This is a genomic window from Bacillus sp. ISL-57, assembly GCF_018613135.1.
Taxonomy (GTDB): Bacteria; Bacillota; Bacilli; order Bacillales; family DSM-1321; genus Peribacillus; species Peribacillus frigoritolerans.
Genome location: NZ_JAGGQV010000012.1, coordinates 1 through 115,343 on the forward strand (window position 1 = coordinate 1; position 115,343 = coordinate 115,343).

At 41.7% G+C, this 115,343-nt stretch carries 119 protein-coding genes, 1 tRNA gene, 1 other RNA gene, 6 pseudogenes and 1 riboswitch (1 of these 128 running past the window's edge); of the genes and pseudogenes, 110 read left to right on the forward strand and 17 right to left on the reverse strand.

What is annotated here, in order from left to right:
- Positions 1–173: 173 nt before the first annotated feature.
- The 35 genes and pseudogenes from J7I90_RS16570 to J7I90_RS16735 all read left to right on the forward strand — a co-directional run bounded on the left by J7I90_RS16570 (position 174) and on the right by J7I90_RS16735 (position 26,473).
- Positions 174–863: a J domain-containing protein gene (locus tag J7I90_RS16570; protein WP_214772932.1), complete on the forward strand. Its 690-nt coding sequence runs from the start codon at positions 174–176 to the stop codon at positions 861–863.
- A gap of 286 nt (positions 864–1,149) precedes the next feature.
- Positions 1,150–1,683 carry a serine O-acetyltransferase gene (locus tag J7I90_RS16575; RefSeq protein ID WP_214772933.1) on the forward strand — a complete coding sequence of 178 codons (534 nt, stop codon included), beginning with the start codon at positions 1,150–1,152 and terminating at the stop codon, positions 1,681–1,683.
- Between the two features lie 58 nt (positions 1,684–1,741).
- A complete protein-coding gene (locus tag J7I90_RS16580) occupies positions 1,742–1,948 on the forward strand; it encodes a hypothetical protein (protein ID WP_214772934.1) in 207 nt (68 codons plus the stop codon).
- A gap of 384 nt (positions 1,949–2,332) precedes the next feature.
- Positions 2,333–2,842 carry a hypothetical protein gene (locus J7I90_RS16585; protein WP_214772935.1) on the forward strand — a complete coding sequence of 170 codons (510 nt, stop codon included), beginning with the start codon at positions 2,333–2,335 and terminating at the stop codon, positions 2,840–2,842.
- Positions 2,843–2,844: 2 nt separating this feature from the next.
- Entirely contained in the window at positions 2,845–4,659 is a 1,815-nt protein-coding gene (locus J7I90_RS16590; RefSeq protein WP_214772936.1) for a phage terminase large subunit family protein, read from the forward strand.
- Entirely contained in the window at positions 4,660–4,884 is a 225-nt protein-coding gene (locus J7I90_RS16595; RefSeq protein ID WP_214772937.1) for a DUF6148 family protein, read from the forward strand.
- 85 nt (positions 4,885–4,969) lie between these two features.
- Positions 4,970–6,562, forward strand: a complete 1,593-nt coding sequence (locus J7I90_RS16600; RefSeq protein ID WP_214772938.1) for a phage portal protein — start codon at positions 4,970–4,972, stop codon at positions 6,560–6,562.
- Positions 6,559–7,635: a head maturation protease, ClpP-related gene (locus tag J7I90_RS16605; protein ID WP_214772939.1), complete on the forward strand. Its 1,077-nt coding sequence runs from the start codon at positions 6,559–6,561 to the stop codon at positions 7,633–7,635. The genes J7I90_RS16600 and J7I90_RS16605 overlap by 4 nt, the downstream gene beginning before the upstream one ends.
- Positions 7,635–8,012 carry a head decoration protein gene (locus tag J7I90_RS16610; protein WP_214772940.1) on the forward strand — a complete coding sequence of 126 codons (378 nt, stop codon included), beginning with the start codon at positions 7,635–7,637 and terminating at the stop codon, positions 8,010–8,012. The genes J7I90_RS16605 and J7I90_RS16610 overlap by 1 nt, the downstream gene beginning before the upstream one ends.
- A 15-nt stretch (positions 8,013–8,027) precedes the next feature.
- Positions 8,028–9,077: a major capsid protein gene (locus tag J7I90_RS16615; protein ID WP_214772941.1), complete on the forward strand. Its 1,050-nt coding sequence runs from the start codon at positions 8,028–8,030 to the stop codon at positions 9,075–9,077.
- A gap of 14 nt (positions 9,078–9,091) precedes the next feature.
- Positions 9,092–9,457, forward strand: a complete 366-nt coding sequence (locus J7I90_RS16620) for a hypothetical protein (RefSeq protein ID WP_214772942.1) — start codon at positions 9,092–9,094, stop codon at positions 9,455–9,457.
- A 1-nt stretch (position 9,458) separates the two neighbouring features.
- Positions 9,459–9,779 carry a hypothetical protein gene (locus J7I90_RS16625; protein ID WP_214772943.1) on the forward strand — a complete coding sequence of 107 codons (321 nt, stop codon included), beginning with the start codon at positions 9,459–9,461 and terminating at the stop codon, positions 9,777–9,779.
- The gene (locus tag J7I90_RS16630) at positions 9,776–10,348 is read left to right on the forward strand and encodes a phage tail protein (protein ID WP_214772944.1); all 573 of its coding nucleotides are present in this window, start codon (positions 9,776–9,778) and stop codon (positions 10,346–10,348) included. The genes J7I90_RS16625 and J7I90_RS16630 overlap by 4 nt, the downstream gene beginning before the upstream one ends.
- Complete coding sequence (locus J7I90_RS16635; protein ID WP_214772945.1) at positions 10,345–10,812, forward strand: hypothetical protein; 468 nt, start codon at positions 10,345–10,347, stop codon at positions 10,810–10,812. The genes J7I90_RS16630 and J7I90_RS16635 overlap by 4 nt, the downstream gene beginning before the upstream one ends.
- Positions 10,809–11,147, forward strand: a complete 339-nt coding sequence (locus J7I90_RS16640) for a hypothetical protein (protein ID WP_214772946.1) — start codon at positions 10,809–10,811, stop codon at positions 11,145–11,147. Before J7I90_RS16635 ends, J7I90_RS16640 begins: the two co-directional genes overlap by 4 nt.
- Entirely contained in the window at positions 11,147–12,604 is a 1,458-nt protein-coding gene (locus J7I90_RS16645; protein ID WP_214772947.1) for a phage tail sheath family protein, read from the forward strand. The genes J7I90_RS16640 and J7I90_RS16645 overlap by 1 nt, the downstream gene beginning before the upstream one ends.
- A 2-nt stretch (positions 12,605–12,606) precedes the next feature.
- Positions 12,607–13,125 (forward strand): phage major tail tube protein, encoded by a 519-nt coding sequence (locus J7I90_RS16650; protein ID WP_214772948.1) that lies wholly within the window; start codon positions 12,607–12,609, stop codon positions 13,123–13,125.
- Between the two features lie 14 nt (positions 13,126–13,139).
- The gene (locus J7I90_RS16655) at positions 13,140–13,463 is read left to right on the forward strand and encodes a phage tail assembly protein (protein ID WP_214772949.1); all 324 of its coding nucleotides are present in this window, start codon (positions 13,140–13,142) and stop codon (positions 13,461–13,463) included.
- 172 nt (positions 13,464–13,635) lie between these two features.
- The gene (locus J7I90_RS16660; RefSeq protein ID WP_214772950.1) at positions 13,636–15,282 is read left to right on the forward strand and encodes a lysozyme family protein; all 1,647 of its coding nucleotides are present in this window, start codon (positions 13,636–13,638) and stop codon (positions 15,280–15,282) included.
- A gap of 213 nt (positions 15,283–15,495) precedes the next feature.
- Positions 15,496–15,732, forward strand: a pseudogene (locus J7I90_RS27460) (transglycosylase SLT domain-containing protein); the annotation flags it as partial.
- Positions 15,733–16,037: 305 nt separating this feature from the next.
- Complete coding sequence (locus J7I90_RS16670) at positions 16,038–16,313, forward strand: tail protein X (RefSeq protein ID WP_214772952.1); 276 nt, start codon at positions 16,038–16,040, stop codon at positions 16,311–16,313.
- Positions 16,313–17,365 (forward strand): phage late control D family protein, encoded by a 1,053-nt coding sequence (locus J7I90_RS16675; protein ID WP_214772953.1) that lies wholly within the window; start codon positions 16,313–16,315, stop codon positions 17,363–17,365. Before J7I90_RS16670 ends, J7I90_RS16675 begins: the two co-directional genes overlap by 1 nt.
- Positions 17,365–17,583, forward strand: a complete 219-nt coding sequence (locus J7I90_RS16680) for a hypothetical protein (RefSeq protein ID WP_214772954.1) — start codon at positions 17,365–17,367, stop codon at positions 17,581–17,583. Before J7I90_RS16675 ends, J7I90_RS16680 begins: the two co-directional genes overlap by 1 nt.
- A 10-nt stretch (positions 17,584–17,593) precedes the next feature.
- Positions 17,594–18,262 carry a phage tail protein gene (locus tag J7I90_RS16685; protein ID WP_214772955.1) on the forward strand — a complete coding sequence of 223 codons (669 nt, stop codon included), beginning with the start codon at positions 17,594–17,596 and terminating at the stop codon, positions 18,260–18,262.
- Between the two features lie 6 nt (positions 18,263–18,268).
- The gene (locus J7I90_RS16690; RefSeq protein ID WP_214772956.1) at positions 18,269–18,580 is read left to right on the forward strand and encodes a hypothetical protein; all 312 of its coding nucleotides are present in this window, start codon (positions 18,269–18,271) and stop codon (positions 18,578–18,580) included.
- Complete coding sequence (locus tag J7I90_RS16695) at positions 18,561–19,679, forward strand: baseplate assembly protein (protein ID WP_214772957.1); 1,119 nt, start codon at positions 18,561–18,563, stop codon at positions 19,677–19,679. The genes J7I90_RS16690 and J7I90_RS16695 overlap by 20 nt, the downstream gene beginning before the upstream one ends.
- Complete coding sequence (locus J7I90_RS16700) at positions 19,672–20,640, forward strand: phage tail protein I (RefSeq protein WP_214772958.1); 969 nt, start codon at positions 19,672–19,674, stop codon at positions 20,638–20,640. Before J7I90_RS16695 ends, J7I90_RS16700 begins: the two co-directional genes overlap by 8 nt.
- Positions 20,640–20,936: a hypothetical protein gene (locus J7I90_RS16705; RefSeq protein ID WP_214772959.1), complete on the forward strand. Its 297-nt coding sequence runs from the start codon at positions 20,640–20,642 to the stop codon at positions 20,934–20,936. Before J7I90_RS16700 ends, J7I90_RS16705 begins: the two co-directional genes overlap by 1 nt.
- 14 nt (positions 20,937–20,950) lie before the next feature.
- Positions 20,951–23,527, forward strand: coding sequence for a hypothetical protein (locus tag J7I90_RS27465; protein ID WP_251025341.1), 2,577 nt, complete (start codon positions 20,951–20,953; stop codon positions 23,525–23,527).
- Complete coding sequence (locus tag J7I90_RS16715; RefSeq protein ID WP_214772960.1) at positions 23,527–23,769, forward strand: hypothetical protein; 243 nt, start codon at positions 23,527–23,529, stop codon at positions 23,767–23,769. The genes J7I90_RS27465 and J7I90_RS16715 overlap by 1 nt, the downstream gene beginning before the upstream one ends.
- Positions 23,762–23,887 carry a hypothetical protein gene (locus tag J7I90_RS27815; RefSeq protein ID WP_285289441.1) on the forward strand — a complete coding sequence of 42 codons (126 nt, stop codon included), beginning with the start codon at positions 23,762–23,764 and terminating at the stop codon, positions 23,885–23,887. The genes J7I90_RS16715 and J7I90_RS27815 overlap by 8 nt, the downstream gene beginning before the upstream one ends.
- A gap of 172 nt (positions 23,888–24,059) precedes the next feature.
- A complete protein-coding gene (locus J7I90_RS16720; RefSeq protein ID WP_214772961.1) occupies positions 24,060–24,617 on the forward strand; it encodes a hypothetical protein in 558 nt (185 codons plus the stop codon).
- Positions 24,618–24,730: 113 nt separating this feature from the next.
- Positions 24,731–25,009, forward strand: coding sequence for a hemolysin XhlA family protein (locus J7I90_RS16725; RefSeq protein WP_251025342.1), 279 nt, complete (start codon positions 24,731–24,733; stop codon positions 25,007–25,009).
- A 13-nt stretch (positions 25,010–25,022) separates the two neighbouring features.
- Positions 25,023–25,268, forward strand: coding sequence for a phage holin (locus J7I90_RS16730; RefSeq protein ID WP_214772962.1), 246 nt, complete (start codon positions 25,023–25,025; stop codon positions 25,266–25,268).
- Between the two features lie 56 nt (positions 25,269–25,324).
- On the forward strand, positions 25,325–26,473 hold the full coding sequence (locus J7I90_RS16735; RefSeq protein WP_214772963.1) for a peptidoglycan-binding protein: 1,149 nt from the start codon (positions 25,325–25,327) through the stop codon (positions 26,471–26,473).
- 161 nt (positions 26,474–26,634) lie between these two features.
- Here the strand turns inward: J7I90_RS16735 and J7I90_RS27470 are convergent, their stop codons facing one another.
- Entirely contained in the window at positions 26,635–26,901 is a 267-nt protein-coding gene (locus J7I90_RS27470; RefSeq protein ID WP_082609221.1) for a hydrolase, read from the reverse strand.
- A gap of 591 nt (positions 26,902–27,492) precedes the next feature.
- The gene (locus J7I90_RS16740) at positions 27,493–29,400 is read right to left on the reverse strand and encodes a galactosyltransferase-related protein (RefSeq protein WP_214772964.1); all 1,908 of its coding nucleotides are present in this window, start codon (positions 29,398–29,400) and stop codon (positions 27,493–27,495) included.
- Between the two features lie 327 nt (positions 29,401–29,727).
- Here J7I90_RS16740 and J7I90_RS16745 point away from each other — a divergent pair, with 327 nt between their 5' ends.
- Together J7I90_RS16745 and J7I90_RS16750 are read left to right on the forward strand one after the other, a co-directional pair.
- Positions 29,728–30,159 carry an AAA family ATPase gene (locus J7I90_RS16745; protein WP_214772965.1) on the forward strand — a complete coding sequence of 144 codons (432 nt, stop codon included), beginning with the start codon at positions 29,728–29,730 and terminating at the stop codon, positions 30,157–30,159.
- Positions 30,160–30,257: 98 nt separating this feature from the next.
- Entirely contained in the window at positions 30,258–31,151 is an 894-nt protein-coding gene (locus tag J7I90_RS16750) for an ROK family protein (RefSeq protein WP_214772966.1), read from the forward strand.
- A gap of 873 nt (positions 31,152–32,024) precedes the next feature.
- Here the strand turns inward: J7I90_RS16750 and J7I90_RS16755 are convergent.
- A complete protein-coding gene (locus J7I90_RS16755) occupies positions 32,025–32,870 on the reverse strand; it encodes a helix-turn-helix domain-containing protein (protein WP_214772967.1) in 846 nt (281 codons plus the stop codon).
- 231 nt (positions 32,871–33,101) lie between these two features.
- On the opposite strand from J7I90_RS16755, the pseudogene J7I90_RS27820 reads away from it, so the two are divergent.
- The 13 genes and pseudogenes from J7I90_RS27820 to J7I90_RS28280 form a co-directional block, all read left to right on the forward strand.
- Positions 33,102–33,461: pseudogene (locus tag J7I90_RS27820) on the forward strand (DEAD/DEAH box helicase); the annotation flags it as partial.
- 87 nt (positions 33,462–33,548) lie between these two features.
- A complete protein-coding gene (locus J7I90_RS27825; RefSeq protein ID WP_285289446.1) occupies positions 33,549–34,049 on the forward strand; it encodes a helicase-related protein in 501 nt (166 codons plus the stop codon).
- The gene (locus J7I90_RS16765) at positions 34,042–34,734 is read left to right on the forward strand and encodes a ComFC family protein (RefSeq protein WP_214772969.1); all 693 of its coding nucleotides are present in this window, start codon (positions 34,042–34,044) and stop codon (positions 34,732–34,734) included. The genes J7I90_RS27825 and J7I90_RS16765 overlap by 8 nt, the downstream gene beginning before the upstream one ends.
- 99 nt (positions 34,735–34,833) lie before the next feature.
- Positions 34,834–35,247 (forward strand): TIGR03826 family flagellar region protein, encoded by a 414-nt coding sequence (locus tag J7I90_RS16770; protein WP_214772970.1) that lies wholly within the window; start codon positions 34,834–34,836, stop codon positions 35,245–35,247.
- 226 nt (positions 35,248–35,473) lie between these two features.
- Positions 35,474–35,737 carry a flagellar biosynthesis anti-sigma factor FlgM gene (flgM, locus tag J7I90_RS16775; RefSeq protein WP_063595755.1) on the forward strand — a complete coding sequence of 88 codons (264 nt, stop codon included), beginning with the start codon at positions 35,474–35,476 and terminating at the stop codon, positions 35,735–35,737.
- 80 nt (positions 35,738–35,817) lie between these two features.
- On the forward strand, positions 35,818–36,306 hold the full coding sequence (locus J7I90_RS16780) for a flagellar protein FlgN (protein ID WP_214772971.1): 489 nt from the start codon (positions 35,818–35,820) through the stop codon (positions 36,304–36,306).
- Between the two features lie 30 nt (positions 36,307–36,336).
- Positions 36,337–37,896, forward strand: coding sequence for a flagellar hook-associated protein FlgK (gene flgK / locus J7I90_RS16785; protein WP_214772972.1), 1,560 nt, complete (start codon positions 36,337–36,339; stop codon positions 37,894–37,896).
- 15 nt (positions 37,897–37,911) lie between these two features.
- Entirely contained in the window at positions 37,912–38,790 is an 879-nt protein-coding gene (gene flgL / locus J7I90_RS16790) for a flagellar hook-associated protein FlgL (RefSeq protein WP_214772973.1), read from the forward strand.
- Positions 38,791–38,834: 44 nt separating this feature from the next.
- Positions 38,835–39,413: a DUF6470 family protein gene (locus tag J7I90_RS16795; protein ID WP_214772974.1), complete on the forward strand. Its 579-nt coding sequence runs from the start codon at positions 38,835–38,837 to the stop codon at positions 39,411–39,413.
- Between the two features lie 8 nt (positions 39,414–39,421).
- Positions 39,422–39,865 (forward strand): flagellar assembly protein FliW, encoded by a 444-nt coding sequence (gene fliW / locus J7I90_RS16800; protein WP_214772975.1) that lies wholly within the window; start codon positions 39,422–39,424, stop codon positions 39,863–39,865.
- On the forward strand, positions 39,865–40,098 hold the full coding sequence (gene csrA, locus J7I90_RS16805) for a carbon storage regulator CsrA (RefSeq protein WP_063595761.1): 234 nt from the start codon (positions 39,865–39,867) through the stop codon (positions 40,096–40,098). Before fliW ends, csrA begins: the two co-directional genes overlap by 1 nt.
- A gap of 139 nt (positions 40,099–40,237) precedes the next feature.
- Positions 40,238–40,591 (forward strand): annotated as a pseudogene (locus tag J7I90_RS28275) (flagellin N-terminal helical domain-containing protein); the annotation flags it as partial.
- 897 nt (positions 40,592–41,488) lie between these two features.
- Positions 41,489–41,746, forward strand: a pseudogene (locus J7I90_RS28280) (flagellin); the annotation flags it as partial.
- A 503-nt stretch (positions 41,747–42,249) separates the two neighbouring features.
- On the opposite strand, the pseudogene J7I90_RS28150 reads toward J7I90_RS28280, so the two are convergent.
- A pseudogene (locus J7I90_RS28150) lies at positions 42,250–42,420 on the reverse strand (IS5/IS1182 family transposase); the annotation flags it as partial.
- A 462-nt stretch (positions 42,421–42,882) separates the two neighbouring features.
- Here J7I90_RS28150 and flaG point away from each other — a divergent pair.
- The 6 genes from flaG to sinI all read left to right on the forward strand — a co-directional run bounded on the left by flaG (position 42,883) and on the right by sinI (position 47,248).
- Positions 42,883–43,242, forward strand: coding sequence for a flagellar protein FlaG (flaG, locus tag J7I90_RS16820; RefSeq protein ID WP_214772978.1), 360 nt, complete (start codon positions 42,883–42,885; stop codon positions 43,240–43,242).
- Positions 43,243–43,256: 14 nt separating this feature from the next.
- Entirely contained in the window at positions 43,257–44,768 is a 1,512-nt protein-coding gene (locus J7I90_RS16825) for a flagellar hook-associated protein 2 (protein ID WP_214772979.1), read from the forward strand.
- A 24-nt stretch (positions 44,769–44,792) separates the two neighbouring features.
- A complete protein-coding gene (gene fliS / locus J7I90_RS16830) occupies positions 44,793–45,194 on the forward strand; it encodes a flagellar export chaperone FliS (protein WP_214772980.1) in 402 nt (133 codons plus the stop codon).
- Positions 45,194–45,538 carry a flagellar protein FliT gene (gene fliT, locus J7I90_RS16835; RefSeq protein WP_214772981.1) on the forward strand — a complete coding sequence of 115 codons (345 nt, stop codon included), beginning with the start codon at positions 45,194–45,196 and terminating at the stop codon, positions 45,536–45,538. Before fliS ends, fliT begins: the two co-directional genes overlap by 1 nt.
- Before the next feature lie 252 nt (positions 45,539–45,790).
- Complete coding sequence (gene hpf, locus J7I90_RS16840; protein WP_214772982.1) at positions 45,791–46,348, forward strand: ribosome hibernation-promoting factor, HPF/YfiA family; 558 nt, start codon at positions 45,791–45,793, stop codon at positions 46,346–46,348.
- Positions 46,349–46,991: 643 nt separating this feature from the next.
- A riboswitch (cyclic di-GMP riboswitch) is annotated at positions 46,992–47,077 on the forward strand.
- A gap of 30 nt (positions 47,078–47,107) precedes the next feature.
- Entirely contained in the window at positions 47,108–47,248 is a 141-nt protein-coding gene (gene sinI, locus J7I90_RS16845) for a DNA-binding anti-repressor SinI (RefSeq protein WP_311381014.1), read from the forward strand.
- A 149-nt stretch (positions 47,249–47,397) separates the two neighbouring features.
- Here sinI and J7I90_RS16850 read toward each other — a convergent pair whose 3' ends face one another.
- A complete protein-coding gene (locus J7I90_RS16850) occupies positions 47,398–47,721 on the reverse strand; it encodes a helix-turn-helix domain-containing protein (protein WP_048684020.1) in 324 nt (107 codons plus the stop codon).
- 419 nt (positions 47,722–48,140) lie between these two features.
- Between J7I90_RS16850 and secA the strand changes: the two genes are divergently transcribed.
- From secA to J7I90_RS16895, 9 genes are all read left to right on the forward strand, one after another.
- On the forward strand, positions 48,141–50,654 hold the full coding sequence (gene secA, locus J7I90_RS16855; RefSeq protein ID WP_214772983.1) for a preprotein translocase subunit SecA: 2,514 nt from the start codon (positions 48,141–48,143) through the stop codon (positions 50,652–50,654).
- A 151-nt stretch (positions 50,655–50,805) separates the two neighbouring features.
- Positions 50,806–51,904, forward strand: a protein-coding gene (gene prfB, locus J7I90_RS16860; protein WP_223255851.1) for a peptide chain release factor 2 whose coding sequence is annotated in 2 segments (ribosomal slippage) — positions 50,806–50,868 and positions 50,870–51,904 — 1,098 coding nt in all. Because the reading frame shifts where the segments join, the coding sequence is not laid out codon by codon here.
- Positions 51,905–52,059: 155 nt separating this feature from the next.
- Positions 52,060–52,923 carry a YitT family protein gene (locus tag J7I90_RS16865; protein ID WP_214772984.1) on the forward strand — a complete coding sequence of 288 codons (864 nt, stop codon included), beginning with the start codon at positions 52,060–52,062 and terminating at the stop codon, positions 52,921–52,923.
- Positions 52,924–52,972: 49 nt separating this feature from the next.
- Positions 52,973–53,314, forward strand: a complete 342-nt coding sequence (cccB, locus tag J7I90_RS16870) for a cytochrome c551 (protein WP_214772985.1) — start codon at positions 52,973–52,975, stop codon at positions 53,312–53,314.
- Positions 53,315–53,605: 291 nt separating this feature from the next.
- A complete protein-coding gene (gene ftsE / locus J7I90_RS16875; RefSeq protein WP_089361962.1) occupies positions 53,606–54,292 on the forward strand; it encodes a cell division ATP-binding protein FtsE in 687 nt (228 codons plus the stop codon).
- Positions 54,282–55,175: a permease-like cell division protein FtsX gene (ftsX, locus tag J7I90_RS16880; protein WP_214772986.1), complete on the forward strand. Its 894-nt coding sequence runs from the start codon at positions 54,282–54,284 to the stop codon at positions 55,173–55,175. Before ftsE ends, ftsX begins: the two co-directional genes overlap by 11 nt.
- A 94-nt stretch (positions 55,176–55,269) precedes the next feature.
- A complete protein-coding gene (locus J7I90_RS16885) occupies positions 55,270–56,661 on the forward strand; it encodes a murein hydrolase activator EnvC family protein (protein WP_214772987.1) in 1,392 nt (463 codons plus the stop codon).
- A 133-nt stretch (positions 56,662–56,794) separates the two neighbouring features.
- Complete coding sequence (locus J7I90_RS16890; RefSeq protein WP_214772988.1) at positions 56,795–58,219, forward strand: S41 family peptidase; 1,425 nt, start codon at positions 56,795–56,797, stop codon at positions 58,217–58,219.
- A 192-nt stretch (positions 58,220–58,411) separates the two neighbouring features.
- Complete coding sequence (locus J7I90_RS16895) at positions 58,412–59,605, forward strand: PDZ domain-containing protein (RefSeq protein ID WP_214772989.1); 1,194 nt, start codon at positions 58,412–58,414, stop codon at positions 59,603–59,605.
- Positions 59,606–59,671: 66 nt separating this feature from the next.
- Here J7I90_RS16895 and J7I90_RS16900 read toward each other — a convergent pair whose 3' ends face one another.
- On the reverse strand, positions 59,672–60,661 hold the full coding sequence (locus tag J7I90_RS16900) for an ABC transporter substrate-binding protein (protein WP_214772990.1): 990 nt from the start codon (positions 60,659–60,661) through the stop codon (positions 59,672–59,674).
- Between the two features lie 189 nt (positions 60,662–60,850).
- Between J7I90_RS16900 and J7I90_RS16905 the strand changes: the two genes are divergently transcribed.
- Entirely contained in the window at positions 60,851–61,855 is a 1,005-nt protein-coding gene (locus tag J7I90_RS16905; protein WP_214772991.1) for a FecCD family ABC transporter permease, read from the forward strand.
- Positions 61,852–62,907: a FecCD family ABC transporter permease gene (locus J7I90_RS16910; RefSeq protein ID WP_214772992.1), complete on the forward strand. Its 1,056-nt coding sequence runs from the start codon at positions 61,852–61,854 to the stop codon at positions 62,905–62,907. Before J7I90_RS16905 ends, J7I90_RS16910 begins: the two co-directional genes overlap by 4 nt.
- Before the next feature lie 57 nt (positions 62,908–62,964).
- Here J7I90_RS16910 and J7I90_RS16915 read toward each other — a convergent pair whose 3' ends face one another.
- Positions 62,965–63,498, reverse strand: coding sequence for a YceI family protein (locus J7I90_RS16915; protein WP_214772993.1), 534 nt, complete (start codon positions 63,496–63,498; stop codon positions 62,965–62,967).
- 464 nt (positions 63,499–63,962) lie between these two features.
- Positions 63,963–66,221: an MMPL family transporter gene (locus J7I90_RS16920; protein ID WP_214772994.1), complete on the reverse strand. Its 2,259-nt coding sequence runs from the start codon at positions 66,219–66,221 to the stop codon at positions 63,963–63,965.
- A 225-nt stretch (positions 66,222–66,446) separates the two neighbouring features.
- Here J7I90_RS16920 and J7I90_RS16925 point away from each other — a divergent pair, with 225 nt between their 5' ends.
- The 10 genes from J7I90_RS16925 to J7I90_RS16970 all read left to right on the forward strand — a co-directional run bounded on the left by J7I90_RS16925 (position 66,447) and on the right by J7I90_RS16970 (position 79,234).
- Positions 66,447–68,024, forward strand: a complete 1,578-nt coding sequence (locus tag J7I90_RS16925) for a catalase (RefSeq protein ID WP_251025343.1) — start codon at positions 66,447–66,449, stop codon at positions 68,022–68,024.
- A 188-nt stretch (positions 68,025–68,212) separates the two neighbouring features.
- Entirely contained in the window at positions 68,213–68,443 is a 231-nt protein-coding gene (locus tag J7I90_RS16930; RefSeq protein WP_034309928.1) for a CsbA family protein, read from the forward strand.
- A 219-nt stretch (positions 68,444–68,662) separates the two neighbouring features.
- Positions 68,663–70,648: an excinuclease ABC subunit UvrB gene (uvrB, locus tag J7I90_RS16935; protein ID WP_048684098.1), complete on the forward strand. Its 1,986-nt coding sequence runs from the start codon at positions 68,663–68,665 to the stop codon at positions 70,646–70,648.
- Between the two features lie 6 nt (positions 70,649–70,654).
- Positions 70,655–73,534: an excinuclease ABC subunit UvrA gene (uvrA, locus tag J7I90_RS16940; RefSeq protein ID WP_214772996.1), complete on the forward strand. Its 2,880-nt coding sequence runs from the start codon at positions 70,655–70,657 to the stop codon at positions 73,532–73,534.
- Positions 73,535–73,764: 230 nt separating this feature from the next.
- Complete coding sequence (locus J7I90_RS16945; protein ID WP_214772997.1) at positions 73,765–74,865, forward strand: DUF4097 family beta strand repeat-containing protein; 1,101 nt, start codon at positions 73,765–73,767, stop codon at positions 74,863–74,865.
- 446 nt (positions 74,866–75,311) lie between these two features.
- On the forward strand, positions 75,312–76,247 hold the full coding sequence (gene hprK, locus J7I90_RS16950) for an HPr(Ser) kinase/phosphatase (protein WP_214772998.1): 936 nt from the start codon (positions 75,312–75,314) through the stop codon (positions 76,245–76,247).
- 26 nt (positions 76,248–76,273) lie between these two features.
- A complete protein-coding gene (gene lgt, locus J7I90_RS16955) occupies positions 76,274–77,086 on the forward strand; it encodes a prolipoprotein diacylglyceryl transferase (RefSeq protein ID WP_214772999.1) in 813 nt (270 codons plus the stop codon).
- Between the two features lie 27 nt (positions 77,087–77,113).
- Positions 77,114–78,058 (forward strand): nucleoside recognition domain-containing protein, encoded by a 945-nt coding sequence (locus J7I90_RS16960; RefSeq protein WP_214773000.1) that lies wholly within the window; start codon positions 77,114–77,116, stop codon positions 78,056–78,058.
- Positions 78,048–78,719, forward strand: a complete 672-nt coding sequence (ppaX, locus tag J7I90_RS16965) for a pyrophosphatase PpaX (RefSeq protein WP_214773001.1) — start codon at positions 78,048–78,050, stop codon at positions 78,717–78,719. Before J7I90_RS16960 ends, ppaX begins: the two co-directional genes overlap by 11 nt.
- Positions 78,716–79,234 (forward strand): acyltransferase, encoded by a 519-nt coding sequence (locus J7I90_RS16970; RefSeq protein ID WP_214773002.1) that lies wholly within the window; start codon positions 78,716–78,718, stop codon positions 79,232–79,234. Before ppaX ends, J7I90_RS16970 begins: the two co-directional genes overlap by 4 nt.
- Before the next feature lie 34 nt (positions 79,235–79,268).
- On the opposite strand, the gene J7I90_RS16975 is transcribed toward J7I90_RS16970, so the two are convergent.
- From J7I90_RS16975 to J7I90_RS16990, 4 genes and pseudogenes are all read right to left on the reverse strand, one after another.
- Positions 79,269–79,412: a YwzD family small protein gene (locus J7I90_RS16975; protein ID WP_214773003.1), complete on the reverse strand. Its 144-nt coding sequence runs from the start codon at positions 79,410–79,412 to the stop codon at positions 79,269–79,271.
- 78 nt (positions 79,413–79,490) lie between these two features.
- Positions 79,491–79,772, reverse strand: a pseudogene (locus tag J7I90_RS16980) (sortase); the annotation flags it as partial.
- Entirely contained in the window at positions 79,706–79,990 is a 285-nt protein-coding gene (locus J7I90_RS16985) for a processed acidic surface protein (protein ID WP_251025344.1), read from the reverse strand. The pseudogene J7I90_RS16980 and the gene J7I90_RS16985, both read right to left, overlap by 67 nt.
- Before the next feature lie 210 nt (positions 79,991–80,200).
- Positions 80,201–80,365: a hypothetical protein gene (locus J7I90_RS16990; RefSeq protein WP_214773004.1), complete on the reverse strand. Its 165-nt coding sequence runs from the start codon at positions 80,363–80,365 to the stop codon at positions 80,201–80,203.
- A gap of 492 nt (positions 80,366–80,857) precedes the next feature.
- On the opposite strand from J7I90_RS16990, the gene J7I90_RS16995 reads away from it, so the two are divergent.
- The 15 genes from J7I90_RS16995 (at position 80,858) to J7I90_RS17065 (ending at position 94,441) form a co-directional block, all read left to right on the forward strand.
- Positions 80,858–82,042 carry an ATP phosphoribosyltransferase regulatory subunit gene (locus J7I90_RS16995; protein WP_214773005.1) on the forward strand — a complete coding sequence of 395 codons (1,185 nt, stop codon included), beginning with the start codon at positions 80,858–80,860 and terminating at the stop codon, positions 82,040–82,042.
- Entirely contained in the window at positions 82,035–82,664 is a 630-nt protein-coding gene (gene hisG, locus J7I90_RS17000; RefSeq protein WP_063577570.1) for an ATP phosphoribosyltransferase, read from the forward strand. Before J7I90_RS16995 ends, hisG begins: the two co-directional genes overlap by 8 nt.
- A gap of 26 nt (positions 82,665–82,690) precedes the next feature.
- Positions 82,691–83,983, forward strand: a complete 1,293-nt coding sequence (gene hisD, locus J7I90_RS17005; protein ID WP_214773006.1) for a histidinol dehydrogenase — start codon at positions 82,691–82,693, stop codon at positions 83,981–83,983.
- Between the two features lie 94 nt (positions 83,984–84,077).
- A complete protein-coding gene (gene hisB / locus J7I90_RS17010) occupies positions 84,078–84,665 on the forward strand; it encodes an imidazoleglycerol-phosphate dehydratase HisB (protein ID WP_048688005.1) in 588 nt (195 codons plus the stop codon).
- Complete coding sequence (hisH, locus tag J7I90_RS17015) at positions 84,666–85,298, forward strand: imidazole glycerol phosphate synthase subunit HisH (protein ID WP_214773007.1); 633 nt, start codon at positions 84,666–84,668, stop codon at positions 85,296–85,298.
- Positions 85,295–86,029 (forward strand): 1-(5-phosphoribosyl)-5-[(5-phosphoribosylamino)methylideneamino]imidazole-4-carboxamide isomerase, encoded by a 735-nt coding sequence (gene hisA / locus J7I90_RS17020; protein WP_214773008.1) that lies wholly within the window; start codon positions 85,295–85,297, stop codon positions 86,027–86,029. Before hisH ends, hisA begins: the two co-directional genes overlap by 4 nt.
- A 2-nt stretch (positions 86,030–86,031) precedes the next feature.
- Positions 86,032–86,790 (forward strand): imidazole glycerol phosphate synthase subunit HisF, encoded by a 759-nt coding sequence (hisF, locus tag J7I90_RS17025; protein ID WP_214773009.1) that lies wholly within the window; start codon positions 86,032–86,034, stop codon positions 86,788–86,790.
- The gene (hisIE, locus tag J7I90_RS17030; RefSeq protein WP_053536818.1) at positions 86,787–87,443 is read left to right on the forward strand and encodes a bifunctional phosphoribosyl-AMP cyclohydrolase/phosphoribosyl-ATP diphosphatase HisIE; all 657 of its coding nucleotides are present in this window, start codon (positions 86,787–86,789) and stop codon (positions 87,441–87,443) included. The genes hisF and hisIE overlap by 4 nt, the downstream gene beginning before the upstream one ends.
- 210 nt (positions 87,444–87,653) lie before the next feature.
- A complete protein-coding gene (locus tag J7I90_RS17035; protein WP_214773010.1) occupies positions 87,654–89,156 on the forward strand; it encodes a tetratricopeptide repeat protein in 1,503 nt (500 codons plus the stop codon).
- Between the two features lie 102 nt (positions 89,157–89,258).
- Positions 89,259–90,206, forward strand: a complete 948-nt coding sequence (gene trxB, locus J7I90_RS17040; RefSeq protein ID WP_034309960.1) for a thioredoxin-disulfide reductase — start codon at positions 89,259–89,261, stop codon at positions 90,204–90,206.
- A gap of 556 nt (positions 90,207–90,762) precedes the next feature.
- Positions 90,763–91,221, forward strand: a complete 459-nt coding sequence (locus J7I90_RS17045; RefSeq protein WP_034309963.1) for an NUDIX hydrolase — start codon at positions 90,763–90,765, stop codon at positions 91,219–91,221.
- A gap of 45 nt (positions 91,222–91,266) precedes the next feature.
- Positions 91,267–92,166, forward strand: coding sequence for an RNase adapter RapZ (gene rapZ, locus J7I90_RS17050; RefSeq protein WP_214773011.1), 900 nt, complete (start codon positions 91,267–91,269; stop codon positions 92,164–92,166).
- Positions 92,156–93,142, forward strand: a complete 987-nt coding sequence (locus J7I90_RS17055) for a gluconeogenesis factor YvcK family protein (RefSeq protein WP_214773012.1) — start codon at positions 92,156–92,158, stop codon at positions 93,140–93,142. Before rapZ ends, J7I90_RS17055 begins: the two co-directional genes overlap by 11 nt.
- 67 nt (positions 93,143–93,209) lie before the next feature.
- Positions 93,210–94,163, forward strand: coding sequence for a DNA-binding protein WhiA (gene whiA, locus J7I90_RS17060; RefSeq protein WP_034309971.1), 954 nt, complete (start codon positions 93,210–93,212; stop codon positions 94,161–94,163).
- Between the two features lie 20 nt (positions 94,164–94,183).
- Positions 94,184–94,441, forward strand: coding sequence for an HPr family phosphocarrier protein (locus J7I90_RS17065; RefSeq protein ID WP_048688029.1), 258 nt, complete (start codon positions 94,184–94,186; stop codon positions 94,439–94,441).
- Positions 94,442–94,541: 100 nt separating this feature from the next.
- Here the strand turns inward: J7I90_RS17065 and clpP are convergent, their stop codons facing one another.
- Positions 94,542–95,147 carry an ATP-dependent Clp endopeptidase proteolytic subunit ClpP gene (gene clpP / locus J7I90_RS17070; RefSeq protein ID WP_214773013.1) on the reverse strand — a complete coding sequence of 202 codons (606 nt, stop codon included), beginning with the start codon at positions 95,145–95,147 and terminating at the stop codon, positions 94,542–94,544.
- Between the two features lie 289 nt (positions 95,148–95,436).
- Here clpP and J7I90_RS17075 point away from each other — a divergent pair.
- From J7I90_RS17075 to J7I90_RS17125, 11 genes are all read left to right on the forward strand, one after another.
- Positions 95,437–95,508: transfer RNA gene (locus J7I90_RS17075), tRNA-Arg, on the forward strand.
- 314 nt (positions 95,509–95,822) lie between these two features.
- Positions 95,823–97,163: an RNA polymerase factor sigma-54 gene (gene rpoN, locus J7I90_RS17080; RefSeq protein WP_311381015.1), complete on the forward strand. Its 1,341-nt coding sequence runs from the start codon at positions 95,823–95,825 to the stop codon at positions 97,161–97,163.
- Between the two features lie 15 nt (positions 97,164–97,178).
- Complete coding sequence (locus tag J7I90_RS17085; RefSeq protein ID WP_214773014.1) at positions 97,179–97,421, forward strand: glutaredoxin family protein; 243 nt, start codon at positions 97,179–97,181, stop codon at positions 97,419–97,421.
- A 139-nt stretch (positions 97,422–97,560) separates the two neighbouring features.
- Positions 97,561–98,595, forward strand: a complete 1,035-nt coding sequence (locus tag J7I90_RS17090) for a sugar-binding transcriptional regulator (protein ID WP_034309980.1) — start codon at positions 97,561–97,563, stop codon at positions 98,593–98,595.
- A gap of 32 nt (positions 98,596–98,627) precedes the next feature.
- Positions 98,628–99,635, forward strand: coding sequence for a type I glyceraldehyde-3-phosphate dehydrogenase (gene gap, locus J7I90_RS17095; RefSeq protein ID WP_076368241.1), 1,008 nt, complete (start codon positions 98,628–98,630; stop codon positions 99,633–99,635).
- 246 nt (positions 99,636–99,881) lie between these two features.
- A complete protein-coding gene (locus J7I90_RS17100) occupies positions 99,882–101,066 on the forward strand; it encodes a phosphoglycerate kinase (RefSeq protein WP_214773015.1) in 1,185 nt (394 codons plus the stop codon).
- A 46-nt stretch (positions 101,067–101,112) separates the two neighbouring features.
- Positions 101,113–101,874 (forward strand): triose-phosphate isomerase, encoded by a 762-nt coding sequence (tpiA, locus tag J7I90_RS17105; RefSeq protein WP_214773016.1) that lies wholly within the window; start codon positions 101,113–101,115, stop codon positions 101,872–101,874.
- Positions 101,867–103,402: a 2,3-bisphosphoglycerate-independent phosphoglycerate mutase gene (gene gpmI, locus J7I90_RS17110; protein WP_214773017.1), complete on the forward strand. Its 1,536-nt coding sequence runs from the start codon at positions 101,867–101,869 to the stop codon at positions 103,400–103,402. Before tpiA ends, gpmI begins: the two co-directional genes overlap by 8 nt.
- A 30-nt stretch (positions 103,403–103,432) precedes the next feature.
- Positions 103,433–104,728, forward strand: a complete 1,296-nt coding sequence (gene eno / locus J7I90_RS17115; protein WP_034309992.1) for a phosphopyruvate hydratase — start codon at positions 103,433–103,435, stop codon at positions 104,726–104,728.
- Between the two features lie 308 nt (positions 104,729–105,036).
- Positions 105,037–105,495, forward strand: coding sequence for a hypothetical protein (locus J7I90_RS17120; protein WP_214773018.1), 459 nt, complete (start codon positions 105,037–105,039; stop codon positions 105,493–105,495).
- Positions 105,496–105,556: 61 nt separating this feature from the next.
- Positions 105,557–106,471: a hypothetical protein gene (locus tag J7I90_RS17125; RefSeq protein WP_214773019.1), complete on the forward strand. Its 915-nt coding sequence runs from the start codon at positions 105,557–105,559 to the stop codon at positions 106,469–106,471.
- A 137-nt stretch (positions 106,472–106,608) separates the two neighbouring features.
- Here the strand turns inward: J7I90_RS17125 and J7I90_RS17130 are convergent, their stop codons facing one another.
- Both J7I90_RS17130 and J7I90_RS17135 read right to left on the reverse strand, forming a co-directional pair.
- On the reverse strand, positions 106,609–107,439 hold the full coding sequence (locus J7I90_RS17130; RefSeq protein WP_214773020.1) for a M15 family metallopeptidase: 831 nt from the start codon (positions 107,437–107,439) through the stop codon (positions 106,609–106,611).
- 55 nt (positions 107,440–107,494) lie between these two features.
- Complete coding sequence (locus tag J7I90_RS17135) at positions 107,495–108,037, reverse strand: hypothetical protein (RefSeq protein ID WP_214773021.1); 543 nt, start codon at positions 108,035–108,037, stop codon at positions 107,495–107,497.
- A 176-nt stretch (positions 108,038–108,213) separates the two neighbouring features.
- On the opposite strand from J7I90_RS17135, the gene secG reads away from it, so the two are divergent.
- The 7 genes from secG to J7I90_RS27480 all read left to right on the forward strand — a co-directional run bounded on the left by secG (position 108,214) and on the right by J7I90_RS27480 (position 113,893).
- Entirely contained in the window at positions 108,214–108,447 is a 234-nt protein-coding gene (gene secG, locus J7I90_RS17140) for a preprotein translocase subunit SecG (protein WP_034309999.1), read from the forward strand.
- A gap of 141 nt (positions 108,448–108,588) precedes the next feature.
- Complete coding sequence (locus tag J7I90_RS17145; RefSeq protein ID WP_048688071.1) at positions 108,589–109,335, forward strand: alpha/beta hydrolase; 747 nt, start codon at positions 108,589–108,591, stop codon at positions 109,333–109,335.
- Positions 109,336–109,365: 30 nt separating this feature from the next.
- Entirely contained in the window at positions 109,366–111,723 is a 2,358-nt protein-coding gene (gene rnr, locus J7I90_RS17150; protein ID WP_214773022.1) for a ribonuclease R, read from the forward strand.
- A 66-nt stretch (positions 111,724–111,789) separates the two neighbouring features.
- Positions 111,790–112,257, forward strand: coding sequence for an SsrA-binding protein SmpB (gene smpB, locus J7I90_RS17155; RefSeq protein ID WP_214773023.1), 468 nt, complete (start codon positions 111,790–111,792; stop codon positions 112,255–112,257).
- Positions 112,258–112,380: 123 nt separating this feature from the next.
- Positions 112,381–112,742: a transfer-messenger RNA gene (gene ssrA, locus J7I90_RS17160) on the forward strand.
- 169 nt (positions 112,743–112,911) lie between these two features.
- On the forward strand, positions 112,912–113,391 hold the full coding sequence (locus J7I90_RS27475) for a nuclease-related domain-containing protein (RefSeq protein ID WP_251025345.1): 480 nt from the start codon (positions 112,912–112,914) through the stop codon (positions 113,389–113,391).
- Positions 113,291–113,893: a hypothetical protein gene (locus J7I90_RS27480; RefSeq protein WP_251025346.1), complete on the forward strand. Its 603-nt coding sequence runs from the start codon at positions 113,291–113,293 to the stop codon at positions 113,891–113,893. The genes J7I90_RS27475 and J7I90_RS27480 overlap by 101 nt, the downstream gene beginning before the upstream one ends.
- A gap of 155 nt (positions 113,894–114,048) precedes the next feature.
- Here J7I90_RS27480 and J7I90_RS17170 read toward each other — a convergent pair whose 3' ends face one another.
- The gene (locus tag J7I90_RS17170; protein ID WP_214773024.1) at positions 114,049–114,525 is read right to left on the reverse strand and encodes a helical membrane plugin domain-containing protein; all 477 of its coding nucleotides are present in this window, start codon (positions 114,523–114,525) and stop codon (positions 114,049–114,051) included.
- An 18-nt stretch (positions 114,526–114,543) separates the two neighbouring features.
- Positions 114,544–115,343: the 3' portion of a formate dehydrogenase subunit alpha gene (gene fdhF, locus J7I90_RS17175; RefSeq protein ID WP_251025347.1), read on the reverse strand. Its footprint extends 2,140 nt past the window's final position; 800 of the gene's 2,940 nt are visible here — the last part of the coding sequence; its start codon lies beyond the right edge, outside the window — the gene reads right to left on this strand; it ends in the stop codon at positions 114,544–114,546.

A 115,343-nucleotide genomic window follows, 5' to 3' on the forward strand; every position in this document is an offset into this window, starting at 1 on the left:
GGAGTAGTTAGCAGTAAACACTTAGATCCAGGTACAGTTGGAACAAAAAACCTAGACCCAGGCACAGTGGGATACTAAATAAGAATTTGAAGGCACTCATTCATTGAGTGCATTTTTATGTTGCAGGATATTATCTCCTTATGTAGAATTTATAGGACGAAAGGGGGATAAAAATGTTAGATAACAAAACATCTCTTAAAGGAATAAAGGCTTTAATTTTTAGCGTATTTGCCTGTCTATTATTTTGGAAGTATTATTTTCAAAAGGACAGTTATGAAAAAGATGTAAAAATATACGAAACAATGCTTTTTCATAGGTTTACATTTTCAAATATAGTTCTTATAACATCCATGATTACACTTGCAAAATATTACTTTTTTGAATCTATGGTTGACCCCAGGCCATTAATATTTTTAGGAATACTTATCTTTTTTATACATTGGATCATTCAATTTAAACATGGTGCACCATATTGGATGCGTGAAGATGCTAAAAGGTCTAAAGAAAGATTTCAAGCTTACGAAGAATATGTAAAAACTCTACCACGTACATCTTTCGATGATTTCATTGATAATTTATTTACTTCTTTTTTTGGAGAAGGTAAAAAAAGTAACCAAGAGTGGTCTAATAGGGAATATGAAAAGCAGCAAAATAATCAGGGTAAAAATGAAATAGAAACAATTTTAGCAAAATTCGATTTACCTCCTGACACTACTGATTATACAATCATAAAACGCCAGTTCAAAAAGTTAGCAAAAAAATACCATCCAGATATGCCAAATGGTAATGAGCAAGTGTTTAAGAAACTAATAGTGGATTTTGAAATATTAAATAACTATTTTAATTTTAAAAAAGATGCATAAGGAGCCCGATTGGGGTGTCTCTTTTGATCTAAGATTAGATTATCGTAATGCACTCATTCATTGGGTGCTTTTTTATGTCCATATATTATAGGCTATAATAGTCAATTCTAATAAGGCATGTCTTTAAAGAAAAATAAAATATGTATATATAATTAAAAACTGAATTATTATAGTAAGTTATGCCTAGATGTGATATTTTTATATGATGTATTTAGGATAATGTAACCCTAAAGATTTGGTTATCTTAAACATCATATTATTGAGTTTTCACAACAAGGAGAAGGTAATGATAAAGTCGAAGAATGATTATAGGTTATATTTAAAAGAGGATTTAAAGGCACATAAGATAGCAAAGTGGAATTGGTATTTACGATATCGTTTTCCTATTGTTCATTACCAAAGAACTCTAAGAAAAGTTGAATATAACATGAATTGTAAAAAGGGTATTCTTAATAGAATTTATTTAAAGTACCTTGAAGGTATCCTTATAAATCAAGCGATAAGACTGGGATTTTCAATCGGAAGAAATGTTTTTGGTCCAGGGTTATGTTTGGCCCATTGGGGAAGTATAGTAGTTCACAAATCAACAAAAGTAGGAGACGATTGTAAAATACACTCTGCTGTAAATATAGGAATTAAAAAAGGCAAGTGTCCTGTAATTGGAAATAATGTTTATATAGGTCCTGGTGCTAAATTATTTGGTGGAATAACAATTGGAGATAATGTAAAGATTGGTGCTAATGCTGTAGTAAATAAAGATGTACCAAGTAATGTAACAGTTGTAGGAATACCAGCAAGAGTGGTTACTGAAAAACAGTAGATGGTTTAAGTGTTATCAATAAAAATGTAAGCATCCATTCATTTGGGTGCTTTTTATTTTGGAGAAAGAAGGTGAAGATACCTTGGATTTCATTGATCATGTTGCAAACAAAATGTTGGAGATGGAAAAGGAACATGAAAAGTTATCAGAGAGAGTGAAACAAGGGATAGAAGAGGGGCACAAACGTATAGAAGAGAGGAGTCAAAGGTTTGAAGCAAAAAGGAAAGAGCGAGAAAGACACTTTGATTTCCTAAATAGGAAGTAGCAGAAATGAAACCATACGCTAAGAGGTAGTATAGGTAAGCGTGCTTAAAACAATAAATGCAAGCGTGATAAGGAAGCTAAGAAGTTTTTAAAGAATAATCAATGATAAGGGATGACATGGATTCAAATATTTGCTTATTTTCTCCCTATAAATAAAGGGTTTCGAGGATAAGAAACTCAAACTAATACCTTGGGTCCTCCTGAGAGTAAAATCGCTCTACGGGTGCATACGACCCCAAAAACGGTCTAGTTTTTTATTATTTTTTTTACTTTCGCTTTCTCTTATGAGTTGAGCATAAATAAGTTCTTTGATTTTTTCTTCATCTAATGAATTTTGTTTTATAGATAAAAAAGTAGCTTTATAAACGAAAGTGGGGAAAGTAACATGGCAAAAGAAAAAACGAAAGGAGATATCCATGGAACTGAAATATTAACGAATCAGCTGGCAACTATAGTTGGGAAAACTCCTCAATGGATAAGACAACTTACACGAGATGGAGTCTTAAAGCAATCTGCACGTGGGAAATATATTCTTTCTGATGCCATTCAAGCTTATATAGAACATGTGCAAGGCGGTAAAGAAGATTCCAATAAGCCGAGATATGTGGATGCCAAAACAGAACATGAATTCATCAAAAAAGAAAAAGCTGAACTTGAATTACGTGCAATAAAAGGTCAGTTACATGAGTCGAAAGATGTTAGAAGGGTAATGAGCGACATGATTCTTACTGTTAAATCTAAATTGTTATCGATTCCTGCACGTATTGGTCCACAGCTAGATTGTGAACCTGCTAAGAAAATTGAAAGTACTCTTCATAATGAAATTTCCGATGCATTAAGATCCTTTACAGATTATTCTCCTGAACTTTTTGCAAAGCAAGAAAGTGAAGAGTAATAATGGTTCACGAAAAAACCATCAATTTATTCCAGAGTTTAGCTGAACTGTGGGAACCTAAGCCGGATTTAACTGTTTCGGAATGGGCTGATAAATTTAGGGTGTTAACATCGGAAACAAGCGCGGAGCCTGGACCTTGGAGAACAGAAAGGGCACCATATATGCGTGCAATTATGGATTCAGTTGCAGATAAAGATACGGAAGAAGTAGCGATTATGGCTTCTGCTCAGGTGGGTAAAACAGAATTTATGTTAAATATGGTTGGGTTTCATATTGATTATGACCCAGGCCCTATCATGTTTATGCTGCCGAATAAGAATTTAATAGACTATTTTTCTAAAAAAAGATTAGCAACGATGATTGATGCTAGTCCTTCTTTGCGTGCCAAAGTTAGTGCAGCGAAAAGTAGGGATTCCGGTAATACCATTGATGAAAAAAGTTTTCCAGGTGGATATATTGCTATCGTTGGTGCGAACGCTCCTGCTTCACTGTCCAGCCGACCTATTCGTCTAGTTTTGTGTGATGAGGTTGACCGTTATCCGGTTTCAGCTGGTTCAGAAGGAGATCCAATTACATTGGCAGTTAAGAGGACCACGACATTTACACATAATCGTAAGCATATCTTTGTATCAACGCCATTGGTAAAAGAAACTTCACGGATTGAACAACTATATAATGACAGCACGATGGAGGAATGGTGTTTGCCATGCCCAAGTTGTAATGAGTTTCAACCGTTCATATGGGAACAAATCAAATTTGAATATGAGAAAACAGTCAGCGGTGAATTTGTTGTTAACCAAATCGCACATGCATGTAAAGAGTGTGGAACGTTACATTCCGAAAAAGAATGGAAGCAAGGTTCAGGTCAATGGATCGCACGTAAAGAGCATGCTTCACGTAGAGGTTTTCACTTAAATCAATTAGTAAGTCCCTGGTCTTCTTGGGAAGAAATCGTGAAATCCTTCCTGATTGCTAAACGTGACGGCCGTGAGACTCTAAAGGTTTGGACAAACACTGTACTCGGAGAGGCATGGGAAGAAGACGGTGTACAACTGGACGATGCTGATTTATTTAAACGTCGGGAAGAATACAAAGCGGAAATACCGGAAGATGTAAAGATTTTAACAGCTGCAGTCGATGTACAGGATGATCGATTCGAAGTTGAAGTGATGGGCTGGGGTGCTGGGAAAGAATCGTGGGGCATTGAGTACCATCAAATATACGGAGATTTGAAACAGCAAAAAATATGGGATGAGTTGGACGAATATTTGTCCAGGACTTGGGTGAAATCCGATGGTCGAAGGTTTGGCATTTCTTGTACGTGTATGGATAGTGGAGGCCATTTCACCCAAGAAGTTTACACATTTACTAGACCGAGAGAACCCCGTCGGATTTATGCGATAAAAGGAAAATCCGTACAAATGGGTGAATACGTTCCCCTTATTGCCGGATATACCCGACCGAAGCCATCCAAAACCCTATTGGTTCATTTAGGTGTCAATGATGGGAAATCGCGGGTGATGTCTAACCTTCATTTACATGAATTTGGTCCGAACTATTGTCATTTTCCGAAGGGGCGAGGGTACAATCAGAAGTATTTTGAAGGATTAACAGCGGAACGGCTTGAAACTCGGTATACAAAAGGAGTCCCTTATCAAGTATGGAAAAAGATTCGGGCCCGAAACGAACCACTGGATTTAAGAGTGTACAATACAGCAGCACTTGAGATTTTAAACCCGAATTTAGAAAAAGAATATACACTTGCACCGAAGATAAGACGAAAAAAACGTAGAACGGCTTCAAGGGGGATTGAATAGATGAATGGAGTAACTTTAGAAAGAGCACAGCTTCATTTGGAAGCGTGGCTCGATGCAGAACTTGCAGTATCAACCGGTCAGAGCTATAGCATGGGAACACGGCAATTAACACGGGCGAATCTCACAGAAATAAGCAAACAAATTGCTTTTTGGAGAAAAGAAATTAATTCATTGAGTGGTCAGAGTGGCAAAAGAGTAATGCGATATATTCCTCGTGATCTTTAATAAAAAAGTGTAACGGCTCATTTGCAATGGGGCGTTTTTTTATTGGCAAGTTAACGGCAACTCTAATTTAAAGGAGGTGAAAAATATGAATGTATTCGACCGAATGGTTGCGGTAATTTCCCCTCAAACAGGTTTAAAAAGAGCAAGTGCCCGCAAACAATTGCAAGTTTTGAATCAGGGATACGGAAACCACGGGGCCAGCACAAAAAAGAAAAGCTTGCTCGGATGGCTAGCTGGCTCTGGTTCGGCCTTGGAGGATATCGAATATAACGTCGATAAACTTCGGGGAAGATCCCGTGATTTATATATGGGTGCACCTCTTGCCACTGGGGCGTTGAAAACGATGCGCACTAATGTCATTGGGTCTGGTTTGAAATTGAATGCTCAAATTGATTATGAGTATCTTAATTTGACCACAGATCAAGCAGGCCTTTGGGAAACACAAGTGGAAAGGGAGTTTTCCCTTTGGGCCGAATCTCTCCATTGCGATGCACAGCGGATGAATAACTTTTATGAGCTGCAGCAATTAGCGTTCTTATCCTGGCTTGCATCGGGTGATGTATTTGCCTTACTTCCCGTCATTCCTAGAGTGGGGATGCCTTATGACTTGCGGGTGAAACTAATTGAAGCGGACCGTATATGCACACCAAACAAGCAGCTCTTAAATCTGGATCATAAAATTGTAAATGGTGTAGAGGTGTCTCCATTAGGAGAAATTTCCGCCTATCATATCGCCAAGAATCATCCTCATTCCCTTTCCGTTCAGAATAATGAATGGAGCCGGATTCCTAAATTTGGTGCAAAAACGGGGAGACCGAATATTATTCACCTGATGGAATCAGAACGACCTGAACAACGAAGAGGTGTTCCCATTCTGGCGCCCGTTATGGAAAGCTTAAAACAATTATCCCGATATACGGAAGCTGAACTCATGGCAGCCGTCATTTCTGGCATGTATACCGTGTTTGTTACGACGGAAACCAATCAAAAGGGAGATGAATTCGGGTCAGGTATTGCGGACCAGGATTTAATCGATGAGGAAGATGATACTTCTTTGGAGTTAGGGAATGGATCCGTACATTTTCTAGGGGAAAACGAAAAGATTCAGGAGTCGAACCCGGGACGCCCAAACGTGGCATTCGACGGGTTTGTGACATCCATTTGCCGTCAAATTGGTGCAGCTTTGGAAATTCCCTATGAACTATTGCTGAAAAACTTCACATCTTCTTATTCAGCAAGTCGGGGAGCGCTTTTGGAGGCTTGGAAAATGTTTCGGATGCGCCGCGATTGGATGGCGAATGATTTTTGCCAACCGATTTACGAGGAATTTTTAGCGGAAGGCATTGCAAAAGGGCGAATTTATGCGCCTGGTTTCTTCACAGACCCATTAGCGAGGAAAGCCTATTCTAATGCAGAGTGGAATGGACCAAGCCAAGGTCAACTCGATCCTCTTAAGGAGGTGAACGCAGCAGAGAAACGGGTGAATAATGGATTCACCACTCGGACTAGGGAAACCATTGAATTGACGTCTGGTGATTTCTTTAAAAACCACGCTTTACGGGTGAGAGAAGAAAAGGCCAGACGAGAAGGTGGCCTAACTACGGAGGGAACGTCCATCAACCCAGATAAATCTTCAGAAAAAGGCTCGAAAGACGAAAAAGAGGAGGTGGAAGAATGAAAATTAGTGTAAAAGGGCCCATTATTTCAAGCAATGAACAATGGATTTATGATTGGTTTGGAATTGAGGCAACCAGTCCGAAAAAGGTATCGGATCAGTTGAGTAAGCTCAGCGGGGAAGACATTGACATTGATATTAACAGCGGCGGCGGTTCGGTATTTGATGCCTCTGAAATTTATGCCTTGTTAAAAGATTACAAAGGCAAAAAAACGGGGAAAATCCTTGGACTTGCGGCAAGTGCAGCTTCTGTCATTGCCATGGCTGCAGATAATCTATTAATGGCTCCAACTGCGCAAATGATGATTCATAACGCATCAACCCGTTCACAGGGAGATTACCGGGATATGGACCAAACCTCCAGTTTTCTAAAGAACGTGAATCAAACCATTGCGAATGCTTATAACTTAAAAAGCGGAAAATCCTATGATGAATTGTTGATCATGATGGATAAAGAGACCTGGCTAACACCACAACAGGCCCTGCAGCATCATTTAATTGATGAAATCATGTTCGAGGGTCAAGGCTTTGAATTTGTGGCAAGTGCTGACGGGGGAATGATTCCTCAACAGGTCATCGACAAGATCAGAAATGAATTACATGCAAACCCACCCCTTAATCAAGCTGAAATCCCGGCACAGGCAGCGGTTAACCAAAAAATCATCGGGAATGAACAGGAGGAAAAGGAAACTATGAATCTGGAAGAATTGAAGAATAAACACCCGGAATTATATAACCAAATTAGGAATGAGGGGTATACAGAGGGCGTGAAGGCTGAAAACAGCCGGATTAAATCCATTGAAGATTTACAAATGCCCGGTAACGAAGCCTTAATTAATCAGGCCAAGTTCGAAACCAATGATAGTGCGGAAAGTGTAGCCGTACAAATCATCAAGGCTGAAAAAAGCCGTGGTCAAAATTACTTACAGAATTTAAAAGAGGATGCGGACCCTATTAATAAGGTCCCTGGTTCACCAGCTCCAGAAGAAGGCGGGGAATCGGATAGTGTGAAGGCTTCGAACTTAGGGGCCAACATTGCGGCATCGATTAATAAAATGAGAGGTGGAATTCGATAATGCCTGAACAATTAGGGAATACACTCGGTTCATTTGAATATGACAATCTATTTGCTGGCGGAGTTCAACCAGTAGTGACAGATTCTATTATCGTGAAATCTGGACAATCCTATGTAAGAGGGAGTGTCCTGGCAAAAGGTGCAGATGGTATCGCGGTCTTAGTTGATTCGGCTTCGGCTACTACCTCTATTAAAAAACCATTCGGGATTTTGACCGATGATGTGGATGCCACGACTGAAAACGTGCCAACGACCGTCTATTTAACTGGTGAATTTAATCAAGAGGCTCTTGTTTTTGGAGGGACCGATACATTCAATACACATAAAGGTGCACTACGGGATATCGGAATCATTTTAAAGAAAACTCAGAAGGCATAAGGGGGAATATTAATCATGGCAATCAGTCTATATGATACAAGAACACTATTGGCAGCAACGGAAGCCATGCTGCCGGTCAATACATTTTTAAAATCAACTTTTTTTCCAAATGTAAAAACATTCACATCGGAACATGTCGATGTTGATTACGCGAAAGGCCGTAGAAAAATGGCCCCTTTCGTTTCATCTCGTCTTCCTGGAAAAGTGATGGACAGACAAGGATTTAAAACGAAGTCCTTTAAGCCAGCAACCATTAAACCACTAAGGGTGATCACTGGGGATGATATCAAAAAACGTTCCTTTGGGGAGAATTTTTATTCGGCCAAAAGTCCAGATGACCGCGCGATTGAAATGATTGCTCGTGATTTGTCTGAGATGGATGCAGCTATCACACGGCGTGAAGAATGGATGGCTGCTCAAATCCTTTTCACAGGAAAAGTGGATATAATCGGTGAAGGTGTTCAAGCTGAAATGAATTTTGATTTTACAAACAAAGAAACATTGAGCGGTACTGACCTATGGAGCAATCACTCTGCATCAGGAACAGAAAGCGATCCAATTGGCAATTTAAAAGGATGGAGACAGCAAATCATTAAAAGTTCAGGTATTACCCCGGACCGTGTGATCATGGCATCCGATGTTGTAGATGCGTTTACTAGTCATCCAGCTGTGGTTAAAGTCATGGATACTCAACGAATCATCCTAGGTAAAATCGAACCACAAACCCTACCGGACGGTGTGACGTATATCGGTTCCATCTCCTCTCTTGGTCTTGATTTGTATAGTTATGACGAGTGGTACTACGATGAAGAAACACAAACAGATAAACCGATGGTGCCAGCCGGAACCATTGCTCTTGCATCGACTAGGACACGTTCATCCATTTTGTATGGTGCGGTAACGATTGCGGATTCTCGTACAGAAAATTTCGTGACGTATGAAGGCTCACGTATTCCCGATTCTTGGATTCAAAAAAATCCAGCAGCAAGATTCCTGCAAATGAATAGTAGTCCTTTACCAGTACCAGCCGAAGTCGATTCTTGGTTTGTTGCCAAAGTACTTTAAGGGAGTGATTCATGATGGCCATTGAGTTAAACGAAAAGGTTCGGCATAACGGGGTAACATTCCTGGCCGGAGATATCATTGAAAAAATTAAAAATGTAGAAGCGGAGCGCCTGGTTGATTTGGGAGTCGCTTCTTTTGTTCGTGAAATTCCCTCTCTTCCTAAAAATGAAGTATCTGGTTCTGATCAAATTGTTCCTCCAGTTCATGATCCCGAAGCGGATTACCAGGCATTAGATGAAGCCTATACACTCGAAGAATTAAAAGAAACAGCTGCAGGTGTTGAAGCTCTGAATTTTAAAGGAACTATCAGCAAAAAGGATCTGATTACCTTGATTATTGAATCTGGTAAGATTGATGAATTCTTTGAGGAAACGGAGTAACATGCCAACCTTTAAGGATTACCTTTCAACCGATATTCACAATGTGTTTTTCAATATTAGAGAATTTGCTTCAGAAGAGTTAATCGACGGTCAACGAATGCTGGTCATGATCGATGACGAGCAGCTGCAAAAACATAATCTTAAAAGTGATGGAGAGGGGCTTGCGATGGGCGAGCTCCTTTTTCATGCGAAAAAAGCAGACTTTGTAGAAGAGCCCTTTGTTGAAAAGCGGATGATGTTCAATAACAGCCTTTATGAGGTCCTTTATCTCACTGAAAATGCTGGTGTATATACCATTACCTTGAAGGGGTATCATTCATGAACGATTTTTCCGTAAGTTTAGATAAACGGATGTTAAAGGACGTTCAAGATAAGTTAGGGGCCCTATCGAAAAAGGCCCCTAATGCTATCTCTAGTTCCTTAAACCGTGCCGTGACAAATGTAGCCTCCAATGTCAGTAAGGAAGTTCGAAAGGAATACAACATAAAGTCTGCAGATATTAAGAGTACATTAAGTAAAACAAGGGCTAGTCGGTCCAATTTAAACGCCATTGTAGAATCGAGAGGGGAATTAATTCCCTTGGACAAATTCAAGGTTTCTCCTCGTACTGTACAGCCTAAGAGGAAGAAACCCATCAAAGTTGGCGTGAAAAAGGGTGGATTGAAACAAATCCTCCATGCTTTTGTTGCGGATGTAAACGGAATTAAAGTGTTTGAAAGAAAAGGGAAGGCAAGGTTACCAGTTAGAAAACTATTTGGCCCATCCATTCCTCAAATGCTGAAGAATGAGGATATTCGAAAAAACATTGACCGAGAAGGCTCTGAAACCTTCAATCGCCGCCTTGATCATGAAATTAATCGAATACTGGATAAAGGAAGTGCTTCATCTTGATTCCAATAGACTTACAAGCAGGACTTAAAACCCGATTGGAAGCGGAATTTGCCAATAGAACATTTAAAAATCCCAACAATCAGGATGTGCCACTCAATGTATTCGAACAGCATTTGCCGCAAAAAAAGAAAGAGGACTTAAGTTTATATCCCTACGTCATTATTCAATTAAGCGAAGGAACTCAAGTAACGGAGGTATCCTCTGAAGATATAAAAATCATGTTTATCATTGGGATTTATGATATTGACAGTTCCAATCAAGGATATCGGGAAGTAACGAGGATCATCAATCGCATTACGACCAATCTTACATTAAATCCATTGGTAAATAGAAAATTCGAAATGAATTATCCTATAAAATGGACGATTTATGAGGAAGATGTGGCTCCTTATTTTTTTGGAGGAATAGAAACAACGTGGGCAGTCTCGACTTTCTCACGACAAGATGTGGAGGAATTGATATGACCAAACGAAAAGAAGTACCAGCAAGTGAAGGAATTGAATTGGAGCCATTGGAAAACCAAGAAGAAACGCTAGATACAGCACCCAAAACTGAAAGCACAGAACTGGTTATCTATATAGGAGAAAGCTTAAAGAATGGAAAACTTGAGCAATTCACCGTATTTAATAACGGAATCCCTGAATTTTTAGCGGAGGATATTGAAAAATGCCCTGCTATCAACTCTTTGATTCTACCTATTTCCCAATTAGGAGAATCGAGACGAAAATTGACTATTCAAGGAACAATGGAACATACCTTGAACAGCCAAATCACCCAATATGTTAGGAGTGAAAACTAATGGTATATGAACACGGGATTTCCATTCAAGAGAACACAACATCCGTCATACCACCGATTCAAACGAGTTCGGGAGTTCAAGTGGTTATTGGAACTGCTCCTATCCATTTGGCCTTAGATCCACTAGCGGCTGTCAATAAGCCGATTTTAGCTAGTACATGGGATCAAGCTGTAAAAGGATTGGGATATAGCGAGAACTTTAAATCCTATAGCCTCTGTGAATCCATGTATGCATCCTTTAAATTATTTCAAGTGGCACCGATTGTTTTTATTAATGTACTGGATCCTTCCTTACACAAAACAGCTGTAACAGATCAGGCCATTACCCTAACAAAAGGTTCAGGCATTATCGACGTAGAAGGTGTGCTATTAAGTTCAGTCGTCTTAAAAAGCACGGATGGTGTAAAAACCTTCGTGAAAAATACGGATTACACGATTGCTTTCAACAAAAATGACAGACCTGTAATTTCTGTCATTCCAACAGGAGCTATTGGTGTTGCAGCAGGACTAAAAGCAACTTTCGACAAGTTGGATCCAACGAAAGTCACCAAAGAGGACATTATCGGTGGCTATAATGCTGCAACGGGTAAATACAGTGGCGCAGAGCTCATTCGTCAAGTCTTCCCTATGTTTGGATTGATTCCAGGTTTACTCTTGGCACCAGGTTGGAGCCAGTTACCTGAAGTCGCACTCGTTTTAGATGCAAAGGGAAGAAAAATTAATGGGAATTTTAACTGCATGAATGTATTGGACATCGATAGTAGTGTCGTAAAAAAATACGAAGATGCTGCGGCCTGGAAAGCTAATAATTCCTATACAAGTGAAAAATCCGTTGTTTTATGGCCGAAAATCAAGATTGGAAACTTAATTTTATCTCACAGTGCAGTAATGGCGGCTTCTATGGCCTCTCTAGACGCTTCAAATGAGGATGTCCCATTTGTTTCGCCGTCTAATAAACGTCTTCCGATTTCTGGTACGGTTTTGGCAGATGGTACAGAAGTTTATTTGGAACAAACACAGGCAAATTCCTTAAATGGCTCCGGCATTGTGACCGCAATTAATTGGAATGGGTGGAGATCTTGGGGGAATAATACGGCAGCTTATCCAAATACCACAGATCCGAAGGATCGTTTCATTGCAATCAGAAGGGTGTTTGATTGGTGGGGTAATACATTTATTCAAACCTACTTTGAACGAGTAGATGATCCCCTTAATTTCCGATTGATTGAGAGTGTCGTAGATAGTGAAAATTTAAGGGCAAACGGCTATCAAGCTAAAGGTCAAATCGCAGGTGCTTCTATTGAATTTAGTGAAGAACTTAATCCTCAATCAGATATTTTAGCAGGGAAAATTACGTTTATACAAAAAATCGCTGCCTTTACACCAGCTGAACATATCGTAAATATTTTGGAATTTGATCCAACAAAATTAACTAACTCAATTTTCGGAGGTGAATAACCATGGGAAATCCAATTCCAGAAAAAGTGGTTGCTTATAACGTGTACGATGATACAGAAAAACTAGTAGGGTTAGCCGGTGAGGTTACCCTTCCTAATTTGGAAGCCATGTCTGAAACAATATCAGGTGCTGGTATTCTGGGGGAATACGATAGTGTAAACCCTGGTCACTTTGGTTCATTGACCATCGAGATTGCTTTTCGAACGCTTTTCCAAAAATCATTTTCATTAATGAAAAACAGAGGGAAAACTTTAGTACTACGAGCTGCACAACAAAGTTTTGATGTATCCGATGGAATTCTCCGTCAACGAGGGCTAAAAATCACATTAAAATATACAGCAAAGGGACTTGAACTTGGTAAATTGGCCGCAGGGGCAGCTACTGAATCCAAAAACACGCTGGAAGTTTTATATATTAAGGTTGAAGAAAACGGCAAGACCTTACTCGAATTAGACAAGCTGAATTTCATTTATATCGTAGATGGTGAAGACATTTTGAAAGATATCAAAAAATTAATTTAAGGAGCTGTTTGGGAATGAATGCAGAGAAAACAACGGAAAATAAAAAGGTGGAAAATAACAAAGTCGTAGTTTTTAATAAACCGTATCAATTTGAGGGCAATGAATATAAGGAAATCGATCTATCAAAGCTTGAAGACCTTACAGGAGAAGATCTGTTAGAAGCTGACAAACAATTTGCAGCAAGCGGGCAGTTTGCTGTGGTAACTGAAATGAGCATGGGGTATTGCTTTATCATCGCAGCCCTGACAATTGGACAACCAATCGAGTTTTTTAATAAGTTACCTGCAAAGGAAGTCATGAAGGTTAAAAACCAGGTGATTGGTTTTTTGAACAATTAGGAATCATAGAGCGCAGTAATGGTAAATTCATAAGAAACATAACAGGACGAATGCTGAGGAAATCATGCATTCGTCTTTCTCATGCCACGAATTCGGGTTGGGGGCGTTACATGAGGATGAGTCTGATTGAATTAGGTGAATTCATTGAGGACTTTGAGGAGGCGAGCAAGAAATGAGCAATCAAAAAATGTATGAGATTGCTTTTAGACTTGGCGCTTCCGTAAGTCCTAGTTTGAAAGCGGCAATTGTAAGTACTAATAAACGTCTATCCAGTCTTAATAACAATTCGAAGTTGCTAGAGAAAAGCATGATAGGTGTTTCAAAATCCGTAATCAAGACAGCATCATCAACTGTAAAGATGGCTGTGGCTATGTCTGCGGTAAAGGTTGCTTTAGCAGGCGTGACAGCAGCATCGGCTCCTGTCATAGCAGGTGTTGGCGCTTTAGGTGCTTCATTAGCATCGGCAGGAATGGGAGCTGCTGCATTTGGCGCGGTGGCGGCTTCTGCCATAGGAAAAGTAGTAGAAGCCTCTGGAGAAGTTGAAAAGATCGAGGAGAAAATCGCAAAGGCCGACTCAGCAAAAGAACGTATTGCTGCACAAAAGGAACTAGCTGCCGTTTATGCAGGCATGAGTTCTGAACAAAGAGGTGCCTTAAAAAACTTACAGGGCTTCAAATCTTTTTGGGGTGGGTTTGTTAAAGGTTTTGAAAAACCGATCTTTCAAGCGTTTGGGACATCCTTGCAAATCGCTAAAAATGGTTTAAAACTCCTGGGGCCTACCATTCAAAATGTAGCGGGTGTTGTGGTAGAACTGACAGAGAAATTTAATACGGCACTGAAAGGTTCATCCATGAAGGGCTTTTTTGAGTGGCTATCTACAAACGCTGCGGAAAGCCTCTATAATTTCGCTCATGTAGCCGGAAACGCCTTAAGTGGGACGATGAGTCTATTCCAGGCTTTTGCTCCATTAGGCGCAAGTATGGAAGAAGGATTAGTCGGAATGACTGCAAGGTTTAAGGAATGGGCAGCAGGACTAAGTAATTCTAAGGGTTTTCAAAATTTCATGGAGTACGCAAAAGCCAATGGTCCCGTTCTTTTAGGCGTAGTAGGGAATATCGTAACCGTTATTAAAAACCTTATAGTGGGACTTGCCCCATTAGGATCTAGTGTACTAAAGGTTGTTGAAAGTATTACAGGATTTATTGCTAAGTTAACATCTACACGGACTGATATGGATGCTTTTAAAGCAAAAGCACTCGAAATATTTGGCAAGGTGCAGGAGTTTGTTTTGCCTCTTGTATCTAAGGTAGGTTCCTTTGTTTTGAATACCTTCCGAAAGATTTCATCCTTCTGGAGTGAAAACGGAAGCAGTATCATCTCAGCATTGTCGAAAGTTTTCGGTGTTGCAGGGGCGGTGAAAGACGCTGCTTTAGATATTTATAGCTATATATCAGACCCTGCCAAATTGATGAAGATGATGATGGAAAAGTACGGAGCGGTCATGCCTTCTTTTTCCGGCACATTTGGTGATATTGGAAAAGGCTCCTTTAAGATGATTAAGGACAAGGCGATTGGTTACTTAAAAGAAAAACTATCTGGTATTGGAGGTTCTGGCGGTAACTTTTCAGGAGGAGCAGCTGCACCGGACCAGGTGAAAGCATGGGTTGCTCAAGCATTACGATTGACCGGAACTGACATGTCATGGATGCCCGCGATGCTAGTCAAAGCAAAAAAAGAATCTGGTTATAATCCACGTGCAATAAACTTGTGGGATATCAATGCCAAGCGTGGAATACCGAGTAAAGGGTTAATAAAATAGCCCCTTATATCAGTGATGGTATAAGAAAACCGTGAATATGCTGGAACCCCCTTAGAGCCTTCAATACGAGCGTAAGCCGTAACAATTTGAAGGATTGGGCAATCAGCAGGGATAGCCGAAAACGGAAGCCCTCAACGACTACCAAGCGGCAACTCAATGAGTTGATGGTATAGTCTAGTCCCTTTAAAATATGGCGAAAGTCAGGGTATAAACGTATTCCAAACAATTGATCCAACATTTAACGCTTATAAAATGGCTGGAATGAATGATATTTACAATCCAATCCATAATGCTGTTGCAGCTATTCGATACATTAAAAGCAGATACGGAACTGTATTTAATACACCGGGCATAAAAAGCATGGCCAGAGGCGGTGCATACAAAGGGTATTACAAAGGTGGACAAGTTGATTCTTCACAATGGGCGTGGGTAGGCGAAGATGGTCCCGAACTTATGAAGATGCGTGGCGGATCACGTGTATTCAACAATAAGAAAAGCAATTCGATTCTTTCGAGACTGCTTTCATTTGGCAACTCTGAAGGGCAAACCAATCAACAGAACAATAAGAATAGTGAATCGAACGACCAATTTGTTTTTGCACCGGTCATTCACATAGCAGAACGTGCAGATAAAAAGGAAATCGAGAATTATGTAAAAACAATTCTCGGTGATCAGTACGAAGAGTTCATAAAAATGATGAAGAAATTCAAAAAGGATGAGGACCGTATGTCTTTTAACACGTAGGAGGGGATATTTTGAAGACCTATACCACAATTTCGGGGGATACCTTTGACAAAATCGCCTTCGAACTGTTAGGGAGCGAGTATCTTTTCCCCTTACTCCTTGCCGAGAATCAGCAATATCGTGAAGTCTTGATGTTTTCTGCCGGAGTTGTCTTGAATATTCCGGAAGTGGAAACAGATGACTATGAAAATATCCCAGAGTGGATGACGGATGATTTTGTGGATGAGACAGGGGATTATGCAGAGGAAGAAACTGCTGAAGTGGCCTTGGAAGGGGTGGATTCATAATGGATGGAAGGAGAATATCCACGGATATTTTATATGATAATCAGACCATTTCTGTTGATATTGACCCCTTCATTACGGATGTCTCCTTTTCTGACAACTTCAGTGGTCAGGCCGATACTATTTCTCTATCGATTGGTGATCGGGAACGTAAATGGATGAATACATGGATGCCGAAAAAGGGCGCTTCTTTGGAAGCATCTCTTATTATTTCTTCTGATTGGGGCAGTACCAAATCTTCTAAAAGAAAACTTGGATACTTTGAAATTGATGACATTAATGTGAGTGGCCCACCGAATAAACTGAATATCGGAGGGACTTCCGTTCCTCAATCCAGTTCCCTGAAGGGACAGCGAAAAAATCGATCATGGGAAAAGACCAATTTCAAACATGTAGCGTCTGATATCGCTAAGAGAAATAAAATGAAATTGTACTTTAGCGCAGAGGAAAACCCTAGCTTTGACCGGGTGGACCAGGAATATGAAACAGATTTAGCCTTTTTAATGAAGCTCTGTAATGATGCAGGCTTCGCTTTAAAGGTAGCCAATAAAAGCATTTCCATTTTCGATGAAGTGAAATTCGAAAAGGAAGCGATTGTGGACACCATTAAACGGACAGATTACCGGGTGAAGGATTATTCAGGGAATGACACATTGAGCAGCATCTATAAATCTTGCAAAGTGTCACATACCTATACCGTTACCGAAAAAATTCCTAATTCGAAGAAAGAAAGGAAACGGACAAAAACCATTTCCTATACTTTTACTCCAACAAAACCGCCAAAGTCAGACCGAGTTTTAATAGTAAATGAAGAAGTGAAGTCTACTGCAGCTGCTAAGAATTTAGCGAAGAAGAGATTACGGGCAGAAAATAAAAATGGAACCACTTTTTCCATTAAATTAGCTGGTTTCCATTCTTATTATGCTGGTCAAACGGTAAAACTTGCTGAATTTGGAGGATTTGATGGGAAGTATATTATCTTATCCGTTAATGGTAAGACCGGAAACGGCTCAGAAACCGCCCTGGAGCTAAGAAAATGCCTGGAGGGATATTAATGAAATCAACAAAGGAAATAGCGGCTATAGGCCGTGTATCAGCTGTATATCCAGACAGAATGACTGCTAAGGTATTTCGAGAAGATAAGGAAATCGTAACGGCTGAACTGGCCATATTGGATAGAGGGGACAACTATCTTCCATCTGTAGGGGATCCTGTCTGGTGTCTGTTTTTACCTGTGGGGTCTTCTGCAGGTTGTATATTGGGTGGAATGTAGGTGAAAAAGAATGGGGAAAATCGGAAGCTTTGCAGGTGTAACATTTGAAGTATCTTCTAAAAAGTTACTGACCTTTGACGAGTTTTCAAGGAGTGGCAGTTCACGTTGGGCTACACATGACGTAAATCTAAGGAAACCAATGCCTGAATTCCTAGGTCCAGGACAAGACAGTCTTTCATTAAAAATTAAATTAAGTGCTTATCATGGGATTAGCCCCACCACAGTATTAAATACATTGCGGTCGTTTAAAGATAAAGGTAAATATGGGTCATTTATTATTGGGACAAAACCAATTTCATCTAGCTATTGGTATATTGAAGATATTTCAGAGGGATATACCAATATAGATGGTAAGGGACGGATTTTATCTATAGAAACCACCTTAACCATTAAAGAGTATCCCAAGCCTGTGGTTGTAACGGTAAAGAAGAAACCAAAGCCAAAACCGAAAAAACCGGCTTCTTCAAAAAGGAAAAAGCTTGGAGTCATTACAATAAAAGTTGGCATGTTAAATTGTCGAGCAAAACCATCATTAAAGGGAAGAATACTTAAGGTGCTTAGAAAGAACCAGAAATATACTGTCTATGGAATTAAGAAAACGGACATCCCCTGGTATGATCTTGGCGGCGGCAAATGGACATCAGCTGTTTCTAAATATACAAGTTTGAAGAAAGGGTGATTGAGTATGTATGAAATAATCCCCTTGAAAGTTATCGATTTTGGAGCTACTGGCAACTTAGCCATCTTACAAAATGCGCAATTTGTTCTTTCTACGGTTATAAATACTTGTTTCATGGACCGTGAATTTGGGTGGGAACCCCCTATTGATGATCCAAGCGAACAAGCAAAAGTGCTTATGTCTGCCCAAATTGTTGAAGTCCTAGAAAAAACCATACCTGAAATTTCTATTGAAGAAGTTTCATTTGACGAAGAGTTTGAGACTGGTAAAATATTTCCCCGCGTAAAGGTGGTGATTAATGATGGAAGCCAGATTTAATTTACCAGATATTGAGTTTGTTGAAGTCGATGCCGAAGAATTGGAGAATATGGCTATCTCAAAGTTCGAAGCATTACAAGGGGTAACGTTAACTGAATCCGATCCTCGAAGAAAATTTATTGCTTCGATTGCCTTTATTGGTACGACATTGGCAAATAATATCGACTTTACCGGAAAACAAAATCTTCTGGCCTATTCAACAGACAACTTTTTGGACCATTTAGGGGTAAAGAAAAATGTATTTCGATTGGAGCCGATAGCAGCAACCACCACTTTTCGATTTGAAGTGGAAAGCCCGGTTGACTTCTCGATTCCAAATGGGACCCGTTTCTCTATCAATGAAATCATTTTCTATACAATTGAAGAAAAAGTCGTGAAATCCGGTACTACTATAGTCGACATTCCTGGTGTATGTGAAGAAGTCGGTACAGTGGGAAATGATTTTTCCCCTGGACAAATAGCAGATTTAGTGGATCCTTTACCATGGGTTTCGAGAGCATATAATCTAACGAAAACTGAAGGTGGGGTCGATTGGGAAGATGATGATTCCTACGCAGACCGTATTCGTCGTGCAAATTCACAATATAGTACTGCAGGTCCGGAAGACGCTTACCTATACCATGCGAAATCAGCTAATTCATTAATCATTGACGTTTCCGTTTTTTCGCCTAGCGAGGGAAGAATAATTGTTGTGCCTCTTTTAGAGAATGGGGCAATTCCAGACGATTTGATTATAAATCAGGTATTCGAAAAGCTAAATCATCGTACAGTTAGACCTTTAACTGATCATGTAGTTGTTCAAAAACCGGAAGAAATTTTTTACGACATTGAAGCTACGTATTATGTTTCTTCTGAAAAAGCAAATGTACTACCAGATATACAAAACGCAGTTAATCAAGCGATAGAAGATTATCAAATATGGCAAAAAAGTAAATTGGGTAGAGGAATCGATTCAAGTGAATTAAACGCCAGAATACAGGAAGCAGGGGGGAAAAGAATTTCAATAAACAGTCCCTCTTCTTTTATTCCTCTAACCAAAACGCAAGTTGGAAAAGCAAGGCTGGTCACAGTTACATTTGGGGGAGTTATAAATGATTAAGACCTTAAATAACTTTGAACTTCGAGATTTTATTCCCCCATCTTTAAAAAAGGATACTGAAATAGTGGCTATGGCAGATGCCTTGACGCCCATCTTTCAGATGATTTATGAAAAAACGAAACTAATTAAGCAATTTGAAGGAATCCCCGACAATTTATTGGACTTCATCGCGTATGAAGAAATAGTGGATTTCTATGAAACAACAATGTCGGTGGAAGAAAAAAGAGCATTAATAGATAGAGCACAGATCGTCCATCAATTAAAAGGAACACCAGCAGCCATTGAAGAAGTCGCAGGTATATTCTTCAAAAATGCCAGAGTAAGAGAATGGTTTGAATATGGAGGGGATCCATATTATTTCAGGATTGAAACAGATGAAACCTTTAAAAGTGAAGTAGATATCGCCCGGTTATTTCGCCTTATCGAAACAACCAAAAGAAAGAGCTCTCGTTTAGAGGGGGTTTTGTTTAAAGGGGATGGCGGCTTTCAAATTCAAGCTGTCCGAAACGAAGAAGAAAACAATAATATTCATTTGCAGTTGATTTGTGGTGTGGCAGTGGCTGGCAAATGGCCGACAATATCGACACTTGGCCGGATTGTTGAGAGAGAGGTTCAAGTTAAATCCAGTCCTATAGAAAAAAGCAGCAGTACGTATCCATTTACGGCTGCTATTTATGCTGGAGAAACCATGCCTTTCTCAAAGACACCACCAAATGATTTTACCAGCTATTTTGGAGGTTCATTAGACACTTCTCAGGAAGTCATAAAAGTATCTAGTTCATATCCAGTTATTTCGGAAAGCTTAATGCCGCAACAACTTTTAACGGGATACGAAAAAAAATATGAACAAGAAGGCCGTTATTATGATCAAAACATTGAAGCTTCCTCTCAATTTACTGCATTAACCAAATGGAATTATATCTGTGGGACATTCGTGGCAGGAAAGGGGGTTAACTCTTAATGGCTATCAGTACAACTGGACACACCAAGATGAAGAATTGGTTAAAAGGATTAATTAAAGAAGGTCGCTATATTATAAACGGTTCAACCAAGACAACGCCTATTTTTAGCATAAATGAAAGTGGTGATATTATCACTTTCTATTTGTACTTTAATGATGAAATTAGTGGTTCTATTACAAAGTTTCAATTAGTGGATCAGGATGGCGCTATTTTTGACGATCAACCTGACAACATTTCTAAATCAGGAATCAACGGATTGCTCGTTGCCTTTAAATATACAATCAAAAGAGTGTAAGGGATGTGAGTTAAATGGTTTATGCAAAAACAGAATGGAAAGATCACGTGGTGGATGCGACAACCGGATCCATTATTCAGCAAGGAACACCGGTAAGTGCAACAAATTTAAATAAGATTGAAAAAGGAATAGAAGACGCACACGCCCAGCTGGAAGGAGCAGGACGAGCTACCCAAACCTTACAGCATGGTGTATCTATCTTAAACGGAAATAACACGGCGCCTGTAGACATTCAGATTGAAGGACGGACTCTTGTTTCTTTGGGGAACACTCCATTAGATCCTTTAAAGAATTATGTACTTGCTGATAAAAGAACAAAGCTTAAATTTACGAATAATACTTATCAAGGTGTATCCAAGTTCACTGGAGAAAACGGAAAACCTCAAATCACTCGCATTGCGAATTTCGAGGGCAAAGTTAGCGGCAGTACGTTAGAGAATCCACATATCATGAAAAGGACTCAATATGGAGCCACCGGAAATGAAAACGTGCTTCTATCGCCTTCAAGCTTCCCTTTGGAAAGCGACGGAAATATTTATGGTTATGTAACAAAATTAGATGGGGGATTAACAGCCCTTAGTAATTCAAAGAATGGGAATATAGCGCAGCACCTTTTTTCATTCGACCTTATAGCCGAAGTTGAGAGACAAATAGGCCGTATACCGCGCCAAGACGTTGCGGGCAAAGTGCAGTGGTTAAAGGATAACCTTTCAGGACTTACTTTCAATTGGTACGGTCTAGGAAATGGCGTTGGAGGCAATAGATCAAATATCGCAATATGGCGTGTAGATACGCAAGTGTGGGATTCAATTACCACTAACACAAATAGCTCAGTAGGAAAACTATTTATAAACAGCACACAGTTTACTTTGCGGGTAGACCCTAACGGTTTCATACACTTCATAGCATATGCCGAAGCTTCTGACGGGGTAACACCTTCTATAATCAATACCGACTATGCAGAACTGGAAATTGGACTGAAACAAGGGGCAGTATTATTTGATCCATGTATTCCTTTGTACGAAGTTCCTGCCGATGAATACACGAAAATTTTGGTGGACTGGAACGATACGGAAGTAATTAACCGTTATCCAAAAGTCCAGGGTGTACAGCATTTACAGAACCCAGTAATTATGGCAGAGGGTGAAAATATGGCCCCTCCCTTTAATGAATGGACGATTCATGCAAATGCTAAAGCTATCTCTCCGTATGAGTTAGAATTAAACTCTACAGGAAGCAACCAGAGTTCCATGGCTTCAAAATTCCCTATAGTTGCGGAACAATCTTATATTGCATATATGGATGAAGTGGCGAACGGTGGATTCTATGTGGAATACTTCGATGCTAATAATGCATATATTTCCGGTGTTTATGATAGAACACAACCAACGATTTTAAAACCGCCAGTGAATGCAAAAATGATGACATTAGGTGTTCGGAATACGGGTGGATTTATTGGTAAAGTAACATTTAAAAACTTGATGTTAACGGTTGGAACCGTAAAGAAACCATTTGTTCCGAGAAACCCTTCATACTTGTATGCACAGACTAAGTTAGGGCAGATTGGTACAGCAAAAGATCGTTTATATAAGGACGGTCAGGATTGGAAGTTGAGAAAAGAGATTGAGAAGGACGTCATTTTAGACGGATCCTTGAACTGGTTATTTACTAATGATTATCCCGGATTTAAACAAGTCGGTTGTGGGAATGTGTTTGGGAATGCGAATACAATTGCCGCCACTCATATATTAAATAAGTTTGATGGGAAATCGTTAAGACATGTATCGCCATCTTATATCTATGATGTGGCTGATAAGTTCAATATTGCCAATGATAATAAGTTATATATATCACTTTCTGATACAGAAACAGGTTGGGGAGAAACATATACACCGATAGCTGACGAAATCAAAGCGTACTTTAATGGATGGCAAGCGAAGACCATAGACGGAACAGGAAAACCGACAGCTTGGAAGTCACTAGTTGATGGAGCAGATGCACCGACACAAACCCTTGCTTATGTATCAGCAAATAAAGTGCCAAACTTTACACCTTATAAACTTAGCTATATATTAGCTTCACCTGTAATGGAAAACGCCAATGATAAAGTCGAAGGCGATATTTCAGTTAATGGATTAACACAAATCGAAGTTGGGTCCGGGATTATTGTGCGGGAGAAGGTTACACCATCTTTAAATGGCGCAACTAACACTCGTTACTATATAAATGATGTTGTATATGGTTCGAAATTATCTAAATCCCCTGTTAACAAAATACTTGCAGTATATAAAAATTCAATTCCAGATAATAAATGGGTTTCTCTATATGATAATAATGCCTACGGGAAACATCGATTATATATAGAAAAAGCAGACTACGACCCAACAGCTGAATACACCGTAACATACCAGGTTTATGATCGTGAAAAATACACTGTAAACGTGGTAAATGCCCTAGCCTCATTTGCCAATAACATTCGTGGGGCGTTGGAAGATACAGTGAAAAAAGTTGAGGATACCGCAACAAACGTTAGTATTAACGCCATGTTATTATATGACGTTTTAAAAAGATTGAAAGCTGGTGGCCTGTAATGGATGAATTATTAGATAGAGTTTTGGTAGCAGTCGGAAAGACTCGTGAGGAATATGATCGTGAAGTCGAGGAACAAAAAGGTAAATCCCTAATCAATCAAGACGTTTCTTCCCTTGCTGAAGTAACGGCTTTTTTAATTGTCAATACGGAAACAATGGCCCAGGTTAATGCGGAATTAATGAAAAAGGTTTTCGAAATGGAACAAAGAATTGAAGAATTGGAGGGAAACGTAAATGCCTAATTTTTATATTACTGCAGTTAGATACGGACTTTTATCCATCGAAAAGGTTCCTTCAAGTTATCAGAGCGAAGTTCGAGAAGCTTTGGGATTATCAGAAGAAGTAACAGAGGAATTCTAAGCCCCTACCGAGTAGTAGTAAACCGGAAAAGTCAATCGTTACGCGGGTTACTTATAAGCATTCGTGAAGGGGGGCTTTTAATTTCATTGAATTTTAATTGGAAATATTGGACAATGTTACAGTAGGCGTTTGTATTGACAATTATTATTCGGAAATGTAGGTGAATGTCAAAATGGAGTTATACGTAAAAGAAGTAATTGATTCCGCGATTAAGGCTGTGTGGAAAAAAGATATTCAAAAGGATTATAATGATAAATTTTTACTCAAAGAAGATACTTTGAAAAACTCATTCTATTATCATTTGAGAATGAGGCTAGGAGAAAGATTTTTAATAGATAATAATATAAGAATTTATACCGAATTTAAATTTCTAGAAGAAAGAATTGACTTAGTAGTCGTGGAAGTCGATCCCAATAAAACATCCCTTGTACAATTAAGTGATTGTGTAAAAAAGATAATATCTGTGATTGAAATGAAGTATAAAAGCAAGGAAGTAAGTGAGTTTTGTTTTGATAAAGATATTATTAAGATCATGAAATATAAAGATGTTATGGACAATGAGACCATGTTTTACACGGCATTTTTAAGAGAAAAGTCATTTAAACCTGAAGAAGTTACTCATTGGCTACCTGATGAAGATGTTGAAAAAGCTAAAGGGAGAGTAACAGAGCTATATTCATATATAAACAGTGAACTTAACGATATGGAATGGCTTATTAAGGTACACTAATTATAAATAAAAACAAAATCCTAGTCGCCTATGGCGGCTTTTTATTATGCATAAAAACATCCTAGACATACAGAGAGATAGAGAGAATTTTATGTTAAAGGGGGAAGTGGCCATTGGAGGAGATTGGAGTGGACATATGGAAGCAAACCATCCAAAAAGACATCGAAGAACTAAAAAAAGATAATAAAGAATCCAAAGAAAAGATAGTTGAATTAAAAAGGGTTACGGATTTTCACGAAAGAGACATCAAGGACATTAAGGACACTTTGAAGGAAATTAATGAAGATACCAAATGGCTAAAGCGAACTATTACAAACGCTATCGTTACAGCAACTATATCCGCGGTTATTGGCGGTGTAATAGCGATCGTCTTCACTGTTTGGAAAGGATAAGGAGGAATATAGAATGGATATAGCAAAACAATATGTAGCAATGATAGGCGGTGCACTTGGTGCACTGCTTTTGTTTTTTCAATCAATTGGTTTTCAGGTTGAATGGTTCAATGAAAATACGATTAATACATTTATTAATTTTTTAACAGCGGCCATTCCCCTTGGGTTTGTTTTGTATGGAGTATATAAGAATCAATATGTGTTATCAAAGAAATCACAGAAACAAGAAGAAGTCTTGAAAAAGAATGGATTAAAATAAGCTGCCCATTGGGTGGCTTTTTATTTTGGATTTTAATTAGAAGGAGACGATGAAAAATGAATTTTACTAAACTTCATCAATTGGTTGATAAAAGAGGTAAATTAAAATCAAAAGGCACTTATTCAAAGCGAACCAAATCAATTACTCACCGTGTATGGCATCATTCATTAACAAATAAGGATTTGGCTGGATCTGATGCTGAAAGCTTCGCGGATTACCATGTAAATACACTCGGTTGGCCTGGATGTGGCTATGCGTTTGTTATTGAGCCTAAGAATCTAATTAATACTCCGAATGGTAAAAGGGCGAGGATTGTATATGCCAATGATATTAACCGTCGGACCTACCATGTAGGGAATAGCAATCAATTCTCCCTTGGTATCTGCGTTGCTGGTGATTATCGCTATGACACGATGGATGATGCTACTCTTGCAAGTATTGCAGATCTACACGCTGCACTTGTTATAGATGGGATAGGTAAGTATGACAAAGCCCATAATGAAATGCCAGGTTATAGCTGGAAAGCTTGTTGTCAGTATAACTACAGAGATGCTTTTGACTGGAAAGGCTCAAAAAATCCAGCCAAACCAACTCCGGCACCTGATGTTTATACTATCCAAGAAGGGGACACTTTATGGAGCATTGCACATAAGGATGGAACTGGCGGCGTGCAAGTTGAAGATTTAATTAAAGCGAATCCTGGTATAGATCCAACTAAACTAAAAATTGGTCAGAAAATCAACTTCGGAAATGCTAAGGAGGTTATTGTAGAACCCGAAAAAAATGAGGAAGACAAAACTTCGAACAGTGGAGATGAAACAATCAGATCCATTCAAAAAATCTTAAATAGCCGTTTTAAAGCTGGTCTTATTGTTGATGGATTTAATGGCCTTAAAACCAAATCAGCACTTATCAAAGCACTACAAACTGAACTTAATAAACAATTTAATAAAAAGTTAGTTGTGGATGGAAAGTGGGGAGTTAAAACTAAGGCTGCCATCGTCACAGTCGAAAAAGGTGCAAAAGGCAATCTTACATGGATTCTACAGGCAGCACTTTATTTGGAAGGATATAACCCTGGATCACTTGATTCTATCTTCGGAAAAGATACTGAATCAGCATTATCTAAATTCCAGAAAGCTAATAAGATAACTGTAGATAAGAAAGCAGGTAAAGCTACTTTCACTAAATTGTTTGCAGCATAATCAATAGCCCTTACTCGTATTGAGTAGGGGCTCTTTTTTTTGTTGAAGCTCTGTAAAAGGTGTTGTTGAATTTCTTAATGAACTAAAGGGGCAGGATAGTTCAATACAGTGTCTTTAATAAAAGAAGATTCTTCAAAAGTGAAGAATCCCCCTAAATGTTATTACTCGATGCGAAGGGCTTGAATGTCTCGGCAGTCAACAAAAATGACAGTACCAGGTTCTGTCTCTTCGTCTCTGAATCGGGCACAACAAGTATTGTTGTCAAAGGCACGGAAGATAACATCTTCAAGAACTGTGCCTCCAGATAAAAAAACGTCTACTTCTGTACCAGGACGCAAACGGCGTAAAGTATTACATACACATCCATTGCACCTGTTTCTACGAGATGAACTGGATTGACGACTCGATGAATTTCGACTTGACATCATTACATCCCCCTTTCAATAGCTTGTCTTACTTTAATAACATATGAAAGGGAAAACAATCAGGAGTGGACAAAGTGATGGATTGGTTGGCACATTTTCGAGCTAATTTGTCTTGTTTTTTTGCTCCTTGGGCTACGAGGGACAGACAAGACACACTACCATGAAAATTAAACACTAATAATCAGGAAAAAGACCATATTAAATAAAACGCAAGCTTCAATTTTTTGAGTTAGCTTAAGAACGGAGCTGTCTTTAAGACAGCTTTTTCTTATGGCACTAACGGGGCAGTTTAGCTGAAGAAGGATTGGTATAAAATTTATTAAGTTGGATTGTTTATTGGTCATCTAGATTGATATTAAAGGTTTTTTATCTTTCACTTAAAATAATTTAATACAAAAGAGAAAAAGACTATGAGCAAAATTATGAGCATTTTCATGATCAGAGTAAGGAACTTTTCCTTACCCTGATCCATATTAAAAGTTTTTTGTAAGGACTTAACTAAAATGTGTCCATGAAACTATACTAACTCCATTATGTTGATCGAGTATCATATGAAAAAATCGAGTGCATGACTTATACTCAAATACATTTACTCTAAATAAATTCACTTCTTTTTATCGGATCTACATTCCCAAGCTGAAAAACAGATGGTCCATACCAAGGGTTACTCTGGGCATTGATGTCTCTCCACCAAAAGCAAACTTCACCATTTATTAATTTGCATACTACCCCAAATTCACCTGAATGAGTTTCAAATAATATAGGAATTCCCGTAACATCTCTAGCGAATGTCTCAGATTTATACCATTTCCCCCCCGGGTGTTGCCAATAGTGGGTTAAAGTAGAACCTGAGCGAACGATAAGCTCTAAACCAAATTTACCTTTTATCGGAAGTGAAATAGAATAATTATTTGGATTGTCTTCATACCATGGATATTCCTTGTTTGTATACAGTTCTGAATTATGGCCCTTTTCAATATGTTGGATTAATCTCCTGACAGGATCAGCTTTGTCTCGAATAATGGGATGACATAGATAACCGCTATTGTTAGTAAGGTAGTATATCATTTCATCCATTGTAAAGTAAGGACGATAACGTATCATCTTTGAGTCCAAAGAGTTTGGATATTTTTTTTGCCTGAATCCAAGTTCCTTTGCCATGTTTACAAAGAAAATCTCATCCATCCCCCAGGAAGTGGTTTCTATTAAAGCTTTTCTTAACTTTCCCTTCCTTTCTGGTTCAAGTAATGCTTTAACAATAGGCCTCGAAATTACCTGTCCAACATTGAAAACTCCATACAAAGGATCTATATTAAATAATTTCTTCCATCTATTAACGTCTTTCTTAAGTTCCCTTCCAATATACCAATCTTTACTTGGAATCCTAAAGTTCACCCCCATGTAATCCGTATCTTTCATTTCATTTTGAATAAATTCTTCATATCCTTTTTTGATAAACAAAGCATCTGAGTCAATATTAATAAAATATTCATACTGAATCCCTAATTGTTCCAACCATTCCATTGTGTCAAGAAAATAAATGGTAGTATGCCCATACTTTAATTTACGACTAGAGGGGCAAACAGGAACACCTAGACCTTCACAAAGCGCCCTATCAAATCCCCCGTTGTATAAGACGATTGCACTGTTAGGGCAAAAATAACGGACATTATTAATTAGTTGCTTGACTAACTCTCTATTTTCATGAACAAGGATGGCAAAACAAACTTTACTTTTAGGTGATCTCATATATGCATTTTCATTGCTGTTTAAAATCTCAATATTATTAATTTGTATCTTTTCTATATTATTCTTCCGTTCAGAAATAAGATTGGTCATTACCTTCTTATTTCCACTTGCGCGTTTATAAAGGCTGAGAAGTTCTAGATTCTCTTTACCATTTGGATTTGTTCCGTAGTTTGAAACAGGATGCCATACGTGATAAATTTCTCCTGTAATATTCGCTAATTTACCACAAAGTGTCTGGACAGAAAGTGAAAAAGCATCATCTTCGCCTCCCCAGCCACTAAACCGTTCATCAAACCCTCCGACTGCCTCAAAGTTCACTTTGGGTATGACAATAAGTTTTCCCGCAAATCCTGTGTAAATCCAATTTGCTTTGGTACATTCATCAGATTTAACATCAATAGGCCACTTTGGTTCTGTTTTAAGTAGTCTTTCTGTTCCTGACCTTTCAATATCATAAATTTCAGTAAAAGGAACTACCCATGCTGCTTCATTAAGTACCTCTATCGCTTTAACAATAAGTTTAGGGTCATAAACGATATCCGCATCAGCAATTACAAAAATTTCTCTTGTTGCTTTTTTAGCTGCTAAGTTTACAGCCTTGGATTTATTAATTTTATCGTTATCGATTATACCCAAGCATAATTCAGCTTCGGGCATGCTACGTTCATAATACTGTTTAATCCATTTAAATGCTTCCGCTCTTGGGCCATTGTCTGTTTGGAAAGGTATTATTATTGAAACCTTTTCTAACAAAATTCTCCTCACCTACCTTGTTATTAATAAAAAGATGAATCCAAGTGTTGAAGATACTATACGTAATTTGAAGAAAGTTTGACACAACTTTAAATCATCCCTTTCTAAATAGTTTACTGTTCCCCATTAAATCCCCATGTATAGTGGGAAATAATATTAAATCCAATTCCTCTATATATAAAATTTTTTTCACAAAATTGATTGATTTGCCCCTTTCAAATCAACAATCGTTCGCATTTTATAAAGTAATGTACTGATGCATGATTTGAGATGGGTTTACAGTTTCTGAGTGCGGGTGGTGCAATTTCTGATTTGGAGAGATGAAATGTGAAACTAGGTATCATGTGCGGAATCCCATTAAGTGGTAAATCAACATATGCTAAAGTTCTACAGAGCCACGGATGGGTACGTGTATCCATTGATGACCTCAGGCTTTCTTTACATGGTCAAATTTATAAAGCTGAGGCTGAGCCACAAGTGTGGAAAATAGCTGAACTTATGGTCAGGTCGTTGCTAAAAAGTGGTCATAAAGTAATTGTAGATACCACAAACAGAACAAGAAAGCGTCGTAAACAATGGAGACGTGTAGCTAAAGAATTTGGGCTAACGTTAGAAATTTACCAAGTGGATACAGATTATGAAACATGTAAAGCAAGGAACAAAGATCTAATGCGACTACCTCAAGATGTATTAAAACAAATTCATAAAGAATACCAAAAACCGACATCGGATGAGGGAACTATTATTATGGTAAATTAGGAATCGTATTCAATATAAATAGAGGTGATAATTCCTCGAACCTACTTAATATTTTTATAAAAACCATGGTGTATAGGGTAATGATAGGAGGAATGTAAGTGAAAAAGTATATTTCTTTTGATGTCGGCGGGACAAAAGTAAAACACGGACTCTTATTAGAGGACGGAACTATTCTTTCACAAGGCAGTTACAGTACCCCGTGTACAAATCTAGATAAATTTATAATAAAAATGGTAGAAACAATTAATATGTACTTAAGAAATAATCATGTGTTGGGTGTAGCTATAAGTTTACCAGGCTTTATTAACCCGTATACAGGTTACTCAGAACAAGGAGGTGCTGTTACCGCGTTAATTAATCAGAATTTAAAGAATTTATTAGAAGCAAAAGTTCCTCTACGGGTTGAAATTGAAAATGATGGAAACTGCGCTGCTATAGCAGAAAAAACAAGTGGGAATGCCCAAAATTGTACCGATTTTATATGTGTCACAATTGGCACTGGAATCGGAGGGGGGATTTTTGTTGACGGTAAACTTTTACATGGTCACAGATTTAGAGGCGGTGAATTTGGTTTTATGATTACTCAAGCAAATGGGGGAAATGTCGGTGATATTTGGCACTCCTCAGGTTCAACTTCCGCCTTAATTAGGAGCTATAATAAACTTAAGGGAATAAGTGAAAATGAAAAAGTTAAAGGAGAGACCGTTTTTTCAGAGGCTACTAAAAGTAAATCGGTAAAAAAACTTATTGACGAATGGGCTAGAAATATTAGTTATGGAATTTTCAACCTAGCAGCAACTTTAAACCCACAAAAAATTTTAATTAGTGGCGGAGTATCCTCCCAACAGGATTTGTTATCTACTATTAAAAAACAACTAGATGAGCTCCCTTGGTGGAATGATATTAAGATTCCTGTTGAACTATGTAAACATCGAAATAACGCAGGAATGATTGGGGCAATGTATCATTTAATTCAAAAACAAAGATTATAAAAACTTATTATTTAAGTTGCGGTTCACCTTAATGGATGTAACCGAAAACAATAAATAAAGGCTTTGAATACTGGCATCCCTCTAGGATTTCTCCATCTATCGTCTGTCAGCAACCGGACTCCCATGGTACTTACCCGGGTTGGACTTTCACCAATTAGCAATCAACTATTCAGTTGAATAAGAAAAGCGATGCCCTATATATCAGCATCGCTCCTTTAAGATGTAGAGTCGGCCTATATGAAATTTGTAATCTAATCGGTCAGCATACATAAATAGAAAATGTGCAGAAAGAAGAATATCAAATTCTCCATCCTTAAACGGTAAGGAAGGGAAAGTAACGGGAATGTATCGGTCACTCGATTCCCTCATATCCCTAACACAATCGTTTAAAGCACTTAAACGATTTTTTCTAAGACCTTCTATATCTTTGAAATTCCCAAATATAATTACTTTTTGCATTTTGCATATGCTCCATAGCGTGTTCAATATCCTGAAGAACTTTATTTTTAGGTCTTCACCCGAATGATAATACGCAATATCACAAGCTGTTGCATCTAAACCTGATTTGTTACCAGTAGCAGTAAAAGAACAAGCCCCTGCTGGACAATCCAGTATTTTTTTCCCTTCAGTTCTTCTACCGAAAGTGAAAACATATCCAGATACTCTTCAAAGGTTCTTTCAATAAAAATAATTCTTTCTAAATCTAACTTTGTACTTTACTCAACTAAACTCGCCTCTTATAAAAAGAATTAAATTTATATTATCAAAACCTATTGGAAAAATTAACCTTTACTATTTTTATTGTTCAACTATTCTGCCCTGTTAGTTCCATAAGAATAAAATTTTCTGGGCGGGTAAAAACCTTTTATGAGATTAATTAAGGTTGTCCATAAAATCCGCATCAAAGTAAAGATTATTCATAAGATTGTTTACAATCCCATTGAAATAAGCAAATGGTCCTTTATGCATGTTAACTCCACTTTTAACCTTCATAGCAAATTCATTGAATGCTTTGGTGCCTATTTCTAATTCTTGTTTACCTGTGAATGCCCGTTTGTTAGTAGAATAATCAACCACTCTATTACACTGCTTAATAACCTTCCAGAATTCCTGTATAGTTTCAGCTTTTTCGTAGAATGACCCTACTAGGTTACTAAATACACCTGGAACCCAATGAGCAACAAAATTCGCTTGTTTTAAAGAGTTTTCTAGAGAATTATCCACATGAGAGAATTGAGCAACGGCTTTACGTTTATTGTTTTTAATATTTTGTTTTAAGAAAAATGTAGTTGTTTTAATGGCCGGACACTTCTTGGACAATTTCACAGGGGTCTTGCCGGACATTTTATCTTTCACAGGGTTGATGATAATAGCGTTGGCTGTTTGCATCATATCTTTTTTTCTTTTCATAGGTACCTGGCGGATCATGCCAAGGTCTTCAAGTTTTTTCATTAAACGTTGAACGGTTTTATAAGAAATTTCAAGCTTAGCTGCAATGGTATTTTTACACATATAGCTCACACCGATTTGCTTGCAGCTGTGACGCTTTAATAGTTCCAGTAAGGTAATAAGTCTTGATTGTACATCTGTACGTTTTATATCCACACGAATGATGTCTCTGTATACTCGTACTGTTTTATTTAATTCTTCAATATCTGTGAAAGAAGATAAATTGTTATATGATTCATCATTTGCGATTACGTCAATACGTTTCTTCATACTAAATCTGCTCCCTTTTAAATAAGAAAAGCAACGGTTCGCTTGAATCAAGACAAACCATTGCTAACCATCCGCATCTGTAATAAAATGCATGTGAAGGGTACAGCAGGAGTTTGCCTAGTCTAGTTAGGCGAATGGTTCAAAAAGTGTTACCAGCACTTTCTGAACACGTTGTGCTCTTCTTTTTTTTGGTTTGCATTTTTTTAGTATTCAGAACGGGCTACCTGCGGGGCAGGGAAGACGGAAGTGTTATTTCCAGCAATTGAGGCAGCCTTGCTTGCCGGGAAAAGGATTTGTTTGGCAACACCGCGTACCGATGTCGTTCTCGAACTCTCCCCAAGGTTAAAAAAAGCTTTTCCTGCCATTGAAGTCACGACCCTCCATGCCGGCAGTGAAGATCGGCATGGTTTTTCGCCACTGACCGTTTCCACGACCCATCAGCTTTTCCGTTTTATTGAAGCTTTCGATGTCATCATCGTTGATGAAGTCGATGCGTTTCCCTACTCAATGGATGATTCGCTGCATTATGCGGTTAATAAATCGAAAAAGGTATCCGCGGCAACCATCTACTTGAGCGCCACACCTTCGAAGAGCATGCAGCGGCTATACCGAAGCGGCAAATTGAAAGCCTTCATAATCCCGGCCCGTTATCATCGCCAGCCTATCCCCGTCCCTGAAATGAAGTGGAGCGGCAATTGGCAAAAACTATTTCTTCAACAAAGGATTCCCTCCAAAATCAACGCATGGGTAAGTGAACGACTTAACCAGAATATCCCCTTCCTATTGTTTTTTCCAAGCATCAGAGTGATGGAGCAAGTCCTTCCGCTGTTTCAAAGGCTGTCTCCTGAATTATCGATTGTCCACTCCAGGCACCCTGATCGAAAGGAAAAAGTAATGGCCTTAAGGAATGGACTCGTTCCGGGATTACTGACCACGACCATCCTTGAACGGGGCGTTACAATCGAGCGGCTGGAAGTGGCCGTGATCGGTGCTGAACATGAAGTGTTTTCTGATAGTGCTCTCGTTCAGATAGCCGGCAGGGTAGGGAGAAGCTTTGCGAACCCTTCCGGGACAGTCACCTTTTTTCATTACGGTAAAAGTGAATCGATGGCCAAGGCGGTCCACCATATACAAATGATGAATAAAAATGCCATGAAAAGGGGGCTGCTGGATGAATAGATGTCTAGTTTGTGATGAAGGAATGAAGCAAGCTTTGACATGGAGGAGCCTGCTTAAGCAGGCCGAGGCAAGGGTAATCTGTGAAGGATGTGAGGGGAAACTTAATAAGATAACAGGAGAAACATGTTCAATGTGCTCAAGGGAGCTGGGAAGGGATCATATGACCGGTGACCTCTGTCTCGATTGTTCAAGATGGGAAAGAAATAGCGAATGGAGCGGCTATTTGACGAAGAACATATCGCTATTTCACTATAATGAATACTTAAAAGACATGATTGCTAAATATAAGTACCGTGGTGATTATGCATTAGCTGAGGTTTTCGTCCCTTTTTTGAAAGAAAGGTTAAAGGACATGGAATTTGACCTGGTAACGGTCATCCCGCTTAGTCATGAACGGCTTAAGGAGCGGGGATTCAACCAGGGACAGGCTTTGGCAGATCTAGTTGGACTTCAGACGGTTGAGATCTTGACAAGAATCCATACCGAAAAACAATCAAAAAAATCACGTCAAGAGAGAATGTCATTACCGCAGGTTTTTCAGGTCATGCAATCAGATTTGCTGGAGCATAAATCCATTTTGATCATCGATGACATTTACACGACAGGCACAACTCTCAGGCATGCAGCAAAGGCATTGATAATGGCTGGGGCCAAAGAAGTATCATCGATCACCCTGGCTAGGTGAAAAAGCTTATTTTAATAAAACTTCCTAAAGTATCGCCGGGATTATTCGATATATACAGTACTGAAGAATAATCGCTGTGATGGTGAAGGAGGGGCCTCAATGGAAGTATTCAACTGTCCAAGCTGTAATTCGTTATTCGTTATGACGAAATTCCGTGATGTGTGTGATGCCTGTTATAAAGAAGAAGAAGCCCAATATGATAAAGTGTATGCTTATATTCGCAAGAAAATAAATAGAACGGCGTCCATGATGCAGGTGGTTAAGGAAACCGGCGTTGAAGAAACGTTAATTATTAAATTTGTGAGAACAGGAAAGCTGAGAATTTCGCAGTTTCCCAATCTCGGAATTCCATGTGAAAAGTGTGGCGCCAACATCAATAGCGGACGGCTATGCGGCAAATGCAGCGATTCACTGCGTACGGATTTGCAGGCGTTTGAAAATGAGGAAAAGCGCCTGACTGAAATTAAAGGAAATGATAAAAAAAATACGTACTACATGAAGGATGATCAATAAAGATAAATCATGGTAACATGATGTCGTTTTTGTTAAAATATTCGATATTGAGAACAATATTCGACAATGGGTGTCGAAGGAAAGATTACAGCAAACAATTAAAGAAATCCGTTCCTTGTCGATAATAACGATAGGGAGAATAACACAGTCCAGAGCCATTTTCATGTGTTAAGGAATCGAAATATAATGGGATTTATAAAATCGACCGAAGGAGAGGATCTGGAATATGAAAATCAATAACGTCGGTATGACAGGTGTTAACCCTTATAATCTTCAAGCCAATAAAACGGGGAATATCAAAGAATCCAAGGTGAAATCCTCGGATAAAGTTGAAATTTCTTCAGCGGCAAAAGAAATGCAGCAATCATCTCCGATTCTTGCTGCAAGACAAGCAAAAGTGGATGAACTGAAAATCCAGGTTGAAAAAGGAAATTATAAATTGAATGCACAAGCAACGGCTAAGGGTCTCATCGATTTTTACCGAAAATGAATTTTCCATGAAAAAGAAGCTTGAATGAAGTGGACGGAGCCAGTTTCCGTCCTTCATTTATGAGCGGAGGAGGCAGCGAAATGACTGCACGGAACATCATCGGATCGCTTGAAAAATTGATCAAGCTTCATAAAAGCTTCAATCAATTGGCGATAAGAAAAACGGCCATTTTGAAAGCGAATGATACCGAGGCGATTAGTGCCCTGCTGATTTCGGAACAAAAGCATATTAAAGCGATCAGTCAGGCGGATAAGGAAAGAGAAAGGGCAGTCGAGGAATTTCTTGGAGCCAATGGAACGGCGGGACAGCCTGCCTCCATCCATACCGTGACGGAACTGACAGGACCAGAAGAAACGGAAGTCCTTCAAATGCTAAAGGCGGCATTGATCGATGAAGTGGCAAAGCTGAAGGAGCGGAACGGTTTAAATCAACAATTGATCTATCAGTCCCTTCAATTCATCAATGTCTCTTTGGATATGCTGAGACCTCAGCACCAGAACCTGAATTATGGGAATTCGGTTGGGAAAACGACGAAAATCGGCATGGGAATGTTTGATTCCAAAGCATAAAAAGCAGAAAAAAGATGGAGGTGCGAGCAAATGATTTCAACCTTTATGGGTCTTGAGACCGCCAAACGCGGGTTATCCACCTCTCAAGGGGCCTTGTATACAACAGGAAATAATGTGGCCAATGCCAATACATTAGGATATTCAAGGCAGCGGGTCAATCTGATCCAGACGTCGGGCTTTCCTACTGTTGGTTTGAATAGCCCGCGCGTTGCCGGCCAAATCGGGACAGGGGTGGCAGCTGAAACGGTTCAACGGATCCGCGACAGTTTCCTGGACGCACAATACAGGACACAAAGTAATAAAATCGGTTATTACGGGGCCATGAGCGAATCCCTTACGAAAATGGAAGGCGTCATGAACGAACCGACCGACAGCGGATTGGCCGCCACGATGGAGAAGTTCTGGAATTCGCTGCAGGGGCTGACGGCGAATACGGAAAACTCCGGGGCGCGTGAAGTCGTTGCCTCGACGGGCGTCATGGTCGCGGATACCCTAAACTACTACTATAACTCGCTAACGAACGTTCAAACGGATATCGGCAATCAGATAAACGTCAAAGCGAACGAAATCAATACGCTCATCAGCAGTATTGATCAGCTTAACCAACAGATCAGCAAAGTGGAGCCGCATGGCTATATCCCCAATGACCTTTATGATAAACGTGATGTGCTCGTGGACAATCTTTCACAGCTTGTCAGCATTAAAGTGAATAACGTCATTCCGACGGATTACGGCAGAGCCAGCGATGTGGCCACAGGTCTATACAATATCGAGTTGATGCAAGAAGACGGTTCGTCTTTTGTGCCGCCCATCAATCTAGTCAGTGTTAACCAAACCGGGATGGTGGGAACTTCGAAAGTTGAAGTTAGCCATGATAAAACGACAGGTATGGTGGACGGATTGAAGTTCGGTTCGAAAACACTGACGGATTACAATTTCTCGGGGGAACTGTCCGGCTTGATCAAAAGCTTCGGCTATAAGAAGGCTGATGGCACGACCGGCGGCGCTTATCCTGATATGCTGAAAAAGCTCGATAATATGACGGCGGCTTTCGTGAATGAGTTCAATGCGATCCATAAACAAGGGTATTCCTTAGGTGATGGCAACACTTCAACTTTGAACTTCTTTGAACTTGAAACTGGTAAGAGTGCTGCCCAAAGCATCAAGGTGAATGGTGAAATCGTGAAGGATCCCACAAAAATTGCCGCAGGCGGTAAAAGCGGAGGGGCATCCGGGGATAATGAAAATGCCAAACTCCTGGCTGACCTTAAAAAGAAAGCGTTCAGTGAGTACTCGACTAAAGACCAAAACTCCGATGAATTGACGGGAAGCTTCGACACCTATTATTCGGGTATCATCGGAAAGCTTGGTGTGGATTCCCAAAGCGCCCAAAAGAACCTTTCCAACTCTGTCGTCCTTGCTGCTTCAGTCAATCAAAATAGGGAGTCGGTCAGTTCCGTATCCCTTGATGAAGAAATGACCGACATGATCAAATTCCAGCAGGCATACAACGCATCTGCAAGAATGATGACGATGATGGATGAAATGCTCGACAAAATCATAAACGGAATGGGTACAGTAGGCCGATGATAGGAGGAGACGAATATGCGGGTAACGCAATCGATGCTAACCAATAATATGCTGAGCAATTTAAGCAGCAGTTACGAAAAGATGTCCAAGCTGCAAGAACAGGTTTCCTCTCAAAAGAAGTTCTCCAAGCCATCCGATAACCCAGTTGCGGCCATGATGGGCATGGGGTACAGGACAAACCTCAATCAAATAGGGCAGTATCAAAGTAACATTGCCGAGGCGACCAATTGGATTGACAGCACGGATGATGCCATTTCGGAAAGTGTTTCCGCCATGCAGCGGATTCGGGAATTAACCGTTCAAGGCAGCAATGGCACGTATGAAGGGGAACAACTGAAAACCATTACAGAAGAAATCAAGCAATTAAAAGAACATCTCATAACTCTTGGCGACACACAAATAGGCGGGAAATATATTTTCAACGGTCAGGATACGAATGTGAGGCCATCTTCCGTTAAAGATGGGAATGGAAATACGGTGTATGGCACAGGCGACATAAGCCTTGAAGTGTTTTCCGGGATTTCCCTTAAAATCAATACGGACGGTTCCAAGATTTTTGGGGATGCACTTGCTGCCGGCGGAAGCATCGACAAAACAATCGAAGCACTGGAAAACGGCGGTGACGTGAGCGGCACACTGGAAGGACTTGACGCAACGATAAATACGTTTTTAGGCATGCAGGCACAGGTTGGCGCAAGGCAAAATCGGATTGAGCTGATGACGGACCGTCTCAAGCAGCAGGAGGTTTTTGCCACTGAAATCCTTTCGAAAAATGAGGATGTCGATATCGAAAAGGCGATCATGGATTTGACGACCCAGGAAAGTGTCCATAGTGCGGCATTAAGTATCGGCGCAAAAATCATGCAGCCGAGTTTATTGGATTTTCTTCGTTAAGCTATTCTTAAATGGATAGCTTTTTTCTATAAGGAGTGTTGATGATGCAAATTCCACAAATTAGATTGCAAACCACCCCAATGAAAATTGGATTGAATATAGAGCAGCCTGTACAGCAAATCGAACAGAAGGCAGCGGTCCAATCAATCGAACAGCCGCATGCAATCATGGAGATTCAAACAACTCCGGGCAAGCTGACGATCGATCAGTCACAAGCAAGGGAAGACATGGATTTGAAAAGCCTCTCAGTAAGAGTCGATGAATTTGCGCAGCAGGGATATCAGGATTGGCTGGCTGGTATGGCAAGACGTGCCCAGCAGGGGACGGAGTTGAGGCATATTGAAAAAGGCGGTAACCCACTCGCTGATCAGGCCAAGTCAAACAGCAAAGGGCCGGAGAAGCGATTCAACCTCGGCTGGATTCCCTCTCATTTCAGTGTGAAGCTTGACTACCAGCCGGCCCAAGTGAAGATTGAAGCAACCGCCCAAAAACCGATCATTGATGCTCAAATCAATAGGCCGACCCATACATACACACCAGGCAGTGCGGATGTCGAAATTCTACAAAAAAATGCGCTGGATATAGATTTCATCCATTTATATCCGGATGAGATAGGGAAGTGAAAACATAGATGATTCTACAAACAAAATTTCATGGCGAAATCGAATTGGCAGAGAAAGAGATTTATGTATTTGAAAACGGGATACCGGGATTTTTAGAAGAAAAACAGTTTTGCTTACTAGCTTTGGATGACACACCCTTTTTCGTTCTGCAATCGATAGAAACAACAGACCTTGCCTTCATCGTGACAGATCCTTTTGAAGTGTTTCATGATTACGAAGTGAAGCTTACGGATGAGGTGTTATCTTCTTTACAAATAGAAACGGAACGGGAAGTCATTACTTTCGTCATCTTGACGATTCAGGAACCTTTCAATGAAACGACGGCGAATCTCCAGGCTCCCATCATCATAAATGGGCCAAAAAAAGTAGGAAAGCAATTTATCATGAACGCTAGTGAATACCGTACAAAGCACAGACTGTTTGAACCTCCAGCAGAACAGGGGGGGAAATGATGCTCGTATTGACCAGAAAACCGAATGAAGCGATCATGATTGGCGATGATATCGAAATTACGATCCTGTCCATTGAAGGGGATCAGATCAAACTCGGCATCAATGCCCCGAAAAACGTCGACATCCATAGGAAGGAAATCTATCTGTCCATCCAGCAGGAAAATAGAAAAGCCTCCAAAACAGAAACCAATTTTCTGGAAGGCATAAATGAGTATTTCAAGAAAAAATCGTAAAATCCGCTAAATATGTTTCCATGCAGGTCGATATTAAGTATACAACGAAGGGCAGTGAAGTAGGCGGCCGACTTATTCACTGCCCATCGTAAACAACCACATGGACGTGGGAACTTAAAACTCAAGGAGGAAACAAAAAATGATCATCAATCACAATATCGCTGCTCTTAACACACATCGTCAGTTATCAAGTGCTTCTGCAAACCAATCAAAATCAATGGAGAAATTGTCTTCAGGTATGCGTATTAACAAAGCTGGGGACGATGCAGCTGGTCTAGCAATCTCTGAAAAAATGCGAGGGCAAATTCGTGGTTTGGACATGGCTTCTAAAAATTCTCAAGATGGTATTTCCATGATTGCTACTGCTGAGGGTGCTTTAAATGAAACTCATGACATCCTTCAACGCATGCGTGAATTATCAGTTCAAGCTTCTTCCGACACAAATAATGATAAAGACCGAGCTGAACTTCAAAAAGAATTAGACCAATTAATTGCTGAGACAGATAGAATTGCTAATACAACAGAGTTTAATACGAAAAAATTACTAAATGGTGACCTTTCAGGTGAAAAGGCAGCCCAAGTTGCTGTTGCAGAAGGTACAGCTGTTATGACAGATGCTGCTAGTACTAAAGTTTCTAAGGTTACTGGTGCTTTCACTGATACAACTGTAGGAACTCATGAGATGACAATTTCTGTTGGAACGCAGTCATCTGAAGAAACTGCTTTAAAATTTGCTTCTAATCAAAAACTAACTGATTTAGGTGTTACTGATACTACTGATATGACAATTAAAGTCGGTGGTGCTGCTGCAGTTTCAATTACTGGCTTAACAACCGAAAGTACAGTTCAAGACCTAGTTAATGCTATTAACACACAAGTTACTGGTGCTACTGCGACATTGTCAGATGAAGGTAAGCTTATGATTAACACTAATGCTACTGCCGATGCTTTGGTTATCGCTGATGCAACGGGTGGAGACATGTATAGTAAAATGTTTGCAGGTAGTACAAAAGTTGTGGGTAGTGCAACTAACCTTACAGTAGCTGACAAGTTCACAGCTGAAGATGGTACTGTTTCAACAAAAACTTACCGATTAGCTACTGGTAATACTGCAAGTGCTGTTGTAGGGAACGGTGTAACATTAGTGCATGATGGTACTAATAACCTTGCAGCAGGCACTGTGAAAATTGATTCTTTAGCAGCTCGTAATGCTGTAGCGGCTAAAACTGATTCATCTGCAACATATCAAATTGGTGCAAATGAAGGGCAAACAGTGAAAGTGGATATTGAAAAGATGGATGCAGAAGCTTTGGCACTTAAAGATACAACAGGTGCAACTGATAAAAATATAAGTATATCTTCAGCGAAAGATGCTGCAAAATCAATCACTATCATTAATAATGCTATTGAAAGTGTTTCTAGTGAACGTTCTAAACTTGGTGCATTCCAAAACCGTTTAGAGCACACAATCAACAATTTAGGTACTTCTTCTGAAAACTTAACAGCTGCGGAATCTCGTATCCGTGACGTAGATATGGCGAAAGAAATGATGAACCAAACTAAGAACTCAATTCTTTCTCAAGCTGCACAAGCAATGTTAGCTCAATCAAATCAAATGCCTCAAGGAGTTTTACAACTCTTAAGGTAATCGATCGAAGGGCGTCTAGCTTGGTAACGAGCTAGAGTATTACTGGGTGAATTGCTGGAACTTCCTAAAGCTTCATCAACCACAACGTAACTGGAAACGGTCAGCGTGAAGGTTTGAAAATGATGAAGATGAACCAATGGATAATCAGCAGCCAAGCTCCTATTCCGAAAGGATGGAGAAGGTTCAACGACTAGGATATACTGTCTAAGGCGAAAGCTATGACAATGAAATCCGTAGGGCAGCAAAAGCTGTTCGAAGTGCCCAGCTCCATGAAAACCATGGATGAAGATATAGTCTATTCTGTAATCGAAAGATACAGTCGCAAAGCAAGCGAACCAACAACCACAAGGCGTTCTTCAATTATTACGTTAATCTTTACCTGGTTTCATTCAAGAAAGACTCAAGATATTTTTATTGAGTCTTCAGTTGGTAGACAAAAAGGTGTCGGAGTGGTCTCATTCCGACACCTTTTTTATTTTTCAGGATTTGATGATTCAATAAAGATGTTCAACATACACATAATCATGCTTGCGGAAGAATCCTTCTTTTGTTGAGGTCGTGTATAGGGTAAAGCCGGTATGATTTCTTTGCCATAATGGTAGTTTGTAATGGCTGGGGCGGGTGTTTTGTAAGCTGCATTTGCTAACGGCTTCAGGTTTTCTAACTTTCCGAATATTCCCACTGGCTTTCTCGTGTACGGAGTTAGCAATACATGCTTGCACATATCCGTTTTCTTTCTGAAGCTCTCATTAAGATTCGATGGAAAATCTGGTCAAAAGACTGTAGGTAAAAAAAGAGCAATCTAACTGTTAAAACAAAGTTGATTGGAACGTAAGGTACGAGACTCCTGCGGGAATACGTGTCCAAGGGAGACCCCGCAGGCGCAAAGCGCCGAGGAGGCTCCCGGGCCGCCCGCGGAAAGCGAGTGCCTGGAGAGGAAATCAACGGTCAAATTTTAATAACCTAAAACAGCTGTTGACGCCAGATATTTTTCAGGAGTTTTTTAGTAAAATCTCTTTAATAGCAAAGGATCATTAATGAATCTCTGCAGGTGCAACCAAAATCTAAGAGTAACTAAAAATAAAATCTTAATTACCGATATAAAAAGTAAAGATATCATATTGGGGGCTATTTAGATGCTGGAGAGTTTGTCCACGAATATTCTTTCCTCACAACTTAGAACAGCCATCTCAGAGGGAATTAGTTCTTACTATCAAAGAGAAATCAATACAGTTGCCTATTTTGAACAAAGTGTGGAATCCAATCAGCCTACAAAAGAAAAGGTGCAGGAAGCGGTGGATAGTTTAAACACCTTCCTGAATCCAACACATACGGCGGTTCGTTTTGAATATCATGAGAAGCTGAATGAGTATTATGTCAAGGTAGTGGATGACGTGACGGATGAGACGATCAGGGAAATTCCCCCGAAGAAGTTACTGGATTTCTATGCGGCAATGACGGAGTTTGTCGGCATAATGGTGGATGAAAAAATATAAGCGGGTGATCAATTGTGGTACGAATCAGTGGTTTAGCAAGCGGGATGGACATTGATGAAATGGTTAAAAGTATGATGCAGGCGGAACGGGTGCCATTGGATAAACTAACACAGAAAAAGCAGTATTCCGAGTGGCAGCGTGATGATTACCGTTCGATGAATACAGCTTTATCAGAATTGGACACGCTCATTCGTGATGGAATCGGAAAGCAGTCTTCCTTCATTAAAAAGAAGGTGACGGTATCGAATCCAGATGCTGTATCAGTGAAAAATGTGAATTCGACCAGTGATTTTTCCGGAAATATAAAAGTGAATGGACTTGCCAAGGCAGCAACCATGACAAGTACAGAAAAATCAGCTGTTACTGACCCTAAAAAGAAATTATCGGAATTGGGAATCACGACACCGCAAGATATTACGATACTGGCCATCAATAAAGGTGGCGGTTTTGATACGGAAGTAAAAGATGGGGCAACAGTGGAAAAACCGTACACGCTTACCCTTAATGCGGACGATACATTAGAAAGTGTCATAAATAAAATTAATGCTAACTCGGGAGTGACTCTGTTTTTCGATGAAACGTCCCAGAATTTTTCCATCACTGCTAAAAATACAGGTGATGTAAAAGATCGGCCTGAAATTGAGTTAGGGGGTACCGGAGATTTCTTCAATGTGCTTAAAATGAGCAGTAACAATGAAGGGGCTGGCGGCACGATAGGGGAAAATGCATCGATTACTTATAATGGCCTGGACATTTCCCGGCCTTCGAATACGTTTCAGATTAATGGAGCGGAAATAACGGTGAAGCAAAAAACGGCGGATACCGTCACATTCTCATCAACAGCTGATGTCGATGCCATCCTGGATACGATCACTCAGTTTGTGAATAAATACAATGAAGTCATTAAAAAGGTTCAAGATAAAACGGGTGAAGCGAAATATCGCTCCTTTACCCCGCTTACCTCTGAGCAAAAAAAGGCAATGACAGAGGATGAAGTGAAGCTGTGGGAAGAAAAAGCGAAGAGCGGAACATTAAAAAGCGATTCGACATTAAAAAGTCTCCTGACCACGATGAGGTCATCCCTATACACTTCGGTGGATGGAATCACTGGAATTAACAATCTCAGCAGTTTGGGAATCACCACGACCAAGAATTACCTCGAGGGCGGTAAATTAACGATTGATGAGGACAAGCTCCGGGCAGCCATTAGTGAGGATCCCAATGCGATCTATGATATGTTCATGGCCAATGGGGCGGAAAAGAGCGAGAAAGGACTCGCCCGCCGGTTAAGGGATGATATAGAATCATCAATGAAGGTTATTACTGAAAAAGCCGGGAAGGCCGGATATGTTAATAACAATTTTACAATCGGAAAATTGGTTGATGGGCTGGATAAGAAGATTTCAACATTTGAAGCCAAGTTAACGAAATTGGAATCTCGCTATTACAACCAGTTCACGGCAATGGAAAAAGCCATTCAAAAGGCAAACAGCCAAAGTGCATCGTTAGCTTCTTATTTTAGTTAAGGTATGTCGGAAAGGAAGTTAAATATGGCAATGAATAATCCATATCAATCGTATCAGCAAAATTCAGTCAATACAGCATCACCGGGAGAGCTTACATTAATGCTTTATAATGGCTGTTTGAAGTTCATCATGCTTGGGAAGAAAGCCATTGAAGCAGGAAATATCGAAGCGAGGAATACGAACATCATCAAGGCGCAAAACATTATCCGTGAATTGATGGTGACGCTTAATATGGATGCGGATGTATCCAAAGATATGATGAGTCTGTATGATTTCATGAACCGGCGTCTGATCGAAGCGAATCTGAAAAATGATCTTTCTGCCTTAGTGGAAGTGGAAGGACTTGTTACGGAATTCCGGAATACGTGGAAGGAAGTAATTCAAATCAACCGGAAAAAACAATTCACCCAAAGCGGTCATGTGTAATGGTGATTAGAACCTTTCATGATTTGACAGCTGAATTACTTGCCGTACTGGAAGATCGCTCGATAACAGAGCGTGATGTTAAAATAGAAAGGGTTACAAAGCTGATTGATCAGCGGGATGGACTCCTTTCTCAAATCACACCGCCTTTTACTGGTGAAGAGCAGCAGCTGGGACGTGCAGTTCTGTTGCTCAACCAACAGGTCGATCACTTGCTGAAGCTCCAAAAGCAGGAGATACAGCGGGATATCCAGGATATAAATAAGAAGAAAAAATCATCCATTAAGTACACGAATCCGTATGAAAGTCTATCAGTGGATGGCATGTTCTATGATAAAAGAAATTGATTTCCTTACCGTTTGGATTCCAAACGGTTTTTATGTTAAATGTTTTTAAATTTTCTGTAAATAAAATAGGCTTAATTTTTTCTTTCTAGCATAGCATTTGATATAATGAAGCTAGGGCAGACATCAACCCTTTCCAAACCTTCCGACAATTGTTTCATTATTTCGACATATTTCATGATGTGTTTCTAAAAGGAACCGGAGGGGTATTGTAGAATCTAACGGTATAGTCTTAATTTAAGGAGGACTCACTTTATGAATTACAACGTACGCGGTGAAAACATTGAGGTAACTCCAGCAATTCGAGAATACGTCGAAAAGAAAATTGGCAAGTTAGAACGATATTTTAACAATACACCAGATGCAAATGTGTTAGTCAATTTAAAAGTGAACAATAATACATCAAAGGTCGAAGTGACGATTCCCATGCAGAATTTGGTTCTTCGCGCTGAAGAGGAAAATGCGGATATGTATGCTGCCATTGACTTGATCAATGATAAGCTTGAACGCCAAATTCGTAAACATAAAACGAAGGTCAATCGTAAGTTCCGGAACAATTTATCGACTGCACCCGATACATTCGCCTTCAATACGGAAGCTGACGAAGTGGTGGATGAATTCGAAGACGATAATGATATTGAAGTGGTCCGCAATAAACGCTTTGATTTAAAGCCAATGGACAGTGAAGAAGCGATTTTACAAATGAATATGCTTGGCCACAGTTTCTTTGTTTATACGAATGCGGATACTAATACAACAAACGTAGTGTACCGCCGAAAAGATGGACGCTATGGATTGATTGAACCTAGTTAATTATTATTCTAAGATCAAAAGCACAGCCCAGCCTCTGGGTTGTGCTTTTTTGCATGTTGATAGAATCCGTTGGAAACGTAAAAATGATTGCTTTTTTTGTTCTCTAAAAAACACGAAGTTCACTTAAAAGAACGATATTTGTTCTCTATTAAGATAAAATAGTTAATTTTACCTATTTAAATACCCCTATCTTTTGCACTATACTCGAATTGTAAGTTCTTTAAAAAGAACAATTAGTTATTTGTAGAAAACAATTTGATCAGGGTGCAGAGGGGGGATTATTTGTATCGAAAGAATTGCCATACATGCCATAGGGCTTCTTTTAGCAGTGCGGAATATGGAAAGTGGCATTGCCCGACCTGCGGTGAGGATTTAACTGCGCAAAAAGCCCACGATGCACTTACAATCGAGAGAATCAATACACCCCAAAGAAATTTTAAGAACAGTAATATTTACTATTATACAAAAAAACGAAAATGAATTAGTCTATGAAAAATCACCTGAATTTCAAATTTTCTTAATATTGTAACATTTTGTCGGATGAAAGTTTTTGCATTTATGTGGATTACCGACATAAAATAGCAATATATGGAGTGCGTATCCGTTATAATATGATTATAGGTAATGTATTTGGTAATAAATACCACGACAAAGGCAAACTCATTGAAAAATGAGGGCGCAAAGGCACAGGTCTAAGGTCCTTGTGACTATGATGGCTGGTCTGCCTGAAATACAAGAGTATTTTAGGAGGTAGAAGAGGTGGCTAATGTGGAAATGGATCAAGAATGGGTGAATTTGATTTCTGAAGCAAGAAGCTTGGGTTTCAAAAAAGAGGAAATCATCGCTTTTTTGAATCGGGAAAGCCTTGAGGCAACATTTGAGGAGAACGATGGAAAATAGGTTCCGAACAAATTCGGGAACATCCCTATAAACAGTGGTTCGATTCATTAGCTGTTTATAGGGTTTATTATTCCTTGAGATTCTTGTGAGTCTAGCTTATTCAAACAGTATTCTTCAGGAATATGTAGGTAAACTAGTGCACTGCCACTCTACTCTTCTTTATCTTTTCTCCATTTATTAAACTCGATGAATTCCCTGAATTGTTGTTTTGAGACACCCGAATTCATGGCTTCCTCAACGATTTTCATCCAGTCATTGTCCAAGGTTTCCTTATTTGGTGCATCGTAAAGCAGGGCATCAACAGGGATGTTAAGTACGGAGGAGATTTTTTCAAGAAATTGAATAGAAGGATTCGTTTGTAAGTTCCGCTCGAGCGAACTTAAATAAGACTTTGCAACACCTGCTTTATCGGCAAGTTCAGTCATCGACATTTTCTTTTCTTCTCGCAGTTTTTTTACACGTTCACCAATCATCAATACCACCTCGAAACATGTTCTATTTATCTTCCGCTAATAAGTTTCGGCAGCCCACCTAATCATTCAAAACATGACGACTGTAAGGTTGGATTACCTTGACATGCTATCTCTAGAGAGGACACAGCATCTAGTGATGGAAGGTTATGGATAATCCACATTTGCATATGGAATAGTGGGGAGTTTGCAACAAATTTTTTATACTTCCTCCTATTTTAACAGTTTTACTCCTCATTTATCCATTGTTTTTCGCAAGAATTGCATTCAGGTCTATACCAGGGAAGTGACATGAAGTTGTACCTCTATGATAGAAGTGGTAAAATTAAGCGTGCATTAGTAATAATAGAAGGTGTGTTTCTTCTTACTTATATGAATTTTGTCATTGAACGATCATTACCATAATAGAGGAGCGTTATTGAATGCTTAATATATTAAATAAAGTTTTTGATCCGAATAAGCGAGAAATCAAACGTTTAGAAAAAATCGCCGATCAGGTCGAAGCGCTGGCTGATGAGACGGCGGCGTTATCGGATGAACAGTTGCGTGACAAAACGGGTGAGTTTAAAGAGCGTTATCAAAATGGGGAAACCGTTGATGATTTGCTTGTCGAGGCTTTTGCGGTTGCACGTGAAGGGGCAAAGCGCGCTCTGGGCTTATATCCTTACCGAGTTCAAATCATGGGTGGGGCATCCCTTCATGATGGAAATATCTCCGAGATGAAAACAGGGGAAGGTAAAACCTTAACATCCACGATGCCGGTTTATTTAAACGCGCTTACCGGTAAAGGTGTACATGTCGTTACCGTCAATGAATACTTGGCACACCGTGATGCCACCGAAATGGGTGTATTGTATGATTTCCTCGGTTTGACCGTCGGGTTGAATTTGAACAGTCATTCTAAAGAAGAAAAGCAGGCAGCGTATAATGCTGACATTACGTACAGTACGAATAATGAGTTAGGTTTTGATTATCTTCGTGACAATATGGTGTTATATAAAGAACAAATGGTACAGCGTCCGCTGCACTTCGCTGTCATCGATGAGGTCGATTCGATTTTGATTGATGAGGCGAGAACGCCATTGATCATTTCCGGTTCGGCACAGAAATCGGCACAGCTTTATATCCAGGCCAATGCGTTTGTAAGAACCTTAAAGAAAGATACGGACTACACATATGATGAAAAGACAAAAGGTGTTCAGCTGACGGAAGATGGGATGAATCGAGCTGAAAAAGCGTTTAATATCGATAATTTATTCGATATTAGTCACGTTACTTTGAATCATCATATCAATCAGGCGTTAAAGGCTCATGTTTCCATGCATTTGGATGTGGATTATGTCGTCCAGGAAGGCGAGATAGTCATCGTTGACCAATTCACTGGCCGTTTGATGAAAGGCCGCCGTTACAGTGAAGGTCTCCACCAGGCGATCGAAGCGAAAGAAGGACTTGAAATTCAAAATGAAAGCATGACTCTTGCGACGATTACTTTCCAGAACTATTTCAGGATGTATGAAAAACTTTCAGGTATGACCGGTACAGCCAAAACGGAAGAAGAGGAATTCCGCAATATTTATAATATGAATGTCATTGCGATCCCGACAAACAGGAATATCATCAGGGATGACAGGGCAGATCTTATATATGCGACAACTGATGGGAAATTCAAGGCTGTTGTGGAAGACATCGCCGAACGTTATACAAAGGGTCAGCCTGTGCTTGTCGGTACGGTTGCCATCGAAACATCTGAGGTCATATCTGCCTATTTATCCAAAAAAGGCATCCCTCACGATGTTTTGAATGCCAAGAACCATGAGCGTGAAGCGGAAATCATTGCGAATGCAGGTAATCAAGGCTCAGTTACGATCGCTACGAACATGGCAGGGCGCGGTACGGATATCAAGCTTGGTGAAGGTGTCAAGGAGCTTGGGGGCCTTGCTGTCATCGGCACGGAACGTCATGAAAGCAGGCGTATAGATAACCAGCTGCGTGGCCGGTCCGGCCGTCAGGGAGATCCAGGGGTCACTCAATTCTATTTATCAATGGAAGATGAATTGATGCGCCGCTTCGGTTCGGATAACATGAAAAACATGATGGCACGCCTAGGTATGGATGATTCCCAGCCAATTCAAAGTAAAATGGTGACAAGGGCCGTTGAATCCGCACAGAAACGGGTCGAAGGCAATAACTTCGATTCACGTAAGCAATTACTGCAGTATGATGATGTTCTCCGTCAACAACGGGAAATTATCTATAAACAGCGTTTCGATGTCATGGAAAGTGAAAACTTACGTGAAATCGTCGAAACGATGATCACGGCATCCATCCAGCGAAATGTTGTCGCGTTTGCACCAATGGGCGATGAGGAAGGCTGGAATGTACAAGGCCTTGTCGATTACCTGAATGGTAACCTATTCAATGAAGGTTCAATCACTGTAGCTGATTTGAAAGGGAAAAACGAATCGGAATTGGTTGAGTTCATTTTAGCGAAAGTGAAAGAAGGCTATGACCAAAAAGAAGAAGAGCTATCTGAAGAACAAATGCGTGAATTCGAAAAAGTAATCGTTCTTCGTGCAGTCGATAGTAAGTGGATGGACCATATTGATGCAATGGAGCAACTGCGCCAAGGGATCCACCTTCGTGCTTATGGCCAAATCGATCCGCTTCGTGAATATCAATCTGAAGGTTTTGCCATGTTTGAAGCGATGATTGCTTCAATGGAAGATGAAGTCGCGAAATACATCATGAAGGCTGAAATCCGCAACAATTTGGAACGCAAGGAAGTCATAAAAGGACAAGCGGTCAATCCGAAGGAAGAAGACGGGGGAAAAGTGAAAAAAGCCCCTGCCCGTAAAAAGGAAGACGTTGGAAGAAACGCGTTATGCCCATGCGGCAGCGGTAAAAAATATAAGAATTGCCATGGCAATTTGGGTTAAAGTTAGGTGTATAATGAAGATGAGACGGTTAAGTCCAAGGCTAGCCGCCTCTTTTCATGTTTAGTTTGCATATAGTTTGAAGAGGTTTATTGTAATGAAGGGAATCCCTCTTCAGGGATTTTTTTTAACATACTTGATGAGGTGAAGAGAAATGGAATTAGCAGAAATAAGAAATGAACTTGAACGGACAGCGCAACGATTAACGGACTTTAGGGGGTCTCTTTGACTTAGATGAAAAAGAGGCACGAATCGCACAGCTAGAAAATGAGATGACACATCCCGATTTTTGGAATGATCAGCAAAAAGCACAAACTGTCATCAATGAAACGAATGCTTTGAAAGAACAAGTCAATCAATTGTCCGACCTGAATGAATCATATGAAAATCTGGATTTGACATATGAATTAGTGAAAGAGGAGAATGATCAAGAACTTTTAGCGGAGCTGGAAGAAGAAATCACGGTTCTTGCACAAAAGATGAATGACTTTGAACTTCAACTTTTATTAAGTGAAGAATATGACTCGAAAAATGCCATTCTTGAACTGCATCCCGGTGCAGGCGGTACGGAGTCCCAGGATTGGGGTTCCATGCTGTTGCGCATGTATACAAGATGGGGTGAAAAAAGAGGCTTTAAAGTGGAAACCCTTGATTACCTTCCAGGTGATGAAGCTGGGATCAAGAGTGTCACTTTAATTTTCAAAGGCCATAACGCCTATGGCTATTTGAAAGCGGAAAAAGGGGTACACCGTCTTGTCCGTATTTCTCCTTTCGATTCCTCGGGACGACGCCACACTTCATTCGTTTCATGTGAAGTCATGCCGGAATTCGATGAGACGATCAATATAGAAGTACGTACGGAAGATTTGAAAATCGATACGTACCGGGCAAGTGGTGCAGGTGGTCAGCATATCAATACAACGGACTCGGCGGTTCGGATCACCCATTTACCTACGAACACCGTGGTAACGTGCCAAAACGAGAGATCTCAAATCAAAAACAAGGCCCAGGCCATGAATATGCTGAAAGCCAAATTGTATCAACGTGAAATTGAACAGCAACAAGCGGAATTGGATGAAATCCGCGGGGAGCAAAAGGAAATTGGCTGGGGAAGCCAAATTCGTTCTTATGTTTTCCATCCGTATTCCATGGTTAAAGATCACCGTACTAGTGCGGAGACCGGAAACTTGGGAGCTGTCATGGATGGGGATATCGATATGTTCATTGATGCGTACTTGCGTTCAAAATTATAAGATCAGCCAGTCGGACCGGTTTCCCCGGTCCGGCTTTTTTTATGATTTCCTTTTTAACGAATCTTCTGGCTGACATTTACAGGATTGAAAAGGGATGCTCTTCCTCGTTCGGCCAATACTAGATAATAATGATGGTTCGAGGAGACTTATGCAAAATGAAGAGAAGATACAGGGAGCAGAGGCACCCTTTCATTCGAAAGTTAACGGAGTATGGATTGGTGATTGTCGGTTCGTCCATAATTGCCATTGGTTTTAATGTGTTTTTACTGCCTAACCAGGTCGCATCCGGAGGGGTCAGCGGGATTAGCACGATTCTCGATTCAACTCTCGGTTGGGAGCCAGCTTATGTTCTTTGGGGTTTTAATATCCCTTTGTTCATTGCGGGGCTTATTATCCTCGGAAGGCATTTCGGGGCCAAAAGCCTGATTGGAACCTTGTTTCTGCCTTTAGTGGTATTTCTGACAAAGGATTGGGAGGCATGGACGAATGATGCATTGCTTGGTTCGATTTGTGGGGGGATGATGGTCGGGCTTGGGCTGGGGATCGTCTTTCGCGGCAAGGGTTCCACTGGCGGGACCGATTTGGCGGCACAGATTTTCCATAAGTATACCCATCTGTCATTGGGGACCTGTGTGGCTATCATTGATGGAATCATCGTTTTAAGCGCTGCCATCGTTTTTGATATTGAAAAAGGCCTTTATGCATTGATTGGACTATATGTGACAAGCAAGACGATCGACCTTGTCCAGATTGGATTGAACCGTTCGAAGATGTCACTGATCATCACGAATAAAGAAATGCAAGTAAGGGATGCTATCTTACATGAGCTGGACCGGGGAGTAACAGGCATATCCGGGTATGGCGGCTATACGGATGATACTCGTCCAATTTTGATGTGCGTAATAGACCAGTCGGAATTCACCAAATTGAAACAATTGGTGAAACTCGTTGACCCTAAAGCGTTCGTAATTGTAATGGACGCATCGGAGGTACTTGGGGAGGGTTTTAAACTGGACTGAAATTGGTATAATGTTCTTGTGCTGGTATAAATCAGAGGGGGTAAGTTCAATGAAAATGAAGTGGTTAGCCTTAGTTCTGGGTACTTCTTTGGCCTTGGCTGCATGCGGTGGGAACGATGATGCTGCAGATAAAGAGACGGCAAGTGAAAATGGCGAAACGACTACGGCAGGTGCCGGTGATGCCGCAAAAATTTATGAAAACAAATGTTCAAGCTGCCATGCAGTGAATCTTGAAGGCGGCGTGGGACCGAACTTGACGAAGGTAGGCTCCAAGCTATCAAAAGAAGACATTGAAAAAGTCATTGCGAATGGTCAAGGCGGAATGCCAAAAGGTATAATCAAGGGCAAGGAAGCGAGCATGGTCGCTGAATGGCTTGCTGATCATAAATAATGTTTAATGAAACGTTCTGCTTAGCGGGACGTTTCATTTAGCCTCCATAAAATCCTCGAAACACCTCATGATCAACCCCTTATCAAGCAATCGAATCCTGGAATTATTACATAGATGTTGATATATGTCTAACTGAAATGAAACTGTAATATTTTTATGCTTAATTTGACAAAATATGATGTTATAATGTTTCTGTGCTCAAGTAAGAGAGATTCCTGTCAGATTTCAGTGAAAATTGTCGAAAAGCTGTAGATACATGGTGATAATCCAAGCAAATTAGGTGGTTTTAGAATGATAGAAATGATAGATGTGAAAAAGACATATCCAAATGGCGTAATTGCCATTAATGGAATCAATGTGAAAATAAAGCCAGGCGAATTCGTTTATGTAGTGGGTCCGAGCGGTGCCGGAAAATCGACCTTCATCAAAATGATGTATAGGGAAGAAAAGCCTACAAGCGGTAATATCTTGGTCAATGGCATAAGCCTGCCAAGTATCCGCAATTCGAAAGTTCCTCTATTCCGCCGTAATATCGGTATGGTATTCCAAGATTTTAAACTCCTTCAAACATTCACTGCATATGAAAATGTTGCTTTTGCCATGGAAGTTATTGAAAAGGAACCAGAAGAAATCAAAAAGAGAGTCATGGAAGTCCTTGATCTGGTTGGCATTAAACATAAAGCGAGAATGCTTCCTTCCGAGTTGTCTGGTGGGGAACAGCAAAGGGTTGCAATAGCCCGTTCGATCGTCAATGATCCCAAGGTAGTCATAGCCGACGAGCCTACAGGTAATCTTGATCCCGAAACATCATGGGAAATCATGAACATATTCGAAGAAATTAATAAACGCGGAACTACACTGGTCATGGCCACACATAATAGGGACATCGTCAACAATATTAAACGACGTGTCATTGCCATTGAAAGTGGAAAAATAGTTCGCGATGAACATCGAGGTGATTACGGATATGAAATTTAGAACATTGCTCCGTCACTTCCGTGAAAGTTTTAAAAATATTGGCCGTAATGGTTGGATGACGTTTGCTTCAGTCAGTGCAGTAACGGTCACTCTAACTTTGGTTGGCGTCTTTTTAGTGCTCATGATGAATTTAAATCATATCGCGGGAAATGTGGAGAAAGATGTCGAAGTTCGTGCACATATTGATAATGCGGCGAATGATGACGATATAAAAGCTATCGGTAAGCAAATTACGGAGATAAACGGCATCGAATCAGTGATTTTCTCTCCTAAGGATGAAGAGCTTACTAATTTAATAGATGATTTAGGAGATAATGGTGAGGCTTTTAAACCATTTGAACAGGATAACCCATTAAGGGATGTTTATGTTATCAAAACGAAATCTCCGCAAGATGTCATCAAGGTGGCAAAAAAAATCGAAGGTATGGAATATATCCAAAGTGTTAAATATGGACAAGGCTACGTCGAGAAACTATTCAGCTTTGTTAATATTGCTAGAAACATAGGGGTCGTTCTTATTGTAGGCTTACTATTTACTGCAATGTTCCTGATTTCGAATACGATTAAAATTACCATTGTAGCCAGAAGAAAAGAAATTGAGATCATGAGATTGGTAGGAGCGACGAATACATTCATCCGTTGGCCATTCTTCTTGGAAGGACTTTGGTTGGGAGTCCTCGGTTCCATCATTCCGATAGGTCTGATTGCAGTACTCTACTATAATCTTTATAAGTATGCAGCACCGCAGATTACGTTCAAATTCATAGATTTCTTACCTGCAAATCCGTTTATATATCAAGTATCGGCCATCCTCATCGTAATTGGTGCGGTTATCGGAATATGGGGCAGCTTGATGTCCGTCAGGAAGTTCTTGAAAGTATAAAATTGTATCTTTACTCGAAAGCCAAAAGTAGCCAGACATAAATAGAGAGACGTTACAAGGCAAGGACGTAACGGGTTGAAAGGGGAAATGAAACGTGAAAAAGAATATCATTGCCATGAATGCCTCCATCATGATCGGGTTGGGAAGCATTCTGGCGGCACCTTCGGTTTATGCTGAGTCTATTTCGGATTTAGAGAAACAGAAGGAATCCATCCAGGAAAAACGTTCAGGTGTTGAATCGAATATTTCCGACACGGAAAAGAAAATCGATAGCCTGCAGGATAAGCAAATGACAGCAGAAGACCAAATCGCTGCCATTGAAGCGAAAATCGCAGAGTCCGCCAAAAAAATCGATGCTAAAAATGCTGAAATTACACAAACGAAAAAAGAAATCGAGGCATTGAAAGAAGAGATTAAAGTATTAAAAGAGCGGATCGCGAAACGTAATGAAGTATTGAAGGAAAGGGCACTTTCTTTCCAGGAGACTGGCGGGGACGTGAACTACCTTGAAGTATTATTCGGATCATCCAGTTTTGGGGATTTAGTTGACCGTGTCGGAGCTGTAGCGACAATCGCTGAAGCCGACCGCGATATTTTAAAGCAGCATGAGCTGGATAAAAAAGATCTCGAAGAAAAGCAAAAGGCCGTTGAAACGAAGCTTGCCAGTTTAGAAGTGGCAAAAGCTGAACTATTGGAAATTCAAAAGCAACAAAAACAGCAGAAGCAAGAAAAGGATGCATTGGTTAAAAAATTAAAGCAACAAACTGAAAAGCATGAACATGAGAAGATGGGCCTAGAGGAAGAAAAAGCGAATCTTGCTGCTCAAGAAAAAGCCATCAAATCAGCCATCAGCTTGGAACATCAGCGTCTTGCGGAATTGGAAGCAGCTCGTAAAAAAGCGGCAGCCGAAGCGAAAAAACGTGCAGAGCAAGAAGCTGCACAAGCGGCTGCACAAGCAGCATCACAAGCATCACAGGCAACCGAAACAAAAAAACAATCCACTTCTTCAGGATACAGTGCAAAAAGCAACAGTTCATCATCATCTTCACCCGCTTCGTCTAATGTAAGTCAAGCACCAGCCGTATCATCGGGTACTTTCACTAGACCTAGTGCAGGATATGTATCTTCAACAATGGGTGAACGCTGGAATAAACAGCATGCCGGCATCGATATAGCAGCTAGTGGAACGGTTCCGGTTGTAGCGGCAGCCGACGGGGTCGTAAGCCGTTCTTACTTCTCAAGTACATACGGTAACGTCGTTTTCGTTACCCACTCGATCAGCGGTCAGCAATGGACTACTGTGTATGCACACTTAAGTTCCAGACAAGTAGGCGAAGGTGCTGTAGTTGCCAAAGGTCAACAAGTGGGCATCATGGGTAACACAGGCCATTCCTTCGGTCAGCATTTACACTTTGAGCTACATAAAGGACCATGGAATTATAGCAAGTCAAATGCTGTTAATCCATTAAACTATATACCTAATTAATACCCAATATATCAAATGAAAAACAGACCAGGATAAATTCATGGTCTGTTTTTTTATGTGGTTTTCTATAAGCATATTCTTTCCATTACGCTCATATAGTGAAATACATATCAGGTCAGAAATGGGGATAAATATGGTCAAAAAATGGGTACTTCCTCTAGTAATCATCATGTCACTTGCCATTGGAGCAGTGGGGGGCATATATTGGACAAGCCTTCCGGCCAAGAATGAAGCAAAGGATGAAAGCCAAGAAATATTGAAGGATAAGGAATGGGCAAAAGTGGAACAAGCATACGGCTTGATCGTAAGTCAGTATGTAGAACAGGTGGACGGCTCCAACCTGGTGGAGGGTGCCATCCAAGGCATGCTGTCAGCGCTGAAAGATCCTTATTCGGTATATATGGACAAGGAGACCGCTAAGCAATTCAATGAAACCCTGGACTCTTCTTTTGAAGGGATCGGGACTGAAATCGGAATGGAAGATGGTAAGGTCATAATTGTTTCTCCTTACAAAGACTCGCCTGCTGAAAAAGCTGGATTAAAGCCGAAAGATCAAATCCTCAAGGTGAATGGTGAAAGTGTAGAAGGGTTGGATCTGTATGAAACACGCCTGAAAATCCGCGGCGAAAAAGGGTCACCCGTCAAAATGGAAATAAAGCGGGCAGGGATTGATAATCCACTTGAATTCAATATGGTGCGTGCCGAAATTCCATTGGATACCGTATTTTCATCAATTAAGGAAGTCGGCGGAGAACAAATCGGTTATATCGAGTTGACCACATTCTCGGAAAATACTGCAAGTGATTTCAAAAAGCAGATGAAGAAGCTGGAAAAGAAGGGAATCAAGGGCTTGGTCATAGATGTACGAGGCAATCCAGGCGGCCTTCTTTCCAGTGTGGAAACGATTCTTGGCGAGTTCATCACCAAAGACAAGCCCTATTTGCAAATTGCAGAAAGAACGGGGGAAAAACAATCGTTTTTCACAAGCCTTAAGAAAGCGAAAAGTTATCCCATTGCCGTCTTGACGGATAAAGGCAGCGCCTCGGCCTCGGAAATCCTGGCTGGCGCCATGCAAGAGGCGGGAGGCTATCCATTGGTTGGCGAGAAGACTTTCGGGAAAGGCACAGTACAGCAAGCTGTACCAATGGGTGATGGCAGTAAGATTAAACTTACGTTATATAAGTGGCTGACTCCATCAGGGAACTGGATCCACAAAAAAGGGATCGAACCGACGATCAAAGTCAAACAACCGGAGTATTTTGATGCCCATCAGTTGGCGATTGAGAAGGTGTTGGAGCGGGATATGAATGATGAACAAATCCAGTATGCCCAAAGCATTCTGAAAGGACTCGGATTTGAACCGGGTCGTGAGGATGGATATTATGATTGGAGTACAGAAATCGCAGTAAAGGCATTCCAAAAACAATTCGGCCTGGAAGTGACCGGTAAGCTGGATGCTAAAACCGCAGCGCATCTGGAATCAGCCATTCTGGAAAAGATCCAGGATGAAGATAATGATATCCAGTTACGAACGGCTTTGAATTATTTAGTGAAGTAACTCGATGGCATCGTTCCCCTTGGAGCGGTGCCTCTTTTGCATTTAATTGTTCCTTGCCTGCTAACTTGAGATAAACCTACTTTTTCTGCATCTTAATAGGCATGGAGGCTACATTTTTGATAGAATAGGAGGTAACTGACCAGAACGAAATTTGACAAAATTTTGATTACTTTTGAGGATGGTGGAAAGAAATTGACAACGGATTGGCTGATTGCATGCTTAATGGGACTGGGAAAACTTTTCCTTCACCCTTTGCTTTATGTTTCGATTGCCTATTGCTTATTCATCGGCTATCTTCGCGTTAAACGGGAACGAAATGATTTTAATACGAAGATCTACAGTTTTTCCATGGAGCTTCGTTCCATGCTGCCTCAAGGAATGATAGGGGGATTGATCCTTTCCTTCCTCACGCTGGCCACCGGACTCGCCATTCCTTTGGCGGCAATGTCGATCATGGCAGTGGTTACGGTATTGGCGATGCTATCCATGAAAAAGAGGTTTGTTTCTCCCGTTTATACAATGGGACTCACATTCTTTATCCTGTTCTTTTTATATGATAGAGATATCGAGCTGACGTTATTACAGGATGCCCTTAATCAACTGGATCGGTCCGTTTATCCGACACTTGTTATTTTAATGGGGTTATTACTGATTGCTGAAGGGTTTTTGATTGTTGCTAATGGAAGTAAAAAGGTCTCTCCTCACTTGGAGGTATCCAAGAGGGGGCAGCCGATAGGTGTGTATGTTTCACAGCGAGTCTGGCTAATTCCCATGTTCGTTATGATTCCTGGAGGACAACTTCAAGCGCCTTTCGAATGGTATCCGGTTTTTACAATCGGGGACATGTCCCTGTCGCCGATCGTACTGCCCATTTTAATCGGCTTTAAGCAAAAAGTTCATGGGACGCTCCCGGAACTGGCCATTAAGGCGCAAGGCAAAAAGGTAGGTGCATTGGGAATTGTGATTACGGCATTGGCGGCAGCTGGTTACTGGTACCCTCCATTGGCAATCATAACGGTCGTTTTGGCAATCCTTGGCCGTGAATTCCTGCATCATACCCAAAAGGCAATGGATCAAAAGCTTCCTTTTTATTTTTCGAAAAGTAAGCTGGGTGTCCAAATCTTAGGCGTTATCCCTCAATCTCCGGCAGATAAGATGGGGTTGCAAAAAGGCGAGGTCATTTCGAAAATAAATGGCGTCGTCGTCAGGGAAGAAGAAGAGCTATACAGGGCACTACAAATAAACCGGGCACATTGCAAGCTCGAGGTCATCGATAATAATGAACAGATTCGTTTTGTGCAAAGAGCTCTATTCGACGGGGAGCATTACGAACTGGGCCTCTTGTTCGTAGACGATCAATTAAAGGAAAGCGGACAAGTGGGTTAATGATATAAAATAAAAGGCCTTTCTCGAATTATATCGAGAAAGGCCTTTTTCAATAGAAACGTGTTATTACTTTTCCAGCATGATTTTTTCTATATCTTCTAGCATTTTATTAGCTGCAATTACTCCGCCAGCTGTATTCCATGTTGCGTCGCTAACCTCATGGGCATTTCCGTTTTTGACTGCATCAAGGTTTTTCCAAAGTGGATCATTCGTCCATTCATTTGCTGTGCTTAGGGCTTGTTTGTCGCCTTCAGGAGCGTAAGTGAAGTAGAAGAGAATATCTCCATCCATTTTAGGGATGACTTCTTTTCCAACCTCAATGGCAAGGTTTCCTAATTTATTATCTGCAGTGAAAAGTTCCTTCTGTTGTTCTGCACGTTTAAATCCTAATTGATCGAAAATCACTCCAGAGAATGAATCTGTGTAATAAATACGAGTAGTTCCAGCCATGAAACGGACAATGGAAACTTCTTGATTGACTTTATCACCCAATTTAGCTTTAAGATCTTCAGTTTTTTTATCGAATTCCGCAATTACATCGTTACCTTTTTCTTCAAGGTTCAAGGCTTTTGCATATAGTTTAAAGTTTTCTTTCCAATCTCCTCTTAGCGTTTCCGAGAAAACCGTAGGGGCGATTGCATTTAATTTATCATAAATAGCTTCTTGGCGTATCTTGCTTCCGATAATCAAGTCAGGCTTCAGTGATGCGATTTTCTCTAAGTTAACTTCATGTTCTACACCAACAACTTCAACCCCATCCATATCATCTTTAATATGGTCGTACCAAGGGTCACCAAGCCATGACTGAACGGCACCAACAGGTTTAATTCCTAAAGCGATCAATGCTTCAGTACCTTCATTTGTTAAAACGACAACCCTTTTAGGTGTTTCTTTCAACTCGGCAGTGCCCATGGCATGCTCGATTTTGTAGCTTTTCTCCTCTTTCTTGCCTTCAGCTTTATTTCCATCGGCCTTTTCATCCGAATTCCCGCAAGCTGCTAAAAGGAAGACTGCAAATATTGTAAAAATCGTTAATAAAGACTTAAATCTAAACATCTATGTATCCCTCCCAATTTGTCAGCAAATGATAATCATTCGCACTTAACAGCATCATCATAAAATGAATATACTTTTCTGTCAATATATAATTGAAAATGATTCTCAAATTCGTTGACATAATCCTGTTAACGCCAGTACAATTAAATTAAATACGATATACAAACGTGATTGGAAAGGTAACTGGATATGTTATTAAAAAATTCATGGCAGAAATGGATGGGGCTGTTCATTACCATTCTTTTGCTGCTATTTTTACTGTGCTCAAGCATTGTATACGGTTATACAGATACAACATGGAAAATGGCCATCGATGCTTTTACCGATTTCAATGGAACGAATGAGCACATTGTCATTCAATCAGTCAGACTTCCGCGTGCCCTGATCGCTTCGGCAATCGGTGCAAGTTTGGCCATCTCGGGGGTTTTGATGCAAACGCTAACTAAAAACCCCCTTGCCTCCCCAGATATATTCGGGGTCAACGCCGGGGCGGGGTTGGCGGTAGTCACTGGTGTCACCGTTTTTGGGATAAGCAATCTTCAAGTATTCACATGGCTGTCATTCCTAGGGGCCGCCATAGCTGCGATAAGCATATTTATGATTGGAAGCATGGGACGCGGCGGTTTGACACCGATGAAGCTGACATTGGCAGGTGCAGCCATGACGGCGATGGTAGCTTCGCTTACACAAGGTCTTCTTGTTTCTAATGAGGCTCTTTTAGAGCAAGTCCTATTCTGGCTTGCCGGATCCGTTTCCGGTAGAAGCCTGGACAATTTAGTTGCCGTCCTGCCTTATCTTGTCGTAGGCTGGGGCCTTGCCTTGATCATGTCCGGTAAAATGAATGTGTTATCCATGGGTGAAGATGTTGCAAAAGGTCTTGGACTGAATATAGTATTCCTTAAACTGGTCCTGGGGCTGGCAATCATCCTGCTCTCTGGCGGATCAGTGGCGGTTGCGGGTCCGATTGGCTTTATAGGAATCGTCGTTCCGCATCTTACCCGTTCAATAGTTGGCATCGATCATCGCTGGCTGATTCCCTTCTCTGGACTTTTCGGGGCGGTGCTTTTGATTGCAGCCGATGTCATATCCAGGTATATCCTGATGCCTCGAGAAGTTCCGGTTGGAGTCATGACAGCCATAATCGGAACCCCATTCTTTATTTATATAGCTAGAAAGGGGTTCAGCGGTAGATGAAGTCATATAAGAGCTTTCGTTTGTTTAATGAAAAAATATCATTTTTGATGGATAAGAAAGCCATGATCGTGATTTTCATATTATTTTTAGTCACTTCATTAGTGTTTGTGATCAGTACTGGAGTGGGTGAAATGAATATAAATCCGCTAAGTGTCCTCCAGGTCTTTATCGGAGGGGGGACGGAGAGCGATCGGCTTATCATCCAATCGTTCCGCCTGCCTAGAATAATTGTTGCCCTGTTAGTAGGGATGGGTCTTGCTGTAGCTGGGGGTATCCTTCAAGGAATGATTCGAAACCCACTTGCTTCGCCTGATATCTTGGGGATTACGGGAGGAGCGACTGTAGCGGTCGTTGGATTCTTGGCCATTTTTAGCGATAAGAACCATTCATTAACGGTGAGCATCAATTGGCTGCCTTTAGCTGCATTCATTGGGGCGACAGTCGTGGCCTTACTCGTTTATTCATTAGCCTGGAAAAATGGGGTTCCCCCGATCAGGCTTGTGTTGATCGGGATTGGGGTGATGGCTTTAATGAAGGCGCTCACTACGATGATGATGATTCTTGGCCCCGTCTATCAAGCGAGCCAGGCAAACCTTTGGATCACCGGATCAGTGTCGACCTCCACTTGGAATAATATCGCTGTACTGGCACCATGGACGATTCTATTCCTGTTAATTGCCTTCCTGTATGCCAGGAATATTAATTTACAGGAGCTAGGAGATGACCTGGCAACGGGGCTTGGGGGACATATCCAAAAACAGCGGTTTACATTATTGATGATCAGTACGGCCTTGATTGGCGGTTCCACAGCTTTTGCTGGGGGAATAGGGTTTGTAGGATTAATGGCACCGCACATGGCCAGAAGGCTTGTTGGTTCTAGTTTTGGAGTGTTACTGCCGACTTCGGCATTGCTTGGCGGCATCTTGGTTATAGTGGCGGATTTGATTGGACGGACCTTATTTTCCCCTTTGGAAATACCGGCTGGTGTCTTCACAGCGAGCATCGGGGCACCATACTTCATTTATTTACTATATAAAACGAGGAATTCGTAATTCCGGTACATGCAAAAAAGAAGCAGTCATCCTAGGGATGGCTGCTTCTTTTTTTCTTTAAGCTTCTTTAGCTGCTTCGATTTCGATGGTAAGCGTGATTTGATCGCCGATCAGTACGCCGCCTGTTTCTAATGCCGCGTTATAGGTTAGACCATAATCACTGCGTTTGACTTTCCCTTTTCCGCTGAAGCCTGCTTTTTCATTTCCCCATGGATCTTTCCCTTGGCCTTCAAAGGTGATGCTGAAAGTTTCTTCTTGTGTGACTCCGTTAAGAGTCACATTTCCAGTTACATCGTATTCATCTTCATCCGTTTTCACGATTTTCGTTGATTTGAATGTTAATGTAGGGTTTTTTTCTACATCAAAGAAGTCAGCGGAACGCAAGTGATTGTCCCTGTCTGCATTGCGTGTGTCGATACTGGCCACATCAACGGTAAAATCGATCTCTGCAGTCGTTAGATCCGATGGGTTTGCTAGAATGCTTGCCTCGAACTTATTAAAACTTCCTTTTACTTTAGCTATCATCATATGTTTTACGGAAAATTCTATAGCGCTGTGAGTCGGGTCGACTATCCATTTTGTTTTTGTCATGTTTATTCCTCCTGATTATTAATCTTGAATTTATATATCTTTAATTTGAGATATCTTAACTTAATGTAATTATAAGAGGTGAAAGCAATAGTGTCAACTGAAAGTTTTCCTTAATTTTGAAAACATGAAAAACCCTGTGCATTTATGGGGCACAGGGTTTTCAGACTGTAGACAAACTCGATGAAAATCAAGTTTGTCTCAGTTTTTATGAAGGTTTATAAAACCTCGAACGTCGATTTCCACTCCAGGCACTCGCTTTCCGCGGGCGGTCCGGGAGCCTCCTCGGCGCCTTGCGCCTGCGGGGTCTCCCCTCGACGCGCTTTTCCCGCAGGAGTCTCGCACCTTCCGTTCCAATCAACTTTGTTTTGAAATTTTAGGTAAAACCCTTTTGACTACAAACTTAAAGCCTGTGCATTTATGGGGCACAGGGTCTTTTTATGAAGAAAAGTAAGCGGATATCTTTATTAATTGGCCTGTTCTTTCTCTTCTTGATTGGTCACTTTACCTGGCCAAAAGGCACGGCGGCCTAGGAGGGAGGTGATTGCAGGAACAAGGAACGGGCGCACAATGAATGTGTCCATTAACACACCAAGGGCGGTGATGAGCCCGAATTGGACCAATACTTGAATCGGAAGTGTGGCTAGAACGGAAAAAGTGGCTGCCAAGATTATTCCGGCGGAGGTGATGACACCGCTAGTTTCGGCAACACCTTTTCTGATGGCCTGCTTGATTGGCATCGTTTCTTTCTTACGCCAAATGCTTGAAACCATGAAAATGTTATAATCTTCTCCAAGTGCGACCAAGAATACGAAAGAATAAAGTGGAATTGTCCCCTCTATCGCATCGACACCCATGAAATAATGCAGGATGATCCAACCTAACCCCATAGCTGCAAAGAATGAGAGAATGACTGTCCCCATTAAATACACCATGGCTGTCACGGATCGTAAGTAGGCTAAAAGGAGCAAGGAAATCAGGACGATGATGATCGGGATGATCATGAATTCATCGGATTTGACGGTATCCCTTTTATCGAATTGAGTCGCAGTCTGCCCGCCAACCCAAACCTTTTCATCAACGGAAGATATATTGGCGTCCTTCAATTCTTGCTCCGCCATTGTGCGGATTTCCGGAATGGTATCTATGGCCTCGATATCATATGGATTGATGTTGAATGTGACCTCATAGGATTGCAGATCTTTATTCGATTTACTTGAAATTGGATCGGCAACAGTTTCAACAATATCCATTCCTTTTAATGCCGGTGCTAAATCAATATCTTCACCATCCGTATCGATAACCACTGTCGCCGGTGCCAGTTCGCCCGGTGAGTACGAGTCGGAAATGACAGAATAACCTTCACGGGAGTTCATATCTTCAGGGAAGGAAGAGAGAATATCATATGAATATTTTATTTGTGAAGAATATCCAGCTAAAACACTGAAGATGATCAGGCATGTAAGAATGACGGTCCATGGCTTGGTTGTGACGATATGACCAATCCAGTTACCAATGCGGCCTTCTTTGTGCTTTTTGACAGATTTCCCCTTTTTCTTGGCCCGTGCTTCTTCCATTTCAGGTGTACGCGGGACGATTGGGAAGAAGGAAGCCCTTCCGAAAACAGAAAGCAATGCAGGTACAAGTGTTAAAGCTGCCAGCATCATGATTAAAATCGACAAGCTGAATGGTACAGCGAAACGGTGGTAGGCTCCGTATTTGGCTACAAGCAATGTTAACAGGGAGATGACGATCGTTAGTCCGCTCATCGCAATGGCGCCTGATGAATCTTTAAATGCGGCGATCATGGCTTTCCGTTTGCTTTCATGATTCCTTAATTCACTTCTGTAGTGAGAAATTAAAAATAGACAATAGTCCGTTCCGGCACCGAATAATAAAACGGTCATGATTGAAATGGCCTGTGAATCGACTGTAATCCAACCATGATCTGCCATGAAGCCAAGGATCGGGCTTGTGACAATATAGGCGAAGCCTACTCCGATTAAAGGAATTATGGCTAAAAGGGGGGACCGGTAAATGAGTAATAATACGACAAGTACAAGTATTACTGTCGCTAAAAGCAATTTGAAATCAGCACCTGAAAATAAACCCGTTGCATCGACTGATATCCCTACAGGGCCTGTCACTCTAAGCGATAATTCATCTGAATCGGTCGGGACCTTGAATGGGTCCGTTCCAATGCGTTCCGTTACTGCTTCATTAATGCTTTCAAGATTTTTTTCGAGGATTTCAGTCTCGGTTTTTTCTTTAAAGAAAAGCGGCTGTACGAAAGTCGTTCCATCTTCTGAAACCGATCCTTTAAGAGCAACCAACGGAATTTCATGAAGCGGCGGTAAGAAAGATTGCTGTGTCACTGGATTATCCGCCAGTTCCTTGGAAAGGTACTGAATTTCAGCCAAGTCGGCCTCCGTCAGTCCACCTTCCCGATGCCATGTAAGCAGGGCAGGTATTCCAGAGGAATTAGGAAACTCTTCTTTAATAAGTTCATCAGCCATGACAGAAGGTGAATCTTCTGGCAAGTCTGAGGCATTATTTGCTGTTCGATCATTAACGGCAGGCAATGTGAAGGTTAATGCGATTGCGGCAATTATCCATGCGGCAATGACAACCCAACGACTGGTTTTACCGGTCATCATCCTGCCAAGTCTTCCTATTATTGATTCGCCCAATGAAAGCACCCCGCTTTTTAAATTTTTTATCCTCATTTCATTATAGTGGTGTGATGTTGACTTATACAGAAATGGGTATGCTTACTCCAACTACTAAATGCTTCAAGTCGTTAATGGCATGAAAATAGGCTCATCGATATATAGGGGAAAAGTACTTATTTACCTCATTTCAATTAAATTATGAAGATTGAAGAGTTAAATATAGGAAATGGGGAAAGTATAGTAGTATTGTGGCTTTTATTAACAAAGGAGGGATATTTTTTGTCTGATAAATCCAAAAAAGCAAATGATGAAACGAATGAAACATTAACGAACAGGCAGGGGCACCCGGTAACGAATAACCAGAGTCTAAGAACGGTAGGGAATAGAGGTCCTAGTACACTTGAGAACTATGATTTCCTGGAAAAGATCAGCCATTTCGATAGGGAGCGTATCCCTGAACGGGTTGTGCATGCCCGCGGAGCAGGTGCGCATGGTTATTTCGTTCCGACCGGTAAAGCGGGGGACGAGCCGATTTCAAAATATACGAGAGCGAAGGTTTTTCAGGAAGAAGGTAAAAAAACCCCGGTATTCGTGAGGTTTTCATCTGTTATACATGGAGGGACGTCCCCGGAAACGTTACGTGACCCAAGGGGATTTGCCGTTAAATTTTATACGGAAGATGGAAACTGGGATCTTGTAGGCAATAACCTGAAAATTTTCTTTATCCGTGATGCCATGAAATTCCCGGATTTGATTCATGCCTTCAAACCGGATCCGGTCACGAATATTCAGGACGGCAGGAGGATATTCGATTTTTGCTCGAGTTCGCCTGAAACATTCCATATGGTTACCTTTGTGTTTTCCCCATGGGGCATCCCTGCTAACTACCGCATGATGCAAGGATCAGGGGTCAATACTTATAAATGGGTGAATGAGGAAGGGAAAGCGGTGCTCGTCAAGTATCATTGGGAACCGAAACAAGGGATCAAGAACCTGACGCAGCAAGAGGCCAATGAAATTCAAGCTACGAATTTCAATCATGCAACACAGGATCTATATGAAGCGATTGAACGCGGGGACTATCCGGAGTGGGATCTCAACGTACAGATCATGAGTGATGATGATCATCCTGAGTTGGATTTCGATCCGCTGGATGATACGAAGATCTGGCCGAAAGATGAGTTCCCGTGGCTGCATGTCGGTACGATGGTATTGAATAAAAACCCTGAAGACTATTTCACTGAAGTCGAACAGGCTGCATTCGGTACCGGTGTCCTAGTGGATGGACTGGATTTTTCTGATGACAAGATGTTACAGGGACGTACATTCTCTTATTCCGATACCCAGCGTCACCGTGTTGGCGCGAATTATTTGCAACTGCCGATCAATGCTCCTAAGAAACGAACTGCCACGAATCAGACTGGCGGACAGATGCAATATGAAGTTGGCAGAGGCAGCCAAAGCCCCCACATCAACTACGAACCATCCACTGTCGGCGGCTTGAAGGAAGCCAATCAAACGGGCAAAGAATATACACCTATGGTGGAAGGGAAACTTGTCCGTGAGACAATCGATCGACAAAACAATACGAAACAGGCCGGGGAAACGTTCCGGGAATTCGAGGATTGGGAAAAAGACGATTTAATTTCCAATTTAGTGGCGGCATTGGCTCCTGCCGACAAGCGCATTCAGGAAAAAATGATAGCACTTGCCGAAGAGGCCGATGAAGAGTATGGCCGCAGGTTGAAAGAGGGACTGGCCGCAGCCTCTGAACATACGGAATCTTCAAAACCACTGGGCGGGACGGATAACCCTGAGGACGCCGTTAGAAAAGGACATGAAGCGGATCCATATTGATTGAACTGAAAAGAAGCAAACTTCCTTATAAAGGGGTTTGCCTCTTTTTTTTATGGGCATAATTAATGGATGTGTGGATGCTCTTCTAAGGATGCCTTGAAAATCAAGCAGGAAATTGATTGGCAAAAAACTTCATAATCATTTAAACTGAAACTACTCTATTTTTCTCTTATAAAGGAGATGAAAAAATGATTAAAATTCTTTCTGCCCTTTTCCTTCCTTGTCTACTTGTCATGCTATTTTCAAGAGTCACCTATAACAATGTCGTAGGCCTTGTTTTAACTGTTGCCTTGATTACAGCTTCCGCATATAAAGGTTATACGCATACAAACTTATTGATCATCGTAGATGCCTTATCCCTGACAGTGGGATTTTGGTTATCAAAAAGAATGATGAAACGTACATCCAAGAGCGCCTGACATCAAAGGTGCTTTTTTTGTACTCAAACATGTCATTCCCCTTAACACATCATGAAGTTCATTAAAACAAAAATCGAATGGATGTTCGCTTATTGCTGGTTTGTTTTAAGGCTATTGTGGTAGAATGTGTATATATGCTTTATTAAACCGGAATAAATAGAAGGGATATAGGCATGTCCCGTTTTCATATAAAAATATTTCAATAGGAGGCCATGCTTGGTGAAGGATAAGTTTGAGTTAGTCTCAAAATACTCTCCTCAAGGAGATCAGCCGGCAGCAATTGAAATGCTGGTCGAAGGGATTAAGGAAGGCAAGGAAATGCAGACGCTATTGGGGGCAACGGGTACAGGGAAAACGTTCACCGTTTCCAATGTGATCCAAAAGATCAATAAACCGACTCTTGTCATTGCCCACAATAAAACGTTGGCAGGGCAGCTTTACAGTGAGTTCAAAGAGTTCTTCCCTAATAATGCCGTCGAATACTTCGTTAGCTATTATGATTACTACCAGCCAGAGGCTTACGTTCCATCCACGGATACATTCATCGAAAAAGATGCAAGCATCAATGACGAAATCGATAAATTGCGCCACTCGGCAACATCATCTTTGTTCGAAAGGAAAGATGTCATCATCATTGCCAGTGTTTCGTGCATATATGGACTCGGTTCTCCTGAAGAGTACCGGGAGATGGTCGTTTCCCTCCGAACAGGCATGGAAATAGACCGGAATGCCTTGCTGCACAGGCTCGTGGATATTCAATATGAGAGGAATGATATTGCTTTCCAACGGGGGACCTTCCGCGTTCGCGGCGACGTCGTCGAAATTTTCCCGGCCTCCCGTGATGAGCATTGTGTACGGGTCGAGTTTTTCGGGGATGAGATTGACCGTATCCGTGAAGTCGATGCCCTGACCGGTGAAATTACCGGTGAACGTGAACATATCGCCATTTTCCCGGCTTCCCACTTCGTAACCCGCGAAGAGAAAATGCGGATAGCCATTCAAAATATCGAAACGGAACTGGAAGAGAGATTGAAGGAATTAAGGGAAGATGAAAAGCTCCTTGAAGCACAGCGCTTGGAGCAGCGGACCCGCTATGATTTGGAAATGATGCGGGAAATGGGCTTTTGTTCTGGGATCGAAAACTATTCCCGCCATTTGACCCTTCGCCCTTCAGGTGCGACACCATACACTTTAATGGACTACTTTCCGGAGGACTTCCTATTGGTCGTGGATGAATCACATGTAACCCTTTCGCAAATCCGCGGAATGTTCAATGGAGATCAGGCGCGGAAGCAAGTGCTCGTCGACCATGGCTTCCGTCTGCCGTCTGCAAAAGATAACCGCCCGCTAAGATTTGAAGAATTTGAAAAAAAGGTCCATCAATCCATATTCGTTTCGGCAACTCCGGGTCCATATGAACTCGAACATACGCCAGAAATGGTTCAGCAAATCATCCGTCCTACCGGATTGCTGGATCCGACGGTAGAAGTGAGGCCGATTGAAGGGCAGATAGATGACCTGATCGGTGAAATACAGGAGCGGGTCAAAAAGAACGAGCGTGTGCTCATAACGACCTTGACGAAAAAGATGTCTGAAGATTTAACTGATTATTTAAAGGAAATCGGCATCAAGGTCCAATATCTTCATTCGGAAGTGAAGACCTTGGAAAGGATAGAAATCATCCGTGAACTCCGAATGGGCAAATATGATGTACTCGTTGGAATCAATCTTTTAAGGGAAGGCCTGGATATTCCGGAAGTGTCGTTAGTGACCATTCTGGATGCCGATAAGGAAGGGTTCCTACGCTCGGAACGTTCGCTTATTCAAACGATGGGCCGTGCAGCCCGTAATGCCAATGGCCATGTCATCATGTATGCAGACCGCATCACGAATTCGATGGAACTTGCCATCAATGAAACGAGGCGGCGCCGTGAAATCCAGGAGAAGTATAATGAAGAGCATGGAATAATGCCTCAAACCATTCAAAAGGATATACGTGACTCCATAAGGGCGACGCATGTAGCCGAAGAGGGCGAGGAGTATAAGGAAGATCTTGCACCAAGCCTTGCTAAGCTCCCTAAAAAAGAGCGTTTAAAAGTGATGGCAAGCATGGAAAAGGAAATGAAGGAAGCGGCAAAGGCACTGGACTTCGAGCGAGCTGCCGAGCTGCGTGATTTATTACTAGAGTTAAAAGCGGAAGGGTGACGAAACATGGCAATGGATAAGATTGTGATAAAAGGCGCCAGGGCCAACAATTTAAAGAATATTGATATCACGATACCGAGGGACAAACTTGTTGTGCTGACCGGATTATCCGGATCAGGAAAGTCTTCCTTGGCTTTTGATACGATTTATGCAGAAGGGCAAAGACGTTATGTAGAATCACTGTCCGCTTATGCTCGTCAATTCTTAGGCCAAGTGGATAAACCGGATGTCGATGCGATCGAAGGTTTGTCACCAGCCATTTCCATAGACCAGAAAACGACCAGTCGGAATCCTCGTTCAACCGTAGGGACTGTTACGGAGATCTATGATTATTTAAGGCTGTTATTTGCACGGGTCGGCAGGCCGACCTGCCCGATCCATAATATTGAAATCACCTCACAAACGATCGAACAAATGGTGGACCGCATTCTTGATTACCCTGAGAGAACCAAGCTTCAAGTATTGGCACCGCTCGTCTCAGGAAGAAAAGGGACACATGCGAAAGTCTTGGAGGATGTTAAGAAACAAGGTTATGTCCGCATTCGTGTGGACGGGGAAATGCATGATCTCAGTGAGGAAATCACTCTCGAAAAAAATAAGAAACATTCGATTGAAGTCATCATTGACCGGATCGTCATTAAAGAGGGGATCATGGCCAGGCTGGCAGATTCATTGGAAAGTGCTTTGCAGCTTGGCGAAGGCAAAGTCATCATTGACGTAATGGGTGAGGAAGAGCTGCTGTTCAGTGAACATCATGCTTGTCCATACTGCGGATTTTCGATTGAAGAGTTAGAGCCGAGGATGTTTTCCTTCAATAGCCCGTTCGGGGCCTGCCCGGATTGTGATGGCTTGGGGGCGAGGCTTGAGGTGGACCGTGATCTCGTCGTCCCGAATAACGAATTAAGCCTCCGGCAACATGCGGTTGCGCCATGGGAGCCGACGAGTTCTCAATATTATCCTCAGCTCCTTGAAGCGGTGGCCAACCATTATGGAATAGATATGGATGTGCCCGTTAAAGATTTACCGGAAGAGAAGATGGATAAGGTCTTGCTTGGTTCAGGTAAAGATAAGATATATTTCCGTTATAAAAATGATTTTGGAAGAGTGCAAGAAGGATATATTCCTTTTGAAGGAGTTTTAAGAAACATCGAAAGACGCTTCAAGGAGACGAGTTCAGACTATATTCGTGAGCAAATGCAGAAATACATGTCAGAACATCACTGTCCAACCTGTAAGGGTCACCGTTTGAAGAAAGAGAGTCTTTCCGTGCTCATTCAAGGGGTCCATATAAGTGAAACGACAGCTTTATCAGTGGAAGATGCGTTAGTATTTTTCGATGAGCTTGATTTGACTGAAAAGGAAGCGGCAATTGCGAGATTGATTTTACGTGAAATTCGTGAGCGGCTCGGTTTCCTGGCTAATGTAGGTTTGGAATATTTGACGTTGAGCAGGGCAGCGGGAACATTATCCGGCGGTGAAGCGCAGCGTATAAGATTGGCGACGCAGATCGGTTCCCGTTTAACGGGAGTCCTCTATATTTTGGATGAACCTTCAATAGGGCTGCATCAGAGGGATAACGATCGATTGATCGAAACATTGAAGAATATGCGCGAAATCGGGAACACCCTGATTGTTGTCGAGCATGATGAAGATACGATGATTGCTGCGGATTATTTGATCGATGTTGGTCCAGGAGCTGGAGCGCATGGAGGAGAAATAGTGGCCGCTGGTACTCCGGAAGAGGTCATGAATGATCCCAAATCCTTAACGGGTCAATATTTGGCTGGGAAGAAATTCATTCCATTGCCATTGGAACGCCGGAAAAACGATGGCCGTGTCATTGAGATAAAAGGTGCCAAGGAAAATAATCTGAAAAACGTTAATGTCAAATTCCCACTTGGGGTCTTCACAGCCGTTACAGGAGTTTCTGGATCAGGGAAAAGTACATTAGTGAATGAAATCCTCCATAAATCTTTGGCTCAAAAGCTGAATCGGGCAAAAGCCAGACCAGGCGATTTCCGCGAGATTAAGGGAGTTGAGCATTTAGATAAAGTCATTGATATTGACCAATCACCAATCGGCAGGACCCCACGATCGAATCCAGCTACCTATACGGGTGTATTCGATGATGTTCGTGACGTATTTGCCTCGACTAATGAAGCGAAGATACGCGGTTATAAAAAAGGCAGGTTCAGTTTCAATGTGAAGGGCGGCCGCTGTGAAGCATGCCGTGGTGATGGCATTATCAAGATTGAAATGCACTTTCTCCCAGATGTATATGTCCCGTGTGAAATCTGTCATGGTAAGCGTTATAACCGGGAAACACTTGAAGTCAAATATAAAGGGAAAAACATATCAGACATCCTCGATATGACAGTCGAGGAAGGCGTTAGTTTCTTTGAAAATATCCCGAAAATCAAACGGAAGCTACAAACGATTTATGACGTTGGTTTGGGTTACATCAAGCTTGGGCAGCCTGCCACCACTTTATCAGGCGGTGAAGCGCAAAGGGTGAAACTCGCTTCTGAATTGCATCGCCGTTCCACTGGGCGCTCATTTTATATCTTGGATGAACCGACTACCGGACTTCATGTCCACGATATAGCAAGGCTGCTCCAGGTGCTTCAGCGGCTGGTTGACAATGGGGATACAGTATTGGTGATCGAACATAATCTGGATGTCATCAAGACGGCGGACCATATTATTGACCTGGGACCGGAAGGCGGAGATAAGGGCGGTACGATCGTCACTTATGGAACACCTGAAAAAATATGTGAAGTTTCCGAATCGTATACGGGAAAATACTTAAAACCTGTACTCACCCGTGATCAAATTCGTATGGAAAATTGGATTGAAGAAAAAGAAACAGAGCATGAACATGCTTAAAAGAACAAGCCATCAGGCTTGTTTTTTTGTAGAAAAATGACGGTGTGCATTTAATCAATCATTTGATTAAAGAATGGGAAAACAAGATATTTCCGGGGAAATCAGACATCTTCCTTTTCGTAAATTGTCATTATCGTTTGTCGAATGATGGGAAAACTGGTATTTATGAAACTTTTTAGATATCTAGGCGTATGTATGAATAAAATGATAGAAGAAAGCGAGGAATGTTCATGCAGGAGGAAAGAAAGAAAATTTTAGAAATGATTCAGGATGGAAAGTTATCGGCGGAAGAAGCCATGGGCCTATTGGAAGAATTAGATAAAGCCAGTCAGGAAAGTGAAGCTAAAGAGCAGAAATTGCAAAATGAATTATCGACGGTAGTCGTGGATAAGAAAAGTGAAGGAAGCAATCAGGATACGTTTAAGAAGAATATCCAGTCATCGAAAGAAAAGATTATGGATTTCGTTGAAAGTGCTTTTAAGAAAATCAAAGAAACGGATCTTGATTTCAATTTCGGGAAATCTGTGGAGGTCAGTCATATTTTCCAGCATGATCAAGATTTCCTGAATGTAGTTGATGTAGATATTGCGAATGGGAAAATAAAAATCGCCGCATGGGACCATGATGATGTCCGGGTGGAATGCCAAGCTAGGGTATACCGTGTGGAAGATATAGAAGAAGCCAGGAAAAACTTTTTGGAAGAAGTCGATTTCACGATTGAAAATGGTAAATTGAAGTTCAAGGTTCGTGAAAAATCCATAAAGGTTGATACGACCATGTACATTCCAAGAAAGGAATATGAGGACATTCATGTAAGGATGTTCAATGGCGCAATCACGGCTGAATCATTGAAATCTGAGAACTTTAAAGCGAAAACGGCGAATGGTGCCATTCATATCATGCAAGGTACGGGTGATTTCTGTGAGCTTGAAACTGGTAACGGGATGATTACCATTTCAGATACCAATTTTAATGACTTGGAAGCCGAGACCCTAAATGGAGCGATTAATGCCGATGGGTACTTCAAAAAATTGGATGTTCAAACGTTCAATGGTGAAGTCATCTGTACGAATTCGGGGATGGATTGCGATTCGATCCATGCTAAGTCAGTCACTGGAAAAGTCCAGCTGACCCTGCCTCCAGGCAAGGCGATCGAAGGAGAGTTGAAATCCAATTTAGGAAGCTTTAATGTAACTTTGGAAGGGATGACCATCATCGAAGAGAAAAGTGATGTGGTTCAGAAGGTCCTTAAGTTCAAGACGGTCAAAGAAGAGGTTCCTGTACTTCATGTTTTTGCAGAAACGAAGACTGCAGCGATAACGGTTTCCTGAAAGGGAAAGTTCACAGGCGGCGTAAACTGCAGGCAAACTCAATGGAAAACGAGTTTGCCTGCATTTTTTTTTGGCTTTTTCCGAGTTTAAATACAAGGTTGAGTGCCTGGAGCGGAAATCAACATCCAATTTGTATTGATACCATACCTAAGGGTTGCTTGGGAGTTGGCTCGCGAACATCATTTGATGAAATATACGTTTTCCTAACCCTTTTGTCTCTTAAATTGAGCCGGCCAATAAAAATGGCGGGCTTTCTTTTATTTTGATGTAAGGATTCATGTATGTTCATCCTCATCCTCATCTCTTTCCTGTTCATGTGGCCCATCCGGGTGGAGTGAATAAAAAAACGATAAATCGATAATGCATTGTTTGGTTATTAACAGAAAAATGCTAAAATAGAAAAAGTATCTCAAAAAATAGCATCGCTCCAAAAGGAGGAAAGATATATGGCAAAAGTCCGTACAAAGGATATAGTAGAAGCGTTCGGTCTAGAACTTATCAGTGGGGAAGAAGGAATTAACCGACCGATCGTCACGAGTGATTTATCTCGTCCCGGACTTGAAATAGCCGGTTTTTTTGATTATTATCCCGCAGATCGAGTACAGCTTTTAGGTATGACGGAGATGTCCTTTTTTAATCGGTTGAATGAACCGGATCGAATACAGAGGATGGAAGAGTTGTGCCGGGACTTTACTCCAGGCATCATCATTACGCGTGGTCAGGAAGTGCCGATAGAATTGATCGAAGCTTCTGAGCGGGAATCCGTTCCTGTGATGAAATCCAACATGAAGACGACAAGGTTATACAGCCGTCTGACCAATTTCCTTGAAAGCAGGTTGGCGCCAACCACTGCCGTTCATGGGGTATTGGTGGATATATATGGGTTGGGTGTGTTGATCACCGGTAAAAGCGGAGTCGGTAAAAGTGAGACAGCCCTGGAATTAGTGAAACGGGGTCATCGTCTCGTAGCCGATGACTGCGTCGAAATCAGGCAGGAAGATCAAGATACGCTAGTCGGGAATGCCCCGGATTTAATCGAACATCTTCTTGAAATAAGGGGATTGGGAATCATAAATGTAATGACACTTTTTGGAGCTGGTGCAGTCCGCAGCAATAAAAAGATCTCAATCGTCATCAATCTGGAACTATGGGAGAAAAATAAGCAGTATGACCGGGTTGGCCTTGATGAAGAGAAAATGAAAATCATCGATACGGAAGTGACGAAAATTACCGTACCTGTCCGTCCAGGGCGAAACTTAGCTGTTATCATTGAAGTGGCAGCCATGAATTACCGCCTGAAACGAATGGGGGTAAATGCTGCAGAACAGTTTTCAGATCGCTTGAACCATGCCATTGCAGATCCGGAACATGATGAATTTTAAAAGGTTATAGGAAAAGAGGGAACGAAATGGAACAAGGAATACAGCCGCTGAATCCGATCGCGATTGATCTAGGTCCCATTCAGGTACATTGGTATGGGCTAATCATCGGTTTCGGTGTGTTATTGGGTCTTATTATCGCATTAAGGGAGTCGGAGCGAAGAGGTCTTGATAAGGAAATATTTACTGATTTGATTTTGTTTGCTGTCCCGATCGCGATCATTAGTGCCCGTATTTATTATGTGATCTTCCAATGGGAGTACTATTCACAAAACCCGGGGGATATCATAAAAATATGGAATGGCGGAATTGCCATACATGGTGCGTTGATTGGATCGGTGCTGACTGCGATCGTTTTTGCAAAGGTCAAGAAGGTCTCATTTTGGAAGCTGGTGGATATTGCTGCACCGAGCTTATTGTTGGGGCAGGCGATTGGCCGTTGGGGTAACTTCATGAATCAGGAAGCGCATGGGGGAGAAATAACAAGGTCATTCCTTGAAAATATGCATTTGCCTGAATTCATCATAAATCAAATGTACATAAACGGTACGTATTATCACCCGACCTTCTTGTATGAATCGATTTGGAATATCCTCGGAGTCATTATTCTCTTAAGTTTACGGAAAGTGAACTTGCGCAGGGGGGAACTGTTTTTAACCTATGTAATATGGTATTCCATCGGACGTTATTACATTGAGGGATTACGGACGGACAGTTTGATGCTGACGGAGTCACTGCGTATCGCACAAGTGATTTCAATTGTGTTGATAATTGTAGCCATTGTTTTAGTGGTCTATAGAAGGGTTCGCGGGCATGCAGACAAAAGATATTTAGATGCATAGGTAATATGTGAAAAGGGAGAGGGCATAGTGATAGTGGATTCGGTTAAAAAGGGACTTCTTTCAGGCTTGAATACAACCTGGTCTTTGGGGAAAGTGATATTTCCGGTTACTCTGATCGTCACTGTGCTTCAATATACGCCTGTATTGCCGTACATCATCAACTTGATAGCGCCTTTGATGAATCTCATCGGTCTTCCGGGGGATGCAGCAATTCCGCTTGTATTAGGGAATTTCCTGAATTTATACGCAGCGATTGCTGGCATATTAACGCTTGATTTGACTGTGAAAGAAGTTTTTATCATCGCTATGATGCTATCTTTTTCACATAATTTATTGATCGAGTCAGGTGTGGCGATGAAAACCGGTGTCAAGCTGTGGGTCATCCTAACAGTACGGATCGGGCTCGCGCTTTTGTCCGCGGTCGTCATCAATCTTGTTTGGCAGGGCGGATCTGAAATGGCCCAAGGAACGGCTATCGGGGAGGCTGCAGAGATTAACGGAACGGGAGCAATCCTTTTGCATGGGGTCATCCAGGCCTTTTCAGGAATTGGCCAGCTGGCGGTCATCGTTATTCCGCTCATGGTGGCGGTTCAAATCATGAAGGATTTAAAGTGGCTGGAAGCCTTCTCGAAAGCCCTTGCTCCCTTCATGAAGGTCCTGGGGATGAAGCCGAATGCTTCCATGCCTTTCGTTACGGGCCTGACTCTCGGTTTGGCATATGGCGCAGGCGTAATGATTCAAGCGGCTAAAGAGGATAATGTTTCGAAGAAGGATATGACGATTGCATTCATCTTTTTAGTTGCCTGCCATGCTGTTGTAGAAGACACACTGATTTTTATTCCGCTGGGGATTCCGGTCTTGCCGCTGTTACTTATTCGGCTGCTCACTGCCATTGTTTTAACGATGGTCGTTGCGTATATATGGAACCGGACTGCTAGGGTACAGAGAAAGGAAGCTGTATATGAACAGTAACATAACTACATTATTATTTGATCTTGATGGTACGTTGATCAATACAAATGAATTGATCATCGCCTCTTTTACAGAAACTTTAAACCACTTTTGTCCTGGAAAGTACAATCGGGAAGATATCATTCCATTTATCGGACCGACTTTGGTCGATACGTTTTCTTCCATTGATCCAAAACGTGTGGATGAAATGATCGCATACTATCGGGAGCATAATTGGAGGAACCATGATTTGCTTGTCACACAATTTGACGGGGTGTTCGAAACCGTTCAAACGCTGAAGCAGAGCGGTTATAAATTGGCAGTCGTTACGACAAAGAAGCGTGATGTCGTCGAAAAGGGCCTGCGTTTAAGCAAACTGGATCAGTTCTTTGAAGTGGTGGTCACACTGGATGAGGTGGAAAGGGCAAAGCCGGACCCAGAGCCTTTGGTAAAAGCTTTAAATCAACTCGGTTCGGTTCCTGAGGAAGCGATCATGATTGGCGACAGTTATCATGATATTATGGGCGGGAAAAATACAGGTACAAAAACGGCAGGGGTCTCCTGGTCCATTAAAGGACGTGAATTCCTGGAAAGCTATCACCCTGATTATATGCTTGAGCAGATGGCGGACTTATTGAATATCGTTGAGGGTGAAAAACTCACGGAGGCTAGAAAAAAATGAGACGCACGTCCCGCTATCCAGTTGAAGGGGCCAATTCACTATGGCATGTATATAAGACGGTTCCATTCTGGAAAGTCGTCAAGAATTTTGTGGTGATACAGCTAGCGCGTTACACGCCTTTTCTGGGCATGAAGAATTGGCTATACAGGAATTTTTTACATATGAAGGTCGGGAAGCATACTTCGTTTGCCTTGATGGTCATGCCGGATGTGATGTTTCCGGAAAAAATATCGGTCGGAATAAATACTGTCATTGGCTATAATACGACGATACTTGCTCATGAATATTTGATTCATGAATATCGTTTAGGAGAAGTAGTCATTGGCGATGAAGTATTGATTGGCGCGAATTCGACCATTCTACCAGGACTTTCAATTGGTAATGGGGCGATTGTCTCTGCGGGGACGCTTGTCCATAAGGATGTTCCGGAGGGAGCTTTCGTTGGGGGAAATCCAATGAAAATCATATATACCAAAGAGGAAATGCTTGAGAGAGAGCAGCAAACTTCCTTATGAAAAAAGGACTTGCCCTATATGCGGCAGGTCCTTTTTAATGGCATTTTGGGTATAACGGAGTCAGTTCATTCTTTAGGTGGTCTATCACTTCGTTGATTGATATATGTTCCTGGTTCACTGTCGCTTCATACGTTTCTTTTAAAATTCGAAAAAACCTTTCCTGTGCCTGTTTTTCCATATTGACCTTGTCCTCCTATCATCTATTAAAGATTTATGAAGAGGGAGCTGAACGGCTTCAGCCCCGCATCTCATTTATCTATTCCGATTTCAATAAATCGGCAACCAATACGTACAGTTCCTGTGCACTACCAATATATGAAAAAGGGTAGCAGGCTGTTACTGTAAGTGTGGCTTTAGGCTTGGGAACGATCACGGTACGGTCATCTGCATCGACGATACGGACCTTCCTCACTTTATATGTAAACGTACCTGCTGTTTTGGCAATCAGCAAGTCACCCTTGCCGACTTCACCTAGATCTCTGAAAATTGTATCTCGGTGACCGGGTAAAACGGAATTATCCTTTTCACAGGGAAGGACAATTCTGCCACTTGTTCTGCAGATAATTCATCAATTGTTTCAAAATACTCTAGTTGATTCATCCTATCGGAGATCGCCATTAAACGAGATTCTAAAGAAGGGTCTTCGACGATAGGCAAAAGGTGGTTCATGAACCTGTCGAGCACTTCGTCTGTAAGGCCGATCTCAGTAAAGAGACCATCCATTAAATCGCTGATTTCTTCCTCATCATAATCCATTTCTAAATCGATGATATCCTCAATGTCGTAAATGAAGTGGAAGGTATCGATGATGAATCACCCTCTTCCAGTTCGCCGTATACCATCAATAATTCAGTAAGTTCAGCTTCTGTCAATTCATATGTTTAAGTAGATTCTGTAAGGTCTCAGGAGTGACGGCAGGTCCTAATGTTTCACGCAACTCTTCTGCCGATTTCAGTTCATTCAATGTTAAGTCGTGTAATAGGATAGATACTCTTCCGATTCTTCTTGCGTCATTCTAACTTCAGAAAGGTATGCATTAAGCTCATCCTGGTTGATCTTAGTTGCCGCAAAAACCTTCGTTCCGCTTGAACCCAGTGAAAAAAGAACGATCAGTGCCACAAAAAACTTCATTCCCATACCTCCCTAAATTTACCTAATATTGCCAAACTCCTAAATATTATAAAACATCTAAACCAAAAGGTACACATTAATAACAATGAATGGCTAAAGATAGGAAGAACTATCCGGTGAAAAGGGACGACTCCTTCCATTTTGGCTTAAACCGACATGAAGAATATCCAAAACCGACGTGGTATGGAAGGAATGGGATTAGGCATATTTTCCTTGACGTGAGTTGGGGGCAGGGGTAAACTATTAATAACTTCAACCTGCTACCATATTAGCGAACTAAAGTGATTTAATAGATTATTGTGATTATTTATAGGATTATGTCATTTTATTTGATACTATTTTTATATGTTATCCGAAATTTGGATTTAAGCGTGAAAACCTTGGAAAGATAAAGGGATAAACAAAATAGGGAATGGGTGCATCGGTTTTTGCCTATAGGCGGACCGATTGGATATATAGATAGTAATCAATATTTCAAAAGGATGTGCAGTCGTGACAAAGCCATTTATGTTTGAAAAGCCATTAGGCATGAGAGATACATTGCCGGTGCTGTATGAAACGAAAGTGTCGGCCAGAAATAAGATGAGTGATGAAATCAAGAAGTGGGGCTATCAATTTATTGAAACGCCAGCTCTGGAATATTATGAAACAATTGGCGAGGCTTCAGCAATATTGGATCAACAGTTGTTTAAACTTCTTGATTCCCAGGGGCATACGCTCGTACTCCGTCCCGAGATGACAGCGCCCATCGCACGGGTCGCAGCATCCAAACTGTTAAAACAGCAAATTCCGCTTCGGCTGGCCTATTCCGCGAATGTATACCGGGCACAGCAGCGTGAAGGAGGCAGGCCGGCAGAATTCGAACAGATTGGCATTGAATGTATCGGAAATAAGTCAATAAGTGCCGATGCTGAAATGATTGCCCTGCTTGCGGATGCTCTAAAGGCTGCAGGGCTTCAGGAATTTAAAATTTCCATTGGACATATCGGATTTCTGCAAGAGTTTTTCTTGAGCATTCTAGGTACGGAGGAAAGGGCCTCTATATTAAGGAAGTTTTTGTATGAAAAAAATTATGTTGGATATCGCGAGCATGTTAAATCACTGCCGCTTTCATCCATTGATAAACAACGGCTTATCGAATTTACCTCCTTACGTGGCAGTGAAGGAACCATGGAAAAGGCGCTAGGGTTGGTTGAAAATAATAAAGGGCAAGATTCTTTGGCTGAACTGAAGGAATTGTCTGCGCAGCTAAAAGAATTTGACGTTGAACAATATGTGAGCTTCGACCTAACATTGGTCAGTCATATGAGTTATTACACGGGAACTTTATTTGAAGTGTATGCCGGACAAGTCGGTTTTCCAATCGGCAATGGCGGCCGGTATGATAATCTGCTTGAGAAGTTCGGCTGGAATGCTTCGGCCACAGGTTTTGCGATCCGGGTGGATCGTCTTGCAGAAGCTCTTGGGGAGCCGATTCAGCCTGTCGCGCCAGAATGTATTTTATTCAGTCCCGAACGAAGGTTGGAAGCGATCGGTTTTGCAAGGGAAAAACGCTCCGAAGGGAAATTGGTAACGATTCAAGATATTACAGTCGTCCAAAATGTCGATGCTTTTACACGGACATTTTCTGAAGTTCATTTATTCGTGGGGAATGGGGGGAATGGAAAAGATGAATAATAGCTTTTTAACGATTGCCATGCCGAAAGGTAGAATATTTGAAGAAGCGGCAGAGCTATTAAGAAAGGCCGGTTTTCGTCTCCCTCCCGAGTTTGATGATTCCCGGAAATTGATTCTTGAAGTGGAAGAAGAGAATCTGCGGTTCATTTTAGCTAAACCGATGGATGTAGTAACCTATGTGGAACACGGCGTCGCTGACATTGGAATTGCAGGGAAGGATGTCATGCTAGAGGAAGAACGTGATGTCTATGAGTTACTTGATTTGAAAATCAGTGCCTGCTACTTGGCTGTAGCTGGACTGCCTGGTACGAAAATAAGTGACATCGCCCCCAAAATAGCCAGTAAATACCCGAATGTTGCTTCCAGTTATTTTCGCGAGCAGGGGGAGCAAGTCGAGATTATAAAGTTGAATGGGTCTATAGAGTTAGCACCGTTAATAGGTTTAGCTGAACGAATCGTCGATATCGTTTCAACTGGGCGGACATTGAAGGAAAACGGTCTTGTGGAATATGCGAAAATCGCCAATGTGACTTCGAGGCTGGTGGCAAACCCTGTCAGCTATCGAATTAAAGAAGCAAGGATTACTGAAATCGTGGAACGGCTAGCAGAAATTATTGAATAGTAAAGAATCGTTAATGAGGTGAAGGTATGAAAATAGAACGGTTTGCTGAAGGGATTTCCCTGAAACGCTCGGTTGAAGCAGGTACTGCCGATCAAAGAAAAGCGGTTCAGGATATTATTTATGATGTCAGGAAAAGCGGAAACGCAGCTATACGTACCTATACCGAACGTTTCGATGGCGTCAGTCCAGGGGACTTGCTTGTATCGGAGCAGGAAATGGAAGAAGCGTCAGCGGCATTGACTGCTGAGCAGCTTGAGATTATTCAAGAAGCTGCGAATAATATCCGAATGTTTCACGAGAAACAAATTCGAAATTCATGGTTTACGACTGATGATACGGGAACGATGCTAGGACAAAAATTGACACCTCTTGATGCAGTAGGTGTTTATGTACCTGGAGGCACAGCGGCCTATCCTTCGTCAGTATTGATGAATGCCCTGCCTGCGAAGGCCGCGGGGGTGGAACGGATCGTTATGGTATCTCCTCCAGGGAAAGATGGGAAATTATCGCCAGCGGTTTTGGCAGCAGCCAAAATTGCCGGAGTTAAGGAAATCTATAAAGTTGGCGGGGCTCAGGCCATAGCTGCCCTCGCTTATGGGACGGAAACAATTAAGAAAGTGGATAAAATAGTGGGTCCGGGAAATATATATGTGGCGTTAGCGAAGCGCGAAGTATTCGGGGATGTCGCCATTGATATGATAGCAGGTCCAAGTGAAATAGCGATATTGGCGGACGAAACGGCCATCGCTGAAGAAGTAGCGGCAGACTTGTTATCACAGGCTGAGCATGATGCCCGGGCTTGCAGTGTTTTGGTCACGACTTCTACGTCTCTTGCAGAAGAAGTGGCAGCAGAAGTGACCAAGCAGGTGGCGTTGCTTCCACGTCATGATATTGCTGGAGCATCGATAAGGGATTATGGAAGAATCGTTGTATGCGGGAATATGGGAGAAGCTGTTGAAGCGATTAATGAACTTGCACCGGAACATTTGGAAATTGTGACCAAAGATGCACTTGAAATCATGGCTAAAATCCGCCATGCCGGTGCAATCTTCATTGGCCGCTTTAGCTCGGAGCCCGTCGGGGATTACTTTGCAGGCCCCAATCATGTGTTGCCCACCAATGGAACCGCCCGTTTTTCCAGCCCGCTGAATGTGGATGATTTCCAAAAGAAATCGAGCATCATCATGTATAGTGAAACGGCCTTCCGCAAAAATGCAAAAAAAATCGCAGCATTTGCCCGAATGGAAGGACTTGAGGCCCATGCCCGTGCCATCGAATCACGTGGTGTGAATGAATCGGGAAAAGGTCCTGAAGATTAAATAAGTGAAATCAGTTAAATCAATGAAATAAAGACTTTAGACATGCTTTTACATCTTGGGAAAAGGGGTCTTACCCCGTTGAGGAGGAGCTGTAATGGAACGTTTTGCTAGTGTGGAGCGAAAGACGAATGAAACGGAAATAAGTTTGAAGTTTGATGTGGATGGGGAAGGTAATTCCTCCATTAAGACCGGCGTTCCGTTTATGACGCATATGCTGGATTTGTTCACGAAACACGGGAAGTTTGATTTGACAGTAGATGCAAATGGGGATACAGACGTGGATGATCACCATACAACTGAAGATATTGGCATTTGTTTGGGTCAGACGTTATTGGAGGCCCTTGGAGACAAGCGCGGGATAAAGCGTTACGGAAATGCATTCGTACCTATGGATGAAGCACTCGCCCAGGTTGTCATCGATTTAAGCAATCGTCCGCATCTGGAGTTCCGGGCTGAGTTTCCTTCGCAAAAGGTCGGTACTTTCGATACTGAACTGGTGCACGAGTTTCTTTGGAAATTCGCTCTTGAAGCCAGGATGAACCTTCATGTAGTCGTTCATTACGGTCACAACACACATCATATGATCGAAGCAATATTCAAAGCGCTTGGACGTGCATTGGATGAAGCTACGACAATCGATCCACGTGTCAAAGGCATCCCTTCGACGAAAGGAATGTTGTAAATGATTGGGATCGTCGATTATGGCATGGGGAATTTATTTTCTGTAAGTAAAGGGCTTGAGCGCCTTGGTGCCGATTCATTCATTTCCGATGACCCAAAAGAACTTTCAAAGTCGAAAGGAATCATACTTCCCGGCGTTGGCTCTTTCAGGGATGCCATGAGTCTCTTGGAAAAACAAAAGCTGGATGAATTTCTGCGGGGATATGTAGCGGATGGGGGGTATCTATTAGGCATCTGCCTTGGTATGCAGCTTCTGTTTGATGAAAGTGAGGAAAATGGACCGGCAAAAGGATTATCCCTCATCCCGGGAAAAGTCGTTCGTTTTAAGGGAGTGGATGCGAATGACCAGGTTTATAAAGTGCCTCACATGGGCTGGAATCGACTTGAATTCAAACACGCATCACCAGTGAATGAGGGGCTGGAAGAGGAGCATGTTTATTTCGTCCATTCATACTACGTCGATACAGATGAATCATTCGTGACCGCTTCGGCGACGTATGATGTGGAAGTGCCGGCGATCGTCGGTAAAGGGAATGTATTCGGCATGCAGTTCCATCCGGAAAAAAGCGGGAATATGGGCATGTCACTCTTGAAAAATTATCTGTCATTAGTAGAAGGGAAGGAAGAAGCATGAGCAACTTTACTATTTACCCGGCGATTGATATGCGCGGAGGCAAATGCGTCCGCTTAATCCAGGGAGATTACGATCAGGAAACCGTTTATGGTGATTCCCCCTTCGATATGGCTAAAAGCTTTGCGGACCAAGGAGCCGGTTGGATACATATGGTCGACCTTGACGGAGCTAAAGAGGGAGTAAGAATCAATGATTCATACGTAATTAAAGCGGCAAGTGAGTTAGGCGCCCGCATTCAAATCGGCGGAGGCATCCGAACGGAACGGGATATAGCCCATTATCTGGATAATGGAGTTGAACGTGTCATTCTAGGCAGCTCGGCCGTTTCAGACCCTGATTTCACTAAAGATATGATTAGGAAGTATGGAAGCCATATCGCTATTGGGATCGATGCGAAGGATGGTAAGGTTGCCACTCATGGCTGGCTTCAAACGTCCGGAACCCTTGCGGTAGATCTTGGCAAACTACTGGCCGATGCTGGTGCCGAGACCTTTATCGTGACTGATATCGCGACGGATGGCATGCTTTCAGGCCCGAATGTGAAAGGTATATTGGCCATGGCGGAGGCAACTGGTAAAAACGTGATTGCTTCAGGAGGCATTAGTTCACTCGAAGACCTTATCACCCTCAAGGAGTATGAAGCCCAAGGAATTGCAGGGGCTATCATTGGCAAGGCACTTTATACCAACCGCTTTACTGTAGAAGATGCACTAGAAAAGGTGCGTGGTTAAATATGCTCACTAAACGAATTATTCCATGTCTCGATGTAAAAGATGGGCGCGTAGTCAAGGGCATACAATTCGTTTCCCTTAGGGATGCTGGAGATCCGGTCGAACTTGCAGCCTTTTACGACCAAGAAGGTGCCGATGAGCTTGTCTTCCTGGATATTTCCGCATCACATGAAGGCAGGGAAACGATCGTCGACGTCGTTCAAGCGGTAGCGGGCAGCTTGGCAATCCCGTTCACGGTGGGCGGCGGCATTAATTCATTGGCGGATATGAAGAAGATCCTGCGGGCTGGTGCCGATAAAGTATCCTTAAATACAGCAGCCATCCTGCGTCCGGATTTAATTAATGAAGGTGCTGATTATTTTGGTTCCCAATGTATCGTGGTTGCCATAGACGCCCGATATGATGAAGGGCTTGGGTCTTGGCGCGTATATACCCACGGCGGCCGGAAACCGACTGAATGGGAAGTGACCGAGTGGGCGAAGGAAGCCGTATCCCGCGGTGCTGGGGAAATTTTGTTGACAAGCATGGATTGTGACGGCGAGAAACAAGGGTTTAATATCGCTTTGACAAAAACGGTATCTAAAGCCGTTTCAGTTCCGGTCATCGCCTCTGGCGGGGCAGGCAACGCTGAACATTTCCAGGAAGCCTTCCAAGAAGGGAAAGCCGACGCAGCATTAGCGGCATCGATTTTTCATTATAAAGAAACATCCGTTAAAGAAGTCAAAGCGTTTCTTAAACAACAAGGAGTGGTTGTACGATGAATCTTGAAACTATTAAATACGATGAAAAAGGTCTGGTACCGGCAATCATTCAAGATGCAGGAACAGGCGAAGTGCTGACACTTGCTTACATGAATCAAGAATCTCTGCAATTGTCGATTGAAAAAGGGGAAACGGTTTTCTTCAGCCGTTCGCGCAATGAATTATGGCATAAAGGAGCAACCAGCGGCAATATCCAGAAAATCACCGAAATGAAGTATGACTGCGATCAAGATGCATTGGTCGTTCGGGTCGTGCCTGCAGGTCCTGCGTGCCATACAGGGGCAACAAGCTGTTTTAGCGAAACGATTTACCAAAATGGTGAAGCCGGACAAGACGTGAAGGCGAATGTGACTTTCTTGACGGAATTGGAAAGACTGATTGAAAAAAGAAAATCGGAAATGCCTGAAGGTTCATATACGACCTACCTATTCGATAAGGGCGTGGATAAGATACTGAAGAAAGTCGGTGAAGAAGCGGCGGAAGTGATCATTGCTGCTAAGAACCGTGATGCAGAGGAACTTTCGATGGAAAGTGCCGATCTCCTCTATCACTTATTCGTTCTTCTTCAAGAGCAGGAGCTGCCTTTCCAAGCGGTGCTTGATGTATTGAAGGCTAGACATGCCGATAAGGACGAACCGAAAGAAACCGAATGAATGGTGAAAGCCCTCCGTCAATAGGAGGGCTTTTATATGTATTTACGATCGCGAGCAGTGATCTTGAGTCCCCGTATGACAAGGAAAATGCTTTAATTTTTCTTGAAAATAGCATGATGGTTCCCGTTTTCCATTTTCTTGAATTGTTCGGCAAATTTTCTCCAATATGTTATAATACTATGGTTAATCAACTTGTAGATGGAGGATTACATGAGTAAAGACTCTAAATTTGGCCAACAGGCAAAAATTCTAACCTTTCACCCAACAGGTGAGTATTATTTCACCAAGGGTTTAAAAGCTTATCATAGACGGGAATTACCTAAATCAAAGAAATACCTGGAACGTGCGCTGGAACTTGAACCTGCTGAACCGATGATAGCTTGTCAATTGGCAATCACTTGCTCGGAAATCGGTGAATATAATTATTCAAACAACCTTTTGGAAAACATCTTGGATGTGATGGATCCCTATATGTCGGAATGTCATTACTTCCTGGCGAATAATTATGCCCACTTAGGCATGTTCAAGGAGGCTTATCGTCACGCCAGTGCTTACCTTGATAAAGAAGAAGACGGGGAGTTCAGCGATGACGCGGAGGATCTGCTTGAATTGATAACTTTTGAGTCGGATGAGTCAGAAGAAAACCCCTTTAAGCATGATGGGCTCATTACCAAACAGGAACAAGCCCGTGAGTACCTGGAATCAGGCAATTTCCCGAAGGCGATCGAAGTGCTGAAAGAAACGATTGCCGAGTATGAGGATTACTGGTCCGCTTATAATAACCTGGCACTTGCCTATTTCTATCTTGGTCAAGTGAATGAAGCTTTTGCAACACTTGATGAGGTACTGGAAAAAAGTCCGGGAAACCTGCATGCGCTTTGTAACCTTGTTGTATTTCATCATTATCAACAGGATGAGGCAAAGGTTGAAGAGCTCATACAGATGCTGGAGAAAATTAGGCCGATGCTATCCGAACATCGTTTCAAGCTTGGAGCGACCTTCGCTCTGATCGGCAATTATGCTTCTGCATATAATTGGCTGAAAGGACTTCAAAAGCAAGGGTTCGAAGGAGATGGAACCTTCTACTATTGGCTTACCATTTCCGCTTACCACTTAGGCCATGAACAGGCTGCCAAAAAGGCATGGAAAAGGGTCGTGGAAATGAACCCGGAAAAGGAAGGCATGGAGCCTTGGGGAGATATGAATGCAACTTCAGATGGTTTTGAACATCATTTTCCTTCTATTATAAAAAGGCTGGAAAGTGAATTCATCGAAGAAAGGCTTTTTGCCATTTTCCTTCTGAAACATTCGGTTCATAAACAGAAGCTATTGAAAAACCAGGTCCTCAACCTAAACCAGAATTTCACTGAATTGGAACGTGATTATGCCGAACTTGTTCAAGTTCCTGCTAAAGATCGCCAGTTAACACCGATTGATTTTGCCGATCGCACAGCTGAGTTATTATATCAGCATTTCCAACCGATACAATTAAATGAAGCCGGGCTCTATTTAATGTGGTTTTCCGTTTTCATCGAAGCGGTGAAATCCGAGCAGAAGCTAAATAATCCTGCAGGATGGGCATCTGCGGTGGAGTATGTGTGGACTCAGCTTAAAAGTGAGAAGGCGAGCAAACAGGCAATCGCAGACAAACATTTCATTTCGGTGTCCACCTTATCGAAGTACGTGAAGTTGGTTCAAAACTTACTCGGATGAGCAGATATTTGGACGAAAAATTATTTGTTATATAGGATAATAGGTAGGGAACACTAACCGTAGTGAAGGTTCCATTTGTAATGGATATGGAGGAGTGAAAACATGTCTGAAAAAATTTATGACGTTGTTATTATTGGAGCTGGTCCTGCAGGGATGACGGCGGCTGTCTATACATCACGTGCGAACCTTTCAACATTGATGTTAGAACGCGGAGTACCGGGCGGGCAAATGGCCAATACGGAGGAAGTTGAAAATTATCCTGGATTCGACACTATACTCGGACCTGAACTTTCAACGAAAATGTTTGACCATGCAAAGAAATTCGGTGCGGAGTATGCCTATGGGGATGTTAAGGAAATCATTGACGGTGAAGAGTATAAAACGATCAAAGCCGGTTCAAAGGAATTCAAAGCACGTTCAATCATCATTTCATCTGGTGCCGAATACAAGAAAATCGGCGTTCCTGGCGAAAAAGAATTGGGCGGCCGCGGTGTATCGTATTGTGCAGTTTGTGATGGTGCATTCTTCAAGCAAAAAGAACTGTTCGTTATCGGCGGCGGAGACTCTGCTGTTGAAGAGGGTGTGTACTTAACCCGCTTTGCTTCAAAAGTGACGATCGTTCACAGACGTGACGAACTTCGTGCTCAAAAGATTCTTCAAGATCGTGCATTTGCCAATGAGAAAATTAACTTCATCTGGAATCACACTTTGAAGGAAATCAATGAAAAAGGCGGCAAGGTCGGCGGTGTCACACTAGTTTCCACTGAAAACGGAGAAGAGACAGTGATGGACGCAGACGGTGTATTCATTTATATCGGAATGCTTCCGCTAACGAAACCATTTGAAAACTTGGGCATCTTGAATTCAACAGGTTATATTGAAACGAATGATCGGATGGAAACACGCGTACCTGGTATTTTCGCTGCAGGTGACGTTCGTGAAAAAACATTGCGCCAAATCGTTACAGCTACAGGAGATGGAAGCATTGCCGCCCAATCCGCTCAGCATTTTGTTGAGGAACTTCAAGAAAAATTGCAGCCAAAGGCTTGATTTCACAAGAATATACAATCGTAATTCCGTTTTAACGATGTTGTAACATGCGTGAAATAATGATTCGGTATAGTAGGGGATAGAAGTTGACCCCCTTTAATTATAAACGTTTAAGGACACAGAATAAGTTTCTGTGTCTTTTTTTTGTTTTCCTGCTTTGAGACTATATCTTTAGTTCCAATTTTTAGGGTGTATCCAAGCAATTTTTAATGTGAAGCAAGTCGTTCCTTTGCATTTAGGAAGCGAAAGTGGAGAAGAATAGGAGTTAAGCAGGATAAAGGCTTACCTATTTGATTCCTTGCGAATGAAGATTCCCCCAGTGCAGGAAGTTTACTTTATTGTTAGCTCATTTTAAAAATAGTATAATGATAAGATATACTAAACATATACATCTTTCATAATGGTAAGAAGATGAAAAATACAACTTGTTTGAACTATTAGCATTTGTAAATCGCCAAATGGATATCTAGCGGCGGTTTAAGGATATAAACTGAATCTCTTCAGCACGGGGGGGGAAGGTTTCTATAGTCGAGCAGAGCCAATCGAGGTGAAGAACGTGCAACGTGTCACAAACTGTGTATTGATCAGAGATAATCAAATCCTCTTATTGAAAAAGCCTAGACGCGGATGGTGGGTAGCTCCCGGCGGCAAGATGGAACCTGGGGAGTCTGTACGCGATGCTTGCATTAGGGAATATCGCGAAGAAACGGGCGTTTATTTAAAAAACCCTTCCATCAAAGGTATTTTCACCTTCATCATGAAGGACGGAGATAAAGTTTTATCAGAATGGATGATGTTCACTTTCTTTGCAACGGATTCCGATGGTGTAAATGTGGATGTTTGTGAAGAAGGGGAACTTAGCTGGCATCCGGTTGAAGATGTTAAAAAGCTGATGATGGCCGAAGGTGATTTTCACATCCTGGATTATATGGTTCATGGCAGTGGGATCATCTATGGAACCTTTACCTATACGCCAGAGTTCAAGCTGCTTTCTTACCGGTTGGATCCAGGTTAATTTTTAGATATAAAAAAGATTGTTATATATGGGGGCGGAGAAACTATGAGTACAGGGCAGATGAGTGAAACGCAATTGGTCATCATTACCGGAATGTCCGGAGCAGGTAAGACGGTGGCGGTTCAAAGTTTTGAAGACCTCGGCTTTTTTTGCGTCGATAATTTGCCGCCCACGCTGTTGCCAAAGTTTTTGGAGTTAATGAAGGACTCCGGGAATAAGATGAATAAAGTGGCTCTTGTCATGGATTTAAGGGGAAGGGAATTTTTTGATTCCTTATTTCTTGCACTGGATAATTTAACTGATGCAGCTGCAGTATCACCAAGAATCCTTTTTCTTGAGGCTGATGATGATTCCTTGGTACGCAGGTATAAGGAAACGAGAAGGACCCACCCCCTTGCTCCATTAGGCCGGCCGTTGGAAGGCATTAAAATGGAACGGGAACTTTTGGACGAATTGAAGGGAAGGGCCCAGTTGATCTTTAATACTTCTCAACTGAAACCGCGCGAATTGCGGGAGAAAATCGCATCGGAGTTTTCTGCCGATAAAAGTGTCGGTTTTACAGTCAATGTCATGTCGTTCGGGTTCAAGCATGGTCTGCCGATAGATGCCGACCTTGTGTTCGATGTACGGTTCCTGCCAAATCCATATTATATTGACCATATGAGGCCAAGGACAGGCTTGGAAAAGGAAGTGTCGAGTTACGTTTTAAAATGGAGTGAGACGCAAAAATTCTTGGAAAAAGTGACCGATCTGCTCGCTTTCATGCTTCCATATTATAAACGTGAAGGGAAAGCACAGCTTGTTGTTGCGATTGGGTGTACAGGCGGTCAGCACCGTTCTGTAGCATTGACGGAGTATATTTCAAACCACTTCAAAAAGGATTACAGGGTTCAAGTATCACATCGCGATATCGAAAAAAGTAAGGGGAAAGCAGATGTTAGATAAAAAGAAACAGCCTAAGGTTGTGATCATCGGAGGAGGAACCGGCCTTCCTGTTTTGTTGAGAGGGTTAAAGAAGCATCCGGTGGATATAACGGCAATCGTAACGGTTGCTGATGATGGTGGAAGTTCAGGCCGCCTTCGCGAGGATATGGATATTCCCGCTCCGGGTGATATTCGTAACGTGCTGGCTGCGTTATCGGATGTAGAGCCCCTTGTTGAACAAATGTTTCAGCATCGCTTTCAGAGTAAAAATGAGTTGTCCGGGCATTCGCTGGGCAATTTGATACTGGCGGCAATGACTTCGCTGACCGGGGATTTCGTCCATGCGATCCAGGAAATGAGTAAATTCCTTAATGTCCGCGGTAAAGTGCTTCCGGCTGCCAACCAAAGTGTGGTTCTCCATGCAGAGATGGATGACGGAACGGTTGTTACTGGAGAATCCAAGATTCCCTTCTCAGGAAAGAAAATAAAAAAAGTATTCCTGTCTCCTCATCATATAAAGCCGCTTAGTGAAACTCTCCAGGAAATCAAGCAGGCAGATCTTATAGTCGTAGGTCCAGGAAGCCTATATACTAGCATTCTGCCTAACTTACTTGTCCCTGGATTAGGAGAAGAGGTTGCCCGTTCCAAGGCGAAGAAGGTGTATATTTGCAATTTGATGACACAAGCCGGCGAGACTCTGGATTATAGCGCGAGTGATCATATAAAAGCGATATATGACCATATGGGAAATGCATATATTGACAGGATACTTGTTAATAATGAGGAAATACCAACCGAGATTCAGCAGCGGTATCAAGCTGAATATGCAAAACCGGTCATGTATGATGTGGAAAGTTTAAAAATGATGGGGCTTGAAATCATACAAGAACGCATTTTCAGCTATGAAGGGAATGTAATACGCCATGATACGAAAAAAGTGGCGGATTTGCTTTATAATATGCTTGTAAATGAAACAAAAAGCCACATAGTTCCGTAGATATAAGCGGGGACGTTTTTTTGATTGATAAAAATAGAATACCTGCGTTCGATTGGGGGTGAAATGGATGTCTTTTGCTTCAGAAACAAAAAAAGAGCTTACAACATTAGAGGGAAAGGATTGCTGCGGTAAAGCCGAATTGTGTGCGCTTATCCGGATGAACGGATCCCTTTCATTTTCTAATCGGAAGCTTGTTGTGGATATTCAAACTGAGAATGCTGCGATTGCCAGAAGGATATATACGCTGCTGAAAAAAAGTTATGAGGTCCAGGTCGAGCTGTTGGTCCGTAAAAAGATGAAGCTTAAAAAGAACAATGTATATATTGTCAGGATGTCATCCGGAGGGCAGCGGGTTTTAACCGATTTGGAAATTTTAGGCGATGGTTTTGAAATTCTCCATGATATATCCGATACTATTGTTGGGAAGAAATGCTGTAAGCGTTCTTATCTAAGAGGTGCATTTCTTGCAGGGGGTTCGGTAAACAATCCGGAAACGTCTTCCTATCACCTTGAGATTTTCTCACTTTATAAAGAGCACAATGATGCCCTTTGTGAGCTAATGAATAAGTTTGGCTTGAAGGCCAAGACGCTTGAACGCAAGAAGGGGTACATCATTTATTTGAAAGAAGCCGAAAAGATTGCCGAGTTTTTAAGTATAGTTGGCGCCCATTCAGCTTTATTAAGGTTCGAGGATGTACGGATTGTCCGTGATATGCGTAATTCAGTGAATAGGCTTGTGAATTGTGAAACAGCCAATTTGAACAAAACGATCGGGGCATCATTGCGCCAGGTTGAAAATATCCACTATATCGAGGATACGGTAGGACTTAGCATTTTACCGGATAAGCTTCGGGAAATTGCGGAGCTTAGGATAGCGTTTCAGGATATAACCTTAAAGGAACTTGGGGAAATGGTATCCGGGGGAACCATCAGTAAGTCCGGGATTAATCACCGATTGAGAAAGATTGATGAAATAGCTGACAGGCTCCGTGGGGGAGAGGCTATTGCTGCGAAAAAATAAAGCTAACAGGGGAGATCAAGATGGTGGAGAAACAAGTTGAGGTAAAATTGAAAACGGGTTTGCAAGCTCGGCCGGCGGCTCTTTTTGTACAAGAAGCTAACCGCTTTCATTCAGATGTTTTTCTTGAAAAAGAAGGAAAGAAAGTGAATGCAAAAAGTATAATGGGATTAATGAGCCTTGCCATCAGTTCTGGCGTGTCCGTGAAGTTAATCGTCGAAGGACGCGATGAAAAGGAAGCGTTGGAAGCATTGGAAGAGTTCGTTCAGCAAGAGGGTTAAAAAAGGGGATGCCTAAGTGTGCATCCTTTTCTTTTATCATGTAAAAAAGGCTCCGGAAGTCGCTTATCGCGATCTCCGGAGCCTTTCTTTTGTTGCAGGATTACTTAGAGTTTTTATCATCAAGAACGCTGCGTGTGATGACTTTGTCAATCAAGCCATATTCAAGAGCTCTTTCGGAAGTCATGAAGTTATCACGTTCCGTATCTCTTTGAAGGACTTCGATAGGTTGTCCCGTACGTTCTGCCAAGATTTGGTTCAGCTTATCTTTCAAGTGAAGGATACGGCGGGCAGCAATTTCAATTTCCGTAGCTTGACCTTGAGCTCCTCCAAGTGGTTGGTGAATCATGACTTCACTGTTTGGCAACGCAAAGCGTTTGCCTTTTTCGCCAGCGGCCAATAGGAAAGCACCCATGGAAGCGGCCATACCGATGCATACTGTCGATACATTAGGTTTGATATATTGCATAGTATCGTAAATGGCCATACCGGAAGTGATGCTTCCGCCAGGGCTGTTGATGTATAGAGTGATATCTTTTTCAGGATTTTCCGCTTCTAAAAATAGTAATTGAGCAACAATGGAGTTGGAGACATTATCGTCAATTGCACTTCCTAGCATAATGATCCGGTCTTTTAATAAACGGGAGTAAATATCGTAGGCACGCTCCCCACGACTTGTTTGTTCGATAACTGTAGGAATTAAATTCATGTTCATTTCCTCCTTCGATTAAGAGAATCATTTAAATTCTTTATGTATGTATGATACACTTTTTGGTCAATTTAGGTCAAACAAAACAAACCCTATTATGGATAATTTGTTCGACAATTTTCTGGCTAAGGCTCCTTCCTGATAGATTGTTTTATATATTATGCCGTACAGGGATGAATTTCCACATTACCCATAATACCCAAATGATAAAGTTTTAAACCTGATAACCCTTGCAAAGGAGGGGATTCTATCATATAATGAAGTCTGTCGAAAAAATATTTTCTATTACGCCCTCGTAGTGCAACGGATAGAACGCAAGCCTCCGAAGCTTGAAATGCAGGTTCGATTCCTGCCGAGGGCATTACCAATCTTCTGCTTAATAAAGTGGGGGATTTTTTATTGGTCATTTTTAGGAGAGTTAAAATTTTTGCTGAATTTGCTCGTTTTCCGTAATATTCCATCGAATCCTGTAATGTCTGTCCTGTCTTGAAAATATTCGCCAACACTATTGAAAAATGGTGATTTTTCAATAAAAGTAGTTGTTAAATTTGCGTTTCTAACATATAGTATTTAAAACAAATAAACTATTCAGAAAAAAATCGTAAGCGTTTTCATGGGTTTTTGTGTAGAATTTTCTCCTGATAATGTAAAATGGAGTGGGGGAGGGATGAATCGATGAGTATGAATATGAAAGCAGGACTTTTTCAACAGCAAACATTAAAGATGGCAATGACCCAGGAGCTCATGCAAGCTATTACATTGCTGCAATACTCCTCGCAGGAGCTATCGGCTTTTTTAGAAAATAAAATGGTGGAGAACCCATTACTGTCCATAGATCAGCCAACATCTTCTTTATTTCAGCCAACATCTTTTGAACGCAAAAAGGGTAAACGGACTCTTAAAAATACGTATGATGCCAACTATTGGATTGAACAGATCAGTGAAGATACCGTATCGCTTGAACAGCATATCATGTCCCAAGTGAATCACCAGCAGTTTTCCGGTGAGCAGCAGAAGGCAATGCTTCTATTAATTCACAACCTTGATGAAAACGGTTACTTGAGGACCCAGCTGGAGGATATATGCATCTCGGGCGTGTCACCGGCCGTTTTGGAAGAGAGTCTCTCTATTTTACAGGAACTCGAGCCGCATGGTATTGGAGCAAGGAATCTTCAAGAGTGCCTTTTGCTTCAAGTGAAAGCAGAAGGGGGGAGTCTGCTGGCAGAATCGATCATAGAAAACCATTTCCTCGATTTTGCTGAAAAGCGCTGGAAAGACCTAAGTAAGAAAATCGGTGTTACACTGAAGGAGATTCAAGAAGTCTTTGATTATGTCCAGACGTTAAACCCGCGTCCGGCATCGCTCTTTTTTCAGGAAAAACCTTCTTATATAGTGCCGGATGTGGTCGTGGAAGTTCGGGATGGCATGCTGCTTGTCGGGAATTATGATGGTAACACGCCCAATCTCAATGTGGATAAAGGATATTTAAACCGGATGAAGAGCCATAAGGATCAGGGAGTTCAGCGGTTTATCCAGGATAAGTGGCAGGAATACCAATGGATCTCCAGAGGGATCCAACAGAGAAAAGAAACGATATTGAAGGTCATTCAGTGCATCGTCGAAAAACAGCCGGCGTGCTTTCATCATGGCCTGAACTATTTGAAGCCGATGACGATGAAAGAAATCGCAGACGAACTTGGCATACATGAGTCCACAGTAAGCCGGGCGGTTAAAGGGAAGTACGTACAGACTCCATTTGGCACGATAGAGATGCGGATATTTTTCACTACTTCTTTACAGTCGGTAGGCCTTGATGAGGATATGTCGGGCATGCAAGCGAAAAAGAGCCTTCAGGCAGCCATCAATGGGGAAAATAAACAAAAGCCGCTTTCGGATCAAGACCTGGCAGAACGGCTGAAGGAAGAGCATGGAATTATCCTGGCACGCCGAACCGTTGCCAAGTACCGGGAACAATTAGGGATCCCTTCTTCATCTAAACGAAAAAGATATGATTGAAAAGGATGATTGGTTTTGGAATCGAATGCGTTTGTTTTATATAGCAGGGATAAATGCCCGTTATGTGATAAAGCGAAGCGGGTACTCGAGGAAGTGAAAGTGGAGTCAGGCATAGGCTATAAGGAAATCGATATCTATACCGATGATGATTTGCTTGAGAAGTTCGGGCTGATGATTCCTGTCGTTGAATGGAAAGATGAAATCGTTCAGTTCGGAAACGTTGATAAATTAGCTCTAAATAGGCTTTTGGAAAAATAATTTTTCAAATCATTTGAAGAAACATTCCGTTCCTGCTAGAATAAAATATGTAGCAGGAATATTTTTTTGTTTTAAGTGGGACAGAAAATGACTACGCGGGACGTTAAATGTCCAACTTAACTTTTTAGGAGTTTTATATATGCGTACATTACTCGAGGTACAAAGAAAATTATTGCCCGATTTCCTTTTGGTTATGCAAAAAAGATATGATATCCTGCGTTATATCAAAATGATGCAGCCGGTTGGAAGGCGCAGTCTGTCCGTGAGCCTTAATTTGACAGAGCGGACGCTAAGAGGCGAGGTTGATTTTCTGAAAAGTCAGAACCTGGTTAACATCTTCAGCTCTGGCATGACGCTGACTGATGAAGGGATTGAAATCCTGGATAAGTTAGAAGGAATAATGCGTGAAGTAATGGGTATAGACATAATGGAAAAGCAATTGCAGGATTTGTTACAAGTGGATGAAGTCATAATTGTCTCAGGAAATTGTGATGAAACCCCATGGGTGAAAAAAGAATTGGGTAAAGCTTGTGCAAACCGTATGAAACGAGAATGGAACTCAAAGAATATCATTGCGGTTACTGGCGGATCGACAATGGCCGAAGTGGCTAATTCGTTGTCACCTGATGAAGCATCCAGGAAATTGACATTTGTCCCAGCCCGCGGGGGAATTGGTGAAGCGGTGCAGAATCAGGCCAATACGATTGTCGAAAAAATGGCACAGAAGGCTCAAGCCTCATACAGAGTGTTATATGTACCCGATCAATTAAGCGGTGAGGTTTATGCATCTTTTCAGAAGGAACCTGCAATTAAAGAAGTGATTTCCCAGATCAAGTCTGCCGATATGATCATTCATGGAATCGGTGATGCCATGGCGATGGCAGAGAGAAGAAATTCTTCGCCAGAAATGTTAAAGAAGCTGTTAGATGGAAATGCTGTAGGAGAGGCATTCGGTTATTATTACGATGAAAACGGCAAAGTTGTTCATAAAGTTTTGACGGTCGGCATCCAGTTAGATGATCTTAGCCCTGAAAAGCGAGTGATAACTGTGGCAGGTGGCAAAACTAAAGCAAAGGCTATCCGTTCCTACATGAAAGGCGCACCTTCATCGACCGTTTTGATCACGGATGAAGCTGCGGCACAAGAGTTAATTCAGGGGAATTACACCCCTTAATATATTTGCGAACTTAAAAGGAGGAATTTTTCATGGCAGTAAAAGTTGGTATTAATGGTTTTGGACGTATTGGACGTAATGTATTTCGTGCAGCATTGAGTAATCCTGGGGTAGAGATTGTTGCTATTAACGACTTAACGGATGCTAATATGTTAGCGCACCTTCTTCAATACGATACAATTCATGGATCTCTTAATGAAAAAGTAACAGTTGATGGGGATTACCTTGTTGTTGATGGTCACAAAGTGAAAGTATTGGCTGAACGTGATCCTGCACAATTGGCATGGGGTGAACTGGGAGTAGAAGTAGTTGTGGAATCTACAGGGCGTTTCACAAAACGTGCGGATGCAGCTAAGCATTTAGAAGCTGGCGCGAAAAAAGTAATCATCTCTGCTCCTGCATCTGATGAAGATATCACGATCGTCATGGGTGTAAACGAAGACAAATATGATGCAGCAAACCATCATGTAATCTCTAATGCTTCTTGTACAACGAACTGCTTAGCTCCATTTGCTAAAGTGCTTCATGAACAATTCGGAATCAAACGCGGTATGATGACTACTGTTCACTCTTATACAAATGATCAGCAAATCCTTGATTTGCCTCATAAAGATTACCGTCGTGCACGTGCAGCTGCCGAGAATATCATTCCTACAACAACTGGGGCAGCAAAAGCTGTTGCACTTGTCCTTCCTGAACTTAAAGGGAAATTGAATGGTATGGCAATGCGTGTACCTACTCCAAACGTGTCTGTTGTCGACCTTGTTGCTGAACTTGAAAAAGACACAACAGTTGAAGAAGTTAATGCAGCATTCAAAAAGGCTTCTGAAGGTGAATTAAAAGGAATCCTTGAGTACAGCGAACTTCCGCTAGTATCAACTGACTATAACGGTAACCCATCATCATCTACAATCGATGCCCTTTCCACGATGGTAATGGAAGGAAACATGGTTAAAGTATTATCTTGGTATGATAATGAAACAGGATATTCAAGCCGTGTTGTTGACTTGATCGACTATTTGGCTAAAAAAGGATTGTAATTAGAATAATAAAAAACCTCACCAAGGTGAGGTTTTTTTTATCACAGCTCTAAAAAAACTTGGCAGAAGATGATATTATTAGTAAGTCATTAATCAGTCAAGCGTTTACATTTCTTGTTTTTGGATAAATTCCTGTAAACCGACTATAATGAAAAAGAGAAAAGGGGAGTTGGGAAAATTACCCTCTCCCTTTTTGGCTAAAAGAATCAAAAATATGATAACAATATCTAAGGAGGTTCTTGGATTATGAATAAAAAGTCGATTAAAGATATTGAATTAAAGGGGAAACGCGTATTTTGCCGTGTTGATTTCAACGTGCCGATGCAGGACGGAAAGATTTCGGATGATACGAGAATCAAGGCTGCACTGCCGACGATTTCCTATTTGACGGAACAAGGCGCAAAAGTCATCTTAGCCAGCCATCTTGGCCGTCCTAAAGGACAAGTCGTAGAAGAATTGCGTTTGGCACCTGTTGCGGAAAGACTAAGCGAACTTAGCGGCAAAGATGTGCAAAAGGCAGAAGAAGCATACGGCGAGACCGTTCAATCAATCATTGAAAACATGCAAAATGGCGAGATCCTGTTGTTGGAAAACGTTCGTTTCTATCCAGGAGAAGAGAAGAACGATCAAGAATTGGCGAAGTCATTTGCGGCACTGGCTGATGTTTATGTTAACGATGCATTCGGAGCTGCGCACCGTGCACATGCTTCAACTGAAGGAATAGCTCACCACCTCCCGGCCGTTGCAGGATTGCTGATGGAAAAAGAGCTTTCTGTACTTGGAAAAGCCCTATCCAACCCAGAACGTCCTTTTACAGCTATAATTGGCGGAGCAAAGGTAAAGGATAAGATAGGCGTCATCGAAAACCTTTTGGAAAAAGTCGATCACTTGATCATTGGTGGTGGATTGGGTTACACATTCATTAAAGCGCAAGGTCATGAAATCGGTAATTCTTTATTGGAAGAAGACAAAATAGAATTGGCCAAATCTTTCATCGAAAGTGCAAAAGAAAAAGGCGTAAAACTTCATTTGCCTATCGATGCAGTCGTAACTGCTGAATTTTCACCTGATGCAGAGACGGATAATGTCGATATCGATGCTATTCCAAATGATAAAATGGCTCTTGATATCGGACCAAAAACAAGTGAATTATTTGCGGATGTAATCAAAAGTTCCAAGCTTGTCATTTGGAATGGACCAATGGGTGTCTTCGAGTTCGATAAATTTGCGAATGGAACGAGAACCGTTGCCAGGGCCTTGGCGGAAGCAAACGATACGTACAGCATTGTTGGCGGAGGGGATTCGGCCGCGGCTGCAGAAAAGTTTGGCCTGGCAGAAAAGATGTCCCATATTTCAACTGGCGGCGGTGCATCTCTTGAGTTCATGGAAGGCAAAGAGTTGCCTGGCGTTGTAGCCTTGAACGATAAATAAGATTAAACCGTTACATATTTCAACATTAGAAGGGATGAGAAACCAAATGCGTAAACCGATTATTGCAGGAAACTGGAAAATGAATAAAACACTATCTGAAGCGACTGCCTTTTTAGAAGAAGTGAGCAATTTGATTCCGAAGCAAGATGTAATCGATACGGTTGTATGTGCTCCAGCTTTATTTTTGGATCAGCTCGTTCAAGCGGCAAAAGGAACCGATGTGAAAATCGGGGCACAGAACATGCACTTTGAAGAAAGCGGTGCTTTCACGGGAGAAATCAGCCCAATCTCATTGGCGGATCTTGGGGTATCCTACGTCATACTTGGTCATTCTGAGCGCAGGGAAATGTTCAATGAAACGGACGAAGCCGTTAATAAAAAAGCTCATGCCGCTTTTGCCCACCAATTGACCCCGATCGTTTGCTGCGGTGAAACACTTGAGCAAAGGGAAGCTGGCGAAACGAATGATTTCGTAGGCAGCCAGATTGAGAAAGGCCTAGCAGGATTATCTGACGATCAATTGAAACAAGCCGTTATTGCTTATGAGCCGATTTGGGCGATTGGTACTGGAAAATCGTCATCTGCTCAAGATGCTAACGAAGTTTGTGCGCATATCCGCTCAGTCGTTGCCGACAAATTTTCAAATGAAGCAGCTGCAGCCATCCGCATTCAGTACGGTGGCAGTGTAAAACCTGAGAATATTAAAGAGTATATGGCACAACCTGATATAGACGGTGCATTGGTTGGCGGTGCTAGCTTGAAATCCGATTCGTTTTTACAATTGCTGGAGGCTGGTCACTATGAGTAAGTCGCCTGTGGCACTTATCATCTTAGACGGTTTTGGCTGCCGTAACGAAGAAAAGGGTAATGCTGTTTTTCATGCGAAAAAACCGAACTTTGACCGATATTGGGAACAGTATCCGCACTCCCATTTAACTGCAAGCGGGGAAGCGGTAGGCTTGCCTGCCGGTCAAATGGGGAACTCGGAAGTGGGCCATTTGAATATCGGGGCAGGACGGATCGTTTATCAAAGCCTGACCCGTGTGAACCTGGCAATCCGTGAAGGTGAGTTTGCACAAAACCCAACTTTGGTCGATGCCATGAGCCATACCAAGAAAAAAGGCACGGACCTTCATCTTTTCGGTCTTCTTTCAGATGGCGGCGTGCATAGTCATATCGATCATATGTATGCCCTTTTGAAATTGGCTGCTAAAGAAGGAGTTAAAAATGTTTATGTACATGCATTTTTAGATGGCCGTGATGTCGGACCGAAAACGGCTCAGGGTTATATTAAGGAAGCGGAAGCGAAAATGAAGGAAATCGGTGTTGGTCAGTTTGCGACCATTTCCGGAAGATATTATTCGATGGACCGTGATAAGCGCTGGGAACGTGTGGAGAAATCCTACCGTTCGATGGTGTATGGTGATGGCCCTGCTTACTCTTCTGCGATGGAGTGTGTCGAGGATTCGTATGAACATGGAATTTTCGACGAGTTCGTGATACCTTCAGTCATAACGGCGGAAGACGGTAAACCGGTGGCAACGATTAAAGATGATGATGCCGTAATCTTTTATAACTTCCGTCCAGACCGGGCAATCCAGATTTCCAATACGTTCACGAATGAGGATTTCCGCTCATTTGACCGCGGTCCTGGACATCCGAAGCATCTTCATTTTGTCTGCTTGACACATTTTTCAGAAACAGTTGACGGATATGTTGCATTTAATCCGACAAATCTTGATAATACATTAGGGGAAGTACTTTCCCAAAACCAGCTTACCCAGCTTCGTATCGCTGAAACTGAAAAATATCCGCATGTGACGTTTTTCATGAGCGGCGGACGTGAAGAGAAGTTTCCTGGTGAAGAGAGGATTTTAATTAATTCTCCGAAAGTCGCTACATATGATTTACAACCGGAAATGAGTGCTTATGAAGTGACGGATGCATTGGTGGAACAAATTGAGGCTGACCGTTTTGATGCCATTCTCTTGAATTTTGCCAACCCGGATATGGTCGGTCATTCAGGGATGCTTGAGCCTACCATTAAAGCGATTGAAACAGTGGATGAATGCCTAGGCAGGATTGTCGATTTAATCGTCTCAAAAGGCGGTACAGCGATCATCACCGCTGACCATGGGAATGCTGATGAAGTTGTAACGCTAGAAGGCAACCCGATGACAGCCCATACTACGAATCCCGTTCCTGTCATTATCACTAAAAATCAGGTAACATTAAGAACAGGTGGTATCTTAGGCGATTTAGCTCCAACGATGCTTGATTTGCTTGGAGTCGAAAAACCTGTTGAAATGACAGGGAGATCCCTATTATCTAAATAAAATTGTGAATAGGAAAAGGAGAGATTTATAATGCCGTACATCGAACATGTATATGCACGCGAAGTGCTAGATTCACGTGGTAACCCAACAATAGAAGTAGAAATCCAAACAGAGTCCGGATACTTCGGACGTGCAATCGTACCATCAGGTGCTTCAACAGGAGAACACGAAGCGGTTGAGCTTCGTGACGGGGATAAATCTCGCTACCTGGGTAAAGGGGTACAAAAAGCAGTCGATAATGTAAATGATATCATTGCTGAAGCTGTCATCGGTTTGGATGTAACGAACCAAGCAGGCCTTGACCTTACTATGATTGAGTTGGATGGCACTGAAAACAAAGGAAACTTGGGAGCCAATGCAATCCTTGGCGTATCAATGGCTGCTGCCCATGCCGCTGCGGAATTTTCTGGATTACCATTGTATCGTTACCTTGGTGGGTTCAATGCGAAACAACTTCCGACTCCAATGATGAACATCATTAACGGCGGATCACATGCCGATAACAATGTTGACTTCCAGGAATTCATGATCCTTCCTGTAGGAGCTCCTAGCTTCAAAGAAGCAGTTCGTATGGGTGCAGAAGTATTCCATGCCTTGAAATCCGTCCTTTCAGCCAAAGGCTTGAATACGGCAGTCGGCGATGAAGGCGGCTTTGCGCCAAACCTTGGTTCAAACCGTGAAGCGCTTCAAGTCATCATCGAGGCAATTGAAAAAGCTGGCTACAAAGCAGGCGAAGATATCTACCTTGGCATGGACGTGGCTTCATCTGAATTCTATAACAAAGAAACAGGCAAATATGATCTTGCAGGCGAAGGCCGCAATGGTGTTACATCCGAAGAAATGGTTGCTTTCTATGAAGAGCTAGTGAATGAATTCCCTATTATCTCCATCGAAGACGGCCTGGATGAAAATGACTGGGATGGCCACAAGCTTCTAACGGAACGCATCGGTTCTAAAGTTCAGCTTGTTGGTGACGATCTTTTCGTAACGAACACGAAAAAATTGGCTGAAGGCATCGAAAAAGGCATCGGTAACTCCATCCTGATCAAAGTGAACCAAATTGGTACACTGACCGAAACGTTTGATGCAATCGAAATGGCTAAACGCGCAGGCTACACTGCAGTCGTTTCCCACCGTTCAGGTGAAACGGAAGATGCAACGATCGCTGATATCGCCGTTGCAACAAACGCAGGACAAATCAAAACCGGTTCCATGTCCCGTACGGACCGTATCGCTAAATACAACCAACTTCTTCGCATCGAAGACCAGCTTGGTGATTTGGCTGTATATGGCGGCTTGAAATCTTTCTATAACCTGAAGAAGTAATTATCTTGGGATTCCGCTTCTGACGAGAAGATGGATTCTGCACAGTAATTTCTTTTCACCTCCCATTCAATGTGAATGGGAGGTTTTTTTATGTTTATGAGGGGGAAGTGTGCATTCAATATGGGGGAGATACAGTCTTTTACTATAATGTGCTTGCATGGATAAAACAATAATATGTCAAGACTATTAAGTTTTAATTTCAATATATAGTTAAAATGGTATAATATAAATATATTGGTAAATATTTCATAAACCAAGTATAGGTTGATGAAACTACTATTACATATTAAGAGAGATGAAAAATAATTTTGCTTAAGAAATTATTTGTCGTGGGTACAGTTTTTGCTAGTTTATCAATTGGAAATAGTACAATTGCAGCAGAAATAGAATCAGAAACGACCGTTACTAACATATCTAGTTTATCAGAAGTCAGCAGCCTAACCTCAGGCATTTCAGGTGAAACATCAGGTAAAAAAATTAAATGTAGTTCCAAAGTAAAGGCGAGAAATCCAATATTTGGTTCTCCAAGCGCAACCGCTACTTCATCAGCAGCAGTAAAAGAAGATACTATCTCTGCTAAAGTTAGGGTATATAGCAGTAAGGGAGGATTAAAAGGACAAAAAACAGATTCTCAGAAAAATTCAACATATGCTGGAGCTACCTATACTGATAAATCTAATAAAATTCCTGCAACTGCTTTTGGCAATCATACTTATGTAAAGAAGAGTTATAAAACAGTAGTACATGAAACTAAGGATAAATTTTAAATATAAGAAAAGTTAAGGCTAACTGATGTTAGCCTTAACTTTATTTAGGAGCAATGATGATATGAAAAAACAGCTTTTGATAGCAATGTCCCTTTTATTGATTGGAATCTCAGGATGGATTTTTTACAATAAAATGTCTGATGAAAACACAAAAGGTGTACAGCCTAGTTTTAAGGAAGGCTCCAATACCATCTCCTACGGCTTGTTAGATGCGGATGGAAAAGTAATGAATAATGGAAGTGCTCTAGAACCGAAAAATAATAAGCTCGAGTATACTCTTTCTCTCTCAAATTTTATAGAAGTGGAAAGAGAATATGCCTTAATAGTCCTTAGTAACTTTGAACAAACACCCTTCACAGTTGAAGGAAAGCGATACAGTGTTTATACTTTTAATGCCAAGCCAAATAAAAGTATCGAGTTTAATCTGAGTGTTACCACTAACAATAGTACAAAAGAAATAGATTATCTTATAATTAAAAAACCAAATTATTTAATAGATAAATTAGATATATCAAGGATGCATACATTGCAAGAAGTGTTACCTATGCGTTATATGGTTAAGAGCAACGGGGACAATCCAAAAGCAGCTGCTGGTTTAATTCCAGATGACACGATTAAAAAAGGCCCAAACGATACCATATTTGTCAGCAAGCAAAAAGAGGAACTGAATATCCTGTCTGCAGCAAGAAGTGGTGAACATGTTTTCATATCTGTTGGGAATGTTGGTGAAAAAAAGGAAAATTACAATATCATTGCATTAAATCAATGGCAGCAGATTCCGTTGGAAAATGATCAGTTAGTAGGAAATGTGGCAGTTAACCCCGGTGAAAGAAAAGTGTTTGAATATAAGCTTCCAAAGGTAAAGCATGATTCGAATTTTCAGGTTATTGCTTTACCCAAACCTTATGAAGTCAGCGAAAGTGACTATGAAAGTACAGTCCCCTCCGGTTCATTTCGAACTGTTATTAAACCTTAAAGTTACATCATTCTCTTTTAGAAAAGATGGGGATTGTTACATCTTAGACATGATTCCAGCTGGATTCAAGATAGATAAGACCATTTAATCAAACGTTTGATTAATAAAAAAAAGGTGCCGCATCCGGGCACCTTTTTTCATTTATCCGATACAGCTTCCACTGGTACGGCATTATAGTATTCTTCCAAAGTAATCTTCGCTTCAAAGATTTCAGTTGCGGTATCGACACCAACATAGCGGATATGCCAGGGTTCGTATTTATAACCTGTGATGTTTTCCTTGCCTTCAGGGTAGCGGATGATAAATCCGTATTCATGTGCATGTTCAGCAAGCCAGGCCGCTTCATTCGTATCACCGAAGCAGTCTTGGGCAGCGCATGCCCCATCGTGGGTCGTGACATCAATCGCCAAGCCAGTTTCATGCTCGCTTGTCCCAGGCATTGCACTGTAGGTTTTCGCTTTTTCTTCCCCGTCCTTAGCCACATAGTTATTGAAGACCTCGATCTGTCTTTGGTGAGAGCGGTAAGCGGAAACGCCGGCAAAGTGCATATTCTCTTTTTCGGCAGCTTGGAACATTAATTCAAGAGCCTTTCCCGCTTCTTCGCGCATCATTCTTTTTTCGATTTTATCTTCAAAGATGAAATCCACATTTGGGTAGATAAGGTCAGCAGGTTTGTAATCTTCAGGCAGGCTGTATTGTTTATTGACAAGAACAGGTATGCTTTCCGGATGGGCTAACGTCTGAAGGCCAGCTTGTCCGGGTTTGGCCGTTTCATCAACTGCCACCTGGCGCTGGGCCGATTCTTTTGAATCAGTATTCTTGTCGGTCTCAGTCTCCTTCTCAGTCTCCTGGGAGCTCGGTTGTTCTTCTTTCTGCTCTTTTTTATTCTCGCTTGTCAGGTCGGATGAACAGCCTGCCATCAGAATGAAAGATGATAGAGCGGTTGCTGCAAATATAGGTTTTAACATATGAAAGGCCCCTTGCTTTTAATATAAGATTTCCAATAAAAGTAGTTTTGAAAAATTATCGTGATAAGTAATCCCTTGTTAATTCACTTTGATATTTATCAAGAAATAAGCCAATCCAGACGACCATCAATAAAAATGGATAATCGTTACGGATTGCGGTTTCCACGACGGGATCAGACCAAAAGCTGGAAAGGAAACCGGATGACTTCCTGATTGTCTCGAATGTGACAAGGGCGTGAAGCGATAACCAAAGGATCGTAAGGGTATTGGTCCCGAACCCAATGACCGCCGCTATGACGCTCAGCAAGGCGGCTGCTGCCCCGATCAGGAGGACATTGAAGCTTGATTGGAAAAAGTCGATACCGCTATTGGAAAGTCCATTATAAATAATAGCAGTAAAATAAACGGTTGTCGTGATATATGCAGCAAATAATAAGTATCGATTTCCGTGATACTTTGCCAGCAGCAATAAAAGCGGTGATAGGATGATTAATAGGACGCTGATGAAATTGCTTCCGCCTGTCCATAAAGAATAGCCGGCAACTGCCGAGAATAGGATGGTCAGGAGATCAAGAATCCGCAGTATGGACTTAAACATGTTGACACCTCTTCCTCTATTTATGCAAATTATCTCAAAATTTGATTCAAAAAGAAATAAATGGCTATGGGTTTTTAGGAATTCTTACCATCATAGTATAACAAAGATTGTGGATATTTATTGGGTGTGGTAAAGTTAAAGTAATTGTTTATTGGTTCTTCAGGAGGTGTAATTGCATGCATGCATTTCTCATAACGCTTTTAGTGATTGTCAGTATCGCCCTCATTGTGACGGTATTGCTTCAATCAGGTAAGAGTGCAGGTTTATCAGGTGCGATTGCCGGCGGTGCTGAGCAGTTATTCGGAAAGCAAAAGGCACGCGGTTTGGACCTGGTTTTACATCGTGCGACAATAGTATTGGCGATTCTATTCTTTGCTTTAACTTTACTTGTTGCATACTTTGATGTGTAATGGATCAAAAATGAGTCTAGCTAAATAGCTGGGCTTTTTTCTTTGCACAATAGTTGGATGAATAGATATAGTGATTTTAGTACTTAATTATAGGATAGGGATTTTTAAAAATTCTATTTACTGATAAAGGAGTTTAAGGTCATGAAAATCAAGCTGCAGCAGCCCTTTACTTTTGAAGGCGGAAAAAGGGCTGTCTTACTTTTACATGGATTCACGGGGAATTCAGCGGATGTACGGATGCTGGGCCGTTACTTGGAGAAACAGGGATACACCTGCCATGCCCCGCACTATGAAGGACATGGCGTTCCCCCAGAGGAGCTGGTGAAAACAGGTCCGGAAGATTGGTGGAAAGATGTCATGATGGGCTACGATTTCCTGAAAAGCAAAGGCCATGAAGAAATTGCTGTTGCCGGTCTCTCATTAGGAGGCGTATTTTCTCTTAAATTAGGTTACACTGTACCTATAAAGGGTATCGTATCAATGTGTGCGCCTATGTATATCAAAAGTGAAGAAATGATGTTTAAAGGAGTATTGGAGTACGCCAGAGAATTTAAGAAGTATGAAGGAAAAACTCAAGAGCAAATAGAGCTTGAAATGGACCTCCTTGCCGATAAACCGATGAATACATTGAAAGCCCTTCAGGAATTGATAACGGATGTACGGGAGCACGTCGATCTTATTTACGCTCCGACATTTGTCGTGCAGGGCCGGCATGATGATGTTATCAATCCAAAAAGTGCCGATATTATTATTGATTCCATTGAATCACCGGTCAAAAAAATCAAGTGGTATGAAGAATCCGGTCATGTCATAACCCTTGATAAAGAAAAAGACGAGCTGCATGAAGATGTATTGGAATTTTTAGAAAGCCTGGATTGGTCCGAATAACAAAAATATACCCTGAATAGGAGGGTTTTCATGGAAGATAACATTCAAGAACATATTAATAAGCTTCTGACATACATGACGGATGAAGCGTATAAGCCGTTAACGGTACAAGAACTGGAAGAGGCTTTGAAAATCGAAGACTCGGCAGATTTCAAGAATTTCGTTAAGGCTTTAGTAAAGATGGAAGAAAAGGGATTGGTGGTCAGGACGAGAAGCAATCGTTACGGCCTGCCGCAAAAAATGAATCTGTTCCGCGGTAAATTAACGGGGCACGCAAAGGGGTTTGCCTTTGTCACACCTGAAGACAACCCGGGAATGGATGATATTTTCATTCCGCCAAATGAAACGGGCACAGCGATGCATGGAGATGTCGTCATGGTACGGGTATCTTCGGAAACATCGGGCTCAAGGCAAGAAGGCACGGTCATCAGAATACTTGAACGCGGAATTACACAAGTGGTCGGTACATACTCCGAAAGTAAAAGTTTTGGTTTCGTCATCCCTGATGATAAAAAGATCGCAAACGATATCTTCATTCCACAGCATGCTTCACATGGAGCGGTAGAGGGACATAAGGTTGTCGTCAAGCTTACTTCTTATCCTGAAGGACGCATAAGTGCCGAAGGTGAAGTCATCGAGATTCTTGGCCATAAAAATGATCCTGGTGTGGATATTCTTTCCGTGATCCATAAGTACGGTTTGCCGATGGAGTTCCCGGATGACGTCATGGAGCAGGCCAATGCCGTTTCCGATACCATTCAAGAAAGTGAAATCGGCAACCGCAGGGACTTGCGTAATGATGTTTTGGTCACGATTGATGGAGCGGATGCAAAGGATCTGGATGATGCCGTCACTGTTTCCAAGCTTGAAAATGGCCATTACAAGCTGGGCGTTCATATTGCTGATGTCAGTCATTACGTGAAGGAAGGATCTCCAATCGATAAGGAAGCCCTGGAAAGAGGGACGAGCGTGTATTTGGTGGACAGGGTCATCCCGATGATCCCGCATCGTTTATCGAATGGCATTTGTTCCTTGAACCCACAAGTCGATCGTTTTACACTCTCATGTGAAATGGAAATCACGCCAGATGGCAAGGTTGTCAACCATGACATTTTTGAAAGTGTCATCAAGACGACGGAACGTATGACATATGGCAATGTGAATAAAATCCTTGTCGATAAAGATGAAGAACAGCTTGAACGCTATGAAGCGCTGGTGCCGATGTTCCAGGACATGGAGAAGCTAGCGGCCATCCTTCGCAAGAACCGGATGAACCGCGGAGCGATCGACTTTGATTTCAATGAAGCGAGAGTCATCGTTGATGAAGAGGGCCATCCGACTGATGTGGTTTTACGTGAAAGGTCGGTTGCGGAAAAGCTGATTGAAGAGTTCATGCTTGCAGCCAATGAAACCGTTGCTGAGCATTTCCACCGTCTTGACGTGCCGTTCATTTACCGTATTCATGAAGATCCCAAGCCGGAAAAACTGCAGCGTTTCTTCGAATTCATTACGAACTTCGGATACATTGTAAGGGGATCGGCCAATGACGTCCATCCTAAGGCGTTACAGGAAATCATTGAGGCGGTTGCCGGTAAGCCGGAAGAAACGGTCATATCCACCGTCATGCTTCGTTCCATGCAACAGGCGAAATATGATCCGGAGAGCTTAGGCCACTTTGGTTTATCTGCTGAGTTTTATACACATTTCACATCGCCGATTCGCCGTTATCCGGATTTGATCGTGCACAGGTTGATCAGGACCTACTTGGTGGAAGGTAAACTGGATGAAGCCACGAAGGAGAAGTGGAATGCCAATTTACCTGAGATTGCCGATCATACATCGAAACGTGAGCGTCGCTCAGTCGATGCCGAGCGGGAAACGGATGATCTGAAAAAAGCGGAATATATGCTGGATAAAATCGGCGAAGAATATACCGGAATCATTGGTTCAGTCACGAATTTCGGGATGTTCGTCGAGCTGCCGAACACGATTGAAGGACTTGTCCATGTCAGCTTCATGACGGATGATTATTATCGCTTCGATGAGCGTCAGCTAGCAATGATCGGGGAACGTACCGGTAATGTATTCCGGATTGGCGATGAGATCGACGTACGTGTTTCCAACGTCAATAAAGAGGAACGCGCCATCGATTTTGAAATTATCGGAATGAAGGTAAGCCGTCCGCGTCCATCCGGCGAGAAGAAAATATTCAAAGCCAATTCAGGTGAACGCAAACGCGGCCGAGGCGCCAATGGAGGACGTAATGAAGGAAAAGGCGGCGGCCGTAATGGAGATTCTCCTTCTGCTGGAAGAAAACCGAAAAAGAAGAAGAAATTCTTTGAAAATGCGCCAGCTGCCAAGCGCAAGAGAAAACCTAAAAAGAGATAAAGATTGAGGCGGGGGATGATTTTTTCATTCTCTCGCCGCGATTGGATGTAAAAAGGGGAGAGTTAGATGCCAAAAGGCTCAGGTAAACAACTAGCACAAAATAAAAAAGCGTATCATGATTTCTTTATTGAACAAACGTTTGAAGCGGGAATCGTTTTAAAAGGGACCGAAATCAAAGCAATCCGTGCGGCCCGGGTGAATTTGAAGGATGCCTTCGCTAAAATAGAAAATGGCGAAATTTATCTTCATAATATGCACGTCAGCCCTTATGAGCAGGGAAACCAGTTTAACCATGACCCGTTGCGGACCCGGAAGCTTCTTTTACATAAGAAAGAAATCAGTAAACTTATCGGGGAGACCAAGGTAACAGGTTACACCATCGTCCCGTTGAAAATGTATTTGAAGAATGGCTTTGCCAAAGTTTTAATCGGACTTGGAAAAGGGAAGAAACAATATGACAAGCGTGATGACCTGAAGAAGAAGGAAGCTAAGCGTGATATTGAACGTGCTTTCCGTGATCGTCAGAAGATGTAGAACTGCCAAGACCTTACAATTGATTTTTTGAACCAATCTGTTATAATTAATCCTGTACCGATGACAATTGAATATCAGCCAACTTGCTGACTATTCTTCTCTCGTACGCTCCATTTATATCATGGGGACGTTACGGATTCGACAGGGATAGTTCGAGCTTAAGTTGCGAGTCGAGGGGATCGGCCTCGTTAAAACGTCAACGCCTATAACTGGCAAACAAAACAACAACCTAGCTTTCGCTGCTTAATAACAGTCGATAGCTGTTCCTCCCTCCATGGCCCACGTGGTAGGGTAAGGGACTCACTCTAAGTGGGATACGCCGGAATCCACCGTCTGAGGATGAAGGAAGAGACCAATCAGACTAGCTGCTCTGCCGCCTGTCGATAGGCTAATGAGTTCGCGAAATGCGAATATATCGACTACACTCGTAGAAGCTTAAGTGCCGTTATGTCTGGACGTGGGTTCGACTCCCACCGTCTCCACCAATACATATATTGGTGGTTTTTTATTTGGTCGTTTTTGTCGAAAAATCGATAAATCGAATAATTCGCAGATATATCTCCATTTTCGAAGATATATTCCCGATATCGCAGATAAACTGTACAATTTCCATCTTTTGCTGTAGAATCCTTTTGGAGAAATAGGATTGGAGCGATGAAATTGATTGTAAAAAAGCGAAAAGTTCCTCTTGCCATCCGCAAATTACGTGCATTAGCGTGCAGGCTTCCTCCGAATCACCCTAAAGTTCCCTTAATCATGAATGATCTCAAAAAAAGGGAAGCGGGCTATAAAGGGGAATGTTCGATTGATTTTCCATTAAGCTTTCTTGAACCGAAAAACTATTTAATCTTCCACGATTTAAGGCTGCAGGATCAATCCCGATTTTTTCAGCTGGATACCTTATTAATCTCCAAGAAATTTGCACTTATCATTGAAGTGAAGAACATGGCAGGGTCGCTTTATTTCGATCCTCATTTCAATCAGCTCATTCGAACGATAGAAGGAAAAGAAACGGCCTTTCCAGATCCCAATCATGATCATGCAAGTCAGCCGCCAGGAATCACAATTGACCAATTGGTTCTTGAAAAACAGTTTTCCCTCACTGCCCATCCTTTCATTGATTGTCATCAGTAATCCCCAAACAATCATCCGTACAGCTCCTGAAAACCATAAACTCCACTATAAAGTTATCCATCGCGATGCACTTCCCGCTAAAATTAATCAAATGGAGCATTCCATAACAGAACCCAGTTTTAGTGAAAAACATTTGAAGAAAGCAGTCCGTGTAATGAATAAACACCATATCGATGCGGACTTTTCCATCCTGGGACGATACAATCTTACTGAAAAGGACCTGATACAAGGGGTGATATGTGAGAATTGCAAGGGCAGTCAGCTATTTAGAAGGCATGGCACATGGCTTTGCAATCAATGCCAACAATCCAGTAAAACAGCACATATCCATGCTTTACGAGATTATTTTTATCTAATTGGCTCGACTATAACGAATCGGCAGTTGAGGGATTTTTTAAGCATTTCCTCTTCTTCCAGTGCAACACGGATTTTGCAATCATTGAATCTGACAAGCAGCGGCGTGAATAAGGGAAGGGTGTACAGACTGAATTTTGATGAGTGACTATATATATTCACATCAACATTTTGGGAATTTTTTTCTTCTTCATTGATTAAATCCTCCAATCCAACGCTGCACTTTCTGCAGTTTTGCAGCAACTAAGCCCTATGATAGAACAAAGACTCAAAAGAAACTTCTCTTGAGTCTTTGTTCCGTTTCTATTCTTTTAATTCCTTGCCCATTCCCTTGAGGAAGTGAACGCCAAAGCCGATTGCCCGGTTTATGTCTGGGTCATTCAATGTTTTCATTAATTCCAGAACGCCGATCTTCTTTTCGGCCTGAAGGAATTTGTTTCCTTCATCGATTCCTGCAAGTGCACTGTTCAGCAGTTTCGTGGATTGTGCGGCATCGGCGTTCATCAAGGCTCCTGTGGCTCCCATAAGGGTATTGATCAGGTTTGTTACAGGTTGCCTTGTGATTTGTTGAAGTGCGATTTTCGCAATTTGTTCTTTTCCTTGAAGCATGGAGGTCGCGGCTTCGAATACTCCCGAGTCATTCAGTTCATTGACGATTTTAAACATATTGTTCAAGGCATCTTCATTATCGGTGATCAGCGTTTTCAGTTCTTCCATTTTTTGTATCTTTATTTCTTCCTCAGTAATGGGATTATGGATTTCCGTTATAGGAGCTGCCATGATCTTCACCCTCCTTGTTTATTTATCCGTTAAGTGAACATACCCTGGACGGGCCCACTTACGTTCAACCTCGACACCATTTTGAGGATGACGTTTTTTGTTCCGTGGATTGGTACCCGGTAATGGAATGTCTCCGCTTGCGCTTAATACCTCCATGCGGACCATCGTCTGTTTGTAAGCAGGCGTGCTTGTGCGCAGATCATAGATGGGACCGGTCAGGAAGTTAATGGAAGAGTCTTTATCGACGGAGTTCATCGGTAAAAATAGCTCATTATTTTTAACGCGGTCTGTAATCAATGCTTTTAATTTAACGGCCCCGAATGGAGACACTAAGCGAACGAGTCCGCCATCACTGACTTTACGCTCTTTGGCAAGTTCTGGTGAAACCTCGACGAAAATATCAGGTACCTTCGATTGGATTCCATTGGACTTGTTCGTCATATTGCCTTCATGGAAATGCTCCAGCATGCGTCCATTATTGATATGAAGGTCATATTCTTCCGGGAATTTATGAGGTTCCACCCAGTCAGCCAGTGCAAAGCGCGCTTTTTTATCAGGGAAGTTGAAGCCATCCACATAAAGAAGCGGCGTGCTTGATCCATCATGGCTCCCCCAGAGGAAGCTGTTCCATCCTTCCAGCACTTCGTAATTCGCTTGGCTGAATATCGGTGAAAGGCTTGCCATCTCGTCATAGATTTCACTAGGATGAGAGTAGTTCCAATTCGCACCTAAGCGGTTGGCGATTTCTTGAGTGATTTCCCAGTCCGCCTTAGAATCTCCCATAGTGGGAAGGGCTTTATATAATCGCTGTACACGGC

Bases quoted from the DNA above. Each gene is read 5' to 3' on its own strand.
- J7I90_RS16570 (WP_214772932.1), top strand. From the start codon at position 174: ATGTTAGATAACAAAACATCTCTTAAAGGAATAAAGGCTTTAATTTTT.
- J7I90_RS16575 (WP_214772933.1), top strand. From the start codon at position 1,150: ATGATAAAGTCGAAGAATGATTATAGGTTATATTTAAAAGAGGATTTA.
- J7I90_RS16585 (WP_214772935.1), top strand. From the start codon at position 2,333: ATGGCAAAAGAAAAAACGAAAGGAGATATCCATGGAACTGAAATATTA.
- J7I90_RS16590 (WP_214772936.1), top strand. From the start codon at position 2,845: ATGGTTCACGAAAAAACCATCAATTTATTCCAGAGTTTAGCTGAACTG.
- J7I90_RS16595 (WP_214772937.1), top strand. From the start codon at position 4,660: ATGAATGGAGTAACTTTAGAAAGAGCACAGCTTCATTTGGAAGCGTGG.
- J7I90_RS16600 (WP_214772938.1), top strand. From the start codon at position 4,970: ATGAATGTATTCGACCGAATGGTTGCGGTAATTTCCCCTCAAACAGGT.
- J7I90_RS16605 (WP_214772939.1), top strand. From the start codon at position 6,559: ATGAAAATTAGTGTAAAAGGGCCCATTATTTCAAGCAATGAACAATGG.
- J7I90_RS16610 (WP_214772940.1), top strand. From the start codon at position 7,635: ATGCCTGAACAATTAGGGAATACACTCGGTTCATTTGAATATGACAAT.
- J7I90_RS16615 (WP_214772941.1), top strand. From the start codon at position 8,028: ATGGCAATCAGTCTATATGATACAAGAACACTATTGGCAGCAACGGAA.
- J7I90_RS16620 (WP_214772942.1), top strand. From the start codon at position 9,092: ATGGCCATTGAGTTAAACGAAAAGGTTCGGCATAACGGGGTAACATTC.
- J7I90_RS16625 (WP_214772943.1), top strand. From the start codon at position 9,459: ATGCCAACCTTTAAGGATTACCTTTCAACCGATATTCACAATGTGTTT.
- J7I90_RS16630 (WP_214772944.1), top strand. From the start codon at position 9,776: ATGAACGATTTTTCCGTAAGTTTAGATAAACGGATGTTAAAGGACGTT.
- J7I90_RS16640 (WP_214772946.1), top strand. From the start codon at position 10,809: ATGACCAAACGAAAAGAAGTACCAGCAAGTGAAGGAATTGAATTGGAG.
- J7I90_RS16645 (WP_214772947.1), top strand. From the start codon at position 11,147: ATGGTATATGAACACGGGATTTCCATTCAAGAGAACACAACATCCGTC.
- J7I90_RS16650 (WP_214772948.1), top strand. From the start codon at position 12,607: ATGGGAAATCCAATTCCAGAAAAAGTGGTTGCTTATAACGTGTACGAT.
- J7I90_RS16655 (WP_214772949.1), top strand. From the start codon at position 13,140: ATGAATGCAGAGAAAACAACGGAAAATAAAAAGGTGGAAAATAACAAA.
- J7I90_RS16660 (WP_214772950.1), top strand. From the start codon at position 13,636: ATGAGCAATCAAAAAATGTATGAGATTGCTTTTAGACTTGGCGCTTCC.
- J7I90_RS16675 (WP_214772953.1), top strand. From the start codon at position 16,313: ATGGATGGAAGGAGAATATCCACGGATATTTTATATGATAATCAGACC.
- J7I90_RS16680 (WP_214772954.1), top strand. From the start codon at position 17,365: ATGAAATCAACAAAGGAAATAGCGGCTATAGGCCGTGTATCAGCTGTA.
- J7I90_RS16685 (WP_214772955.1), top strand. From the start codon at position 17,594: ATGGGGAAAATCGGAAGCTTTGCAGGTGTAACATTTGAAGTATCTTCT.
- J7I90_RS16690 (WP_214772956.1), top strand. From the start codon at position 18,269: ATGTATGAAATAATCCCCTTGAAAGTTATCGATTTTGGAGCTACTGGC.
- J7I90_RS16695 (WP_214772957.1), top strand. From the start codon at position 18,561: ATGATGGAAGCCAGATTTAATTTACCAGATATTGAGTTTGTTGAAGTC.
- J7I90_RS16700 (WP_214772958.1), top strand. From the start codon at position 19,672: ATGATTAAGACCTTAAATAACTTTGAACTTCGAGATTTTATTCCCCCA.
- J7I90_RS16705 (WP_214772959.1), top strand. From the start codon at position 20,640: ATGGCTATCAGTACAACTGGACACACCAAGATGAAGAATTGGTTAAAA.
- J7I90_RS27465 (WP_251025341.1), top strand. From the start codon at position 20,951: ATGGTTTATGCAAAAACAGAATGGAAAGATCACGTGGTGGATGCGACA.
- J7I90_RS16715 (WP_214772960.1), top strand. From the start codon at position 23,527: ATGGATGAATTATTAGATAGAGTTTTGGTAGCAGTCGGAAAGACTCGT.
- J7I90_RS27815 (WP_285289441.1), top strand. From the start codon at position 23,762: ATGCCTAATTTTTATATTACTGCAGTTAGATACGGACTTTTATCCATC.
- J7I90_RS16720 (WP_214772961.1), top strand. From the start codon at position 24,060: ATGGAGTTATACGTAAAAGAAGTAATTGATTCCGCGATTAAGGCTGTG.
- J7I90_RS16730 (WP_214772962.1), top strand. From the start codon at position 25,023: ATGGATATAGCAAAACAATATGTAGCAATGATAGGCGGTGCACTTGGT.
- J7I90_RS16735 (WP_214772963.1), top strand. From the start codon at position 25,325: ATGAATTTTACTAAACTTCATCAATTGGTTGATAAAAGAGGTAAATTA.
- J7I90_RS27470 (WP_082609221.1), bottom strand. From the start codon at position 26,901: ATGATGTCAAGTCGAAATTCATCGAGTCGTCAATCCAGTTCATCTCGT.
- J7I90_RS16755 (WP_214772967.1), bottom strand. From the start codon at position 32,870: ATGAAGAAACGTATTGACGTAATCGCAAATGATGAATCATATAACAAT.
- J7I90_RS27825 (WP_285289446.1), top strand. From the start codon at position 33,549: ATGAAGTGGAGCGGCAATTGGCAAAAACTATTTCTTCAACAAAGGATT.
- J7I90_RS16765 (WP_214772969.1), top strand. From the start codon at position 34,042: ATGAATAGATGTCTAGTTTGTGATGAAGGAATGAAGCAAGCTTTGACA.
- J7I90_RS16770 (WP_214772970.1), top strand. From the start codon at position 34,834: ATGGAAGTATTCAACTGTCCAAGCTGTAATTCGTTATTCGTTATGACG.
- flgM (WP_063595755.1), top strand. From the start codon at position 35,474: ATGAAAATCAATAACGTCGGTATGACAGGTGTTAACCCTTATAATCTT.
- J7I90_RS16780 (WP_214772971.1), top strand. From the start codon at position 35,818: ATGACTGCACGGAACATCATCGGATCGCTTGAAAAATTGATCAAGCTT.
- flgK (WP_214772972.1), top strand. From the start codon at position 36,337: ATGATTTCAACCTTTATGGGTCTTGAGACCGCCAAACGCGGGTTATCC.
- flgL (WP_214772973.1), top strand. From the start codon at position 37,912: ATGCGGGTAACGCAATCGATGCTAACCAATAATATGCTGAGCAATTTA.
- J7I90_RS16795 (WP_214772974.1), top strand. From the start codon at position 38,835: ATGCAAATTCCACAAATTAGATTGCAAACCACCCCAATGAAAATTGGA.
- fliW (WP_214772975.1), top strand. From the start codon at position 39,422: ATGATTCTACAAACAAAATTTCATGGCGAAATCGAATTGGCAGAGAAA.
- csrA (WP_063595761.1), top strand. From the start codon at position 39,865: ATGCTCGTATTGACCAGAAAACCGAATGAAGCGATCATGATTGGCGAT.
- flaG (WP_214772978.1), top strand. From the start codon at position 42,883: ATGCTGGAGAGTTTGTCCACGAATATTCTTTCCTCACAACTTAGAACA.
- fliS (WP_214772980.1), top strand. From the start codon at position 44,793: ATGGCAATGAATAATCCATATCAATCGTATCAGCAAAATTCAGTCAAT.
- fliT (WP_214772981.1), top strand. From the start codon at position 45,194: ATGGTGATTAGAACCTTTCATGATTTGACAGCTGAATTACTTGCCGTA.
- hpf (WP_214772982.1), top strand. From the start codon at position 45,791: ATGAATTACAACGTACGCGGTGAAAACATTGAGGTAACTCCAGCAATT.
- J7I90_RS16850 (WP_048684020.1), bottom strand. From the start codon at position 47,721: ATGATTGGTGAACGTGTAAAAAAACTGCGAGAAGAAAAGAAAATGTCG.
- secA (WP_214772983.1), top strand. From the start codon at position 48,141: ATGCTTAATATATTAAATAAAGTTTTTGATCCGAATAAGCGAGAAATC.
- J7I90_RS16865 (WP_214772984.1), top strand. From the start codon at position 52,060: ATGAAGAGAAGATACAGGGAGCAGAGGCACCCTTTCATTCGAAAGTTA.
- cccB (WP_214772985.1), top strand. From the start codon at position 52,973: ATGAAAATGAAGTGGTTAGCCTTAGTTCTGGGTACTTCTTTGGCCTTG.
- ftsE (WP_089361962.1), top strand. From the start codon at position 53,606: ATGATAGAAATGATAGATGTGAAAAAGACATATCCAAATGGCGTAATT.
- ftsX (WP_214772986.1), top strand. From the start codon at position 54,282: ATGAAATTTAGAACATTGCTCCGTCACTTCCGTGAAAGTTTTAAAAAT.
- J7I90_RS16890 (WP_214772988.1), top strand. From the start codon at position 56,795: ATGGTCAAAAAATGGGTACTTCCTCTAGTAATCATCATGTCACTTGCC.
- J7I90_RS16900 (WP_214772990.1), bottom strand. From the start codon at position 60,661: ATGTTTAGATTTAAGTCTTTATTAACGATTTTTACAATATTTGCAGTC.
- J7I90_RS16905 (WP_214772991.1), top strand. From the start codon at position 60,851: ATGTTATTAAAAAATTCATGGCAGAAATGGATGGGGCTGTTCATTACC.
- J7I90_RS16910 (WP_214772992.1), top strand. From the start codon at position 61,852: ATGAAGTCATATAAGAGCTTTCGTTTGTTTAATGAAAAAATATCATTT.
- J7I90_RS16915 (WP_214772993.1), bottom strand. From the start codon at position 63,498: ATGACAAAAACAAAATGGATAGTCGACCCGACTCACAGCGCTATAGAA.
- J7I90_RS16920 (WP_214772994.1), bottom strand. From the start codon at position 66,221: ATGAGGATAAAAAATTTAAAAAGCGGGGTGCTTTCATTGGGCGAATCA.
- J7I90_RS16930 (WP_034309928.1), top strand. From the start codon at position 68,213: ATGATTAAAATTCTTTCTGCCCTTTTCCTTCCTTGTCTACTTGTCATG.
- uvrA (WP_214772996.1), top strand. From the start codon at position 70,655: ATGGCAATGGATAAGATTGTGATAAAAGGCGCCAGGGCCAACAATTTA.
- J7I90_RS16945 (WP_214772997.1), top strand. From the start codon at position 73,765: ATGCAGGAGGAAAGAAAGAAAATTTTAGAAATGATTCAGGATGGAAAG.
- hprK (WP_214772998.1), top strand. From the start codon at position 75,312: ATGGCAAAAGTCCGTACAAAGGATATAGTAGAAGCGTTCGGTCTAGAA.
- lgt (WP_214772999.1), top strand. From the start codon at position 76,274: ATGGAACAAGGAATACAGCCGCTGAATCCGATCGCGATTGATCTAGGT.
- ppaX (WP_214773001.1), top strand. From the start codon at position 78,048: ATGAACAGTAACATAACTACATTATTATTTGATCTTGATGGTACGTTG.
- J7I90_RS16970 (WP_214773002.1), top strand. From the start codon at position 78,716: ATGAGACGCACGTCCCGCTATCCAGTTGAAGGGGCCAATTCACTATGG.
- J7I90_RS16975 (WP_214773003.1), bottom strand. From the start codon at position 79,412: ATGGAAAAACAGGCACAGGAAAGGTTTTTTCGAATTTTAAAAGAAACG.
- J7I90_RS16985 (WP_251025344.1), bottom strand. From the start codon at position 79,990: ATGGATTATGATGAGGAAGAAATCAGCGATTTAATGGATGGTCTCTTT.
- J7I90_RS16990 (WP_214773004.1), bottom strand. From the start codon at position 80,365: ATGAAGTTTTTTGTGGCACTGATCGTTCTTTTTTCACTGGGTTCAAGC.
- hisG (WP_063577570.1), top strand. From the start codon at position 82,035: ATGAATAATAGCTTTTTAACGATTGCCATGCCGAAAGGTAGAATATTT.
- hisD (WP_214773006.1), top strand. From the start codon at position 82,691: ATGAAAATAGAACGGTTTGCTGAAGGGATTTCCCTGAAACGCTCGGTT.
- hisB (WP_048688005.1), top strand. From the start codon at position 84,078: ATGGAACGTTTTGCTAGTGTGGAGCGAAAGACGAATGAAACGGAAATA.
- hisH (WP_214773007.1), top strand. From the start codon at position 84,666: ATGATTGGGATCGTCGATTATGGCATGGGGAATTTATTTTCTGTAAGT.
- hisA (WP_214773008.1), top strand. From the start codon at position 85,295: ATGAGCAACTTTACTATTTACCCGGCGATTGATATGCGCGGAGGCAAA.
- hisF (WP_214773009.1), top strand. From the start codon at position 86,032: ATGCTCACTAAACGAATTATTCCATGTCTCGATGTAAAAGATGGGCGC.
- hisIE (WP_053536818.1), top strand. From the start codon at position 86,787: ATGAATCTTGAAACTATTAAATACGATGAAAAAGGTCTGGTACCGGCA.
- J7I90_RS17035 (WP_214773010.1), top strand. From the start codon at position 87,654: ATGAGTAAAGACTCTAAATTTGGCCAACAGGCAAAAATTCTAACCTTT.
- trxB (WP_034309960.1), top strand. From the start codon at position 89,259: ATGTCTGAAAAAATTTATGACGTTGTTATTATTGGAGCTGGTCCTGCA.
- rapZ (WP_214773011.1), top strand. From the start codon at position 91,267: ATGAGTACAGGGCAGATGAGTGAAACGCAATTGGTCATCATTACCGGA.
- J7I90_RS17055 (WP_214773012.1), top strand. From the start codon at position 92,156: ATGTTAGATAAAAAGAAACAGCCTAAGGTTGTGATCATCGGAGGAGGA.
- whiA (WP_034309971.1), top strand. From the start codon at position 93,210: ATGTCTTTTGCTTCAGAAACAAAAAAAGAGCTTACAACATTAGAGGGA.
- J7I90_RS17065 (WP_048688029.1), top strand. From the start codon at position 94,184: ATGGTGGAGAAACAAGTTGAGGTAAAATTGAAAACGGGTTTGCAAGCT.
- clpP (WP_214773013.1), bottom strand. From the start codon at position 95,147: ATGAATTTAATTCCTACAGTTATCGAACAAACAAGTCGTGGGGAGCGT.
- rpoN (WP_311381015.1), top strand. From the start codon at position 95,823: ATGAGTATGAATATGAAAGCAGGACTTTTTCAACAGCAAACATTAAAG.
- J7I90_RS17090 (WP_034309980.1), top strand. From the start codon at position 97,561: ATGCGTACATTACTCGAGGTACAAAGAAAATTATTGCCCGATTTCCTT.
- gap (WP_076368241.1), top strand. From the start codon at position 98,628: ATGGCAGTAAAAGTTGGTATTAATGGTTTTGGACGTATTGGACGTAAT.
- J7I90_RS17100 (WP_214773015.1), top strand. From the start codon at position 99,882: ATGAATAAAAAGTCGATTAAAGATATTGAATTAAAGGGGAAACGCGTA.
- tpiA (WP_214773016.1), top strand. From the start codon at position 101,113: ATGCGTAAACCGATTATTGCAGGAAACTGGAAAATGAATAAAACACTA.
- gpmI (WP_214773017.1), top strand. From the start codon at position 101,867: ATGAGTAAGTCGCCTGTGGCACTTATCATCTTAGACGGTTTTGGCTGC.
- eno (WP_034309992.1), top strand. From the start codon at position 103,433: ATGCCGTACATCGAACATGTATATGCACGCGAAGTGCTAGATTCACGT.
- J7I90_RS17125 (WP_214773019.1), top strand. From the start codon at position 105,557: ATGAAAAAACAGCTTTTGATAGCAATGTCCCTTTTATTGATTGGAATC.
- J7I90_RS17130 (WP_214773020.1), bottom strand. From the start codon at position 107,439: ATGTTAAAACCTATATTTGCAGCAACCGCTCTATCATCTTTCATTCTG.
- J7I90_RS17135 (WP_214773021.1), bottom strand. From the start codon at position 108,037: ATGTTTAAGTCCATACTGCGGATTCTTGATCTCCTGACCATCCTATTC.
- secG (WP_034309999.1), top strand. From the start codon at position 108,214: ATGCATGCATTTCTCATAACGCTTTTAGTGATTGTCAGTATCGCCCTC.
- J7I90_RS17145 (WP_048688071.1), top strand. From the start codon at position 108,589: ATGAAAATCAAGCTGCAGCAGCCCTTTACTTTTGAAGGCGGAAAAAGG.
- rnr (WP_214773022.1), top strand. From the start codon at position 109,366: ATGGAAGATAACATTCAAGAACATATTAATAAGCTTCTGACATACATG.
- smpB (WP_214773023.1), top strand. From the start codon at position 111,790: ATGCCAAAAGGCTCAGGTAAACAACTAGCACAAAATAAAAAAGCGTAT.
- J7I90_RS27475 (WP_251025345.1), top strand. From the start codon at position 112,912: ATGAAATTGATTGTAAAAAAGCGAAAAGTTCCTCTTGCCATCCGCAAA.
- J7I90_RS27480 (WP_251025346.1), top strand. From the start codon at position 113,291: ATGATCATGCAAGTCAGCCGCCAGGAATCACAATTGACCAATTGGTTC.
- J7I90_RS17170 (WP_214773024.1), bottom strand. From the start codon at position 114,525: ATGGCAGCTCCTATAACGGAAATCCATAATCCCATTACTGAGGAAGAA.